The organism is Curtobacterium sp. MEB011, assembly GCF_030209655.1.
GTDB classification, from domain to species: domain Bacteria; phylum Actinomycetota; class Actinomycetes; order Actinomycetales; family Microbacteriaceae; genus Curtobacterium; species Curtobacterium poinsettiae.
Genome location: NZ_JARVRN010000010.1, coordinates 1 through 94665, shown reverse-complemented (window position 1 = coordinate 94665; position 94665 = coordinate 1). Strand labels below are relative to the sequence as shown.

Annotated in this window: 94 protein-coding genes and 3 tRNA genes; 33 read left to right on the top strand and 64 right to left on the bottom strand. The window is 70.8% G+C overall.

Going from position 1 to position 94665, the window contains the following annotated elements; translation table 11 throughout:
* Positions 1-448: 448 nt before the first annotated feature.
* The 15 genes from tyrS to infC all read right to left on the bottom strand — a co-directional run bounded on the left by tyrS (position 449) and on the right by infC (position 16701).
* Positions 449-1762: a tyrosine--tRNA ligase gene (tyrS, locus tag QRN30_RS13290; RefSeq protein WP_042540028.1), complete on the bottom strand. Its 1314-nt coding sequence runs from the start codon at positions 1760-1762 to the stop codon at positions 449-451.
* A gap of 63 nt (positions 1763-1825) precedes the next feature.
* Positions 1826-2524, bottom strand: a complete 699-nt coding sequence (locus QRN30_RS13285; RefSeq protein WP_284761198.1) for a DNA-3-methyladenine glycosylase — start codon at positions 2522-2524, stop codon at positions 1826-1828.
* Positions 2521-3957 (bottom strand): argininosuccinate lyase, encoded by a 1437-nt coding sequence (argH, locus tag QRN30_RS13280; protein WP_017887965.1) that lies wholly within the window; start codon positions 3955-3957, stop codon positions 2521-2523. The genes QRN30_RS13285 and argH overlap by 4 nt, the downstream gene beginning before the upstream one ends.
* Positions 3958-4039: 82 nt before the next feature.
* Positions 4040-5236, bottom strand: a complete 1197-nt coding sequence (locus QRN30_RS13275) for an argininosuccinate synthase (protein WP_284761197.1) — start codon at positions 5234-5236, stop codon at positions 4040-4042.
* An 18-nt stretch (positions 5237-5254) separates the two neighbouring features.
* The gene (argF, locus tag QRN30_RS13270) at positions 5255-6178 is read right to left on the bottom strand and encodes an ornithine carbamoyltransferase (protein ID WP_017887967.1); all 924 of its coding nucleotides are present in this window, start codon (positions 6176-6178) and stop codon (positions 5255-5257) included.
* The gene (locus QRN30_RS13265) at positions 6175-7398 is read right to left on the bottom strand and encodes an acetylornithine transaminase (protein ID WP_159556954.1); all 1224 of its coding nucleotides are present in this window, start codon (positions 7396-7398) and stop codon (positions 6175-6177) included. The genes argF and QRN30_RS13265 overlap by 4 nt, the downstream gene beginning before the upstream one ends.
* Positions 7395-8447, bottom strand: a complete 1053-nt coding sequence (gene argB / locus QRN30_RS13260; RefSeq protein ID WP_017887969.1) for an acetylglutamate kinase — start codon at positions 8445-8447, stop codon at positions 7395-7397. Before argB ends, QRN30_RS13265 begins: the two co-directional genes overlap by 4 nt.
* A complete protein-coding gene (gene argJ / locus QRN30_RS13255) occupies positions 8447-9646 on the bottom strand; it encodes a bifunctional glutamate N-acetyltransferase/amino-acid acetyltransferase ArgJ (RefSeq protein WP_017887970.1) in 1200 nt (399 codons plus the stop codon). The genes argB and argJ overlap by 1 nt, the downstream gene beginning before the upstream one ends.
* A complete protein-coding gene (locus QRN30_RS13250) occupies positions 9643-10740 on the bottom strand; it encodes an N-acetyl-gamma-glutamyl-phosphate reductase (RefSeq protein ID WP_056071690.1) in 1098 nt (365 codons plus the stop codon). Before QRN30_RS13250 ends, argJ begins: the two co-directional genes overlap by 4 nt.
* Before the next feature lie 77 nt (positions 10741-10817).
* Positions 10818-13310, bottom strand: a complete 2493-nt coding sequence (gene pheT, locus QRN30_RS13245) for a phenylalanine--tRNA ligase subunit beta (RefSeq protein ID WP_284761196.1) — start codon at positions 13308-13310, stop codon at positions 10818-10820.
* Positions 13310-14350: a phenylalanine--tRNA ligase subunit alpha gene (gene pheS / locus QRN30_RS13240; protein WP_042540039.1), complete on the bottom strand. Its 1041-nt coding sequence runs from the start codon at positions 14348-14350 to the stop codon at positions 13310-13312. The genes pheT and pheS overlap by 1 nt, the downstream gene beginning before the upstream one ends.
* Positions 14351-14442: 92 nt before the next feature.
* Positions 14443-15294 carry a TrmH family RNA methyltransferase gene (locus tag QRN30_RS13235; RefSeq protein WP_027466551.1) on the bottom strand — a complete coding sequence of 284 codons (852 nt, stop codon included), beginning with the start codon at positions 15292-15294 and terminating at the stop codon, positions 14443-14445.
* Positions 15295-15359: 65 nt separating this feature from the next.
* Positions 15360-15743 carry a 50S ribosomal protein L20 gene (gene rplT, locus QRN30_RS13230; protein WP_017887975.1) on the bottom strand — a complete coding sequence of 128 codons (384 nt, stop codon included), beginning with the start codon at positions 15741-15743 and terminating at the stop codon, positions 15360-15362.
* A 28-nt stretch (positions 15744-15771) separates the two neighbouring features.
* Complete coding sequence (rpmI, locus tag QRN30_RS13225; RefSeq protein WP_017887976.1) at positions 15772-15966, bottom strand: 50S ribosomal protein L35; 195 nt, start codon at positions 15964-15966, stop codon at positions 15772-15774.
* 60 nt (positions 15967-16026) lie between these two features.
* A complete protein-coding gene (gene infC, locus QRN30_RS13220) occupies positions 16027-16701 on the bottom strand; it encodes a translation initiation factor IF-3 (protein WP_017887977.1) in 675 nt (224 codons plus the stop codon).
* Positions 16702-17015: 314 nt separating this feature from the next.
* On the opposite strand from infC, the gene QRN30_RS13215 reads away from it, so the two are divergent.
* Positions 17016-17366 carry a DUF1844 domain-containing protein gene (locus QRN30_RS13215; RefSeq protein WP_017887978.1) on the top strand — a complete coding sequence of 117 codons (351 nt, stop codon included), beginning with the start codon at positions 17016-17018 and terminating at the stop codon, positions 17364-17366.
* A 76-nt stretch (positions 17367-17442) separates the two neighbouring features.
* Here the strand turns inward: QRN30_RS13215 and QRN30_RS13210 are convergent, their stop codons facing one another.
* Positions 17443-18732 (bottom strand): phosphotransferase, encoded by a 1290-nt coding sequence (locus QRN30_RS13210; RefSeq protein ID WP_284761195.1) that lies wholly within the window; start codon positions 18730-18732, stop codon positions 17443-17445.
* A 104-nt stretch (positions 18733-18836) separates the two neighbouring features.
* Here QRN30_RS13210 and QRN30_RS13205 point away from each other — a divergent pair, with 104 nt between their 5' ends.
* Positions 18837-20699, top strand: a complete 1863-nt coding sequence (locus tag QRN30_RS13205; RefSeq protein WP_284761194.1) for a glycoside hydrolase family 2 protein — start codon at positions 18837-18839, stop codon at positions 20697-20699.
* Between the two features lie 150 nt (positions 20700-20849).
* Entirely contained in the window at positions 20850-22079 is a 1230-nt protein-coding gene (locus QRN30_RS13200; protein ID WP_284761193.1) for a putative hexosyltransferase, read from the top strand.
* Positions 22080-22184: 105 nt separating this feature from the next.
* Here QRN30_RS13200 and QRN30_RS13195 read toward each other — a convergent pair whose 3' ends face one another.
* Entirely contained in the window at positions 22185-23234 is a 1050-nt protein-coding gene (locus QRN30_RS13195) for an amidase domain-containing protein (RefSeq protein WP_071250345.1), read from the bottom strand.
* A gap of 107 nt (positions 23235-23341) precedes the next feature.
* Between QRN30_RS13195 and QRN30_RS13190 the strand changes: the two genes are divergently transcribed.
* Positions 23342-23725 carry a hypothetical protein gene (locus QRN30_RS13190; RefSeq protein WP_017887983.1) on the top strand — a complete coding sequence of 128 codons (384 nt, stop codon included), beginning with the start codon at positions 23342-23344 and terminating at the stop codon, positions 23723-23725.
* A 111-nt stretch (positions 23726-23836) separates the two neighbouring features.
* On the opposite strand, the gene QRN30_RS13185 is transcribed toward QRN30_RS13190, so the two are convergent.
* The 5 genes from QRN30_RS13185 to galU form a co-directional block, all read right to left on the bottom strand.
* Positions 23837-24664: a glycoside hydrolase family 25 domain-containing protein gene (locus QRN30_RS13185; RefSeq protein ID WP_056071707.1), complete on the bottom strand. Its 828-nt coding sequence runs from the start codon at positions 24662-24664 to the stop codon at positions 23837-23839.
* A gap of 215 nt (positions 24665-24879) precedes the next feature.
* Positions 24880-24955: transfer RNA gene (locus QRN30_RS13180), tRNA-Ala, on the bottom strand.
* 73 nt (positions 24956-25028) lie between these two features.
* Entirely contained in the window at positions 25029-26138 is a 1110-nt protein-coding gene (locus tag QRN30_RS13175) for a hypothetical protein (protein ID WP_071250342.1), read from the bottom strand.
* Positions 26139-26256: 118 nt separating this feature from the next.
* On the bottom strand, positions 26257-26916 hold the full coding sequence (locus QRN30_RS13170) for a GNAT family N-acetyltransferase (RefSeq protein ID WP_017887986.1): 660 nt from the start codon (positions 26914-26916) through the stop codon (positions 26257-26259).
* Positions 26917-27003: 87 nt separating this feature from the next.
* Entirely contained in the window at positions 27004-27894 is an 891-nt protein-coding gene (galU, locus tag QRN30_RS13165) for a UTP--glucose-1-phosphate uridylyltransferase GalU (protein WP_017887987.1), read from the bottom strand.
* Between the two features lie 114 nt (positions 27895-28008).
* On the opposite strand from galU, the gene QRN30_RS13160 reads away from it, so the two are divergent.
* From QRN30_RS13160 to mscL, 3 genes are all read left to right on the top strand, one after another.
* Positions 28009-28593, top strand: coding sequence for a 5-formyltetrahydrofolate cyclo-ligase (locus QRN30_RS13160; RefSeq protein ID WP_017887988.1), 585 nt, complete (start codon positions 28009-28011; stop codon positions 28591-28593).
* Position 28594: 1 nt separating this feature from the next.
* Positions 28595-28885, top strand: a complete 291-nt coding sequence (locus tag QRN30_RS13155; protein WP_071250341.1) for an FmdB family zinc ribbon protein — start codon at positions 28595-28597, stop codon at positions 28883-28885.
* 76 nt (positions 28886-28961) lie between these two features.
* Positions 28962-29456, top strand: a complete 495-nt coding sequence (gene mscL / locus QRN30_RS13150; protein ID WP_042540047.1) for a large conductance mechanosensitive channel protein MscL — start codon at positions 28962-28964, stop codon at positions 29454-29456.
* 108 nt (positions 29457-29564) lie between these two features.
* On the opposite strand, the gene QRN30_RS13145 is transcribed toward mscL, so the two are convergent.
* Both QRN30_RS13145 and QRN30_RS13140 read right to left on the bottom strand, forming a co-directional pair.
* Positions 29565-30149, bottom strand: a complete 585-nt coding sequence (locus QRN30_RS13145) for a CDP-alcohol phosphatidyltransferase family protein (RefSeq protein ID WP_042540049.1) — start codon at positions 30147-30149, stop codon at positions 29565-29567.
* A gap of 352 nt (positions 30150-30501) precedes the next feature.
* Positions 30502-34329 carry an ATP-binding protein gene (locus QRN30_RS13140; RefSeq protein WP_017887993.1) on the bottom strand — a complete coding sequence of 1276 codons (3828 nt, stop codon included), beginning with the start codon at positions 34327-34329 and terminating at the stop codon, positions 30502-30504.
* Between the two features lie 143 nt (positions 34330-34472).
* Between QRN30_RS13140 and QRN30_RS13135 the strand changes: the two genes are divergently transcribed.
* The 3 genes from QRN30_RS13135 (at position 34473) to QRN30_RS13125 (ending at position 36883) form a co-directional block, all read left to right on the top strand.
* A complete protein-coding gene (locus QRN30_RS13135; RefSeq protein ID WP_017887994.1) occupies positions 34473-35345 on the top strand; it encodes an HpcH/HpaI aldolase/citrate lyase family protein in 873 nt (290 codons plus the stop codon).
* Positions 35346-35355: 10 nt separating this feature from the next.
* Positions 35356-35823 (top strand): DUF6264 family protein, encoded by a 468-nt coding sequence (locus tag QRN30_RS13130; protein ID WP_071250339.1) that lies wholly within the window; start codon positions 35356-35358, stop codon positions 35821-35823.
* A 181-nt stretch (positions 35824-36004) separates the two neighbouring features.
* Positions 36005-36883 (top strand): aldo/keto reductase, encoded by an 879-nt coding sequence (locus QRN30_RS13125; RefSeq protein WP_031260190.1) that lies wholly within the window; start codon positions 36005-36007, stop codon positions 36881-36883.
* An 81-nt stretch (positions 36884-36964) separates the two neighbouring features.
* On the opposite strand, the gene QRN30_RS13120 is transcribed toward QRN30_RS13125, so the two are convergent.
* Both QRN30_RS13120 and QRN30_RS13115 read right to left on the bottom strand, forming a co-directional pair.
* Positions 36965-37450 (bottom strand): hypothetical protein, encoded by a 486-nt coding sequence (locus tag QRN30_RS13120; RefSeq protein WP_071250337.1) that lies wholly within the window; start codon positions 37448-37450, stop codon positions 36965-36967.
* Positions 37450-37857 (bottom strand): hypothetical protein, encoded by a 408-nt coding sequence (locus QRN30_RS13115; protein ID WP_017887998.1) that lies wholly within the window; start codon positions 37855-37857, stop codon positions 37450-37452. The genes QRN30_RS13120 and QRN30_RS13115 overlap by 1 nt, the downstream gene beginning before the upstream one ends.
* 146 nt (positions 37858-38003) lie before the next feature.
* On the opposite strand from QRN30_RS13115, the gene QRN30_RS13110 reads away from it, so the two are divergent.
* Positions 38004-38969 carry an NAD(P)H-quinone oxidoreductase gene (locus QRN30_RS13110; protein WP_042540057.1) on the top strand — a complete coding sequence of 322 codons (966 nt, stop codon included), beginning with the start codon at positions 38004-38006 and terminating at the stop codon, positions 38967-38969.
* Here the strand turns inward: QRN30_RS13110 and QRN30_RS13105 are convergent.
* The 6 genes from QRN30_RS13105 to QRN30_RS13080 form a co-directional block, all read right to left on the bottom strand.
* Complete coding sequence (locus QRN30_RS13105; protein ID WP_042540059.1) at positions 38966-39742, bottom strand: amino acid ABC transporter ATP-binding protein; 777 nt, start codon at positions 39740-39742, stop codon at positions 38966-38968. The two genes, QRN30_RS13110 and QRN30_RS13105, sit on opposite strands and share 4 nt — an antisense overlap.
* Positions 39739-40617, bottom strand: coding sequence for an amino acid ABC transporter permease (locus tag QRN30_RS13100; RefSeq protein WP_017888001.1), 879 nt, complete (start codon positions 40615-40617; stop codon positions 39739-39741). Before QRN30_RS13100 ends, QRN30_RS13105 begins: the two co-directional genes overlap by 4 nt.
* Positions 40618-40621: 4 nt before the next feature.
* A complete protein-coding gene (locus tag QRN30_RS13095) occupies positions 40622-41443 on the bottom strand; it encodes an ABC transporter substrate-binding protein (RefSeq protein ID WP_017888002.1) in 822 nt (273 codons plus the stop codon).
* A gap of 85 nt (positions 41444-41528) precedes the next feature.
* On the bottom strand, positions 41529-42047 hold the full coding sequence (locus QRN30_RS13090; RefSeq protein WP_284761192.1) for a cupin domain-containing protein: 519 nt from the start codon (positions 42045-42047) through the stop codon (positions 41529-41531).
* Positions 42044-43429 carry an amidohydrolase family protein gene (locus QRN30_RS13085; protein ID WP_071250333.1) on the bottom strand — a complete coding sequence of 462 codons (1386 nt, stop codon included), beginning with the start codon at positions 43427-43429 and terminating at the stop codon, positions 42044-42046. Before QRN30_RS13085 ends, QRN30_RS13090 begins: the two co-directional genes overlap by 4 nt.
* Positions 43426-45261, bottom strand: coding sequence for an adenosylhomocysteinase (locus tag QRN30_RS13080; protein WP_194590066.1), 1836 nt, complete (start codon positions 45259-45261; stop codon positions 43426-43428). Before QRN30_RS13080 ends, QRN30_RS13085 begins: the two co-directional genes overlap by 4 nt.
* 114 nt (positions 45262-45375) lie before the next feature.
* On the opposite strand from QRN30_RS13080, the gene QRN30_RS13075 reads away from it, so the two are divergent.
* The 6 genes from QRN30_RS13075 to QRN30_RS13050 all read left to right on the top strand — a co-directional run bounded on the left by QRN30_RS13075 (position 45376) and on the right by QRN30_RS13050 (position 49423).
* Positions 45376-45645, top strand: coding sequence for a glutaredoxin family protein (locus QRN30_RS13075; protein WP_017888006.1), 270 nt, complete (start codon positions 45376-45378; stop codon positions 45643-45645).
* A gap of 53 nt (positions 45646-45698) precedes the next feature.
* Positions 45699-46592, top strand: coding sequence for an amidohydrolase family protein (locus QRN30_RS13070; RefSeq protein WP_284761191.1), 894 nt, complete (start codon positions 45699-45701; stop codon positions 46590-46592).
* 42 nt (positions 46593-46634) lie between these two features.
* Complete coding sequence (locus tag QRN30_RS13065) at positions 46635-47483, top strand: fumarylacetoacetate hydrolase family protein (protein WP_056071728.1); 849 nt, start codon at positions 46635-46637, stop codon at positions 47481-47483.
* Positions 47483-48277 (top strand): SDR family NAD(P)-dependent oxidoreductase, encoded by a 795-nt coding sequence (locus tag QRN30_RS13060; protein WP_201300444.1) that lies wholly within the window; start codon positions 47483-47485, stop codon positions 48275-48277. Before QRN30_RS13065 ends, QRN30_RS13060 begins: the two co-directional genes overlap by 1 nt.
* Positions 48278-48415: 138 nt before the next feature.
* The gene (locus QRN30_RS13055; RefSeq protein ID WP_042540122.1) at positions 48416-49051 is read left to right on the top strand and encodes a FadR/GntR family transcriptional regulator; all 636 of its coding nucleotides are present in this window, start codon (positions 48416-48418) and stop codon (positions 49049-49051) included.
* 96 nt (positions 49052-49147) lie between these two features.
* Positions 49148-49423, top strand: coding sequence for a GlsB/YeaQ/YmgE family stress response membrane protein (locus QRN30_RS13050; protein ID WP_056071734.1), 276 nt, complete (start codon positions 49148-49150; stop codon positions 49421-49423).
* Between the two features lie 88 nt (positions 49424-49511).
* Here QRN30_RS13050 and QRN30_RS13045 read toward each other — a convergent pair whose 3' ends face one another.
* The 9 genes from QRN30_RS13045 to QRN30_RS13005 all read right to left on the bottom strand — a co-directional run bounded on the left by QRN30_RS13045 (position 49512) and on the right by QRN30_RS13005 (position 59751).
* Entirely contained in the window at positions 49512-50474 is a 963-nt protein-coding gene (locus QRN30_RS13045) for an aldo/keto reductase (RefSeq protein WP_194590063.1), read from the bottom strand.
* The gene (locus QRN30_RS13040; RefSeq protein ID WP_140449395.1) at positions 50471-50815 is read right to left on the bottom strand and encodes an L-rhamnose mutarotase; all 345 of its coding nucleotides are present in this window, start codon (positions 50813-50815) and stop codon (positions 50471-50473) included. Before QRN30_RS13040 ends, QRN30_RS13045 begins: the two co-directional genes overlap by 4 nt.
* Positions 50815-52140, bottom strand: coding sequence for an alpha-L-fucosidase (locus tag QRN30_RS13035; RefSeq protein WP_140449396.1), 1326 nt, complete (start codon positions 52138-52140; stop codon positions 50815-50817). Before QRN30_RS13035 ends, QRN30_RS13040 begins: the two co-directional genes overlap by 1 nt.
* A 49-nt stretch (positions 52141-52189) precedes the next feature.
* A complete protein-coding gene (locus QRN30_RS13030; RefSeq protein ID WP_017888015.1) occupies positions 52190-53080 on the bottom strand; it encodes a carbohydrate ABC transporter permease in 891 nt (296 codons plus the stop codon).
* Positions 53073-54047, bottom strand: coding sequence for a carbohydrate ABC transporter permease (locus QRN30_RS13025; protein ID WP_214531965.1), 975 nt, complete (start codon positions 54045-54047; stop codon positions 53073-53075). Before QRN30_RS13025 ends, QRN30_RS13030 begins: the two co-directional genes overlap by 8 nt.
* A gap of 108 nt (positions 54048-54155) precedes the next feature.
* Positions 54156-55391, bottom strand: coding sequence for an ABC transporter substrate-binding protein (locus QRN30_RS13020; protein ID WP_259494304.1), 1236 nt, complete (start codon positions 55389-55391; stop codon positions 54156-54158).
* 48 nt (positions 55392-55439) lie between these two features.
* Positions 55440-56777 carry an enolase C-terminal domain-like protein gene (locus QRN30_RS13015; RefSeq protein ID WP_214584832.1) on the bottom strand — a complete coding sequence of 446 codons (1338 nt, stop codon included), beginning with the start codon at positions 56775-56777 and terminating at the stop codon, positions 55440-55442.
* Positions 56778-57019: 242 nt separating this feature from the next.
* Positions 57020-57613, bottom strand: a complete 594-nt coding sequence (locus tag QRN30_RS13010) for a TetR/AcrR family transcriptional regulator (protein WP_140449397.1) — start codon at positions 57611-57613, stop codon at positions 57020-57022.
* Positions 57614-57690: 77 nt separating this feature from the next.
* On the bottom strand, positions 57691-59751 hold the full coding sequence (locus tag QRN30_RS13005; RefSeq protein WP_214584831.1) for an MDR family MFS transporter: 2061 nt from the start codon (positions 59749-59751) through the stop codon (positions 57691-57693).
* 169 nt (positions 59752-59920) lie between these two features.
* On the opposite strand from QRN30_RS13005, the gene QRN30_RS13000 reads away from it, so the two are divergent.
* Positions 59921-60871, top strand: coding sequence for a phosphotransferase (locus QRN30_RS13000; protein ID WP_259494310.1), 951 nt, complete (start codon positions 59921-59923; stop codon positions 60869-60871).
* Between the two features lie 72 nt (positions 60872-60943).
* The gene (locus tag QRN30_RS12995) at positions 60944-61357 is read left to right on the top strand and encodes a hypothetical protein (protein WP_017888022.1); all 414 of its coding nucleotides are present in this window, start codon (positions 60944-60946) and stop codon (positions 61355-61357) included.
* Between the two features lie 33 nt (positions 61358-61390).
* Here QRN30_RS12995 and QRN30_RS12990 read toward each other — a convergent pair whose 3' ends face one another.
* From QRN30_RS12990 to argG, 5 genes are all read right to left on the bottom strand, one after another.
* Positions 61391-62848: an SPFH domain-containing protein gene (locus QRN30_RS12990; RefSeq protein WP_017888023.1), complete on the bottom strand. Its 1458-nt coding sequence runs from the start codon at positions 62846-62848 to the stop codon at positions 61391-61393.
* Positions 62849-63026: 178 nt separating this feature from the next.
* Complete coding sequence (nadE, locus tag QRN30_RS12985) at positions 63027-63854, bottom strand: NAD(+) synthase (RefSeq protein WP_031260204.1); 828 nt, start codon at positions 63852-63854, stop codon at positions 63027-63029.
* Positions 63855-64099: 245 nt separating this feature from the next.
* On the bottom strand, positions 64100-64711 hold the full coding sequence (locus QRN30_RS12980; protein WP_056071756.1) for a copper resistance CopC family protein: 612 nt from the start codon (positions 64709-64711) through the stop codon (positions 64100-64102).
* Between the two features lie 41 nt (positions 64712-64752).
* Positions 64753-64920, bottom strand: a complete 168-nt coding sequence (locus QRN30_RS12975; RefSeq protein ID WP_017888026.1) for a hypothetical protein — start codon at positions 64918-64920, stop codon at positions 64753-64755.
* Between the two features lie 258 nt (positions 64921-65178).
* Positions 65179-66621 carry an argininosuccinate synthase gene (argG, locus tag QRN30_RS12970; protein WP_042540079.1) on the bottom strand — a complete coding sequence of 481 codons (1443 nt, stop codon included), beginning with the start codon at positions 66619-66621 and terminating at the stop codon, positions 65179-65181.
* Between the two features lie 111 nt (positions 66622-66732).
* Between argG and QRN30_RS12965 the strand changes: the two genes are divergently transcribed.
* The 3 genes from QRN30_RS12965 to QRN30_RS12955 are packed head-to-tail and all read left to right on the top strand — an operon-like array spanning position 66733 to position 68683.
* Positions 66733-67287 (top strand): RNA polymerase sigma factor, encoded by a 555-nt coding sequence (locus tag QRN30_RS12965; protein WP_284761190.1) that lies wholly within the window; start codon positions 66733-66735, stop codon positions 67285-67287.
* Positions 67284-68186, top strand: coding sequence for a hypothetical protein (locus QRN30_RS12960; protein ID WP_284761189.1), 903 nt, complete (start codon positions 67284-67286; stop codon positions 68184-68186). Before QRN30_RS12965 ends, QRN30_RS12960 begins: the two co-directional genes overlap by 4 nt.
* 44 nt (positions 68187-68230) lie before the next feature.
* The gene (locus QRN30_RS12955) at positions 68231-68683 is read left to right on the top strand and encodes an HTH domain-containing protein (RefSeq protein WP_284761188.1); all 453 of its coding nucleotides are present in this window, start codon (positions 68231-68233) and stop codon (positions 68681-68683) included.
* 344 nt (positions 68684-69027) lie between these two features.
* Here QRN30_RS12955 and QRN30_RS12950 read toward each other — a convergent pair whose 3' ends face one another.
* The 3 genes from QRN30_RS12950 to QRN30_RS12940 all read right to left on the bottom strand — a co-directional run bounded on the left by QRN30_RS12950 (position 69028) and on the right by QRN30_RS12940 (position 70541).
* Positions 69028-69336, bottom strand: a complete 309-nt coding sequence (locus tag QRN30_RS12950) for a hypothetical protein (protein ID WP_042540086.1) — start codon at positions 69334-69336, stop codon at positions 69028-69030.
* Between the two features lie 75 nt (positions 69337-69411).
* Entirely contained in the window at positions 69412-69672 is a 261-nt protein-coding gene (locus QRN30_RS12945) for a hypothetical protein (RefSeq protein ID WP_071250308.1), read from the bottom strand.
* A 275-nt stretch (positions 69673-69947) separates the two neighbouring features.
* On the bottom strand, positions 69948-70541 hold the full coding sequence (locus QRN30_RS12940) for a hypothetical protein (protein WP_284761187.1): 594 nt from the start codon (positions 70539-70541) through the stop codon (positions 69948-69950).
* A 118-nt stretch (positions 70542-70659) separates the two neighbouring features.
* On the opposite strand from QRN30_RS12940, the gene QRN30_RS12935 reads away from it, so the two are divergent.
* Together QRN30_RS12935 and QRN30_RS12930 are read left to right on the top strand one after the other, a co-directional pair.
* The gene (locus tag QRN30_RS12935; RefSeq protein WP_042540092.1) at positions 70660-70911 is read left to right on the top strand and encodes a hypothetical protein; all 252 of its coding nucleotides are present in this window, start codon (positions 70660-70662) and stop codon (positions 70909-70911) included.
* Between the two features lie 253 nt (positions 70912-71164).
* Positions 71165-71824, top strand: coding sequence for a hypothetical protein (locus tag QRN30_RS12930; RefSeq protein WP_284761186.1), 660 nt, complete (start codon positions 71165-71167; stop codon positions 71822-71824).
* Positions 71825-72449: 625 nt separating this feature from the next.
* Here QRN30_RS12930 and QRN30_RS12925 read toward each other — a convergent pair.
* Positions 72450-72521: transfer RNA gene (locus QRN30_RS12925), tRNA-Arg, on the bottom strand.
* Between the two features lie 13 nt (positions 72522-72534).
* Complete coding sequence (locus QRN30_RS12920) at positions 72535-73638, bottom strand: epoxide hydrolase family protein (protein WP_284761185.1); 1104 nt, start codon at positions 73636-73638, stop codon at positions 72535-72537.
* 216 nt (positions 73639-73854) lie between these two features.
* Between QRN30_RS12920 and QRN30_RS12915 the strand changes: the two genes are divergently transcribed.
* Complete coding sequence (locus QRN30_RS12915) at positions 73855-74547, top strand: HAD family hydrolase (RefSeq protein WP_284761184.1); 693 nt, start codon at positions 73855-73857, stop codon at positions 74545-74547.
* Positions 74548-74637: 90 nt separating this feature from the next.
* Here QRN30_RS12915 and QRN30_RS12910 read toward each other — a convergent pair whose 3' ends face one another.
* The 4 genes from QRN30_RS12910 to QRN30_RS12895 all read right to left on the bottom strand — a co-directional run bounded on the left by QRN30_RS12910 (position 74638) and on the right by QRN30_RS12895 (position 78840).
* Complete coding sequence (locus QRN30_RS12910) at positions 74638-75783, bottom strand: TIGR03364 family FAD-dependent oxidoreductase (RefSeq protein ID WP_284761183.1); 1146 nt, start codon at positions 75781-75783, stop codon at positions 74638-74640.
* Positions 75784-76081: 298 nt separating this feature from the next.
* Complete coding sequence (locus QRN30_RS12905; RefSeq protein WP_159556992.1) at positions 76082-76576, bottom strand: HNH endonuclease; 495 nt, start codon at positions 76574-76576, stop codon at positions 76082-76084.
* A 354-nt stretch (positions 76577-76930) separates the two neighbouring features.
* Positions 76931-77902 (bottom strand): C40 family peptidase, encoded by a 972-nt coding sequence (locus tag QRN30_RS12900; protein ID WP_051067405.1) that lies wholly within the window; start codon positions 77900-77902, stop codon positions 76931-76933.
* A 242-nt stretch (positions 77903-78144) separates the two neighbouring features.
* Entirely contained in the window at positions 78145-78840 is a 696-nt protein-coding gene (locus QRN30_RS12895; RefSeq protein ID WP_140448489.1) for an iron-dependent transcriptional repressor DtxR, read from the bottom strand.
* A gap of 184 nt (positions 78841-79024) precedes the next feature.
* On the opposite strand from QRN30_RS12895, the gene serC reads away from it, so the two are divergent.
* Complete coding sequence (serC, locus tag QRN30_RS12890) at positions 79025-80140, top strand: phosphoserine transaminase (RefSeq protein ID WP_056071769.1); 1116 nt, start codon at positions 79025-79027, stop codon at positions 80138-80140.
* A gap of 87 nt (positions 80141-80227) precedes the next feature.
* Here serC and QRN30_RS12885 read toward each other — a convergent pair whose 3' ends face one another.
* Both QRN30_RS12885 and QRN30_RS12880 read right to left on the bottom strand, forming a co-directional pair.
* Positions 80228-81028 carry a DUF3027 domain-containing protein gene (locus tag QRN30_RS12885; RefSeq protein ID WP_284761182.1) on the bottom strand — a complete coding sequence of 267 codons (801 nt, stop codon included), beginning with the start codon at positions 81026-81028 and terminating at the stop codon, positions 80228-80230.
* Positions 81029-81032: 4 nt separating this feature from the next.
* Entirely contained in the window at positions 81033-81410 is a 378-nt protein-coding gene (locus QRN30_RS12880; RefSeq protein ID WP_017888041.1) for a cold-shock protein, read from the bottom strand.
* Positions 81411-81465: 55 nt separating this feature from the next.
* On the opposite strand from QRN30_RS12880, the gene QRN30_RS12875 reads away from it, so the two are divergent.
* The 5 genes from QRN30_RS12875 (at position 81466) to QRN30_RS12855 (ending at position 87830) form a co-directional block, all read left to right on the top strand.
* Complete coding sequence (locus QRN30_RS12875) at positions 81466-81765, top strand: hypothetical protein (protein WP_167578319.1); 300 nt, start codon at positions 81466-81468, stop codon at positions 81763-81765.
* A gap of 28 nt (positions 81766-81793) precedes the next feature.
* On the top strand, positions 81794-83560 hold the full coding sequence (locus tag QRN30_RS12870) for a helicase-associated domain-containing protein (protein WP_284761181.1): 1767 nt from the start codon (positions 81794-81796) through the stop codon (positions 83558-83560).
* 48 nt (positions 83561-83608) lie between these two features.
* Positions 83609-85306 carry a DNA repair helicase XPB gene (locus QRN30_RS12865; RefSeq protein WP_017888044.1) on the top strand — a complete coding sequence of 566 codons (1698 nt, stop codon included), beginning with the start codon at positions 83609-83611 and terminating at the stop codon, positions 85304-85306.
* Between the two features lie 51 nt (positions 85307-85357).
* Positions 85358-86053 carry a response regulator transcription factor gene (locus tag QRN30_RS12860; protein WP_017888045.1) on the top strand — a complete coding sequence of 232 codons (696 nt, stop codon included), beginning with the start codon at positions 85358-85360 and terminating at the stop codon, positions 86051-86053.
* 79 nt (positions 86054-86132) lie between these two features.
* A complete protein-coding gene (locus QRN30_RS12855; protein WP_031260211.1) occupies positions 86133-87830 on the top strand; it encodes a sensor histidine kinase in 1698 nt (565 codons plus the stop codon).
* 210 nt (positions 87831-88040) lie between these two features.
* Here QRN30_RS12855 and QRN30_RS12850 read toward each other — a convergent pair whose 3' ends face one another.
* From QRN30_RS12850 to QRN30_RS12820, 7 genes are all read right to left on the bottom strand, one after another.
* A complete protein-coding gene (locus QRN30_RS12850; protein WP_214518648.1) occupies positions 88041-88937 on the bottom strand; it encodes a hypothetical protein in 897 nt (298 codons plus the stop codon).
* 306 nt (positions 88938-89243) lie between these two features.
* Positions 89244-90866: a chaperonin GroEL gene (gene groL / locus QRN30_RS12845; protein ID WP_017888048.1), complete on the bottom strand. Its 1623-nt coding sequence runs from the start codon at positions 90864-90866 to the stop codon at positions 89244-89246.
* A gap of 257 nt (positions 90867-91123) precedes the next feature.
* Complete coding sequence (locus QRN30_RS12840; protein WP_017888049.1) at positions 91124-91327, bottom strand: cold-shock protein; 204 nt, start codon at positions 91325-91327, stop codon at positions 91124-91126.
* A gap of 180 nt (positions 91328-91507) precedes the next feature.
* Complete coding sequence (locus QRN30_RS12835) at positions 91508-92119, bottom strand: LytR C-terminal domain-containing protein (RefSeq protein ID WP_017888050.1); 612 nt, start codon at positions 92117-92119, stop codon at positions 91508-91510.
* On the bottom strand, positions 92116-92427 hold the full coding sequence (locus QRN30_RS12830) for a DUF3263 domain-containing protein (RefSeq protein WP_231564081.1): 312 nt from the start codon (positions 92425-92427) through the stop codon (positions 92116-92118). Before QRN30_RS12830 ends, QRN30_RS12835 begins: the two co-directional genes overlap by 4 nt.
* Positions 92428-92523: 96 nt before the next feature.
* Complete coding sequence (locus QRN30_RS12825; protein WP_284761180.1) at positions 92524-93603, bottom strand: DUF2332 family protein; 1080 nt, start codon at positions 93601-93603, stop codon at positions 92524-92526.
* The gene (locus QRN30_RS12820; protein ID WP_042539303.1) at positions 93603-94076 is read right to left on the bottom strand and encodes a GNAT family N-acetyltransferase; all 474 of its coding nucleotides are present in this window, start codon (positions 94074-94076) and stop codon (positions 93603-93605) included. The genes QRN30_RS12825 and QRN30_RS12820 overlap by 1 nt, the downstream gene beginning before the upstream one ends.
* Before the next feature lie 65 nt (positions 94077-94141).
* On the opposite strand from QRN30_RS12820, the gene msrB reads away from it, so the two are divergent.
* Together msrB and QRN30_RS12810 are read left to right on the top strand one after the other, a co-directional pair.
* On the top strand, positions 94142-94549 hold the full coding sequence (gene msrB, locus QRN30_RS12815) for a peptide-methionine (R)-S-oxide reductase MsrB (RefSeq protein ID WP_017888054.1): 408 nt from the start codon (positions 94142-94144) through the stop codon (positions 94547-94549).
* Between the two features lie 37 nt (positions 94550-94586).
* Positions 94587-94662 (top strand) — tRNA-Thr (locus QRN30_RS12810).
* The last annotated feature ends 3 nt before the right edge of the window (positions 94663-94665 follow it).

The following is a 94665-nucleotide window of genomic DNA, read 5'->3' as shown; positions in this document are numbered from 1 at the left end:
ATAAATTGGCATTGACAATGTGCACGCTGTTGAGTTCTCAAGGACCAGACGCACTTGCTCTTCGGCCCGAGTTCGAGCTTCAGCCACAAGGCTTGTGTTCTTGGCTTGCCACCGGTTGTTCGTCGGACCCGGAGGTCCAGTGGCTCATCCCGAGGGGAGAGAACCGGTGGGCTTGTCATCCTAGGCGTCGAAGCGATCCGGCGCAAGGCACGATCTGAACTTCAGTGGAGGATGGTCCCGCTTGAGGGCCGACGTGCTCTGGGCTTTCGCTCCAGCCGCTCCGCCGCACCTTTGGGGTGACGAGTAAGAACTATACGCAGCCCTGAGCGGGTGCGCCAAGCCAGCTCCCATCCCGGGCGTGTCGCGTTGTGCAACACACGTCGCCCGGACGCAGTGATGCCCGGTTCCGCAGGGGAACCGGGCATCACGAGAGGTCGAGCGATCGGGGTCAGCCGAGCGTCACACCGGCGAGGGTCTTCTTGCCACGACGGAGCACGAGGACTCCCCCGGGCAGGGCGAGGTCGGACAACGGGGCGGCCGCGTCCTCGGCTCGGACGTTGTTCACGTAGACACCGCCCTGGTCGATCGCGCGTCGGGCCTCGCCGAGGGACTTCACGAGTTCCGTCTCCACGAGTGCCCGTGCGACGTCCGCCCCGGGGTCGAGCGTGACCGACCCCGGCAGCGCGGCGATCGCCGACCGCAGGGTCTCCGGGTCGAGCGCACCGAGGTCGCCGTTGCCGAACAGCGCGGCCGCGGCGTCGATCGCCGCCTGGGTCGCCATCACACCGTGGACGATCGAGGTGACCTCGAACGCCAGGGTCCGCTGGGCTTCTCGTCGGAAGGGCTCGTCGGCGACGGCCTGCTCGAGTCGTTCGATCTCGGCGCGCGTCAGGAACGTGAACTGCCGCAACCGGGCGATCACGTCCGCGTCCGTCGTGTTGAGCCAGAACTGGTACATCGCGTACGGCGAGGTCATCTCGGCGTCGAGCCAGATCGCGTTGCCCTCGCTCTTGCCGAACTTCGTGCCGTCGGAGTTCGTGATGAGCGGGGTGCCGAGGGCGTGCACCGTGGCGCCTTCGGCGCGACGGACGAGTTCGGTGCCGGAGGTCAGGTTGCCCCACTGGTCCGAACCGCCGGTCTGCAGCGTGCACCCGTACTGGCGCCAGAGTTCGCGGTAGTCGAGTCCCTGCAGGATCTGGTAGCTGAACTCGGTGTAGCTGATCCCCGCATCGGAGTTCAGCCGCGCGGCGACGGCGTCCTTCTTGAGCATCGAGTTGACGCGGAAGTACTTGCCGACGTCGCGCAGGAAGTCGATCGCGGACATCGGGGCGGTCCAGTCGAGGTTGTTCACCAGTCGGACGCCGTTGTCGCCGTCCGGGCTGAGGAACCGCGACACCTGGGTCTGCAGTCGGGAGACCCACTCGGCCACGGTCTCCGGGGTGTTCAGCGTGCGCTCGGCCGTCGGACGCGGATCGCCGATGAGACCGGTCGACCCGCCCACCAACGCGAGCGGCTTGTGCCCGGCGAGCTGCAGCCGGCGCATGGTCAGGAGCTGCAGGAGGTTGCCGCAGTGCAGCGACGGGGCCGTCGGGTCGAAGCCGCAGTAGTACGTGATCGGCTCACCGTCGAGGGCCTCTTGCAGCGCGGCCTCGTCGGTCGAGACCTGCACCAGACCGCGCCACTGCAGTTCGTCCCACACCGAGTCGAAGGCGGGGTCGTTCTGCTGGCGCGTCAGGACGTCTTGAGCGGTATCACTGGACACCCCGCCATCGTAGCGGCGACGGACGACCGGCAGGCGCGGCAGCCGGGAGGCCCGTGGCCGGGTTCACGGGTCGAGGGCACCCTTGTGCCGTCGGTACGTCGAGACCGTGGGGTCACCCGTCAGCCAGAAGCGCCAGGGGTACCGCACCCCGCCGGCGATGCCGCCGACGCCGGTGCGCGGGCCGCGGGAGATCCGCGGAACCGCAGCGCTCGCGGGCGGACCGGCCAGGGTCTCGGACAGGAGCTCGTCGATCACCTGGGCCGGTCCGGCGGAGGCGAGCCGGGCCTCCAGGCCGGGTGCCAGGGTGAGCACGAACGGGCCGGACCCGTCGAGGAGCGACGTGCCCTCGTCCTGCCCGAGGATCGCTCCGAGCGCACCACCGAGGTTGCCGGGCCCACGTGCCAAGGCGACGTCCGCGACCTTCGACCCGCGACGCGCTCGCGCGACGTCCAGGCCCTCGACGACCTGCGCACCGCGCAGCAGGGAGCCCGACGAGGTGCCGGTCGGCCCGCTCACGACGTTGACGCAGGTGTGGATGCCGTACGAGCGGTAGGCGTACAGCGTGCCGGGCGGGCCGAAGAGGTGGCGGTTGCGCTCCGTCATCCCCCGGTGTCCGTGTGAGCCGGGGTCGGTGGGGCCGGAGTAGGCCTCGACCTCGGTGATGCGGAGCGTCACGCCGCGCCCCGCGATCGTCGCACCGAGCAGGGCCGGCGCGATGATCGGGGCGGGCTCGGCGAGCAGCGCGGCGATCCCCGGGGTCATCGCGAGAAGGGTGCGCCCTCGGCCAGGTCGCGGACGCGGCGGGTGACGGACGCGAGCTGCTCGGCGACCCGGTCGGGTGCGGTGCCGCCGACGCCGGAGCGCGATGCGACGCTGCCCTCGATGGTCAGGACGGAACGGACGTCGGGCGTGAGGTGCTCGGACACCGACCGGTACTCGTCGTCGGTCGGCTCGTCGAGCTCGATGCCGCGCTCCTCGCAGTACCGGACGAGCGCGCCGGAGACCTCGTGCGCATCCCGGAACGGGACGCCCTGACGGACCAGCCACTCGGCGACGTCCGTCGCGAGCGAGAAGCCCTGCGGCGCGAGCTCGGCCATCCGGTCGGTGTCGAAGGTCAGGGTCGCGATCATGCCGGTGAACGCGGGCAACAGGACCTCGAGCGTGGCGACGGAGTCGAAGACCGGCTCCTTGTCCTCCTGCAGGTCGCGGTTGTAGGCCAGTGGCAGTCCCTTGAGGGTCGCGAGGAGCCCGGTCAGGTTGCCGATCAGGCGCCCCGACTTGCCCCGGGCGAGCTCGGCGATGTCCGGGTTCTTCTTCTGCGGCATGATGCTCGACCCGGTCGAGAACGCGTCGTGGAGCCGGACGAAGCCGAACTCCTTCGTGTTCCAGAGGATGACCTCTTCCGACAGACGCGAGACGTCGATGCCGATCTGCGCGAGGACGAACGCGAACTCGGCGACGACGTCGCGGGCTGCCGTGGCGTCGATCGAGTTGTCCGCCGGACGGTCGAAGCCGAGCTCCGCGGCGATCGCGGCGGGATCGAGGCCGAGGGAACTGCCCGCCAGCGCACCCGCACCGTACGGGCTGACGCTCGCGCGGCCGGCCCAGTCGCGGAGGCGCTCGAGGTCGCGGACGAGCGGCCAGGCGTGCGCGAGCAGGTGGTGGGCCAGGAGCACGGGCTGGGCGTGCTGCAGGTGCGTGCGCCCCGGCATGATCGCGGCCGGGTGCTCGGTGGCCTGCTGGGTGATCGCGTCGACGAGGTCGATCACGAGCCGCCCGATGCGCCGTCCGTGGTCGAGCATGTGCATCCGGCCGAGGGTGGCGATCTGGTCGTTGCGGCTGCGACCCGCGCGGAGCTTGCCGCCGAGCTCGGGACCGAGGTCGGCGATGAGCAGGCGTTCGAGGGCGCCGTGGACGTCCTCGTCGGAGTCGTCGGGCTGCAGCGTGCCGTCGGCGTGCGCCGCTTCGAGCCGGTCGAGGCCGGCGAGCATGCGCTCCAGCTCGTCGGCGGTCAGGTAGCCCGCGGTGTGCAGCGCTCGGGCGTGGGCACGGGACCCCGCGATGTCGTAGGGCGCGAGCTGCCAGTCGAAGTGCGTCGACTTGGAGAGCGCAGCGAGGGCCGCACTCGGGCCGTCGGCGAAGCGGCCGCCCCAGAGGGCACCGGTGTTGGTGGCGTCGGTCTTCTCGTCGGTCATGTCGTCCTGCGTCGTTTCGTCGGTGCTCGGGCGCGCCGGGGGCGGGGCCGCGGGCTGGTGGTCGGTCCGGTGCGGCTGTCGGTCAGTTCGCCGCATCGCGGCGGGCGGAGATCTTGCTGGGCAGTGACCAGAGTTCGATGAACCCCCTGGACACGGACTGGTCGAACGCATCGCCGGATTCGTACGTCGCCAGGTCGAAGTCGTAGAGGCTCTGCTCGGACCGACGACCCGTCACCGTGGCGCGTCCGCCCTGCAGCCGCAACCGGACGTCGCCGGAGACGTGCTGCTGGGTGTGCTCGACGAAGGCATCGAGGCTGCGCTTGAGTCCGCCGAACCACAGGCCGTCGTAGACCAGGTCGGCCCACTCGGCCTCGACACCGCGCTTGAACCGCGCGACGTCACGCTCGAGCGTCAGGCTCTCGAGTTCCTCGTGCGCGGCGATGAGGGCGACCGCGGCCGGTGCCTCGTAGACCTCGCGCGACTTGATCCCGACCACGCGGTCCTCGACGAAGTCGATGCGTCCGACCCCGTGCTTGCCGGCGACGGCGTTGAGCTCCTGCACCATCCGGAGCACGCTGAACCGCTGCCCGTCGAGGGCGACCGGCACCCCGCGGTCGAAGGTGATCGTGACCTCGTCGGCCGGCTGCGGGAGGGCCGGGTCCTGCGTGGTCGCGTAGAGGTCCTCGGTCGGGCCGTTCCACGGGTCCTCGAGGAGACCCGTCTCGACGGCACGACCCCACACGTTCTGGTCGACCGACCACGGCTGCCGCTCGGGCTGCTGGACCGGCAGCCCGTGCTCCTGCGCGTACTGGAGGGCACGGTCGCGGGTGAGGGCGAGGTCCCGCACCGGGGCGATGGTCCGCAGGTCCGGCGCGATCGCCGCGACGGCGGCCTCGAAGCGCACCTGGTCGTTGCCCTTGCCCGTGCAGCCGTGCGCGACGCTGTCCGCACCGAGCTGCTTCGCCGTCAGGGCGAGGTGCTTCGCGATGAGCGGTCGACTCAGGGCCGAGACGAGCGGGTACCGCTTCTGGTACAGCGCGTTGGCTCGGAGCGCCGGCACGATGTACTCGTCCGCGAACTCGTCCTTGGCGTCGACCACGAGCGCCTCGACCGCGCCGCAGTCGAGTGCGCGCTGCCGGATCGCCTCGAGGTCGTCGCCGCCCTGGCCGACGTCGACCACGAGTGCCACCACGTCCTTGCCGGTGCCGTCGCGCAACCGGCCGATCCCGACGGAGGTGTCGAGACCGCCCGAGTACGCGAGGACGACGCGGTCAGCCACTGGTGATCACCCGGTCGGTCAGTCGTTGGCGAGCAGCCAGGCCAGCAGCGCCTTCTGGGCGTGCAGACGGTTCTCCGCCTCGTCCCAGATGATGCTGCGCGGACCGTCGATGACGTCGGCGGTCACCTCGAACCCACGGTCTGCCGGCAGGCAGTGCATGAAGACGGCGTCGGCGGCGGCGTGCGCCAAGAGCGCGTCGTCGACGCGGTACCCCGCGAAGGTGTCGAGGCGCGACTGCTTCTCGGACTCCTTGCCCATCGAGACCCAGGTGTCGGTGACGACGACGTCGGCACCGGCCACAGCGGCCACCGGATCGGTCACGACGAGGACGGAGCCACCCGTCACGGCAGCGCGGTCCTCGGCGTCGGAGACGACCTGCGCCGACGGGGAGAACTCGGCCGGGGCGGCGACGCGGACGTGCATGCCCGCGGTCGCACCGGCGAGCAGGTACGACTGCGCCATGTTGCTCGCGCCGTCACCGATGAACGCCACGGTCTGCCCGGCCAGTGTGCCGCGGTGCTCACGGATGGTGAGCAGGTCGGCGAGGAGCTGGCAGGGGTGGAAGTCGTCGGACAGCGCGTTGACGACGGGGACCGTCGTGCCGGCGGCCATCTCCTCGAGCCCGGCCTGGCCGTAGGTGCGCCAGACGATCGCCGACACCATGCGCTCGAGCACGCGAGCGGTGTCCGACGGGGTCTCCTTGCCGCCGAGCTGGCTGTTCGCCGTCGAGATGATCAGCGGGCTGCCGCCGAGGTCCGAGATGCCGACGTGGAACGACACCCGGGTGCGGGTCGACGACTTGTCGAAGATCACCGCGACGCTCTGCGGACCGGCGAGCGGCTTCTCCGCCCAGCGGTCGGCCTTCATGCGGTCGGCGATGTCGAGGATCGCGGACTGCTCGGACTGGCTCAGGTCGTCGTCGCGGAGGAAGTGGCGGGTCATGCGGTGGGCTCCTGCGCTGCGGCGACGGCCGCGAGGCTCTGGGCGAGGATCGACAGGAACTCGTCGACCTCGGCGTCGGACACGATGAGCGGCGGCGCGATGCGCAGGCTCGACTCGTTGGGGGCGTTGATGATGAGGCCGCGTTCGAGGGCGGCTGCGTTGACGAGCGGGCCGACCGGGCCGGCGAGACCGACGCCGATGAGCAGGCCGGTGCCGCGGACCTCTTCGACCAGCGGGGAGCCGATGGCACGGATACCGTCACGGATGCGCTCACCCTTGACCACCGCGCTGGCGACGAGGTCGGCGCGCTCGATCTCCTCGAGCACGGCGTTCGCCACACGGGTGCCGAGCGGGTTGCCGCCGAAGGTCGAACCGTGCTGCCCGGCCGAGAACAGGTCGGATGCCCAGCCGAAGGTCACGAGGGCGCCGATCGGGAAGCCGCCGGCGATGCCCTTCGCGATCGTGATGGCGTCGGGCGTCACCCCGTGCCCCTGGAACGCGAACCAGTTGCCGGTCCGGCCGACACCCGTCTGGATCTCGTCGAGGATCAGCAGCGCACCGTGCTCCTCGGTCAGCCGGCGGGCGGCCAGCAGGAACCCCTCGGGCAGGTCGACCACGCCGGCCTCGCCCTTGATGGGCTCGAGGATCAGGGCGGCCACGGTGTCGTCGATCGACGCTTCGAGCGCGTCGATCGAGGTGTCGATGTGCTCGACGCCCGGGATCATCGGCAGGAAGTCCTGCTGCAGTGCGGGCTTGCCGGTGAGCGCGAGGGCGCCCATCGTCCGTCCGTGGAAGCCCTGCTTGAGCGCGAGGATCCGCGTCTTCGTGCCGTCGGCGCCCCTGTTGAGGCGGGCGAGCTTGAACGCGGCCTCGTTCGCCTCGGCGCCGGAGTTGCCGAAGTAGACCCGACCCGCGTCCCCGGCGCCGGTGATGCGCTTGAGGCGCTCGGCGAGTTCGAGCTGGGGCGGGGTGGCGAAGTAGTTCGACACGTGCACGAGCTTCGCCGCCTGGTCGGCGATCGCTGCGACGAACGCGGGGTGCGCGTGGCCGAGCGAGTTCACCGCGATCCCCGCGAGGAAGTCGAGGTACTCGTTGCCCTCCACGTCCCACACACGGCAGCCCTGTCCGCGCTCGAGCATGATCTTCGGAGGGGTCAGGGATCGCATGAGCGACGCCCCGAACCGGTCGTTCCAGGTCTCGGTCTGCGTCTCGGTGCTCACTGCTGGTGTCCCTTCTCGTCCGTACCCGCCACGTGCTGGCCGGTACTGCTGTCGATCGACGGCGACGCCACGCGTCGGCCGATCTCGGCGTGGGTCATCTGGTTCTCGGTTCGTCGGCTCGGGTCCGGGATCACCTCGGTGCCCGCACCCCGCAGGGTGAAGACCTCGAGCAGGATCGAGTGCGGGATCCGGCCGTCGATGATGGTCGCGCCGCCGACCCCGCCGACCACGGCGTCGAGGCACGCGGTCATCTTCGGGATCATGCCCGACTCGAGGCTCGGCAGGAGTTCACGGAGTTCCTCGACGGCGATGAGGTCGACGATCGAGTCACGGTCCGGCCAGTTGCGGTAGAGCCCCGGGACGTCGGTGAGCATCATGAGCTTCGACGCCCGGAGTGCGATCGCCAGGGCACCGGCCGCAGCGTCCGCGTTCACGTTGAGCGCCTGGTCGGGGTGCGCGTCGTCGATCGCGATGCTCGAGACCACCGGGATCCGGCCGGCCTCGATCGCGGCGAGCACACCGGACGGGTCGACGTGGGTGATGTCCCCGACGTGGCCGAGGTCGTACTCCTGCCCGTCGACGACGACGCCCTTCTTCTCGCCGGTGAACAGCGAGCCGCCGTCGCCGAACACGCCGACGGCCAGGCCCTCGCCGTGTTCGTTCATCAAGTCGACGATCTCGCGGTTCACCTCGCCGGCCAGGACGTCCCGGACGACCGTGATCGCCTCGGTCGTCGTGACGCGGTAGCCGCCGCGGAACTCGGACTCGATGCCCTGTTCCTTGAGGGCGGCGGAGATCTGCGGACCCCCACCGTGCACGACGACGGGGTGCAGGCCGGCGTAGCGCAGGTAGACCATGTCCTCGGCGAAGGCGCGCTTCAGGTCCTCGTTCACCATGGCGTTGCCGCCGAACTTGACCACGACGACCTTGCCCGAGAAGCGCTTGAGCCAGGGCAGCGACTCGATGAGCGTCGCGGCCTTGACCGCGGCGAACTCGTGCTCTTCTTCCTTCGTGAGGGGCGTGCCGGCCCCGTTCGTGTCGGCCGCCATCAGCTGGAGTACGCGCTGTTCTCGTGCACGTAGTCGTGCGTGAGGTCGTTGGTCAGGATCGTGGCCGAGTGCGTGCCGACACCGAGGTCGATGCGCACGTGGGTGTCACGCGGGGTCAGGTCGACGGAGTCGCTCGGCTCGTCGGGTGCGCCCGCGTGGCAGACCCGGACACCGTTCATGCTGACGTCCACCGCGTACGGGTCGAACTCGGCGTCGGTGGTGCCGATCGCTGCGAGCACCCGTCCCCAGTTCGGGTCGTTGCCGAAGACGGCCGCCTTGAACAGGTTGTTCCGGGCGACGCTCCGACCGACGGTCACGGCGTCGTCCTCGGTCACGGCGTGCACGACCTCGATCGTGATGTCGTGGCTCGCGCCCTCGGCGTCCTGCTGCAGCTGCCGGGCCAGGTCGGCACAGACCGCGGTCAGGGCTTCCTGGAAGTCACCGACCTCGGGCGTCACGCCGCTCGCACCCGACGACAGCAGGACGACGGTGTCGTTGGTGGACATGCAGCCGTCGGAGTCGACCCGGTCGAACGTGATGCGGGTGGCCGCCCGGAGCGCCTGGTCGAGCTGGTCCGGCGTCTGCACGGCGTCGGTCGTGATGACGACGAGCATCGTCGCGAGCCCGGGTGCGAGCATGCCGGCACCCTTGGCCATGCCGCCGACGGTCCAGCCGTCCTCGGTCACGACGGACTGCTTGGCCTTCGTGTCGGTCGTCATGATGGCGGTCGCGGCGTCCGGACCGCCGTCGTCGCTGAGTGCCGCGCTCGCCAGGTCGACGCCACGGAGCACGTTGTCGCGGAAGGACTGGTCGCCGACGCCGATGAGCCCGGTGGAGCAGACGACGACGTCGCCGGCCCCGATCCCGAGGGCGTCGCCCACGGCCTCGGCCGTCAGGTGCGTGGTCTGGAAGCCGAACGGGCCGGTGAAGCAGTTCGCGCCGCCGGAGTTCAGGACGACGGCCCGGGCGACGCCGTCCCCGACGACCTGGCGGGACCAGATCACCGGGTGCGCCTGGGCGCGGTTGCTGGTGAACACGGCGGCCACGGCCGCGTCGGGGCCGTCGTTGACGACGAGTGCCACGTCCGGCTTGCCGCTGGTCTTCAGGCCTGCAGTCACGCCGGCGGCGCGGAAACCCGCTGCCGCGGTGACGCCCTGGAGGCCCGGCTCGGTCTGGGTGGTCGTGCCTGCGTCGGTCACGGTGCGACTCCGTCCACGCTGAGGCCCGTGGACTCGGGGAGACCGAGGGCGATGTTCGCCGACTGGACGGCGGCGCCCGCCGTGCCCTTGGCGAGGTTGTCGAGGGCGGTCACCGCGACGACGCGGCCGGCGGCCTCGTCGACGGCGATGCCGACGAGCGCGGTGTTCGCGCCGATCGTGTCGGCCACCCGGGGGAACTCGCCCTCGGGCAGCAGGTGCACGAAGGGTTCGTCGGCGTACGCCTGCTCCCACGCGAGCCGGACGTCACGCGCGCTGACGCCGGGCGAGAGCTTCGCGGTCGTGGTCGCCAGGATCCCCCGCGACATCGGCACCAGGACCGGCGTGAACGAGATCGTCACGTCGGAGGCGCCCGCGACCTGCAGGTTCTGCTGGATCTCGGGGACGTGCCGGTGCGTCCCCCCGACGGCGTAGGCACTGGCGGACCCCATGATCTCGGAGGCCAGGTAGGTGGTGCTGAGCTTCTTGCCGGCACCACTCGGCCCGACGCTGAGCACCGCGACGAGGTCGTCGGACTCGACGAGGCCAGCCTGGATGCCCGGCTGGATGCCGAGCGTCACCGCGGTGACGTTGCAGCCGGGGACCGCGATGCGCTTCGTGCCGACCAGGGCGGAACGCTGCTTGCCCTGGGAGGCGATGTCGTCGACCTCGCGCCACTCGTCGGCCGAACCCGGTGTGGGAGCCGCGAGCAGGAGTTCGGGCAGACCGTACGTCCACGCGCCGAAGTAGTCGCCGCCGTAGAACCGCTCCCACGCAGCCGGGTCCGTCAGACGGTGGTCCGCGCCGCAGTCGATGACGAGCGCGTCGTCGCCGAGCTCCGCGGTGATCGCACCCGATTGTCCGTGCGGCAGCGCCAGGAAGACCACGTCGTGCCCGCGCAGCGTCTCGGCCGTCGTCTCCGCCAGGGTCAGGTGCGACAGCGAACGGAGGTGCGGCTGGGTCGCGATCAGGGGCTGTCCGGCGTTCGAGAACGCGGTCACCGTCCTGACCTCGAACTCGGGGTGGGCGGAGAGCACACGCAGGAGCTCACCACCCGCGTAGCCGGAGGCTCCCGCCACGGCGACGGATACGGACATGGGATTCCACCTTTGGTCGGACTGGTCGTCGAGAGAGTCGGAGGCGGCGACCCCGGGCGGTGCTGATCCCGTGTGGGTCAGTCGCGCAGGGTCGCCCCGAATCGCTCGCCGGCACGTCGGACAGCGCCGTCACGGGCCTCGGTGGCCTCGGCAGCGGTCAGCGTGCGGTCCGTGGCACGGAAGCGCAAGGCGAACGTCAGGGACTTCTGTCCCTCGTCCACGCCGGAGCCCCGGTAGTCATCCACGAGCCGAGCATACTCCAACAGGTCTCCGGCGCCAGAGCGCACCGCATCCAGCACCTCGCCGGCCGGTACCCCGGCGTCGACGACCAGGGAGAGGTCCTGCGTGGCTGCCGGGTAGGAGACGATCGGCGCGACCGCGACGAGTTCCGGGGCTGCGGCGACGAGCGCGTCGAGGTCGAGCTCGACGACCGCCACCACGCGGGGCAGGACGGCGGCCTCGGCCAGTCCGGGCAGGAGTTCCCCGGCGACGCCGACGACCGTGCCGTCGACGAGCAGGGACGCGGCGCGACCCGGGTGCAGCGACGGGTGGGTGGTCTGCGCGACGGTCAGTTCCACACCGACGGCCCACGCGACCTGGCGGGCGGTGTCGATGGCGTCGGCGATGCCGAACGGTTCCGCGGTGGCGCCGGGCTGCTTGACGACCCGGTGGCCGGTGAGCAGGGCGGCGACGTGGAAGGGCTGGGCCGGCAGCGAGGCGTCCAGTGCTTCGAGCGTCGCACGGTCGGGCCGGGCCGCGCCCGCCGGGACCTCGTCGGTGCCGAGCGTCACGCCCGTCACCGGCAGGAACACCCGGGACGTCTCGTACAGGGCGACGTCGACGAGCCCGCGCGAGACGTTGCGGCGGGCGGCGTCGACCAGGGCCGGGACGCCGCTGCGGCGCAGCAGGTTCTGCTCGCTGTCCAGGGCGTTGGCGAGCACGACGCTCGGTCCGCCCTGCGGGTCGATCCCCGGGTAGGCGTCCTGCGTGGCGGCCGACACGAACGGGGCCGTGACGACCTCCGTCAGGCCCGCCGCGGCCAGCGCCGAGGCCACCCGACGACGTGCCTGCTGGTGCCGGGTCAGCCCCCGGCCGGGCGGGGCGACGGGCAGGACGCTCGGGATGCGGTCGTAGCCGACGACGCGTGCGACCTCTTCGACCAGCGTGGTGTCGTCGGTCAGGTCAGGGCGCCACGTGGGCGGGGTGACCGCGAGCTGCTCGCCGTCGGACTCGACCGTGGCGCCGATCGCACGGAGCGTCTCGATGACCTCGGCGTCGGTGTAGTCGACGCCGACGAGCTCGGCCGGACGGGAGACCCGCATCGTGACGGTCGGCCGCGGGTCGCTGTCGACGAGCGTGGACCCGAGGGGGTCGGCGGTGCCGCCGGCGAGCTCGACGAGGAGCTCGACGGCGCGGTTCGCCGCGGCCTCGGCCACCCGCGGGTCGACCCCGCGCTCGAAGCGACGGGATGCCTCACTGGGCAGCTTGTGCCGACGAGCGGTGCGGGCGATCGAGACCTGGTCGAACCCGGCGGCCTCGATCAGGATGTCCGTCGTGCTCGCCGAGATCTCGGTGCGGGCCCCGCCCATGACGCCGGCGAGCCCGACGGGACCGTCGTCGTCGGTGATCACGAGGTCTTCGGGGTCGAGCTCCCGGACGGTGCCGTCGAGAGTCTCGAGCGTCTCAGCGGCGTTCGCCCGGCGGACGCCGAGGCCCCCCGCGATCGTCTGCAGGTCGTAGCCGTGCAGCGGTTGGCCGAGCTCGAACATGACGTAGTTCGTGATGTCGACGGGCAGGGAGATCGAACGCACCCCGGCCAGCGACAGACGCGACACCATCCAGGAGGGTGTCTTCGCTGCCGGGTCGATCCCGCGCACGACGCGCGTGACGAACGTGGAGGCGCCGACCCGACCCCGGACCGGAGCCTGGTCGTCGATCGTGACCCGGAAGCCCTCGGCCGCACGCGGCGCGATGCGCTCGACGGGGTCGTGGAAGCTGGCTCCGGTGGCGTGCGCGTACTCACGAGCGACCCCGCGCATGCTCAGCACGTACCCACGGTCGGGCGTGACGTTGATCTCGACCGCGGCGTCGTCGAGGCCGAGGAGCGCGATCGCGTCGGCGCCCACGGTTGGCTCCATGCCGAGGTCGGCGAAGCGCAGGATGCCGTCGTGCTCGTCGCCGAGCCCGAGCTCGCGCGCCGAGGCGATCATGCCGTCGGACACGTGTCCGTAGGTCTTGCGGGCGGCGATCGGGAACGGCCCGGGCAGGACCGCACCGGGCAGCGTGACGACGACGAGGTCGCCGACGTCGAAGTTGTGCGCGCCGCAGACGATGCCGCGGGGCTCGGCTTCGCCGACGTCCACCTGGCACCAGTTGATGGTCTTGCCGTTCTTCTGCGGCTCGGGGAGGCGCTCGAGCACCCGACCGACCACGACGGGGCCGGTCAGGTCGAAGGTGTGGACGTCTTCTTCCTCGAAGCCGACCGACACGAGCGCCGCGTGGACGTGCTCGAGGGTGACGTCGTCGGGGAGGTCGACGGACTCACCGAGCCAACGGAGTGGGACGCGCATCAGACCACCGTTCCGAACTGCTGCGAGAAGCGGATGTCGCCCTCGAGGAAGTCACGCATGTCGTTCAGGCCGTTGCGGAACTGCAGCGTCCGCTCGATGCCCATGCCGAACGCGAAGCCCTGGTACTCGTCCGGGTCGATCCCGGCGGCACGCAGGACGTTGGGGTTGACCATGCCGCAGCCACCCCACTCGACCCACCGTGCGCCACCCTTGGCGTTCGGCTGCCAGACGTCCATCTCGGCACTGGGCTCGGTGAACGGGAAGTAGTTCGGGCGGAGGCGGATCTGCGCCTCGGCGCCGAACATCTGCCGGGCGAAGTGCTCGAGCGTGCCGCGCAGGTGCGCCATCGTCAGGCCCTTGTCGATCGCGATGCCCTCGACCTGGGTGAAGACCGGCAGGTGCGTGGCGTCGAGCTCGTCGGCACGGTAAACGCGTCCGGGCGCGATGACGTACAGCGGGAGGTCACGCGACAGCAGCGACCGCACCTGCACCGGCGAGGTGTGGGTCCGCATGACCAGGTGCCGGTCGACGGGCTCGACGAAGATCGTGTCCGCCATGGCCCGGGCCGGGTGGTCCTGGTCGAAGTTCAGCGCGTCGAAGTTGAACCACTCGTGCTCGAGCTCCGGGCCTTCTGCGACTTCCCACCCCATGCCGACGAAGATGTCGGCGACGGCTTCGTTCAGCAGCGAGAGCGGGTGGCGGGAGCCGGTGGCGCGGTGGGTCGGCAACGCGGTGACGTCGACGCGTTCGGCTTCGAGCCGTGCGCGTTCCTCGGCCACCGCGAGGACGGATTCCTGCTCGGCGATCGCCGCGTTCACCCGCCCACGGGCCTGCCCGACGAGCTTGCCCGCCGCGGCCTTCTGTTCCGGCGGCACACTGCGCATCGATGCGTTCATCCGCGCCAACGGTGACTGCTCACCGGTGTGCTCGGCCCTGGCCTGCTTCAGTTCGGCGACCGTCGTCGTGGCACGGACGGCGGCGAGGGCCGCGTCCACCGCGTCGGCGACGGCCGATTCGCTGATCTCGAGAGGTTCTGACACGAGACCCAAGCCTACCGGCCGTCGGGATACCACCCACCTGCACCGAGCGGACGGTGGATGGCCGACGCCGACGACCGGTCTGTGGAGAAGCGTCAGCTCCGGAGCGCGAAGGCCGACTCGTACAGGCACACCGACGCCGCCGTGGCGAGGTTCATCGACTCCGCCTGCCCGTAGATCGGCACCTTGACTGCCCGGTCGACGAGCGCCAGGTCGTCGGCGGTGAGCCCGCGTGCCTCGTTGCCGAAGACCCACGCGGTCGGACCGTCGAGCATCCCCTCGGCGCGCACCACCGGCAGGTCGTCGCCGGAGACGTCGGCGGCGAGCACCGTGTAGCCGAGGGCCTTCGCCCGCTCGATCGTGTCCGCCAGCGTGACACCCACCGACACCGGCACGTGGAACAGGGACCCGGTCGTCGACCGGACGACCTTCGGGTTGTACGGGTCCACCGACCGGCCGGTCAGCACCACCGCATCGGCTCCGGCCGCGTCAGCGGCGCGGATGATCGTGCCGGCGTTCCCCGGGTCCCGCACCTCTTCGAGGATGGCGACCAGTCCGGGCAACGCGGCCTGCTCGTCGGACGCATCACGGGCCTCCGCGTCGGCGGCAGCCGCAGCGCGGTCCGGGAAGACGTCCTTCACCGACGTCGGGAACTGCTGGCACACCGCGACCACGCCCTGCGGGGTGACGGTGTCCGCCATCGCGTCGAGCACCTGCTCGGTCACGAACCACGTGTCCACCGGCGCGTCGTCCAGCCCGTAGCGGGCTGCGGCGGTGGGGGTCACGTACAGCTCGCGCAGGAGCTCCGGCGCGTACTCCAGCGCTTCGCGGACCGCTTGGGGTCCTTCCAGCAGGAACAGGCCGGTCTCGGCCCGGACGTCCTTCTTGGCCAGGGCCGCAACGGCCTTCACGCGTCCGGCACGGGGGTTCTCGAGGAGATCGCTCACGACCCAAGTCTAGGAACGACGAAACCCCCGCCGTGCGGCGGGGGTTTCGCGAGCAGAAGAACTGACTACGCAGCCTTCGGGGCCGAGGTGTCGGCCGGGAGGGCCTTCTTCGCGGTCTCGACGAGCGCGGTGAAGGTCTCGGGGTTGTTCACCGCGAGGTCGGCGAGGATGCGACGGTCGACCTCGACGCCAGCCAGGTTGAGACCCTGGATGAGGCGGTTGTAGGTCAGGCCGTTCGCACGGGACGCAGCGTTGATGCGCTGGATCCAGAGGCGACGGAACTCGCCCTTCTTCGCGTGACGGTCGCGGTACGCGTAGACGAGGGAGTGGGTGACCTGCTCCTTGGCCTTGCGGTACAGACGCGAACGCTGGCCGCGGTAGCCCTCGGCGCGTTCGAGGATGACGCGGCGCTTCTTGGCGGCGTTGACCGCTCTCTTTACTCGTGCCATTGCACTATTCCTTTACGATCTGCGGGGCTCAGTGGCCGAGGAGCTTCTTGACGTTCTTCGCGTCACCCTTGGAGAGGACCTGGTCCTCGTTCAGGCGGGCCTTGCGCTTGGAGCTCTTGACCTCGAGGTTGTGACGCATACCGGCCTGCTGCTTCATGATCTTGCCGGTACCGGTGACCTTGAAGCGCTTCTTCGACCCGGAGTGGGTCTTCTGCTTGGGCATGGTGGTGCCTTTCCGTGGGATGGATGGGGGGCCGCGTCGTTGCGGGTTCGGTCCGGGGACCTATTCGGCCGCGGAGTCCGTGGATTCCGCAGCTGCCTCGGACGTGGAACCGGCCTCGGCCTCGTCCTTGCCCTTCGCGGCGTGCTCGGTGGCACGACGCTCGGCCTTCTGTGCAGCACGCTTGGCGTTCTGCTCGCCCTTGACGTCGGACTTGTTCTTGAGCGGGGCGATGATCATCGTCATGTTGCGGCCGTCCTGGGTCGGACGCGACTCGACGACGCCGAACTCGGCGATCTCTTCCGCGAACTTGTGGAGGAGACGGACACCCTGCTCCGGACGCGACTGCTCGCGGCCACGGAAGAGGATCATCGCCTTCACCTTGTCGCCACCGAGGAGGAACCCCTCGGCGCGCTTGCGCTTCGTCTCGTAGTCGTGCACGTCGATCTTCAGGCGGAAACGGACCTCTTTCAGGTCCGTGTTCACCTGGTTGCGACGGGCTTCCTTGGCCTTCTGAGCGGCTTCGTACTTGAACTTGCCGTAGTCCATGATCTTGGCCACGGGCGGCTTCGAGTTCGGCGCGACCTCGACCAGATCCAGTTCGGCTTCCTGCGCGAGACGCAGGGCCATGGCGATCGGGACAACGCCGACCTGCTCACCCTGCGGACCGACGAGTCGGACTTCGGGAACGCGGATTCGGTCGTTGGTACGGGGATCGGTGATGCGGAGCTCCTTCAATCAGGTGGTGGCCGTCCGGGGCGTTTGCCCTGGACGACAGCACGAGAGAGGAGATCTGACGCACGGGATGTCGACCCGTTCGGCAGCCGCCCTGCATCGGATCCGTGGGATCCGACCGACGAGCGCAACACGTGCACTCGCGGAGCGGTGGTGACCCGGTAGCCTGGTGGAACGCGGCCGCGGGTGGGAGAGACTCCTCTTTCGTGACACCGTCCGGGAGTTGTCAGGGTTCGTGACGTCAGGAGAACTGATGTCAAGAGAACTGATGGCACACGGACAGCATCTGCCGCGAGCAAGCCTAGCAGAGGAGCACCGTGAGCGACACCCCGATCGACGACACCGGCATCGACGCCGCCAGGGACATCGCGGAGGTGCCGGCGGTCGAACTCATCAACACCGTTGCGGTGCACCTGCTCAGTGCCGCGGCCGTGAAGGTCGGCCTGGCCGACGACCCGCAGCAGCAGACCGACCTGGACGAGGCACGGAAGCTCATCACCGCGCTGGCCGGTCTGGTCACCGCCGCCGCGACCGAGATCGGCGACCACCACGCCCGCCCGCTCCGCGACGGGCTGCGGTCGCTGCAGCTCGCCTTCCGCGAGGCGTCGGCGATCCCGGACGCGATCGGCGCCGGGCCGGGCGAGAAGTACACGGGACCCGTCAACTAGACGGGCGTCACCCGGTGACGGACAGGAGGCCCGTGGCGGTGTCGCCACGGGCCTCCTGTTCGTTCGTGGGTCGCGGTCAGGACCCGCTGTCGCCGACCAGGCGCGCGACGGCCGCCAGCGGGATGCCGAACCAGTCGGGTCGGTTGCGGGTCTCGTAGACGACCTCGTAGACCGCCTTGTCGAGCTCGAAGGCGTCGAGCAGCGCACTGTGGCCGGCGAGGTCCGCGCCGGTGCCGCGCTGGTAGCCGTCGAGGAAGCGCGCTCGCGCCTCGGCTGCCCAGGCTGACGCGTCGACCGGCTCGGCGTCGTGCGCCAGGGCACCGGCGACGTAGTCGAACGAGCGGAGCATGCCCGCGACGTCGCGCAGGGTGACGTCCGGCAGCGACCGTTCGTCGAGGGGGCGGAGCGGTTCGCCCTCGAAGTCGAGGAAGACCCACCCGCGGGGATCCGGAGCCGCCAGGACCTGCCCGAGGTGCAGGTCGCCGTGGATGCGCTGCAGGTCCGGCCAGATCGCGTCGGCCGCCCGGGCGTAGACCGCACGGATCGCGTCGGCATGGTCGGCGACGGCCGGGGCCTCGCGGGCGGCGGTGTCGAGTCGGGCGTGCATCGTGGCGACTGCGGTGGCGCGTCGCGACGCGTCAGCCGGCTCGGTCGGCAGCGCTCCGGCCAGGGTGCGGTGCACGTCGGCGAGCGCGGTGCCGAGCTGCTCGGCTCGGTCCCCGAACGGCGTGCCGGCCTGGGCTTCCCGCAGGGCGACGCGCCAGGCGTCGTCGAGCCCGGGCAGGAACTCCTGGGCGAAGGCGAGGTGCCCCGTCGCCGTGCCGTCCGGGCGTCCGACGTCGGGCCAGTCGGCGCGGAGGGCGCCGTAGACCCGCGGCACGCGCGTGCTGCCCGCCGCCGTGAGCGCGAGCTGCGTGGTCACGTCGGGGTTGTCGCCGTGGTGCAGCACGCGGAATACCTTGATGATGACGCGATCGCCGGACTCCGTGTCGCAGATGACCGAGGTGTTGGACTGCTCGCCCGTCAGGACGCGGGCCGCGGTGACCCGGCCGATCGGGCTGAGGCACTCCGGCGCCGCGTCGATGCGTGCGGCGAGCGCCGACACCCACGCGAGGTCGGTGGTGGCGTCGACGACCGTGCCGTCGGGACCGCTCGTGATCGGTGCCTGGTAGAGCACGGGGACCGCGGGGGCCTCGTCGAGCACCAGGCGGGTCCCGTCGTCGGTCGAGATGGTGCGGAGACGCGGCACAGCCCCCTTCGAGGCGTACCAGCGACGGTCGGCGATCCAGGACTCGAGGTCGTGGTCGCTCGGCGTGCGGGTGTCGGGGGCGGTGGTGTCGGGGGCGCTGGGTGCTCCGTCGCTCATGCAGCGGAACCTACGCGCCGGGGGCTGGCGAGGTGCCGAGTCCTCGGCGCGACGGCGGGCGGCATGCCCTTTACAACGATGTACCGAACCGGGAACATGGAGGTATGAGCACGCTCGACGGCACCGTGGCCGCACCTGACTCCGCTTCCGCCCCCGGCCTCCCCCTCGCTTCGCGGCAGGACGGCACGTACCCCCGGCCGCAGATGCTCCGCACCGCCTGGGCCGACCTCGACGGCACGTGGTCGTTCCGGAACGACGGCGACGACGACGCCTGGCGCACCGGCTTCACCGACGCCCGGGACATCGTCGTCCCGTTCCCGCCCGAGTCCCCGGCCTCGGGCATCGACGAGCCCGGATTCCACCCGGTGGTCTGGTACTCCCGTGCGATCACCCGCTCGGAGCTCGACGCCGCCGGGTTCGGCACCGGCGCGCCTCGACTCGTGCTGCACTTCGGTGCCGTCGACCACCGTGCCCGCGTCTGGGTCGACGGGCAGTTCATCGGCGAGCACGAGGGCGGCCACACGCCGTTCTCCTTCGACGTGACCGAGGCGCTGGTCACGGACCCCGACGCCGTGCACACCCTGGTGGTCCGCGCCGAGGACGACCCGCACGACCTGACCCAGCCGCGCGGCAAGCAGGACTGGCACGAGGACCCGCACGCGATCTGGTACCGCCGCACCACCGGGATCTGGCAGACGGTCTGGCTCGAGGCCGTGCCGACCGTCTCGATCGCGTCCCTGCGCTGGACGAACGTCGACCACGCGACCATGCGCCTGACGGTCCGGCTCGACGGGCACCGCACCGGCGGCGAGCGCCTGCGCGTCGAGGCCCGCTGGGACGACCGCGACGAGCACCTCGCCACGATCGAGACCACCGTCGGCGAGACCGGGGACGAGTTCGACGTGGTCGTCCCGATCGCGCGGCAGACGAACGGGCAGGCCGAGGACGAGCTGCACTGGACCCCGGACGCCCCACGCCTGGTCGACGCGACGGTCTCGCTGCTGCCGCGTACCGGCGCGACGCCGATCGAAGCGGTCGCCAGCTACTTCGGGATCCGGACGGTCGGGGTCGACGGCGGCGCGTTCCTGCTCAACGGCCGACGCCACGAGGTCCGCAGCGTCCTGAACCAGGGCTACTGGCCCGAGTCGCACATCGCCGCCCCGTCCCGCCGGGCACTCCGCCGCGAGGTCGAACTCATCAAGGAGCTCGGCTTCAACGCAGCCCGCAACCACCAGAAGATCGAGGACCCGCGGTTCCTGTACTGGGCCGACCGACTCGGACTCATGGTGTGGGGCGAGGCCCCCGGCGCCTACGCGTTCTCCCCCCGTGCCGTGCAGCGTCTGGTGCGCGAGTGGATGGACGCCGTCGAGCGTGACGCCTCGCACCCGTCGATCGTCACGTGGGTGCCCGTCAACGAGAGCTGGGGTGTGCAGCACATCGCCACCGACCCGGCCCAGCAGGCCTACGCACGGGCCCTCGCCGACGTCACGCGGGCACTCGACCCGACGCGTCCGGTGATCTCGAACGACGGGTGGGAGCACACGAACTCCGACATCGTCACGATCCACGACTACGAGGGTGACGGACCCCGGCTCGCAGCGACCTACGCGGACGAGACCGCACGGACCCGGCTGCTCGGTGGGATCGGCCCGGCGGACCGCCGCATCCTGGTCGGGGGCGCCGAGGACCTCGGCCAGCCGGTCATGCTCACCGAGTTCGGCGGCGTGAACTACCAGCCGGGCGTCCAGCGCGAGGACGGCTGGGGGTACACGTCGGCCACGGACGGCGACGACTGGGTCGCCCGCATCACCGCGCTGTACGACGCGGTCCGTGCGAGCTCGTTCCTCGCCGGGTCCTGCTGGACGCAGCTCACCGACACCATGCAGGAGACGAACGGCCTGCTCAACGCAGACCGTTCCCCGAAGGTCCCGATCGAGCAGATCCGTCGCGCGGTCACGGGGCGCTAGCCGGGAGACCCGCACCCCGTGAGCAGCGGTGGTCACCTCCGGCAGACGGACCCGACCACCGCTGCTCACGACGCACACGGGTCGCCTCGCGCCGGGCGGGCGGCGACCCGCGATGCGGGGCGCGGCCCACGGTCTGGGAGGATCGGGCGGGTGACGAACGTGGCGGAAGCGAGCCGGGCCTCCAGGCGGGGGTTCCGCAACCTGCTGACCGGACGGCACAGCGCGTGGACCGCGCCGCTGCTGCTCTGGATGGGCTCCCGGGTGGTGAGCACCGTGCTGCTGGCGACCGTGTACCTGCTGGCGACCGCGAACGGCTGGCCGTTCGCCTCGTACCGACGCGACCCGTCGTTCTTCACGTTCTCGGGGTCGTGGGACGCCTCGTTCTACCGGACCATCGCCGAGCACGGGTACCCGGCGACGCTGCCCGTCGACGACGCCGGGCACGTCCTGCCGAACGCGTGGGCGTTCCTGCCCGTGTTCCCCACGGTCGTGCGGATCCTGATGACGCTGACCGGCGCCTCGTTCTGGGTCTCCGGAGTCGTCGTCGCCTCGATCGCCGGAGCCGGCGCGTGCGTGCTGCTGTACCGGCTGGTGCTCGCCGTCGGCAGCGCACACCGTGCCCGCTGGGCGACCGCGCTGTTCGCGTTCGCGCCGACGGGCTTCCTGCTGCAGGTCGCCTACGCCGAGAGCCTGCTGCTCGTGCTGCTGTTCGGCGCACTGCTGGCCCTGGTGCGGCGACGGTACTGGCTGATCGCACCGCTCGGTGTCGTGGCCGCGTTCACGAAGCCCGGGGTCCTGGCGCTGGCACTGGCACTGGCCGTGCACCTGGTGGTTCGGTGGGTCGGAGCGCGCCGGTCCGGGCGAGCAGCCGAGGTGTTCCCGTGGCGCGATCGGATCGCGATCGTGGTGACCGGTCTGGTCGTCGCGGCTGCGGGACTCGCGTGGCCCGTCATCGCGACCGCCGTGACGGGGCGGCCGGACGCCTACCTGGACACCGAGTTGTCGTGGTGGGTGGGGTTCGTCGGCCGGCAGCACTTCGCGCCGCTGACACCGTGGTTCATCATGGCGTCGACGTGGCTCGGGCCGCTCGGCATCGGGCTCGTCGTGGTGGTGCTCGCCGGCGCCGTGTGGTTCTCCTCGCGCAGGAGCACCCGGGCCCTGGGCACCGACGTGCTCGCGTTCACGGCCTCGTACGGGCTGTACCTGGTGGCCGTGTTCCTGCCGCAGCAGTCGTTGCCGCGGTTGCTCATGCCGATGGCGCCGCTGCTCGGGTCGGACGTGTTCGTGGGGACGCGGCGGCGGGCGGTGACGTGGCTCGTCGTCGGGGTGGGCCTGCAGTCGATCGCGATCGTGCTGCTCTGGTTCCTCGGGTACCCCTGAGCGGCGCTGTCCGTCGGCTCTGCAAGACACCGGTGTTCGCCGGTTGAACACGCGCAGACCGCGGTGCGACACGCGAACACCGGTGTCTTGCGGGCCGCGACAGCGCTACGCGTCGAACGTGTGGAACCAGGCCGTCCCACCGGGGTGCTGCACCGTGATCATCTCGTCGAGGTCGCGGTACGGGCCGTCCTGGTTGTGGCTCGCCGACTTGATGCGGATGGTGCCGTCGGACTCGGTGAAGACCTCGGACACGATGGTGGTGTGGTCCGGTGAGCCGTTGGCGTTCCAGTCGAAGAACACGATGTCGCCGACCTGCACCTTGTCGCGCTCGTCCGACGAGCGCCGGGTGAGCCCGAACTCGGCCGCGTTGGTCTCGAGCCACGGGTCCATGGTGGGGCAGTAGGTCCACGTCGCACTGTGCTCGGCGCCGGCCGCGCGGTTGTACCAGTCGGACCGCTGCTTCCAGCCGCGGGCGATGAGCGTCTGGTTGACGTAGTTCGCGCAGTCGCCGCCGATCGGGTTCATGGTGCCGTACTCGGCGAGGTTGTAGTCCTTCCAGTACCGCATCGCGTAGGCGAGCTGCCGGTCGACGTCGGTCAGTGCGGCGTACGCGAGGGTCGTCGTCGCGATGGCACTGCCCGCGTCCGGTGTGGCGGCTGCGGTCGGTGTGGGCGTGGTGGTCGCGGTGTCCTGGGTGGCGCCGCTCTGCCCGTCGTTCGCGGCGCTGCCGTTGCCGTCCGAGGACTGGTTGGCGGACGGGCTCGGCTCGATCGCCGACGTGAAGAGCGCGACGTCGGCGTCACCGGCGGTGTACATCGCCTGGTGCGGGGCCGTGAAGGTCACCTTCGACGCGGTCGCCTCGACGTCGCGCGCAGCGACACCACCGACGGTGACGCCCTTGACCGCGGCGAGCCCGGTCCCCGTGACGGTGACCGTGACGCCACCGGCGAGCGGGACCTGCGCCGGGGCGAGGGCCTTCGCGACGGGCTTCGTCGCGGGGGTGGACGTCGTCCCGCCCCCGCCGCCGGAGCTGCCCCGGCCGCTGCCGCCGTCGCCGCCCTTGTCGCTGCCGGAGGAGCACGCCGCAACGGCGAAACCGATCCCGGCGACGCCGGCGAGGGACAGGAGTGCGCGGCGGTTCATCGAGGCAGTCATGACACGACCAGCGTAAGCGACACCTCCGTCGTTCCGACACGGCATGATCATCTCCGGGGACGAGCGTCCTCCGTGTCCCAGCGGACCCGTTCGGAAGGAACACACACATGCCCGAGAGCCACGACTTCTTCGTCGCCACCGACCCCGAGACCGCCCGTGCCCAGGTGCGCGACGCGCTCGCCCACGAGGGCTACACCGTCGACGACGCCGAACAGGGTGCGCTCCGCGCGACCCGCGGCAGCCTCGGCCTGACGCTGCTCATCGGCGGCATGGCGAACGACCGCACGTTCCACACCCGCCTGGACGTGCAGATCATGATCGCCCCGGACGGCCGCACCGTCGCCCGACTGCTGCGCGGATCCGGCAAGTCCGCGATCAAGGGCGGCGCGCTCGGCGTCTCGCGCGGCAACCGCGCCTTCGAGCAGGCCGCGAACGCGATCCACACCACCTTCGCGCAGTCCGGCGTGCTGACCGAGAGCATCGCGGGCTGACGATCGGGCGGTGGCGACGGGTCTGACGCGACCCTCGGACGGACGGGAGGCCCGGTGCCAGCTGGCACCGGGCCTCCCGTCCGTCGGTCAGGTCAGGTCAGGTCAGGTCGATCAGGTGCAGGAGACGTTGCGGTCGATGGTGCCGGAGCCGTAGGGCACCTCGACCTGGACCATGGCGATGGTGCCGCCGGGAAGCGGCGTGCCGGAGCAGGCCTTCCGCGCCTTCGTCACCGTGCTCTTGCCGAGCGCGATCCAGTTCGAGCGGCCGTACAGCGGGCTGTTCGCCTTGACGGTGCCGGCGATGGTCTTCCACTGTGACCCGGTCGAGTACAGGCCGATCCGCTTCACGCCGGCGGTCTTGAGCCCGACGATCATGCCCTGCATCGCCGCACGGTTCTGCGCGGTGTCGCGCTGGTACGACAGACCCGTCTCGACGTCGATCCACCAGCGGTAGGCGGACGGGGTCGGGACCCCACGGCTCTGGACGTCGTCGTACCCGCGGGCGTAGCCGTACATGAACGAGCAGGCCAGGGTGAGCTGCTTCTTGCCGCTCTTGGTCACGCACGTGCCGAACGGGTTGGTGGGCACCGTGCCCTGGTAGCTGTTCGACGTCGGCCAGACCGAGGCCTGGAGCCCCGGGTTGGCGAACAGCGCGTACAGCTGGGTCTTCGGCTGGGCCGAACCGCCGACGGACTTCGATGCCCAGTCGAGCTGTTCGGCGAGGCACGGGTTCGTGGTGTTGCCGAGGGACTCGTTGACCCCGACGATGCCGAACGCCTGGTCGGTCGGCACCTGGCTGCCACACTGCGGCCAGGAGATGTCGACACCCAGCGGTGTGACCGCCGCGGACGCACCCGAGGACGGTCCGGCGACCGCGATGCCGGCGGCCACCACCACCGTGGTCGCGATGGTCGCGACGAGACGACTGATACGGAACATGCTCTCCCCCTGGTCGGGCCCGGTGGGCCGGCGACGCCTGTGCGGCGCACCGGGAGTCTAGGGCGATGCGTTGGACAACACACCACCCCGGTGCGTGAACTGTGTCGAACGATCCCCGTTGCTCGGCCTGTGGAGGAAGGTCTCGCCGCACGCGCGCAGCAACGACAGAACGGCCCGGAACCTGTCGGTTCCGGGCCGTTCTCGTGGTTGCCACGTGGTGGAGCTAAGGGGATTCGAACCCCTGACCTTCTCATTGCGAACGAGACGCGCTACCAACTGCGCCATAGCCCCAAGTGCTCGACCACACTAGCACCCTCGTTCGGCCCAGCCGAAATCGCGCGTGGCCCGTCGGGCGTGCCGCGGGTCAGACCGCGCGGCGCCGTCGCATGATCGCGTCGAGGTCGGCCTGCTGGTACGCATCGTCGTCGAGGACGCCCATGCCGGCCCACTTGCTCGGCGGCCCGGCAGGCTCGTCGGTGGGAGCAGGAGCGGCTGGAGCAGGAGCGCCGGGGTCAAGGCCGGCGGACGCGGCCGGGGCCCGGAGCCCGAGCCGCTCGGCGAGACGCCCCTGGTCGTGCGCGGACAGCGACGCCGCCGCCTCTTCGAGCTCGGGACGCATCCGGGACACGGTGGCGAGCGACGGGTCGGACTCGCCCGCACGGATCGCCGCAGCTTCGGCCTCGGCTTCCGCCTTGGCCGCGGCGACGCGCTCCTTCAACCGGGCGGCGAGCTCGGCCGACGACTCGGGCGACGCGGCCGGCGCGGCCGGTCGCTCCACGTAGAGGGGCTTCGGCACGTGGTTCGGGGTCCACGAGCGGTCCTGCGTGGGCACAGCGGGCTGTTCCGTCGACAGGGGCGGCGCCGGGTCGGTCCACGCGGTGGACTGCCGGGAGGCGCGGGTCGCGCCCGTCTCGGCGGCCGCGAGACGCTGCTTCCGCGCCGTCGCCACCTGGTGCAGCTGGGCCAGGACCGCTGCGGACCCACCGGCGGCGACGAGGCCGGCGACACCGACGAGCCAGAGCGACGGCGATGCGATGAAGACCACGAGGGCGATGACGATGCCGAGCGTGCCGAACAGGGTCGCTCCGAGCCGGGAACGGCGCATCCGCATCGCGGTCAGGGCCGGCACGGCGGATGCCCGCTCGAGCACCGGGGCCTGCTCGGCGAGGCGGCGGGTGATCTCACGCTGCCGCGCGGCCTCGTGGGCCCGGACGATGGCGGTGCGCTTGGCCTCTTCGGACCGGGCGACGCGCTGCGCCTGGGCCAGGGACTTCGCGTTCATCTCGATGCGGACCTCGTCCGGCAGCTCGGCGGTCTGCGCGAGGATCCGGAGGGTCTGCTGCAGCCGGATGGCGTTCCGCTCGGTGGCCAGGTACTGACGACGGGCGGCCCACGACGGCATCAGGTAGACGAGCCAGAGGACGGCCGCGACGAGCAGGACGATGCCGCCACCCCACGAGCCGATTCCTGCCATGCGAACACGGTAGGGGCGGCGGTTCCCCGGCCCCGTCATTGCCGGACGCGTGTTGCGCGTGTCGGGGCGGAATCCGTGGGAGGTGCGCCGCGCCTCCGGGCCCGTCAGGTGCAGCGCGTCAGATGCGCGGCGTCGTGTCCAGCGGCATCGCGGCCTCGTCGCGAGCGGCGAGCGGCACGGTCCCCACGCCCGGGGGCACCTGCCCCTGGACCCAGCGCTCGAGGACGCCACCGCGGACTTCTTCGGCCACCAGTGCGAAGCAGAAGTGGTCGCGCCAGTCCCCGTTGATGTGGATGTACCGGCGACGGAGCCCCTCGTACCGGAAGCCGAGCTTCTCGACGACCCGCAGGCTCGGGGCGTTCTCCGGCCGGATGCAGATCTCGATCCGGTGCACGCCGAGCGACCGGAAGCAGTGGTCGACGGCGAGGGCGACGGAGATCGGCGTCACGTTGTGGCCGGCGGCGTCCTCGACGACCCAGTAGCCGATCGAGGCGCTCGCGAGCGAGCCGTACGAGATGCCGGAGACGTTGAGCTGCCCGACGAAGCGGCCGTCGAGCTCCATCGCGAACGGCAGACCGAGTCCCGCGCGGGCGTTGGCCTGGAGCGCGCGGATGCTGCCACGGACGTCGGTGGAGACGTGTCCGGAGGGGTTCGTGGCTTCCCAGGTGCGGAGCCACGAGCGGTTCGTCGCGAGTGCCGCGTCGAGGTCGCGGGTGTCGCGGAGCCGGAGGGGGCGGATGGTGACCCGCCCGTGGGACAGGGTCGGGATCGTCGTCATCGCTGGGTTCCTCCGGGGTCCCGCCCCGGTGCGGGACGGGGTGTCCCGCTCGGGTCCGTGATCACCGGACCCGAGCGGGATGGCCGACTATTCGCCCGCGTTGAACTCCTTCAGCCACGACTTGAGGTCGGGGCCGAGGTCATCGCGGTCCGAGGCGAGCTGCACGATCGCCTTGATGTAGTCGAGTTTGTCACCGGTGTCGTACCGGCGTCCACGGAACACGACGCCGTACACGCCGCCGGTCCACTCTTCCGCGCTCGCCATCTTCATGAGCGCGTCGGTGAGCTGGATCTCGCCGCCCTTGCCCGGCTCCTGCTTCTCGAGGACGTCGAAGACCTCGGGACGGATGACGTAGCGGCCGATGATGGCCAGGTTCGAGGGCGCTTCGCCCTGCGGGGGCTTCTCGACGAGGCCGGTGATCTTCACCACGTCGTCGGTCTCGGTCGGCTCGACCGTGGCGATGCCGTACAGGTGCGTCTGCGACTCGGGGACCTCGAGCAGGGCCACGATGGTGGCGTTCTTCTCGCCCTGGACCTCGATCATGCGCTGGAGCAGCGGGTCACGGGCGTCGATGATGTCGTCACCGAGGAGCACGGCGAACGGCTCGCGGCCGACGTGCATCTTCGCGCGGAGCACCGCGTGGCCGAGGCCGAGCGGGTCACCCTGGCGCACGTAGTGCATGTCGGCGAGGTCCGTCGACTGGTTCACCTTCTGCAGCTTCTCGTGGTCGCCCTTCTTGCGGAGGGTCTCCTCGAGCTCCGACACGTGGTCGAAGTGGTTCTCGAGCGCGTTCTTGTTGCGCCCGGTGATCATCAGCACGTCGGTCAGCCCGGCACCGACAGCCTCTTCCACCACGTACTGGATGGCCGGCTTGTCGACGACGGGGAGCATCTCCTTCGGCATCGCCTTGGTCGCGGGGAGGAAGCGGGTACCCAGCCCTGCGGCCGGGATCACCGCCTTCGAAATCTGGAAGCCCATGGTCAGACCGTATCCGATCCCCCTTTCGAGGGCATGTCGTCGCTCCGGGGGACACGGGAGTGCGCGCGTTCCCGGCGGGAAGCCGCAACGACACCCCTCGGTAGACTCCTCGGCATGATCGCCGATCTCGGGAACGAGAAGCGCGCCCTGCGAGCCGAACTCCGGCAGCGGCGGCGCACCCGGACCACGACCGAACGCGACGCGGACACCGAGACCCTGACCGCGACCCTGCAGCGCTTCGTCGAGGAGCGCCAGGTGACGTCCATCGCCCTGTACCTGTCCGCGCCGGACGAGCCGAACGTCCGGCCGTTCCTGAACTGGGCCTTCGAGCAGGGCATCCGCGTGCTGCTGCCCGTCACCCGCGAGGACGGCCTGCTCGACTGGGCCGTGGGCGACGGTGAGAGCGAGACCGAGAGCCTGCTCGGCCTGCCCGAGGTCGTCGGTGAGGTCCTGTCACCGCTCGCGATCAATGACGTCGACGCCATCCTCGCCCCCGCGGCGGCGGTGGGGCACGACGGGGTCCGCATGGGCTGGGGGCGCGGCTACTACGACAAGACCCTCGGGTCCATGGCGAACCGCCCGCCCGTCTATGCTGTGATCTTCGACGCGGAGTACCTCGACGAGGTCCCGCGCGAACCCCACGACGAACCCGTCGACGGCATCATCACGCCGTCACGCATCATCACGTTCCGGAGCTGATGTGCCCACCTACTCGTACCGCTGCACCGAGTGCGACAACGCGTTCGACATCAAGCAGTCGTTCTCCGACGCCACCCTGACGGAGTGCCCGGTCTGCGGCGGCGTCCTGCGCAAGGTGTTCTCCCCCGTCGGCGTGACCTTCAACGGCGGTGGCTTCTACCGCACCGACTCCCGCCCGGCGCCGAAGGCCGAGGGGTCGTCGAGCGCCCCGGCGAAGTCGGAGCCGAAGAAGTCCGAGCCGGCGAAGAAGCCCGAGTCGAAGCCGAGCAGCTCGAAGTCCGCCGCGTCCTGACGCGGTCTGCGCTCTCCGGATACATTGGGCGCGTCGCCACTCGGCGGCCGTCCTCGACCCGGAAGGAGACCCTCGCATGAAGGGCTTCAAGGAGTTCCTGCTCCGCGGCAACGTCATCGACCTGGCCGTGGCAGTCGTCATCGGTGCGGCGTTCACCGCGATCGTCAGCACGATCGTCAGCGCCCTGATCAACCCGCTCATCGGTGCGGTGTTCAACGCCTCGAGCCTCGACCAAGCCTTGAAGGTCAAGATCCCCACGGTCTCCGGCGAAGGCGCAACGCTCTACTTCGGCGCGATCATCGGCGCGGTCATCAACTTCGTCATCGTCGCCGCGGTCGTGTACTTCGCGCTCGTCGTACCCGTGAACCACCTGAAGAAGGTGGCGTTCGAGCGCGTCAAGAACGACGAGGAGCAGACCCCGCAGGACGTGCCCCCGACCGACGTCGAAGTGCTGCTCGAGATCCGCGATCTGCTCCGCCCGCAGAACGGTGGCGCCGCGAGCACGGGGGCGCACATCGCGCCGTCGAACGCTCCCGAGGGGCCCGGCATCGGCGGCTCGACGAAGCTCTAGCCCCGGCGCACGACCGCGCTCGGACCCACAAGACACCGGTGTTCCCGCTCTGCACACCCGCAAACCGCGGTGCGCAGCGTGAACACCGGTGTTTTGCGCTGGGGGGCGTCAGGCGGCGGAGACAGCCCGGCGCTTCGCGAACATCGCGACGGCGTACTGGGCGCCGGCGAGGACGTGCCCCGCGGTGCCGAGGTAGACGAAGACCAGGGCCACGACCCGGACCCACGGCGCGTTCTCGTCGACGGTGTGCACCGCGGAGAACAGCAGCACCGGCAGCCCGACGAACAGCAGTGCCGAGCGGATCTTGCCCGTCCACGTGACGTCGAGGTCCGGGTTGCCGTGGAACAGCACGCTCGACAGGACGACGAGCACCAGGTCGACGAGCACAACGACGGCCACCACCCACCAGGGCAGCAGGCCGACGAGCACCAGGGACAGCACGATCGCGATGATCGCCAGACGGTCGGCGACGGGGTCGATCGCCTTGCCGAGCTTCGAGCCCTGGTCGAACTTCCGGGCGATGAAGCCGTCCGCCCAGTCGCTCACGCCGATCACGACGAGGGCGACGAGCGCCCACCCCGGGTGGCCGGCGACGACGAGGCCGATGAACACCGGGATCAGCACGAGGCGGAACAGCGTGATCAGGTTCGGCCAGGTCTGCCAGTCGGGGCGCTGCCGCGCGGTGTCAGTCATCACGGGCCAGGGTACCGGTTACCAGTGCGGCGGGACGTCGCGCCGGAGCTGGTCGTCGTTCTCACCGTCGCGGTGTCGCGCCGGTTCCGGCGGCGGCGCCGGGGCGTAGCCCGCCACCGGCTGGGTGGTGACGCGCCTGCGGCGCCGCACCGGGCCTCCCGACGGGTCGTCCGTGTCAGGTTGCGGAACCGCTGATCCGGGAGGCGCGGCTGACGACACGTCGTCGGCCCGCGTCCACGTGCCCACCAGCTGGTCCGTCTCCGGCGTCACCGGACCGGCGGGCCGCGAGGCCCGGCGGCTCATCGGCGGGCGGGGCCGACCGTGGACACGCTGGGATCGAGGTCCTGCGTGCTCACCGGCGGGCGGGGATCGGTGGGATCGAGATCTCCTGCGTGGCACCGCGGTCGACCCCGAGCACGGACGCGACGGTGTCGGCAACGCGGTCCGGGTCGGAGAACAGCTGGAACGCGTGCACGCGCACGTAGTGCCAGCCGAGACGACGGAGCACCTCGGGGCGCAGGCGCAGGGACTCGCGCAGCGATCCCTTGACGAGCGACGCGTCGGTCTCGATGGTGACGCACACCCCGCCGTGCGCGGCGACGAGACCGAGCTTGCCACGGTGGCCGAGCGCGACCGGGATGCCGCGCATCTCGAGGCGACGGGCCAGGTCGACGAGCAACGGGTCGGAGTCGTCCGGCACGTACTCGGCGGTCGTGCGGGCGCGCACCTCGGCCAGGATCTCCGCGAGGGCGATGGTGCCGTGGCCCATGCGCTCGGCCTCGATGTCGGACGGCTGGAAGCACGTGACGATGACCATCGAGCGACGGGCACGGGTCATCGCGACCGCGAGCAGCCGCTCGCCGCCGGGCTTGCCGAGCGGACCGAAGTCGCGCAGCACGCGGCCGTGCGGGGTGCGGCCGTAGCCGATGGAGAACACGACACGGTCGCGGCTCTGCGCCACCGACTGCTCGAGCGTCGCCACGATGAACGGTTCGGCGCGGTCGCCGATGACGAACTCGGTCAGGTCCTTGTGGCCCTGGGCGGCGGTCAGCACGGCCTGCTCGACCCGCACGGCGTGCTTCGCCGACGCGGTGATGACCATGAGCGACTCGGTCGGGCGGGTGCGGGCGTGGTCGATGACGAGCCGGACCACGCGGTCCACCTCGGCGTCGACGCTCTCGACGGCACCGGACTCGGGGTCGGGGACGGCTTTGCCGTCGCTGACGTAGTCGAGCGCGATCGAGCCGTGGCCCAGGAACGAGCCGGCCCACGGCAGGGACTCGATCTTGCCGCCGTAGAAGCGACGGTTCACGAGCTCGGCCAGGTCCTCGCCGCCGGCGCGGTACGACCGCGACAGCGACAGGGTGGGCAGCAGGGTGGAGAGCTTCGCGAGTGCGGAGTCCGCGTGGAACGCGTCGAGCGTGCCCTCGTCGACCTGCAGCGCCCGGTGCTCGGGGTCCACGGCGATGCGGAACGGCGACGGTGTCTGGGTGACGGGGTCACCGAACACGACGGTCTGGCGGGCACGACGGACGGCACCGACGGTCTCGGCGATCGTCACGGCACCGGCGTCGACCAGGATCACGGTGTCGAACGGCATCGTGTCGGCGATCTGCGGCACCTCGTACGGGCTCGCGAGCCAGACGGGGGCGATCGACCGGGACAGGTGCGGTGCGGAGTCCTGCAGCAGGCGCGAGGTGATCGCGCCGTCACGCAGCTGCGTCTTGAGCGCCGTCGCTTCTTCGGGCCAGTCGACGAGACCGACCTTCCAGTTCTCGGCGAGCTGCCACGCCAGGCCCTGGGAGACCCCGGCCGCGTGGGCGTCGTCCACCAGGCGGAAGTCGGCCTCGACCCGGTCGAGCATGTCGGTGTTCGCGCCGAGCAGGGCCCGGTCGGACTCGAGCATGGTCTCGAGGGCGGACTGCCACCAGGCGAGCTCGAGCTCGGCCGGCACCTGCACGTCCGGCACGTGCCGGTTCGCCAGGTCGGTGATGAGCGGTTCGAGCTGCAGGTCACGCAGGGTCTGCATGAGCTCGGTGCGCTCCTGCAGGTTGTGCAGGACGTCGGACTCGGCGGCGAGCTCGGCGATGGTCGGGACGAGCTGGTCGACCGGGGTGTTCGCGAGCTGGCGGTCGCGCTCGGTGCGGCCCAGCGGCTCGTCGAGACGCGCGAGGTCCTCGGCGACGTTCGAGAACAGCACCTGCACGTCGGCGATGCCGGTCGGCACCTCGGGGTTCACGCCGGCGGCGACGTAGCGCTGCCAGAGCACGCGCTGCTGCTGGACGCGGGTCAGTGCCTCGTGCAGGTCGGACACGTGCACGCCCGGTCGGACGTACTCACGCGCGAGCTTCTTCAGCCGCCGACGGTTCGTGGACGACATCGGGGCGCCCTCGCCGCGGGGGGCGGTGGCGGCCACGAGCTCGGACACCGAGCGGTCGAACACCACCGGCAGGAAGCGGTCGAGCGTGTCGCGGATCTCGGTGAGCAGGCGCAGGTAGATGCCGAGCTCGTTGATCGTCGTGAACTGGCGCATGTGCGTCGTGCTCACCAGGTCGTGGGCACGGCGGAGCAGGGTCGGCAGGCCGTCGGCGTCCAGGTCCTTCGCGATGCGGTGCGCACGCTGCGCCCCGTCGCTCGAGGAGAACTTCGCGCCGTACCAGGGCGAGTCGTCGGGGCCGTAGCGGAACTCGCCGAGGTTCGCGGCGCTGACCATGGTCTCGGCGACGCGCGACCGGCCGTCGACCATCGAGGCCACGGACTGCTTCGACAGCCGAGCGGTCGTCGACGGGGCGACGGGCAGCAGCGACAGGCGCGACAGCTCCACCAGGCAGTCGAGCACCGAGACGCCGAAGTCGGGGTCCTTGCGGGTGAGCGAGCCGCGGTAGTCCTTCAGCACCTTGCGCAGGCGGACCAGGGCGTCGTCGACCTCGCGGAGGTTCGGCCGCGCGGCCTTCTCGTTGCGGGCGATGGCACGGACGACGTCGCGGCGCAGGGTCGACGGCGTGACGGCGACCCCGGGCAGCTGGACCTCGCCGAAGCGTGCGGCGATGCCCCGCAGGGTGGCGCGGCGCGGGCTCACGACGAGGACGCGCTTGTTCGCCGCGACCAGGCCGCCCAGGGCGTTCACGATGGTCTGGGTGCCACCGGTGCCCGGCAGGGTCTTCACGACGATGGAGTTGCCGGCCGTGATCTGGGCGATCACGTTCTCCTGCTCGTCGTCGGCGTCGAGCAGCAGCGTGTCGGTCTCGGGGCTGCGCTCGTCCGACGGGGTCTGCTCGACGGGGTGGTAGGACTGCTCGACCTGCCACTTCGCGCTCGGGTTGCCTGCCAGGGCGTCCAGCACGGGGTGCGACAGGTCGCCGGTGTCCTCGACCATGCCGGTCGCGACCTCGGCGAAGGCGGACACCACGAGTCGGGCGTGCACCGAGAAGCCCGGGATGTGCGCGGTCAGCCCACGCAGCCGGTCGATGACGGGGTTCGGTGTGAACGAGCCGTCCTGCTGTGCGAGGGCCACGAAGGACTGCGCGTCGAGGATCACCCCGAACTGCTCGTGGAGGGCGTCGGCGAGGCCCGGGTTGAGCACCGGCTCGCCGAGCAGTCGCACCTCGAAGTCGCGTCCGTGCCGACGGATCGCCAGCGGTCGCAGGAGCACGGGGCCGCGGAACTGCTCGTCGCCGTGCTTCCAGTCGGCCATGCCGATGCCGAGCTTCACGGCGTCGATGCCGCGCACGGTGGCGAGCTCGGTGCCCTTCGCCTCGACGTGTCCGGCGGCCACGCGGGCGGCACGGAGCGCCACCTCGTCGCGGATCAGGCTGGACAGCAGGGTCGTCTTGCCGGTGATGAACTGCGCGAGACCACCGGGGTGGGTGGTCGACAGCTCGATGCGGGCGCGCGGGTGGTCGCTGAAGTGCGTGAGCGGGCTGGTGCCACCGACCCCGGTCAGCTGGGTGCGCCAGCCGTCCCACGTCGGTTCCGCCGCGTTGCCCGCCTGCAACCGCGGGTCGCCCAGGCTGATCGCCTGCGGGCTCGTCATCTGCAGCTCCGGGCGGAGCATGCGGTCCGGCTCGTCGTCGGTCCGTTCCTGGTCCACGTCCTGCTGCTCGTCTCGATCGTCGTCGGAGCGCGCGCGGGCACCCTCGACGGGGACGTCGTCGTTCACGTCGTCCTCACCGTCGGTCACCCTGTCCGCTCGCCACACATCCGACACTGTAGGCGGAACCGGACGGCCTCTCTGGCAATGAACCGAGGTTTCGGGGTTTCCGCATCGACGCGGCACGCGTCCGAGCGAGGCGTTCGTCCCCTCTGGTGTGGTACCAACGGGGCATGGCCATCGACGACCGCACCGCTCCGTCCGCCCCCACGCCGAACCGGCGTCGATCGGTCCCCGCCGAGATCTCACGCTCGTGGCTGCTGGTCTCCGGCACCGCGACCGATCGGTTCGACAAGTCCCAGCGGTCCCGCGCCGACCAGATCATCCTGGACATCGAGGACGCCGTCGACCCCGCCGCGAAGCCCTCGGCACGGCAGGGCGTCGCCGCCTGGCTGGCCGGCGGTGGCGAGGCCTGGGTGCGCATCAACGACGTCACGACGGACTTCTGGGCCGACGACGTCGAGGAGCTCCGTGGCCTGCCCGGGCTGCAGGGCGTCATGCTCGCCAAGACCGAGTCCCCCGCCCAGGTCACCGACACCTGGCACCGGCTCGGCGGCCAGACGCCGGTGATCGCCCTGGTCGAGTCGGCGCTCGGCATCGAGGAGTCCGTGTCGATCGCCAAGGCGCAGGGTGCGTTCCGCCTGGCCTTCGGGTCCGGCGACTACCGCCGCGACACCGGGACGAGCGCCGACACCCTCGCGATGGCGTACCCGCGGTCGAAGCTCGTCGTCGCCTCGCGCGTCGGCGACCTGCCCGGCCCGATCGACGGCCCCACGGTCGGGTCGTCGCACCCGATCCTCCGCGAGCAGTCGCAGGTCGCCGTGTCGCTCGGCCTCACCGGCAAGCTCTGCCTGGACACCGAGCAGCTCCCCGTCATCAACGAGGTCATCTCCCCCACCCCGACCGACGTCGCCTGGGCACAGGACTTCCTGGACGACTTCGAGGCCCGCGGCCGGGTCATCCGCGACGGTTCCGACCTGCCCCGACTCGGTCGGGCGCAGAAGATCCAGCGGCTCGCACAGGCGTTCGGGGTCGAGGCGCGGTAGGACTGCACGCATGACCTGGTCCAACGTCCCCGGCCCTCCGCAGCAGCCCTCCTCCGCCCCCACGGACGCGCAGCGCGCGGCGTGGGAGCGCGGCGGCACCACGTTGTTCCCGCCGGCGAAGCTCGCCGACCGGATCTCGACGGTCCTGCTCCTGGTGTTCGGTGCCGTGATGACCGCGATCACGGCGGTCGTCGGCATCATCGCGGTCGCCTCGGCCACGACGTCGTGCGACGCCTCGGCCGGGTGCTCGCCCGGCGGGTACTTCGGTGGCGCCGCCATCGCGGTCGGTGGCGCGTTCGTCATCGGGGTCGCCACGATCGTGCTGTCGATCGGCGCATGGATCCGCCGCAAGCCGTCGTGGTGGATCGCCGCGATCGGCTTCGTGCTCGCGATCGTCGTCATCGCCTGGGGCGGCGTCGTGTTCGCGAACGCCGTCGACAGCGGTTCCGCCGCGTCGTCGGTGTCCGCCAGCGCCTGACCGACACCACCCTTCCGACAGGACACGCGTCGATCGACGCGTGTCCTGTCGGAGAACGCGTGTCCGTTCCGGCCTGGAGGCGCGAAGGCGGGGCCGCCACGGGCCTCCCGTCCGCCTGTCGGTCACGGTCACGGCGTGACCACCTGGGCGTGCGGGCGCACCCCCGGCGCATGCTGGGCCGATGAAGCAACGAGTCATCGGAGACGTGTCCGTCAGTGCCATCGGTCTGGGCGGGATGCCCATGTCGATCGAGGGCCGACCGGACGAGCGTCAGTCCATCGCCACGATCCACGCAGCGCTCGAGAACGGTGTCACGCTCATCGACACCGCCGACGCCTACCACCTCGGCGGCCACGACGAGGTGGGGCACAACGAGGAGCTCATCGCGCGGGCCGTCCGGGAGTACCACGACGACACCTCGGCCGTGCTCATCGCGACGAAGGGCGGACACCTGCGCCCCGAAGCCGGCAACTGGACCCAGAACGGGCACCCGGAGTACCTGAAGGAGGCGGCGAAGGCGTCGGCGAAGCGGCTCGGCGTCGAGCAGATCGGCCTGTACCAGTTCCACCGTCCCGACCCCGCGGTGCCCTACGCCGACTCGATCGGGGCGCTCGCCGAGCTGCTCGACGAGGGCGTCATCCGGATGGCGGGCATCTCGAACGCCGACCCGGACCAGATCCGCACCGCGAACGAGGTGCTCGGCGGACGCCTGGCCTCGGTGCAGAACCAGTACTCGCCGAAGTTCCGCTCGAGCGAGCCGGAGCTCGAACTGTGCGACGAGCTCGGCATCGCGTTCCTGCCGTGGAGCCCCCTCGGCGGCATCGGGAGTGCGGCGGACCTCGGCACGGCGTTCGAGGACTTCGCCTACATCGCCCGCGACCGTGGCGTCACCCCGCAGGTCATCGCCCTGGCGTGGGAGCTGCAGAAGAGCGACGTCGTCGTCCCGATCCCCGGGGCGTCGCGCCCGCAGTCGATCCTGAACTCGATCACCGCGCCGACCGTGCGGCTGCGACCGGAGGACGTCGCACGGCTCGACGCGTCGCAGGCCGCGGCCGCCTGACCCGTCCCCCTGGGATGCACGACGCCCCGCCGCTCCTTCGCAGGAGGGCGGGGCGTCGTCGTGTGTGGTGCGCGGTGGCGGTCAGCTCTTGGCGGGGCAGACGGCCGAAACCTGGTCGAGCGTGCTCTGCACGTCGGACTGGGCCTTCTTGACCTCGGTCGAGTCCTCTGCCGAACCGGACTCGATGGCCGAGCTGTAGCGCTTGGCCGCGCCCGAGAACTCCTCGAACGTGTCGTGCACCTGCTCGTTCGAGACCTTCGTCAGCGCCGAGTCGATGCGCTGGACGAACTCGCCGATGAGCGCCCCGCGGGCCTTCACGTCGGACGGAGCCGTGTTGGCCCCCTGCTCCTTGAGGAACGACGCGAGTTCGTTCTCGAGCAGGGAGCAGGCCTCCTGCTTGCTCTGCGCGGGTGCCGCCGCGGCGGTCTTCGACGCCGAGGGCGCACTGGACGCCCCCGAGTCACCGCCGGACGAGTTGCCACCGTTGCCACCGTCACCGCCGGAGCAACCGGCGAGCAGCGTGAGTGCGAGGCCGGCCGTGGCCAGCGCGGTGAGGGTGCGGCGCATCAGGAGTTGCACTCCTTCTGGAACGCGTTGCCGGCGTCCTGCACCTTGGTGCTGGACTTCGTCAGGCCCGAGACGTCGGCCGACTTCGGGTCCTCGGCGATGTCCTCGATGTCGTCGACCAGGTCGCCGTAGGCCTCTTCGAAGGCGTCGCCCTTGGCCTTCAGGTCGTCGTCCGACAGGTCGTCGACGCCGTCGGAGATCTTCGCGTCGAGCTCCTTGAGCTTCGTGACGGCGGCGTCCGGGTCGGACTGCAGGTTCGCGGCCTCGGACTGCACGCCCTCGGCAGCGGACTTGACGGTCTTCTCGAACTGGGTGCACTGCTCGGCCTTGGACGGCCCGGTGGAGCAACCGGCGAGCAGCGTGAGTGCGAGGCCGGCGGTGGCCAGCGCGATGAGCTTCTTGGGCATGGTGGAGGGTCCCCCTCGATCCGTCCGCACTCCCCCGGATGAGGTGCAGATCCATGATCGAGCGTACAGGGAAGATCCGCTCCGGGTCCGGCCGGCCGCGGCCCCCGACAGCCGGCACGAGGGACGGGGCGCGTACCGTCGAGGGCATGCACGCCATCACGTTCGACGACGCTTCCATGTCCGTCACCGACCTGCCCGACCCCCGACCCGGCACCGACGAGGTCCTGATCGAGGTCGCCGCCGCCGGCGTCAACAACGCGGACCTGCAGCAGCGCGCCGGGAACTACCCGCCGCCGCCCGGGGCCTCGGACGTCCTCGGGCTCGAGGTCTCCGGCACGGTCCGGGCCGTCGGCACCGGGGTCACGACCGTCGCGGTGGGCGACCGGGTGTGCGCACTGCTCTCCGGCGGCGGGTACGCGTCGCTCGTCGTCGCCCCGGTCACCCAGGTACTGCCGGTCCCCGACGGGGTCGACCTGGTCGAGGCCGCCGGTCTGCCCGAAGCCGCCTGCACGGTCTACTCGAACATCGGCATGCTCGCCGGGCTCCGACCCGGGCAGACGCTCCTGGTGCACGGTGGCACGGGCGGCATGGGGTCGCACGCGGTGCTGTGGGCGAAGGCCCTCGGTGCGACGGTCATCGCGACGAGCGGTGGGGAGCGCAAGGTCGCCGCGTCCCGGGACCTCGGTGCCGACCTGGTCGTCGACCACCGCACCGAGGACTTCGTGGAGCGCGTCCTGGCGTTCACCGACGGGGTCGGTGTCGACGTGGTGCTCGACGTCGTCGGCCCGTCCTACCTGGACCGGAACCTGCAGGCCCTCGCCCCGAACGGGCACATCGCGGTGATCGCCGCGGGCAGCGGCCGCACCGCCGAGCTCGACTTCGGGGTGCTGATGCGCAAGCGCGCGTCGATCAGCGGCACGACCCTGCGCGCCCGGCCGCTCGCCGAGAAGGCCGCGATCGTCGCCGCCGTCCGCGAGCACGTCTGGCCCTTCGTCGCCGACGGCAGCATCCGACCGGTCATCGACTCGGTACTGCCGCTCGCCGAGGTCGAGGAGGCCCACCGCCGCGTGCGCGACGGTGAGGTGATCGGCAAGGTGCTGCTGACGCCCTAGGCGTGCACGCGGGCGAGGAACTCGACCAGCGCGGGGTGCTGCGGGTGGTCGAGGACCTCGGCGGGCGATCCCTGCTCGACGACCTCGCCGCGGTGCAGGAAGACGATCCGGTCGGCGACGTTCCGCGCGAAGTGCATCTCGTGCGTCGTCATCAGGATCGTCGAGCCCTGCCGCTTCAGCTCGGTGACCAGGTCGAGCACCTCGCCGACGAGCTGGGGGTCGAGCGCACTCGTGACCTCGTCGAGCAACAGCAGCTCGGGGTCGGACGCGATGGCCCGGACGATGGCGACGCGCTGCTGCTGCCCGCCGGACAGCCGGTCGGGGTACGCGTCGGCGAACGAAGCGAGGCCGATCCGGTCGAGCAACCGTCGCGCGGTCTCCTCGGCCTGGGCCCGTCCGATGCCGTGCACCTGACGGGAAGCGAGCGTGACGTTGTCGAGCACGCTCATGTGCGGGAACAGGTTGAACTGCTGGAACACCACGCCGATGCGGGCCCGCACGGCGTCGACGGCGACGCGCGGGTCGGCGATGTCCGTGCCCTGCAGCAGGATCTCGCCGTCGTCGATGCCCTCGAGCAGGTTGACCGTCTTGAGCAGCGTCGACTTGCCCGACCCGGACGCCCCGATGACACAGATGACCTGGTGGCGGTGCACCGTCAGGTCGATCCCGCGCAGGACCTCGTGCTCGCCGAAGGCCTTGCGCAACCCGCGCAGCTCGAGGACCGCGGCGTCCGTACCGGACGCACCACGGGCCTCCAGGCCTGCCTCGCTCATACGGTCCCTCCGATCTGCTCACGCCGCTGCTGCCGACGCGCGATCGCGTCCGTGACGCGGATCAGCGGCAGGCTGATCACCACGAACAGCAGCCCGGCGACGAAGTAGGGGGTGAAGTTGTAGGTCTCGGCCTGCGCGATCTGGGCGGAGCGGACCGCGTCGACGGCGCCGAGGATCGAGACCAGGCCGACGTCCTTCTGCATCGACACGAAGTCGTTCATGAGCGCCGGCGTGACCTTGCGGATCGCCTGCGGCAGCACCACGAGGCGCAGCGTCTTGGCGTGCGAGAGCCCGAGCGACCGGGCGGCCAGGCGCTGCGAGGGGTGCACGGCCTCCATGCCGGCCCGGAGCACCTCGGCGATGTACGACGAGTAGGTCAGGGTGATCGCGATCGTGCCCCAGACCTCGGCGGGCAGCCGTGGGAACACCCCGAGCCCCGGGATGCCGTAGCCGACCAGGTAGAGCACGATGATGAGCGGCAGGCCGCGGAACAGGTCCGTGTACCCGGTCGCGAGCATCCGCAGCGGGAAGAACACCGGGTTGCGCAGGCCCCGCACGACCGCGAGCAGGGTGCCGAACACGGCGACGCCGATGGCGCTGAAGAACAGGATCCGGACGTTCAGCCACAGGCCCAGCAGGATGTCCGGGAACGTGTCGATCGCGGTCTCGGGGTCGAAGAACGACTGCTGCACCGCCGCCCAGCCGGGGGTGTTCACGACGCCGAAGTACACGACGGCGAGCACGACCAGGGTGGACACGACCGACACGACGACCGAACGACGGCCGCGCTGGCGACGGTAGAGCCGACGCTCGAGCTCGACCTGGCTCGGCGCGGGGGCGGCCACCGGGGTGCCGGTGCCTGCTGGCAGCGTCATGCGGTTACTTCAGGACCGGGGTGCCGGTCTCGGACGACAGCCACTTGGTCTGCAGCTTGTGCAGGGAGCCGTCGTCGTCGAGGGTCTTGAGGGCCTTGTCGACCTTGCTCGTGAGCTCCGAGTCCTTCGGCAGGACGAAGCCGAACTGGTCGCCCTTGCCGTCGTCGGGGAACTGCGCCGACACGGTCCCGTCGTCGAGCTGCGCGCCGGACATGTAGAACGCCGTCGGCAGGTCGGTGACGATGGCGTCGATCTGGCCGGACTTGAGTGCGAGCACGGCGTCGTCGTTCGAGTTGAACACCTGCGGGGTGACCCCGAGGACGTCCTTGACGCTCGCGATGCTCGTCGAGCCGGTCGCGACACCGATGGCGTCCTGCTTGAGCGCCGCGATCGTGGTGTCGTCGGCGGCCTTCGACTTCTCCGTCGTGACCACGGCCTGCGTCGTCGTGTAGTACGCGCTCGACATGTCGACGGCCTTCTTGCGCTTCGCGTCGATCGAGAACTGCTGGACGTTGAGGTCCCAGTCCTTCGGGCCCGGGGCGATGGCACTGTCGAAGGTGCTGCGCTTCCACACGACGTCGGACTTGCCGTAGCCCATCTCCTTCGCGACGGCGTACGCGACGGCGGACTCGAAGCCCTTGCCGGACTGCGGCTTGTTGTCCTCGACCCAAGGCGAGTACGCCGGGTCACCGGTGGCGATCGTGAGCTTGCCGTCGGTCACGGTGCCGTCGGCGTTGCTGCTCCCCCCGGCGGAGCAGGCCGACAGGGCGAGGGCGGCGACCGCGGCGGTGGCGACGGCGAGGGTGAAGCGGAGGGGACGGGTCACGGTCGGGCCTTCGTGCGAGGGGGGGGTGGGGGCAGGTCGAAGTGTACTTCGCGGTGGGATACCAACGCGAAACGGTGTCGCGGTGCTACTCGGCGGCAGAGTCCCCGTCGTCGGCCATGGTGAAGTCGTCGAACGAGAAGCCGGGCGACACCAGGCAGCTCAGCAGCACCTCGCCGTCGCCCGGGATCGTCCGCTGCCACACGCCGCCGCGCACGAACGCCTGCGCGTCGTTCACCCGGTCGCGGCCGGCGTCCGGGCCGAGCGTGATCGTCGCGCCGGGCTCGGGGACGTCACCGTCGCCGCCGAGCTGCAGGTCGACGGTGTCCGGACCGTGCCACATCCAGATCTCGTCGCTCGTGACCCGGTGCCAGGCCGAGGCCTCGCCCGGGGGGAGCAGGAAGTGGATCAGGGTGGCGGCGGGACGCTCCCCCGCGGGGGTGGTGACCGTCGCCGGCGAGGTCCAGGTGCGGACGTACCAACCGCCCTCGGGGTGCGGTTCCATGCCGAGGGCGATCGCGCGCTTCGGCACGTCGAGCCACTCGATCAGCTCACCGGTGACGGTTCGGCGTGCGGCCATCCCTGGGCGGGGTGCGGTCTCGGTCATCGTTCCTCCTGGTGCGGTGCGGGGATGTCCATGTGCGGGGAAGCCGGTTCGGTGACGACGCCCGCCGCGGCACGGACGACCCCGCGGATCACGGTGGCGGCCGCCCGCCCGGCGCCGTCCTCGACGAGCTCGGCGAGCGCGTCCGGCACGGTACGGGCATCGACGTCGAAGACCGCCAGGTCGGCTCGCGCCCCGACGGCGAGGTGCCCGATGCGGTCCGGCCCGACGGCGAGCCCCATCGCGTGCGCGCCACCGAGGGTCGCCGCCGCGAGCAGCCGCTCGTGCAGGTCCCGGTGCCCGTAGCCCTGGGCGCGGGCGATCCGGTGCAGCGCGGTGACGTCGGCCATCAGGTCGAGGGACGGTGACGACGACAGGGAGTCGGTGCCGATGGCGATCGGGCTGCCCTCGCGCAGGTAGTCGGCGACGGGCGGCGGATCGAGGCCGATGACGGCGTTCGACCGCGGGCACAGTGCGACGGCGGTGCCCCGGGCACGCAGGAGGGCCCGGTCGGCCGCGGTCATGTAGACGCCGTGGGCGATGTGGCAGTCCGGGCCGAGCACCCCGAGCCGGTCGACGAACGCGGTGGCACTCGCGCCGAAGCCCAGGGCTCGCAGCGCCCGGAACGACGGCACGTTCGCCAGGTGCCAGTCGTTCCCGTGTCCGACGCCGTCGACCCCGTCGAGCCCGGGGACCGGACCGAGGGCGGTGCGCTCCCCCTCGAACGCCGCTTCGCCGAGGTGCAGGTGCAGTCGCAGACCGCGCTGCCGCACGATGTCGGGGAGCTCGAGCAGCGGGGCGACCTCGAGCGAGTACGGCGCGTGTGGCGACAGACCCGCACCGGGCGTCGTGGGGATCCGGTCGAGTTCGTCGAGCACCTGGTCGCGACCGTGCGACTGCCAGGCGTCGTTCTCCCAGTCCATCACCTCCCAGTACGCGATGCCGCCGAGCCCGGCGTCCTGCAGCGCGGTGGCGGCCTCGATGTCGGTGACGATGTCCGCGATGCTCGTGACGCCGGCCAGGATCGACGCCCGTGCACCGTCCGCGGCTTCGGCCCGCCAGTCGTGCGGTTCGGCGTAGTCGACGTTGAACGCTGCGGCCCAGTCCTCGAATCCGCCGTACTGGCGCTGGCCGACACTGGCCATGCCGGTGTACTGCAGATGCGAGTGCGCGTTCACGAGTCCGGGCAGGAGCGCACCGCGCCACTGCCGCTCGGTGAACGTCGCGCCGGAACCGGTGAGCTGGTCGATGACCCACGACCGGTCGCCGACGTGCAGGATGCGGCCGTCCTGCACGGCGACCGCGCCGTCCGCGATCGGCGGCGCGGTCATCGGCACGACGACGCGCGCCGAGTGCACCGTGACCGGGTGCGGTCGGGCGCTCACGTGGGGTCTCCGAAACGGTGCGTCCGGACGTCCGGCTCGCGGTCCGCCGGGTGTTCAGGGGGAAGGCCTGGGCCCACGCCGCCGGTTCCGGTCTGACGCGCCAGCGGCAGCCCGGCCGTGCCGGTGGGGAGAGGCCCGACGTGCGTTCCGAAGGCGGCGAGCGCCGTGCGGGCGGTGATGTCGTCGACCGCGGGGTCGATCGGCACGACGGCACGCTCCAGCTCGTCGCCGCGTTCCAGGAGCATCCGGACGGCGCCGAGCTGCACGGCGAAGGACAGGTCCATGATCTCGACCGGGTTGCCCTCGGCCGCGGTGATGTTGATGCAGCCACCGTCGTCGAGCACGATCGGCCCGCCGTCGACGCCGGGGAACACGAACCGCTCGGCCTTCGGCCCCACGGGCCGCCGTTCGACCCCGGCGGCGAGGGCGTCGTCGACCGCGATCTCTTGGTCGACCCCACCGGCGACGGCGACGATCGCGCCGTCCGCGCAAGCACGGAGCACCTCGAGGTCGATGGTGTCCCGCACCCCGGTGGCGCTCATCACGAGGTCGGCGTCACGCACCGCCTGGACCAGCGGGGCCACGGCGTACCCGGCGAAGCGGGCCTGCAGGGCGCGGACCGGGTCGGTCTCGGCGACCGTCACCCGGAACCCGAGGGCGGCGAGCACCAGGGCGACCCCTTCGCCGACGTGCCCGAACCCGGCGACCGCCGCCGCGCCTCTCCCCACCGGCACGGCCAGCCCGCCGCTGGCGCGTCGAGCCGGAACCGGCGGCGTGGGCCCAGCCTGCAATCGGTGTGCGCCGGACGCGAGCCCGTCGACCAGGTCGAGCACCGCGAACACCGTCGACTGCCCGGTGCCGTACCGGTTGTCGAAGAACGTCTTGGTGCGGGCGTCGTTCACCGCGATCACGGGGATGCCGAGCTCGCCGCGCGCCGCCAGCACACGCAGGGGTCGCAGGCCGCTCGTGGTCTCCTCGGCGGCGCCGAGCATCGTCGGCAGCAGGTCGGGGCGCTCCTGGTGGGCGAGCCGGATGACGTGTGCCCCGTCGTCGAGCAGGATGTGCGGCGCCGTGTCGAGCATCGCGAGGGCCAGCCGCTTCTGTTCGGCGAGTGTCGCGGTGCTGCTCGCGAACACCGTCAGGCCGGCGGACCGCAGTGCGTCAGCGACGGCGTCGTCGGTCTCGTCGGCGTGGGCGTAGACGACGACCTCGGCACCGGCATCGCGGAGCAGCAGGCTCAGCACCGCCGTCTTGGGTTCGAGGAACATCGCGACGCCGATGCGTGTGCCGCGCAGGAGTCCGCCGTCGCGGAGTTCGGCGGCGACCGACCGGGCGACCGGCATCGACCGCCGGGCCCATCGCAGGCGGGCCTCGGCTGCGGGGTCGTGCTCGGGGTCGCGGCCGGTGGAGACGAGGAAGACGTCGTCGGAGAGCATCGGAACGGCGAGGACGCCGGGGCGGGCGGGTGCGACGGGACCGAAGGCGTCCTCGTCGACGGCGGGCAGGTACCGACCGGCGTCGATGACGACCAGGGTGGCGCCGCGTGGGCGGTCGGCTGCCTGCTCGACGGCGGGCGTCGATTCCTCGGGTGTGCCGAGACACCAGAGCTGGTCGACCAGGTCGGACGGCTGCTGCGGGTTCGACTGCTGCTGCTCGTCGGCCTCGCGCGCGCCGAGTGCGGTCAGCAGGTGCCGGAGCGCCGCGGCGTCCCGGGGGTCCCCGCCGACGATGCGGAACCGGCGGGCGGCGACGAGCAGGTTGGTCGCAGCGGCGAACCGCCGGACGGCCGCCGAGGCCCAGGCCAGCGTCGCGGGGTCGGGTGCTGGCGGCATGTGCCAATCGTAGGGCGAGGCCGGGCACGCGCCTGCTGCGGAGGCCTGCGGTCCTGTCGCCCTGCGACGCGGGCTCCGGGAATGCCCGGTGGCGCTCCGACGTACTCTCTGCACATGAGCGATGCGACGACTGCCCCCGACCGCGTGACCATGTTCGGCGCCGACTGGTGCCGCGACTGCCGTCGGTCCAAGGCGCTGCTCGACACCCTCGGCGTGGACTACGAGTACGTCGACGTGGAGCAGGACCTGTCCGCGGCGGACCGTGCCGAGGCGATCAGCGGCCGGAAGAACATCCCCGTCGTGGTGCTGCCGAACGGCAAGCACTTCGTCGAGCCGTCCGACGCCGAGCTGCGCGCCGAGCTCGAGGCCTCCGGCGTCGTCTGAGCCGCACCGGCAACGCGCGGGTGAACATCGGATGAATCAGGCATCATGAGCGCGTGATCATCGACGCTCACCACCACCTCTGGGATCCCGCCGACCGGCCGTACCCCTGGATGGACGACTCGGTCGCCCCGATCCGCCGACGGTTCGACGTGGACGACCTGCGCGCCGCCGCCCGGAGCACCGACGTCACCCGGACGATCGTCGTGCAGGCCGTGCACGACCCCGGCGAGACCGCCTGGCTCCTCGAGCAGCCCGAGCCGGTCGCCGGGGTCGTCGGCTGGGTGGACCTGACCGCCCCGGACGTCGCCGACCGGATCGCCGCCCTCGCCGCCCTCGTCGCACGACCCGGTCGCACCCCCGTGGACGGGAACCGCCTGGTCGGCATCCGGCACCAGGCGCAAGACGAACCGGACCCTGACTGGCTCGCCCGGCCCGAGGTCGTCCGAGGCGTCCGCGCCCTCGCCGCCGCCGGCCTGGTGTTCGACCTGCTCGTCCGCGCACGGGAGCACCGCGCAGCGCTGACACTGGTCGACGCCGTGCCCGAGGCCTCGTTCGTCCTCGACCACGCCGGCAAGCCCGACATCGCGGGCGGGGGCCCCGGGTGGCCGAGCCGGATGGACGACTTCGCCGCACGCCCCAACGTCGCCTGCAAGGTGTCCGGCCTGTTCACCGAGGCCGGCCCGGAGTGGCGACGGCAGCCGGTCGACCGGTACGTCCGCGCCGTGGTCGAGCGGTTCGGCCCGGCGCGGTCGATGTTCGGGTCGGACTGGCCCGTCTCGACACTCGCCACGACCTACGACGACGTGGCCCGACGCACCACCGAGGCGCTGGCCGACCTGAGCCCGGACGACCGCCAGGCGGTCCTCGGCGGCACGGCGGAGCGCACCTACCTGCATGACAGGACCCTCAGCACCCGGAACCTTGTCGACACCTCGGACCAGACATAGGATGTCTCTGGTTGCGCCGGTGCAGCCGGAGAGCGAGGAACGATGCAGTTCGCACGACTCGGCCCCGCGGGCGACGAGATCCCCGTCGCGGTCGACACCGACGGCGAGGTCCTCGACCTCCGCCCGATCACGACCGACATCAGCGGCGCCTTCCTGGCAGCGGACCCGGTCGCCCGCGTCCGGCACGCGCGCGACGCCGGCGACGTCCGGGTGCTGCCCGACGCAGAGGGCCTGCGTCGCGGCGCACCGGTGGCCCGCCCCGGCAAGGTCGTCTGCATCGGCCTGAACTACCGCGACCATGCCGCCGAGACCGGCGCCGAGATCCCGACCGAGCCGATCGTGTTCATGAAGGACCCGATGACGGTGATCGGCCCGGACGACCAGGTCCTGATCCCCCGCGGCAGCGAGAAGACCGACTGGGAGATCGAACTCGCCGTCGTCATCGGCGCCACCGCCCGGTACTGCGACTCCGACGAGGCGGCGAGCGCCTGCATCGCGGGCTACGCCATCGCGAACGACGTCTCCGAACGCGCCTTCCAGCTCGAGCGCGGCGGGCAGTGGGACAAGGGGAAGTCCTGCGAGACGTTCAACCCGCTCGGCCCGTGGCTGGTCACCCCCGACCAGGTCGACCCGGCGGCGCTCGCGCTCCGGCTCACCGTCAACGGCGAGGTGCGGCAGGACGGCACCACCGCCGACATGATCTTCCGACCCGTCGAGATCGTCCGGTACCTGTCGCAGTTCATGGTGCTGTACCCGGGCGACGTCATCAGCACGGGCACCCCCGCCGGGGTCGCCCTCGCAGGACACGCGCCGTACCTGCAGCCCGGCGACGTGGTCGAACTCACCGCCGACGGGCTCGGCTCGCAGCGCCAGACCGTAGGAGCAGCCTGATGACCGACACCACCGACCAGACCGGCACCACCGGCACCACCGGGACGCCCGGCAGCCACGCGGGTCTCCGCGCGATCGTCACCGGCGGCGCCTCCGGCATCGGCGCGGCCATCGCGGCAGCCCTGCGGGAGCGCGGCGCAGCGGTCGCCGTGCTCGACCTGCAGCCGTCCACCGCCGAGGGACTCGTCTCCGTCACCTGCGACGTGTCGTCCGACGAGTCCGTCCGTGCCGCCGTCGCGTCGGCCGTCGACCAGCTCGGCGGTCTCGACGTGCTCGTGAACAACGCCGGCATCGGCGCTCAGGGGAGCGTCGAGGACAACACCGACGACGAGTGGCGCCGCGTGTACGAGGTCAACGTGCTCGGTGCCGTTCGCCTGTCCCGCGCCGCACTCCCCCACCTCCGGGCCTCCGACAGCGCGAGCATCGTCAACACGTGCTCCGTCGCGGCCACCGCCGGACTCCCCCAGCGTGCGCTGTACTCGGCCACGAAGGGGGCGATCTCCGCACTCACCCGCGCGATGGCAGCCGACCACGTCCGCGAGGGCATCCGCGTCAACGCCGTCAACCCGGGCACCGCCGACACCCCGTGGATCGCACGGCTCCTGTCGACCGCGGACGACCCGGCAGCCGAACGCGCCGCGCTCGAGGCACGCCAGCCGCACGGCCGACTGGTGCAGGCAGCCGAGGTGGCCGAGGCGGTCGCCTACCTGACGAGCCCGCTCGCCCGGTCGACGACGGGCGTCGAGCTGGCGGTCGACGGCGGGATGCAGGCGCTCCGGCTGCGGCCGGCGTGATCGCGCCACGGCTCCGCCGCACGGCCTGGAGGCCCGTCCCGGGTATCGTCGGGACGTCCCGTCGCACAGGCGGCCGGGTCCACAGGAGGTGGTGACGTGGCGTCGTTGACCGACGATGCGATCGCACGCATCCAGCAGATGATCGTGAGCGGCGAGCTCCAACCCGGCCAGCGCCTCCCGCCCGAGAAGGAGCTGAGCGAGTCACTCGGCCTGTCGCGGAACAGCCTGCGTGAAGCGGTGAAGGCGCTCGAGCTCATCCGCGTGCTCGACGTCCGACGCGGCGACGGCACGTACGTGACGTCCCTCGAACCGGGCGTCCTGCTCGAGGCGGTGTCGTTCGTCGTCGACATGCACCACGACCGGTCGCTCGTCGACCTGCTCGAGGTGCGACGCATCCTGGAACCGGCGTCCGCCGTCCTGGCGACCGCCCGTGCCACGGAACAGCAGATCGACGAACTCGCGACCCTGATGCAGTCCGTCACCGACGACACCGGCGTCGAGGACCTCGTCGCCCACGACCTGTTGTTCCACTCGACCATCGCGGGCATCGGCGGCAACCAGTACCTGTCCGGACTGCTCGACGCCCTGTCGAGCAAGACGGTGCGGGTGCGGGTGTGGCGGGGGCTGACCCAGAACGGCTCGGTGCAGCGGACCCTCGACGAGCACGCGGCCATCGTCGACGCCATCCGACGCCGCGACCCGCAGCTCGTGCAGGCCCTCGTCGTGTCCCACGTCGAAGGGGTCGAGCGCTGGTTGCGGCGCTCCCTGGACTGAACCCGACAATCCTCCCAGGAACCTCGGAGTTGTGTCAGTCCTCGGCCCTGACTCCGGCAACCATGCCGCGGCAACCGCACCCACGAGGAGGACACCGTGCTCGGTCTCATCATCAGCTTGATCATCATCGGACTCATCGCCGGCGCTCTCGCCCGGCTCATCATCCCCGGCAAGCAGAACATCGGCATCCTCATGACGATCGTCCTGGGCATCGTCGGCTCGTTCGTCGGCGGATTCCTCGGCTACCTGATCTTCAACCACGATGGGAACGACGGCTTCTTCCAGCCGGCCGGCATCATCGGCTCGATCATCGGTGCCGTCATCGTGCTGTTCATCTACACGCGCGTCGCCGGCCGCGGTTCGCGCCGCTAGGCACCACACTGCCGGTCTGACCGGCGCACGACGAAAGGCACCCCGAACCGCGCAACCGCGTGGGCGGGGTGCCTTCGTCGTGCGTGGGTCAGGTGTCGAGCAGGCCCGCAGCACGCAGGCCGTCCCAGAGCGCCTCGGGCACGACGACGGCGGCCCGGGCGACGTTCGAGCGCACCTGGTCGGCGGACTGCACGCCGAGGGCGATCGCGGCGACCGCCGGGGCCCGCCGTGGGAACGCCAGCGCGGCCTCGGGCAGGGTGACCCCGTGGCGGTCGCACACGTCGGCGATGGCGTTCGCCCGCGCGAGCAACCGCGCGGGCGCCTCGGCGTAGTCGTAGGTCACGCCGGCCGCGGGGCGCTCCTGCCCGAGCAGCCCCGAGTTGTAGACGCCGACCGCGACGACCGCGACGCCCAGCGCCGCGCACCGGTCGACGAGCGCCGCCGCCGGTTGCTCGAGCAGCGTGTACCGGCCGGCGAGCATGACGACGTCGCAGAGCCCGGTGTCGACGGCCGCCGACAGCGCCTCGACGGAGTTCGACCCGACGCCGACCGCCCGCACGACGCCCTCGTCGCGGAGCTCGGCGAGGGTCGGCAGCGCCTGGGTCAGGCCGTCGGTGAGCGAGTAGACGTCCGGGTCGTGCAGGTAGGCGACGTCGACGTGGTCGAGCCCGAGCCGGCCGAGCGAGTCGTCGAGCGAGCGCCGCACGCCCGAGGGCGACGGGTCCCACTGCCGCACGGTGTCGTCCGGCACCGCAAAGCCCCCGGACGCCAGGTCGTCGCCGTCGCCGCGCCCCGGCACGAGCACCCGCCCGACCTTCGTCGACACGAGGAACTCCTGCCGGGGGCGTCCGGCGAGCGCCACCCCGAGCCGTCGTTCGGACAATCCGAGGCCGTAGTGCGGAGCGGTGTCGAACCCGCGCACCCCGGCGTCCCAGGCGGCGTCGACCGTGTCGCGGGCGTCGTCGTCGGAGACCGGACGGAGCAGGTTGCCGATGCCGGCCCCACCGAACCAGAACGGCCCACGCTCCAGGTGGAGGGCGAGGTCCGTCACGGGGCCACCTGGTCCGCGCCGTCCACCTGGTCCGCCAGCGACCAGACCCGCGGGACCCCGTCGTCGTCGCCCGAGTAGTCGTCGGCCGCCTGGAGCAGCGGGTTGATCGTCTCCTGCCACTCGGCGTTGACCGGGTCGTCGGCGAGCGCCCGGCGCATCGCGCGGTGGTCCTCGACCTCGATCAGGTGGACCAGGTCGAGCCCGTCCCGCCAGATCGTCCAGTCGTGCACGCCGACCTCGCGCAGTCGTGCCGCGAGCGCGGGCGGGACCGAGGCGTGCACGGTGTCGTACGCCGCCTCGTTCCCGGCCCGCAGTCGCGTCCGCGTCAGGATCCGCTGCATCAGTCGCGCAGGAACAGCTCGACGACGGGGACGGCGACGTCGGGTCGCACGATGGGCAGCGTCAGGGTGAGGGTGCCGGCGGGCTGGCCGCCGAGCCCGGTGTTCTGCGCTCGGGTGCCCGGCGGGATCTCGCGGAAGTGGATCTCCGACGCGTCGTTGAGCAGCTGCGCGTACGCCACCTTGCCCGCCAGGTCTGGCAGGTGCACGTGCTCGAACGGCCAGGCGAACAGGTGCAGGTACAGGCGGTTCCCGCTCTGCGTGTAGACGGTGTTCCGCGGGGCGACGAACTTCGCGGGTCCGGCGCCGTACACCGAGCGGGCGTGCTGGTGCATCCACGTCCCGATGCCCTCGAGCGTCCGGCGGGAGACCCCGTCGAACTCTCCGCGACCGGTCGGCCCGATGTTGAGCAGCATGTTCCCGTTGTTCGAGACGCCGTCGACGAGCATGCGGACGAGCAGGTCGACCGGCTTCAGGTTGAGGTTGTCGCGGTCGTAACCCCACGAGCCGTTCAACGTCTGGCAGGCCTCCCACGGCACCGGGACCCCGCCGACCTCCATCGGCTTGTCGGGCTGGTACTGCTCCGGGGTGACCAGGTCACCGGGGATGTCGAGCCGGTCGTTGACGATGATGCCCGGTTGCAGGCGCTTCGTCAGCGCCATGAGTTCCTCGGAGCCCCACTCGTCGCGACCCTTGCCGCCCCAGATGTCCTCGTGGTCGTTGTCCCGGTACGAGAAGTCGTAGAACAGGTAGTCGATCTGCCCGTAGTCGGTGAGCAGCTCCTCGATCTGACCGTGGAGGTACTCGCGGTAGCGGGACATGTCGCGGCCCTCGTTGAACGCCTCGATCTCCTCCGCCGAGTCGTCGCGCCGGGGGTGCACGCCGTCGACGGTGAAGTCCGGGTGGTGCCAGTCGATGAGCGAGTGGTAGAAACCGACCCGCAGCCCCTCGGCACGGACGGCGTCGACGAACTCCCGAACGATGTCCCGGCCGAAGGGGGTGTTCGTGGACTTGTAGTCGGTGAGTGCGGTGTCCCACAGGCAGAAGCCCTCGTGGTGCTTCGTGGTGAGGACGACGTACTTCATCCCCGCCGCGCGCGCACGGCGGGCCCAGTCGGCGGCGTCGAACAGGTCCGGGTCGAAGTGGTCGAAGTACTTCTGGTAGTCGGCGTCGGTGATCCGTTCGTGGTTCTTCACCCACTCGTGCCGTGCCGGCAGGGCGTAGAGCCCCCAGTGGATGAACATGCCGAACCGGTCGTGGGAGAACCACGCGGGGAACCCCGCGAGATCGGTCGCGGTCTGCGGCTCGGCAGGTGCGGTGATGGTCATGAGGCCAGTGTTCCTTTCAGTGGAGGACGAGGGAAGACGTTCGGCGGCGTCACCGGCCGCCGAGACCGCTGGTGACGATCCCCTTGACCAGGTGCTTCTGGAGCAGGATCAGCAGGATCACGGTGGGCAGCATCGAGATCACCGACGCCGCCATCACGAGGTTCCACTCGGAGCCCTGCTGCCCGAAGAACTGCTGCAGGCCGAGCGGGATGGTGCCACGGGCCTCGACGTCGTTGACGATGACGAGCGGCCAGAGGAACGAGTTCCAGTACGCGATGAACGAGAACACGGCGAGGACCGCCATCGTCGGCCGGGCGAGCGGGAGCATCACCGAGCAGAACGTCCGGATCGCTCCGGCACCGTCCACCCGGGCGGCGTCGTCGAGCTCCTGCGGCACGGTGAGGAAGAACTGCCGCACCAGGAACGCGCCGAGCGCCGTGAACGCCCACGGGATGATGAGCGCCTGGAACGTGTCGACCCACCCGAAGCCCTGCATCATCACGTACATCGGGATGACGAGGACGTCCTGCGGGATCATCAGCGTCGCGAGGAACAGGACGAACACCGTGTTCCGGCCGCGCCACCGCAGCCGTGAGAACGCGTAGCCGGACAGCACCGCGACGGCGACGTTGATCGCCGTGCCGGCCGCGGCGACGAACACGCCGTTCAGGATGAACCGGGCGAACGGCAGGTAGGTGAACGCCTGCGCGTAGTTGCCCCACTCGATGGACGAGCCCCACAGAGTCGGCGGGGTCGTGAACACGTCGGCCGACGGCTTCAGGCTCGTCGCCACCATGTAGATGAGCGGCGAGACGAACAGCAGGGCCACCAGGCACAGCAGCACGTACCCGACCGCGTGGCGCACCCTGCCGGCCTGCCGGTGCGTGCGGGGCAGCGCCCGCGGGTTGATCGTCCGGTTGGACGAGGTCAGCTCACTCATAGTGCACCCACCGCTTCTGTCCGAGGAACTGGACGGCCGTGATGCCGAGGATGATGACGAACAGCACCCATGCCCCGGCCGATGCGAGCCCGAGCTGCTGGGTCTGGAACCCGGTGTTGTAGATGTACTGCACCAGGGTCTCGGTCGCGGTGCCGGGACCGCCCTTCGTCAGGACGAACGGCTGCACGAACACCTGGAACGAGGTGATCAGGGTCATCATCGTCGCGAAGAAGATCGACGGCGAGATGAGCGGGAACTTGATCCGCCAGAACATCTGCCAGGCGTTCGCCCCGTCGAGCTGGGCAGCCTCGATCTGGTTCTCCGGCACCGAGTCGAGCGCCGCCGAGAAGATCAGCATGTTGTAGCCGAACCCCTGCCAGACGCTCATCGCGACGACGGCGAGCATCGCCCAGTGGTCGTCCGCCAGGAAGTTCGGGGCGTGCACGCCGACGGTCGACTGCAGCGTCGCGTCGATGGCGCCGCCCGGCTGGTACAGCATCCGCCAGACGACGACGTTCGCGACGATCGGCGTGATCGTCGGGATGAAGAACAGCACGCGGAAGACGTGCCGGTGCCGGATCTTCGGGGTGAGCCAGGCCGCGAGTCCGAGGGACACGACCAGGTTGAGCGGCACGTAGAGCACGACGAACAGCACCGTGTTGAGCGTGACCGTCCGGAAGATCGGGTCGGAGAACAGCTGCGCGTAGTTCGACAGGCCGGCCCACGAGCGTTGGCCGAGCATCGGCCAGTTCATGAAGCTCACGACGAGCGACGCCAGGATCGGGAACGCCGTGAACACGACGAGGCCGATCGAGTGCGGTGCGGCGAACGCCGCGCCCCACCACGAGCGGCGGCCGAGCTCGGCGTCGGCGCCGCCGGTCTTCCGGCGGGGCGCCGCGCCGGTCGCGACCGCGACCGCGGGGGCGGGCAGCGCCGCCTCGGCGGGTGGGTCCTGGATGGTGGTCATGCGACGACCTCCTCGTCGTTCGCGCGGTCCTGAACAGGGTGGGGATCGGACGGGAGGCCCGTGGCGGGGCCGTGGCGGGCCTCCCCGTCCGTCAGGGGGTGACGCCCGTCACTGCGAGCCGAGCTGGCTCGCGATGGACGACATCGTGTCCTTGCCGGAGGTCTGTCCGTTCACCGCCTGCAGGGCGTACTGCGCGAAGAGCTGGTTGAGCTGGTCGCTCTGCTTGTTGCCGGGCAGCGGGGTGGCGTTCTCGAGCCCCGTCTTCAGGGCGTCCTCGACCCCGTCGATGCCGGCGTTGTCGTACCAGGCCTGCTGCGCCGCGGTGCGTGCCGGGAAGGCGCGACCCTGCTCGGCGAGCGAGGTGAGCGTGGACTCGTTCGTCATCGTCGTGATGGCCTTGAACGCCTGCTCGGGGTACTTGCACTGCTTCGAGATGCCGAAGCCCGACCCGGCGGCGAACGAGCTGGGTCCGTCCGTGCCCGAGGGGATCGTCGTGATGCCGAGGTCGAACTGCACCTTGGCCTTCTGGCTGATGATCGACCACGGGCCGTCGCTGTACATCGCGACGTCACCGGACACGAACGCGTTGTCGTCGGTGGAGCCGTCGGTGCTCGCCTGCGTGGCGTAGCCGTCCTTGACCAGGCTGCCGATCCAGTCGAGCCCCTCGGCGAACTTCGTGTTCGAGGCGTCGAGCGTGCCGTCGGCCCCGATGACCCGACCGCCGTTGTAGCCGAGGATCATCGACTCGAGGGGGATGTCCTCGACGCTCGTGCCCCAGATCGGCGTGCCGGCGGCCTTGAGTTGCTTCGCGGCGTCCTCGAACTCGTCGACCGTCCAGCCCGGCTTCGGCTCGGCGACGCCCGCCTTGTCGAAGATGTCCTTGTTGTAGAACATGACCATGGGGCCGGTGTCGTACGGCAGCCCGTAGAGCTTGCCGTCGACCTTCATGCCGTCGAGCCCCGTCTGGTCGTACTCGCTCAGGTCGAGGTCGGCCTGCTTCGCCATGTCGTCGATCGGCACGAGCACGTCCGTGTAGTTCGCGGCGCGGAGCGACTGGATGCTCACGATGCACGGGGCGGTGCCGGTCGACAGCTGCGTGCGGAGCTTCGTCCAGTAGTCGTTGAACGGGGAGCCCTGGATCGACACGTCCACGTCGTCATCGGTCTTGACGGTGTCGGCGACCTTCTGCCACGCGGCCTTGTCCTCCTTCCCGGCGATCCACATGGCCCAGGTGAGGGAGTCCTTCGACTGGCCGTCGCTGGCGTTGCTGCCAGCGGAACAGCCGGTGAGCACGAGCACGGCAGCTGCTGCTGCCGCCAGCCCGGCGGTACGTCGTCGTTGCATCGGTGTCTCCACTTCGTCGTGGTGATGGGGTGTGCGGGGAGGGGGGAGTCAGGCGACCCGGACGGCGTCCGGGACGTGCGCTGCGTCGGACTCGGCCCAGACCGGGCCGTCCGGGAACGCGTGGGTGGTCAGGGTGTCGGCGAGCAGCTCGGTGCCGGCGCCGGGCGCGGTCGGCGGCCAGTAGCGGCCGTCGTGGACGTCGACCGGGGTCACGAAGTGCTCGTGCAGGTGGTCGACGAACTCGATGCACCGGGTGTCGAGGTCGCCGGTCAGGGCGACCGCGTCGAACATCGACAGGTGCTGCACCGCCTCGCACAGGCCGACACCGCCGGCGTGCGGGCAGACACGGACGCCGTGCTTCGCGGCGAGGAGCAGGATCGCCAGGTTCTCGTTCACCCCGGCGACCCGGGTGGCGTCGATCTGCAGCACCGACATCGACCCGGCCTGGATCAGCTGCTTCGCGATCACGCGGTTCGCCATGTGCTCCCCCGTCGCGACCGGGATCGGGGCGATGCGCCGGGCGATCTCGGCGTGGGCCAGGATGTCGTCCGGGCTCGTGGGCTCCTCGACCCACGCGATGTCGAAGGGGCGGAGCCGGTCGATCCACGCCACGGCCTCGTCGACGTCCCAGCGCTGGTTGGCGTCGATCGCGATCCGGACGTCCGCGCCGACGGTGGCGCGGGCGATGCCCATCCGTCGGACGTCCTCGTCCACGTCGCCGCCGACCTTGAGCTTGATCTGGGTGAACCCGTCGTCCACGGCTTCGCGGCACAGCCGCGCGAGCTTCTCGTCGTCGTAGCCGAGCCAGCCCGGGGTCGTCGTGTAGGCGCGGTAGCCCTCGCGCTCCAGACGGGCACGGCGTTCGGCACGCAGCGGTTCGGCGGCGCGGAACAGCTCGAGCGCCTCGGCCGGGGTGATCGCGTCGGTCAGGTACCGGAAGTCGACCAGGTCGACGAGTTCCTCGGGGCGCAGGTCGGCGAGCAGGGCCCAGAGCGGCTGCCCCGCACGTTTCGCCCGCAGGTCCCACAGGGCGTTCACCACGGCGCCGATCGCCATGTGCATGACGCCCTTCTCCGGGCCGAGCCACCGCAGCTGCGAGTCGTGCACCATCGCGCGCCAGGTGCCGCCCATGTCGGCCAGGACCGCCTCGGCATCGGCGCCGACGACGTGCCCGCGGAGCGCCGCGATCGCCGACTCCTGCACCTCGTTGCCGCGGCCGATGGTGAAGACGAAGCCGGTGCCGACCAGGCCGTCGAGCGCGTCGGTGGTGATCTCGACGTAGGCGGCGGAGTAGTCGGGAGCGGGGTTCATGGCGTCGGACCCGTCGTGCTCTCGCGAGGTCGGGAACCGGATGTCGTGCACGTGCAGACCGGTGATGCGGCTCATCTGTGTCTCCTGCCGTCCGGTCTCCGTCGACCGAACGGTGCAATCAAAACATCCGATGTCTTGCGCGTCAAGAGCCGTGTTCGTGCCGTTTCGGCGAAAGTCATCCCGCAACCGTCCGATGACTGCGCATGCGGCGGTCTGGACGCACCAACGGCCTGGAGGCGCGGTGCGGGTCGGTCCCGCACCGCGCCTCCAGGCCGTTCTCGCCCCCCGCGCCGGGGGCGACGCGATGGTCGCGCCGGTCAGGCGGAGGCGAGCCGCCCCATCTCGGCGACGACCGCACGCAGCCGCGCCGCGAGCTCGTCGCGCGAACCGTCCGCCGACCGGTGGGCCGACTCGATCACGGCGGCCATCACCAGCGTGGTCGCGGTCCGCGCGGTGTCCTCGCCGACCCGCTCGGCAGCGACCGTCAGGACCGTCTGCCGGGCGTGCGCCATCCACTGCATCATCGCCGGGACCATCTCCGGCCGGGCCCGGACGAGCTCCTTCATGCGCCGACGGTCCTGTGGCAGGGTGACCGTCTGCGCGACGAGCTCGCAGAGGTCCGACACCAGCGGACCCGCGGAACCGAGGAACACTGCGCGCGCCGCGTCCGGGACCATCGTCGCCGGCAACCCGAGGGCCGCCTCGGCCTTCGACGGGAAGTAGTTGAAGAACGTCCGCGGGGAGACCCCGGCGTCCGCGCAGATCTGCTCCACCGTCACCCCGGCGAGCCCCCGATCGGTGACCAGGGCGAGTGCCGACCGGTGGATGGCGGACCGGGTCTGCTGCTTCTTGCGTTCCCGCAGGCCGCAGTCGCTCGCGACGAGGTCCTCGGTGGTGGTGGTCTGGTGCACGTGCTGCGCTCCGTCCTGCTCTCGGGTCCGTGCGACGCCGGGCCTCCGCGTCGTGTGACGAGGAGGCCCGGCGGGGTTCAGTCCTTGGACCGACCGCCCTGGACCGGGATCGAACCGGTGACCGGGGCGGTGGGCGAGCCCATCGTGTCCGCGGCCCGCACGGCCTGCGCTTCGAGGTCGTCGGCGGTGCCGGCGTCGTCCGCCTGCTCCTGCAGGGCCGAGCTCTTGCGGAGCGGCGGCGCCTTGAAGAAGAAGCTCAGGACGAACGCGAGCAGGATCACCGAGAAACCGACCCAGTAGACGGTCACGGCCGAGGCGTTGAACCCCGACATGAACGGCCGGGTCAGGGCCGGGTCCGCACCGTTGAGGTAGGACGTGTCGCTCGTCTCGGCGTTCGAGTCCTTCGAGTCGTTCGCGCCCTTGTCGATCTGCTTCGACAGCTCCGGGGCGAGCTGGTCCACCCAGTAGGTGCGCTGCGACGAGTCGGACCAGTCGACGACGAGTCGGCCGTCCTGCACGCTGGCGTGCGCCTTGTCGGCGGCTGCGGTGAGCGCCTGCTGCCGCACCGCATCGGGAGCACCGGCGGTGGCCGCGATCACCTGGTCGGTGGCGGTGTCGAGCCCGGACTGCACCTGCTGCTGGAGCGGGGTGACGATCGGGTTCCAGATCTGGTCCATGACACCCTGGTTCGCCTTGGCGCTCGCGACCGTCGGGTCGAGCGCCGCGCTGAGGGCGGGCTTCAGGTTCGACTGGTCCGCCGTGGCGTGCAGGATGTTCGTCGGCATGAGCGAGAACAAGACGGACAGCAGCACGGCGGTGCCGAGCGTGCCACCGATCTGGCGGAAGAACGTGGCGGACGACGTCGCGACACCCATGTCCCGCGGCTGCACCGCGTTCTGCGACGCCAGGGTGATGCTCTGCATGAGCTGGCCGAGCCCGAGACCGATCAGGAACATGCCGATCATCAGGAACCACAGCGGCTTGTCGATCGTCATGAACGTCAGGACGACGTAGCCGAGCGACACCAGCGCCGTCCCGATGACCGGGAAGATCCGGTATCGGCCGGTGCGGGCCACGATCTGACCCGAAGCGATCGAGGCGATCATCAGGCCACCGATCATCGGCAGCGTGGCGAACCCGGACTCCGTCGGCGTCAGACCGGTGACGATCTGCAGGTAGAGCGGGATGGTGAGCATCGCACCGAACATCGCGAAGCCGACCAGGAAGCCCAGGACGGTCGCCATCGAGAACGTGGCCGAGCGGAAGAGCTTGAGCGGGATGATCGCGTCGTCCTGCATGCGGGTCTCGATCACCAGGAAGGCGACGAGGCCGAGCGCGCCGATGCCGTAGCAGGCCAGCGCACTCGCCGAACCCCAGCCCCACGTGCGACCCTGCTCCGCGACGAGGAGCAGCGGTGCCAGCGTGACGATGACCGAGGTCGCGCCCCACCAGTCGATGCGCGGCTTCGCCCTGGCCTCGCCGAACTTCGGCAGGTGCAGGAACGCGATCACCATGAGCAGCGCCGCGACGCCGATCGGCACGTTGATCAGGAACACCCAGCGCCAGCCGGTGATGCCGACGATCGAGCTCGCACCGGCGAACAGTCCGCCGATGAGCGGGCCGATGACGGACGAGATGCCGAAGACCGCCAGGAAGTAGCCCTGGTACTTCGCACGCTCACGGGGCGCGAGGATGTCGCCCATGATCGCCAGCGGCAGCGACATCAGCGCACCGGCACCGATGCCCTGGAACGCGCGGAAGGCGGCCAGCATGGTCATCGACGTCGACAGGGTCGAGAGCAGCGACCCGAGGATGAAGACCGCGATGCCGAAGATGTAGAGCGGGCGACGACCGAAGACGTCGGAGAGCTTGCCGTAGATGGGCGTGGTGATGGTCGACGCGATCAGGTAGGCGGTCGTGACCCAGGCCTGCTGGTCGAGGCCGTGCAGGTCGTCGCCGATCGTGCGGATCGCGGTGCCGACGATGGTCTGGTCGAGCGAGGACAGGAACATGCCCGCCATCAGGCCGTAGATGACGAGCAGGATCTGGCGGTGCGACATGATCGGCTTGCCCGGCGTGCTCGCCGGGGAGTCCTGTCGTCCGCGCGACACCTCGACGGGTGCGGTGGCAGTGGACATGCGGTGTTCCTCACAGGGGGTGTGGCGTGGTGGTCGTCGGCCTGGTCGGGACCCCGAAGCAGGATCAACCTTGCAGGCTCTGCAACTTTACACCCCGAGCACCTTTGCCGCCAACGCAAAGTTGCCGAGCGTGCACGTTTGTGTACGGGTTCTCAGGTAGCGTCGGGTCATGGGGCGAACCACCTGGACCGACGTACCGACGACGCTGCGGCAGCAGGTGGAAGGGGTACTGGGCGGGCCCGTCGTGACCGCCCAGTCGCAGGCGAGCGGGTGGTCCCCCGGCAGCGCCGACCGCGTGACGACCGGGGCCGGACGACGCGCCTTCGTGAAGACCGTGTCGCGCTCGCGCAACGAAGCGGCCTTCGAGCTGCACCGGCGCGAGGCCACGGTCATGGCGCAGCTGCCGACCACCGTGCAGGCGCCGCGACTGCTCGACGCACTGCACACCACAGTCGACGGCGACGACTGGGTCGCGCTCGTGCTCGACGACGTCGCGGGACAGCACCCGGGCAGCCACCTCGACGGTTCGGACACGACGGCCGTACTCGACGCGCTCGACACCCTGCCGCTCGCGACCGGCGCCCTGGCGGCACTCCCCCGCATCGCCGAGGACCTGCGCGACGAGTTCGGGGCCTGGGACCGGATGCTGACCGACGACGCGACCGCCGCCCGCGTCGCCGAGGTCGTGCCGCCGCACGTGCTCGACGCCGGCCCCGCGATCGCCCGTGCGGCATCGCAGGCGGCCGCGCTCGTCGACGGCGAGCACCTCGTGCACGCCGACTGCCGAGCGGACAACCTGCTCGTCGACGGCGGCGGGCTCGTCTGGGTGGTCGACTGGCCCTGGGCGAGCGTGGGTGCGCACTGGCTCGACCCACTGACCTACCTGCTCGACACCCTCGTGCGTGGTGAGGACGCCGACGTCGAGCACCACCTCGCCACGCACCCGGTGTTCGCCGAGGTTCCGGCCGACACGATCGACGCCGTGCTGGCCGGGCTCGCCGGGCTGTTCTTCGAGCACGCCCTGCCGCCGGCGCCACCGAACATGCCCACGATCCGCGACTTCCAGCGGCGCGAGGGCGTGGCGGCCGCCGAGTGGCTGCTCCGCCGCTGGGCCGACTGACGGCTCGTCCGCGGACGCCGGGGGACGCATCTGTCCAGGGAGCGCAGCGCGCCGGAGCGTACGGTCCACCGCATGACTGACGAGCACCGCACCCCGCGCCCCGAAGACGACGCCGCGCGCCTCGGTCTCGTCGTCGTCGGCGAGGCAGCAGCCCTGCAGTCCGGCGACGAAGCGGCGTTGGACGCGAGCGAGCAGAACATCCGCGACACGATCGACGAGCTGGTCGACGAGCCCCTGACGCAGCGGCAGGAAGAGGTCGTCGAGCGACTCGCCGCGGCCGGTGGGACCCTGACCGCTGGGCTCAGCGGCGCCCTCGCCGCACAGAGCGGACGCAGCGTCGACGACGTGCTCGAGGGCGCCGCTCGCAGTGTCGTCTGGCAGCAGCGGCTGGCCGACCAGCGCGAGGACGCCGGGTCGCAGCAGCGTGAGGACGCCGGTGGGCAGCAGCGCGACCAACAGGACGAGAACGGGCGCGGCGAGGGCTGACCCCCGACGCGCCCGCCGAACGGGTCCGCTCGGTTACTCGACCGGTTCGGCCTGCGGCGCCGCCTGCTCGCGCACGACGGCTCGGGCGGCTGCCTGCCCCGTCGTGGTGCTCTTCACGATGTCGCTCAGGGTGAACCCGGCGGTGGCACCGAGCAGCGCATCGACCTCGCTGAACTGGCTGACGACGCTCTTCGACAGTGCGCCGGCGCCGTCGGAGGACACCACGGTGAGCGTGTCGATGTTGCTCATCGGAGCAGCGAGCTCGCGGGCGATGCTCGGCAGTGTCTCGATCGCCTTGACCCGCAGGACGGCCTCGGAGTGCTGTGCGAGCGCGTCGGCCTGCGCCTTGGTCGCATCGGCCTCGGCCTGACCCTTCGCACGGATCGCGTCGGCGGCGGCTTCACCCTCGGCGCGTGAGGCGTCGGCGGCGAGCTTGCGGGCATCCGCCTCGGCCTTCGCCTCGGCCGCGACGGCCTCGGCGGAGATCCGGCGGGCCTCGGCCTGGGCGCGTGCGGTCTCGACCTGGGCACCGGCAGCGGCTTCGGCCTCGACGCGGGTCTTGCGAGCCTGGGCCTCGGCGACGGCGGAGACCTCGGACTCGAGCTCGGCACGGCGCAGTTCGGCACGCTTCTGCGCGGTGATCTGCTCCTGCTCGACGACGCCCTGGGACGCACGCGCCTGGGCGAGCGGGCCGGCGGCAGCGGCTTCGGCGGACGCACGGTCGGCGTCGAGCTGCAGCGCGGCACGACGGATGGCCAGGGTGTTCTCGGCCTCGGCGATCGCCTGGTCGGCGGTCGCGCGGGCTTCCCGCGCTTCACGGTCGGCCTGGGCCTCGGCGTTCTCGGCCTCGAGTCGCACGCGTGCACGCTCGGCACGACCGAGGTCACTGATGTACTCGTTGCGGTCCGAGATGCCCTTGATCTCGAACGAGTCGACGTCGAGCCCCTGGCTGTGCAGGGCGTCCTTCGCGACGTCGAGCACGGCGACGGTGAGCTGGTCGCGCTTGCGGATGATGGTCGACACGTCGGTCGCACCGATCGAGGCGCGGAGCGAACCGGACAGGACCTCGCGCGCGAAGTCGTCGATCTTCTTCTCCTGCCCGAGGAACCGCTGCGCGGCAGCCCGGATCGAGGCGTCGGTCTCGCCGACCTTGACGAGCGCGACCGCTTCGACGTCGATGGTGACCCCTCGGGAGTCCTGCGCGTTGACGTTGATGTCGATCGCGCGCGAGCTGAGCGACAGCTTCGCGACCTTCTCGAAGAAGGGTCGGACGAGCACGCCGGCGCCGAGCACGACCTTGATACCGGACTCGACGGTCTCGGTGCCGTCGTCGTTCTTGACCTTGCGCGAGCGCTTGCCGGTGATGATGAGCGCTTCGTCGGCGCCGGCGTTGCGGTACACGACCTTGGCGTAGATCAGCGCGATCACGGCGAGGACGATGATCCCCACGATGACCAGCGGGATGGCTCCGAGCGCGAACAGGACGTCCATGTTTCCCCCCTTGCGGACCAGGTACCAGCCTGGATTCCGCATCTGTTGTTCCGTTGGCTCCCATCCTAGGAGCGCCGGCGGACAGCGGGGGGCGCGCAGGGAAGTGTCGGGGACGACAGACGGGAGGCGCGGTGCAGGATCACCTGCACCGCGCCTCCCGGCCGTGTCGCGTCAGCGCCTACGCGCCCGCACGCCACCAGTCGTCGAAGGGCGTCGCCGGCACCTGCCGCTTGTGCTCCGTCGCGCGGTAGCGCGACTCGATCGCCTCGGCGACCTCGATCGGCACGTCGTGCCCCTGCAGGTAGGCGTCGATCTCGGCGTAGGACAGCCCCAGGTTCGCCTCGTCGGTCTGCCCGGGCGTCTCGTCGAGCAGGTCCGCGGTGGGGGCCTTCTCGTACAGACGGGCGGGTGCGCCGAGGTGCTCGAGCAGCTGCCGCCCCTGGCTCTTCGACAGCCCGGTGAGCGGGGTGAGGTCGACGCCGCCGTCACCGTACTTGGTGAAGAAGCCCGTGACGGCCTCGGCCGCGTGGTCCGTGCCGACCACCAGCAGGCCACGCTGCCCGGCGACCGCGTACTGGGCGACCATGCGCATGCGGGCCTTGACGTTGCCCTTCACGAAGTCGCTCAGCTCGACGCCGGAGGCCGCGGTGTCCTCGACGACCCCGTCGACCCCGTGCTCGATGTTCACGGTGATGCCCGGGTCGGCCGCGATGAACTGCAGGGCGAGCTGGGCGTCGTCCTCGTCGGCCTGCACCCGGTAGGGCATGCGGACGGTCGTGAACTCGGCCGGGTGCCCCTCAGCACGGAGCGACTCGACCGCGAGCTGGGTCAGGCGGCCGGCCAGAGTGGAGTCCTGCCCGCCGCTGATGGCGAGGAGGTACCCCTTCGCCCCGGTCGTCAGCAGGTAGTCACGCAGGAACCCGACACGACGGGCGACCTCCTGCTCCGGGTCGATGGTCGGCTGGACGTTGAGGTCCGCTGCGATGGCGGCTTGGAGTTCACGCACCACCCCAGTATCACGCCGATCGGCCCGGATGGACCGGATCGATCGACAGTTCGATGCCACGCGATGGTGCTGTCGATCGCGCAGAGGTGTTGTTCGTCCCGATCGTGTTCCGCACCGCGCCGGCGCCGCACTCGAGGCCACTCCCGTGGCGCACGCGGTCGCGCCGCGTGCGCTTCGTGCGCAGGAACGGTCGGGTGCGCGCCTGCGACCCGACCGTTCCTGCTCACGAAGTGAGGTGCGCCGCGCTACGAGCTGCGCTCGGCGCTGCGCCCACGGCGCAGCAGCAGCACGACGACAGCACCGGCCACCAGGACCGTGCCGGCGCCGAGGGCGACCCACACGCCGGGCGCGATGCCCGGTGACGACGACGGCGCTCCGTCGGACGCCCCGGTGGCCGTCGCGGTGGCGCTCGGTGTGGGCGCGGTGCTCGCCGTCGGGGTCGGAGCACCGGTCGCGCTCGGGGTCGGAACAGCAGCTGCAGCCCGGTAGTCGAACGCGAGCGTGCCCTCGATCGGGTGGCCGTCCGGCGACACGTACCGCCAGAGCACCGTGTAGTTGCCCCGGTCGAGATCGACCGCGCGGCGCATGGTCGTGCCGGAGACGGTCACGTCACCCGTGGCGACGTCCGTGCCGGCAGCATCCGTCACCTGGATCCGGAGCCCGGCGTCGAGGCCGGCGAGCGGCGCCTCGGAGAAGGTCAGGTCGACGGTCTGCAGCGGTTCGGTGACGACCGCCCCGTCCGCCGGGGTACTGCTCGTCAGGGCCGAGTGGGCAGACGCGGGCTGGACGCCGACGAGCGTCAGCAGTCCCGCCGCGACGATCGCCAGTGCCGCCGCAGTGGTTCGGGCTGTACGCATGCGCAGACTCTACCGACGGTCGAGCGGCAATCCGCTGCGGGTCAGAGCTGCTCGCCGAGGAAGTCTGCGTACGTCGGCTCGTAGCGCGCGTCGCCGGCGCCGACGAGCTGGTGGCCGGTTCCTTCGAGGCGCTCGGCAACGAGGGCGGCGAGTTCTTCCGGGGACCGGAGCCCGTGGCGGTGCCAGATGTTCTGCAAGTTGGCGGCCATGATGACCAGCCCTTCGTCGAGATGATGCGCATCTCGGATCCGTCCGGGTCGACCCGCTGTGCCAGACCCCACAGATCGTGAGGAGCATCGTGACGACGAGTCCCTGATGACTGACCCGGTACCGCAACGATACGGTCGCGTCCCACCGCCGTCGAGGCGGATGCGCTTCGCGGCTGACGACGGACGGGAGGCCCGGTGCCAGCTGGCACCGGGCCTCCAGTCGTCAGGGGGTCGCGCCCAGGGCGCGGGTCCGCTCGATCAGTCGGTGCCGGAGTCGAAGGCGGCGCCTTCGGAGGCCAGGTCGGTGCGACGGCCCATCGCGTCCTCGGCGTCGGAGGCGACGATCGCGCCACCGAGGATCTCCTCGGCCTCGCCCGCTTCGAGCTCGCCGACGAGCTCGGCCGTCGCGCCACCGATGAGGCCGGCGGCGGCGTACTGCTCGAGTCGCGATCGGGAGTCCGCGATGTCGAGGTTGCGCATCGTGAGCTGGCCGATGCGGTCGTCCGGCCCGAACGCGGCGTCGCCGACGCGCTCCATCGACAGCTTGTCCGGGTGGTACGACAGCGCCGGGCCCGTGGTGTCGAGGATCGTGTAGTCGTCGCCGCGACGCAGACGCAGCGTGACCTCGCCGGTGACGGCGGAGGCGACCCAGCGCTGCAGCGACTCACGGAGCATCAGGGACTGCGGGTCGAGCCAGCGGCCTTCGTACATCAGGCGACCGAGACGGCGACCTTCGTTGTGGTACGAGGCGACCGTGTCCTCGTTGTGGATCGCGTTGAGCAGGCGCTCGTAGGCGATGTGCAGCAGCGCCATGCCCGGCGCCTCGTAGATGCCGCGGCTCTTCGCCTCGATGATGCGGTTCTCGATCTGGTCGGACGCACCCAGGCCGTGGCGGCCACCGATGGCGTTCGCCTCGTAGACCAGGGCGACCGCGTCGGTGTACTCGACGCCGTTGATCGCGACGGGGCGACCGGCCTCGAACCGGACGCTGACGATCTCGGTCGCGACCTCGACGTCGTCACGCCAGGCGGCGACACCCATGATCGGCTCGACGATGTCCAGGCCGCTGGACAGCTCTTCGAGGCTCTTCGCCTCGTGCGTCGCGCCCCAGATGTTCGCGTCGGTCGAGTACGCCTTCTCGGTGGAGTCGCGGTACGGGAACCCACGGGCGACGAGCCACTCGCTCATCTCCTTGCGGCCGCCGAGCTCCTCGACGAACTCGGAGTCGAGCCACGGCTTGTAGACGCGCAGGCGCGGGTTGGCCATCAGGCCGTAGCGGTAGAACCGCTCGATGTCGTTGCCCTTGTAGGTGGAGCCGTCGCCCCAGATGTCGACGCCGTCTTCCTTCATGGCGCGGACGAGCATCGTGCCCGTCACCGCGCGACCGAGCGGCGTCGTGTTGAAGTACGTCTTGCCGCCGGAGCGGATGTGGAACGCACCGGTCTGCAGTGCGACCAGGCCTTCTTCGACCAGGGCGCTCTTCGCGTCGACCAGTCGGGCGATCTCGGCGCCGTACTCGTGGGCGCGGCTCGGGACGGCGTCGATGTCCGGCTCGTCGTACTGGCCGATGTCGGCCGTGTACGTGCAGGGGATCGCTCCCTTCTCGCGCATCCAGGCAACGGCGCAGGAGGTGTCGAGACCCCCTGAGAACGCGATGCCGACTCGTTCGCCGACGGGGAGACTGCTCAGGACCTTGGACACGGGGTCAATCGTACGGGGCCAGCGGGGTCGACTACCGTCCGGGGCGACGGTTGTGGAGAACTGGTCGGGCAGAACCAGGAACCGATCCGGGGCGACCGGACAATACAGAGCATGAACCAGATCACGGGGGACCGGTCCGACTGGGCCCTGGGCGTCGCCGGGGACGGCCGTGCGGTCGGTCGGCTCTTCGACCGGCACGCGGCGCGACTGCGTCGTCACGTCCGAGCGCTCGTCCCGACGCCGGACGACGCCGACGACGTGGTCGCCGTGGTGTTCCTCGAAGCCTGGCGGAAGCGGGACCACATCCGTTTCGTCGACGACTCGATGCTGCCGTGGCTCCTCGTCACGGCGACCAACACGGCGCACAACCTGACGCGGTCCTCTCGGCGCCACCGCTCGTTCCTCGGCAGGTTCCCGGTCGACGACCCGGCACCCGACCCAGCGGACTCCTTCACCGACGCAGAGGCCGTGACCGCACTCCGTGGTCTCCCGATCGCGGACCAGCGCGTCCTGTCCCTCTGCGTGCTCGAGGGGCTGAGCGAGCGTGAGGCCGCGACCGTCCTCGGCGTCCCGCCCGGCACCGTCAAGTCCCGGCTCCACCGTGCGAAGGCGCGGCTCCACAAGCAGTACTCGGCGACAGCGGAACCCCTCGGAGGCACACTGTGAACCACGACCAGATCTCCCCCCGGCTCGCGGCGATGCGCGACGCACTCGTCGCAGAGGTCGACGCGACCAGCGCCACCGGAGCGCCGTTCCGTCGACGTCGCCGACCGACCCGCGGCACGGTCCTCACGATCGCGGCCGCGTTCCTGGCGGGATCGGCCGTCACGGGCGGGATCACCGCGGCTGCCCTCCCGTCGAACGACCCGGATGCCGCGCTGGAGAGCACCCTTGCGACCTCGACGCGCTACATGGTCGAGGACGTCAACCACGCCACGATCCTCGGGACTCCGGCCTTCGCGGCCACGCAGGGCGATGGTTCGTTCTCGCTCGGTGCCCGCCCCGCGGACGCCGACCGTGTGACGCTCACGTGGAAGTGCCTCGACCCGGCGACCTTCACCGTGGCCGTCGACGGGACGACCGTCGACGGGCCGACCCGCTGCACGCCCGGCGCGACCGGTGCGCATTGGAGCCTGTCCCCTGCGACCGGTTCCGGACGTGCGTCGGTGACCGTCTCCGTGATGGGCGGCGGCTCCGCCCGCTACGCCGTCTGGGCCTCGTGGGCCGAGTCCGCGCCGATCGCGGATCCGTCTGCCCAGCAGCGAGCCGAGATCCGCGACGGCCGGATCACCCTCGACGAGTACCGCGCCGCGTTCAACCGGCTCGAGGCCTGCCTGACGCAGGCGGGACACCCGATGGACGACGTGCCCCTCCTCTGGTTCGCGAACGGGTCCTGGACGAGCCGACCCGTCGGCACGGGCCCCTGGTACCTGTACTCGACGCCGACCGAGGGCCTCGAGGTGTTCGACACCCAGTGCTACCCGCGGGAGTTCGGCCAGGTCGACGCGCTCTGGCAGGCGGAACACCCCGTGCCGGAGGACCCGCCGGCCCAGCCCGCTGGATGATGCACCATGGTGCGGAGAGTCCTGCGACCGATGAAGGGAACGAGATGACTGCCGAGGCCCTCGACGTCCGGGCGGAACTCCGCGCGCTGATCGAGCACCGTTCCGTCGCGCTCGAGGCGATCGCGCAGATGACCGGGATCTCGGAGTCCACGCTCTCCGCGTACCTGGCCGGGCCAGGGACCGAGCACCAGGGTCTGACCGCCCTCGGGACCGGGCTGACTCCCGACGAATCGCAGCGGCTCGCCGTCTTCGCAGCCATGCTGGCCGCGGCTGGGAGCGTGCCCGACGATGACCGCGTCCGGGGCATGCTCGAGGGTCTCACGCAGGTCTCCGGGCTGACGGTGGCGAACATCGCGTGGCTCACCGGGATCGCGGAGTCCGACCTCGATGCGTTCTCGGAGGACCCGACCGGGGTGAGCGACGCCGTGAAGTACGCGATCGCGACCCGGACCTCGTACCTCGTGAACGCCGTCAACCTCGCGACGTCGAGACACTGAGCGACACCGACGCGCGCCAGGAACTCGAACCGCTTCGATCTGGTGCCCCTGGAGGGACTCGAACCCCCAGCCGTTTCCTGAGGACGCGGGGCTCCCGACGATTCCCGGAACTACCCAAACATCCGTGCAGTGTGCGGTGAAGTACCTTCCAGTACAGCTCTAGACCAAGCCTCCTCTGAGGCAGGAGAAGCAGGAGCCCGGTGTGGGCTCGCGCTGCTCTTCTGCTCCTACTGCCGCGGTTCAGATGACCTCGTCGCGGTGGACGGGCTGTCCGTAGTACCACCGGCCACGAACGACCCGCTCACGCCGCCGTGATCTTTCGCCGCTGCCACCACCGTGCCTGCTTACGGTGGAAGGTTCGCAATGTCGGCGCCCGTCCGCAGCGAATCTTCGAAGAGCTGCTGACCCCGGGCGCCGACATCAATGCTGTTCGCGCCACCGAGCGCAGCGACGGTCACGCCGGTGGTGGTGCGTGCCCGCCAGCCCCGGGGGAGGAAACCGATGCGATCGTCGAAACGATGGACGCCTTCACTGTCGGTGGGGATACCGTTGATTGCGTCGTTTCCGTCGTGGTTGCCGGGCACCACGAGAAGCTGCACGTGACGAATCTCAAGGTGCGCGGACAGCCCGTGCGAGACGACGGCACGGGTCACCGGGAAGCGCCGGCGGGGTACCATCCTCGCCGGCCGCTGTACCAACTGTGCCTGGCAGAGCTGAGACGCCCGCCGCTACTCGTCGTCGTCGTACGACTTGCAGAGGGACCCCGCTCGGAGCGTGACCACCGCTGCCTTCTCACCGTCGGGGTACTGGATGCTCACGGACGGCGAAGGGTCGTCGCGGGTGGCGCGGATGAACGTCTGCCCGTTCGACCGGTCCGTGTCCACATGCGTGTAGCCGACGTCCGCCCACACCCGTTTCACCTTCTGTGTGATGTCGCTGAGGTCTCGCTTCGACACCGTCTCGAGGTAGGCACCGTCCGCTTCCCCCATGGAGTGGCCCGAGAAACCGGCCCAGTCCTTTGGTAGGCAGTCCGAGGATGCCAGTCCGCGGGTCAGTGGACCGTCGAGTGGTTGCTGCGCGGACCAGTACCGCCAGGCTGTGTGTCCCCCGGTGGCATCGATGACGTCGTTCAGCACCTCATACATCTCCGCGTCAGCACGGTCGGCCTGCTGGTGTGTGTAGATCGTCGGCGTGCTCGCACATCCGGTTGTCACCGCGGCGAGCGCCGCCATGACCGTTGCAGCGGCAATCCGGGTTGCGGTTCTCACGATGGTGCGTCAGTCGGGTCGTCGTACCGGTCCGGCTCGTCGTCGTTGAGGTAGTCGTAGGACTGGCAGATGGAGTCCCCTTCGAGCAGGACCTTCTGCTTCTCCTTCGTGTCCCGGTAGGTGAAGGTCAGCGTGGGGGAGGGCGCTTCGTGGGCGGCGCGAACGACGATGCCGTCGTCGGCGCCGGCGTCGGTGCTGACGTCGGTGCTGACGTCGGTGGTGATGTTCGTGTAGCCGGCGGCCGTCCAGACCTTCTTGACAGCTGCGAGAGTTGCATCAGCATCCACGAAGTCGGTTGAGTTCAAGGAGGCGCCGTCGTAGTCGCCGAGCGGGTCGCCTGCCATGCCCATTCCGTTGGTGGGCAGGCATTCACCGCCGCCGTTGCTGTGGTCACCGGTACCGACCGGTTTGTCCAACGGCTTGTTGGACGACCACGCCTTCCATGCTTGGAGACCGCCGGTGGCGTCGATGGTGTCGTTCAGGACGGTGAACATCTCGTCGTCGGCGGAGACCGCTTCCGAGTGCGAGTAGATGGTCGGCGTCGAGGCCTTGCTGCATCCTGTGATGGTCGCGGCGAGCGCCGCGACCATGACGACAGCGGCGACGCTGCGGCTGGTTCCCCTCATGGTGTTTCCCCTCCCCCGAGACTGACCAGGATGGCACAACCTCCCGCCACGGAGGTGCGGCCGGTCCGCGCATAGGGGCAGCATGCCGCACCCCTTCGACGAGATCCCGGACCTCGCGACCACCCTGTCCGAGGAGGCGGAGCGACTTCGCAGCGCCGGTGTCAGGGCCGCGCTGCAGGTCGTGCACAAGGTGCTGAACCGGGAAGCGCTCGGACCGCGTCTCGCCGTCGGCGAGTTCGCCGGTGTGCAGAAGGACCTGCTGCGTGTGAACGTCAAGGTCGGTCAGGCAATCCTGACCGACCGCATCGTGGACCGGCAGCTCCCGAACACCTGACAGATTCGCCGACCTGGCCGACAGGTCATCGTGCCCCCCCGACTGTAGGAGTCCCATCATCGCTGTACTGAATCGCCGCCGAAACGCCCTCATCGCGACAGCCGCGGCCGTCATCCTCGGCGGTATCGCCGTCGGCACCGGCGTGACTGTGGCTGCGAACGCGGAGACGGTCCGTCAGTGTGACGCTGCCCGCGGGAAGCTGTCGAAGGCGTCTGCCGTCGCGAAGAGGGCGACAGCCGCGGCCGACACCGCGGTGAAGAAGTCCGAGGCGACGCAGCTGCCGCACACGGACGGCTGGACGTCGAAGAAGTACGCCGACAAGCCCGCCTCCACCGCGCAGCCACACGGCAGCAGCGGAAAGGACCGGCTCGCCGCCGTCACCACCCAGCAGAAGAAGCTGCAGTCGCTGGCGACCGCGCCAACATGTGAGTCCCGCGGCGACGCGGAAGCGGTCACCGAGCGCGCGGCGGTTCTGGCGATGACTTCGAAGCAACTCACCACGGCGGCAACTGACCTGGCTGATGACTTCCAGACGTTCCAGGCGGACGAGACGACCCGCGTCGCCGCGGAGAAGGCAGCAGCGAAGAGAGCTGCCGAGGAAGCCGCCGCGAAGAAGGCCGCGGAAGCGGAAGCCGTCCGGCGAGCAGCGGCCGCGGACGCTGCCCGCCAGGCAGCCGCACGCGCAGCTGCGGCGACAGCGGAAACCAGCACCGAGTCCGGTGTGACGCAGCGCTCGACTGGTGGCGGGCCGGCGACGGGCGGAACGACGTCCGGGCAGAGCGACAGGGTGACCGCTCCGTGGGGCTCCACTGCGCCGCGGAAGGGCCCAGAGTTCGTCGGTGGCGGCGGAGTCGGCTCTGGCGGCGGTGGCTGCTGGACCGACAACGGCGTCGGCGGCACCAAGCGCTGCTGACCAGCGGTGTCGGGACGGTACGCCGACGCGGACGCTGAGGACATGCTTGAACTCCGGCACATCTTCATCGGGTTTCGAGACGCGCAGTAGCTGCGGGCGTGCAGAGCCTCATCCTCGGTGCGTCCACCGGCACAGCCCTCGTCAGCGCCGTCGGCGGGACTGCTGCAGGTTTCAAGAAAACCCAGTCAGAGCAAGCAGGGAGGGTCAAACGCAGCAACGGCACGGTGCCGGTGTGCGCGGAGAGACCGGAGTGAGTGCAAGCAAGACTGACCTGGGCTTTTTCTGGCACTTCCCGGAATGTCCCGCTGTGTCCCGCATCCGCGCACAAGGTTGGCGGCCGTGTGTGCTGCGACCGGGCTGTCATCCTCGCGTGGCTTGACGCTGTGCGGGTCGCCTGATGGGGCGTCCCGAAGGCGAGGAAGGCACCCGCTGACGCGCGAGTAGCCCTGCAGATGCTCGCCCCGATGCAGACGCCGATCGACTGACCCGGCCCCGACACCGACGAAGCGGCTGCATCCACTTGGATGCAGCCGCTTTTCGTGTCGGACCGGCGGTCATGACCGCTGGGTAACCGTTGACCTGGGTGAAACTTGGGCTTGCGGACCGCCGTACTTCCGGTTGTTTGTGCCCCTGGAGGGACTCGAACCCCCAACCGTTTCCTTAGGACGGAACTGCTCTTCCATTGAGCTACAGAGGCTGGCCCGTCCACTCTAGCGGCGGAAGGGGCCCAGGAACGCGTGCAGTTCGTCGACGAACAGGTCGGGCTGCTCGAACGGCGCGAAGTGCCCGCCGCGGTCGAGTTCGTGGTGGAACACGAGGTTCGTGGTCCGCTCGAGCCACTCGCGCGGCGCCCGCACCAGGTCGCCGGGGAAGATCGAGAACCCGGACGGCACCTCGACCCGTCGCTCCAGCTGCTCCGCAGGGATCGCGGCGTTCGCGTGGTACATCCGCATCGCCGAGCCGATCGTGGCGGTGGCCCAGTACTCGGTGAGCAGCGCCAGGACCTCGTCGCGCGTGTAGACCGACCACAGGTCGCCGTCGCAGTCGCTCCACGCCCGGAGCTTCTCGACGATCCAGGCGGCCAGCCCAGCGGGTGAGTCGTTCAGCCCGACCGCTGCGGTCTGCGGCTTCGTCCGGTGCAGCATCGCGTAGGCGCCCTCGGCGGTGCGCCAGCGGTCGGTCGCGGCGACGAACTCCCGTTCGGCGGCGGACAGCGTCGACGGGTCGAGCCCCGGCCAGGCGAGCCCGCCGTCGATGCGGTGCACGGCGACGACCCGGTCGGGGTGGTCGAGTGCCAGGTACCGGGCGACGTGTGTGCCGATGTCGCCACCGGAGACCGCGAACCGCTCGTACCCGAGATCCGTCATCAGTGTCGCCCACATGCCGGCCACCTGCCGGGCGTCGAGCACCTGCGGCGGCGCATCCGAGAAGCCGTACCCGGGCATGTCCGGCACGACGACGTCGTACCCGGCGTCGACGAGCATCGGCGGCACCTTCCGGTACCGCCAGCCGGAGTCCGGCCAGCCGTGCGCGAGCAGGACCGGCAGCGCGTCCGGCTGTGCGGCCCGGGCGTGCAGCACGTGGATGCCGATGCCGTCCACGACGGCACGACGCGAGGGCAGCGCGGCGAGCGCGGCACGGTGCGCGTCGAAGTCGAAGCCGTCGGCCCAGTACTCGACGAGTGGCCGCAGGACGTCGTAGTCGGCACCGAGCGACCAGCCGACCCCGGCGGGTGCGTCCGGCCAGCGTGTGGCACGCAGCCGCGCGCGCAGGTCGTCGATGGTCGCGCCGTCGATGTGCGGTGTCTCGCCCATGCGGCCGACGCTACGCGGCGCCACCGACGCAGATCGGCGAGCGCGGACCGGAGCCGCTCCCCCTGGCGGACCGGCTGCATGTCCGCACAGGCCGTGACGAGCCTCCCGGCGGCGTTCACCTGGCGGACACCCGCGCATCGTCTGCCCGCCATGGGGTGCGTCGACGCTGGTCGGACCGCGCCGGTCCCGGCGTGGCGGCACGTACCCAGGAGTCCCATGATCTCGCTCGTCTGCCTCGACATGGCAGGAACCACCGTCGACGACGGTGGCGTCGTGCTCGACGCCTTCCGCACCGCGCTCACCGACGTCGGCCTCGAGCGTGGGAGCGCCGAGCACGACCACGCCGTGCAGTACGCCGTCGACACCATGGGCCAGTCGAAGATCGCCGTCTTCACGGCGCTCTTCGACGGGGACGCCGTCCGCGCCGAGGCTGCGAACACCGCGTTCGAACGCGCCTACGCACGCACCCTCGACCGGGGCGTGCGGCCGGTGGACGGTGCCGTCGAGACGCTCGTCGCACTCCGCGCCGCGGGTCGGCAGATCGCGCTGACCACCGGGTTCTCGCCCGCGACGCGTGACGCGGTGCTCGACCTGCTCGGCTGGCGGCCGCTGGTCGACCTCGCGCTCTCCCCCGCCGACGCCGGGCGCGGGCGCCCGTACCCGGACATGGTGCTCACCGCCGTGCTCCGGACCGGCACCGACGACGTCCGTGCCGTGGCGGTCGTCGGTGACACCGTTGCCGACCTGCTCACCGGGCACCGCGCCGGCGCCTCCGTCGTGGCGGGCGTGCGGACCGGGACGCACCAGGACGCGGACTTCGCGACGGTCGAGCACACCCACGTCCTCGACTCGGTCGCCGAGCTTCCGTCGGTGCTCGCCGAGGTCGACGAGGCCGTGGCCGCGGTGTGACGACCGCGTGACGACCTCGCCGGTGCCAGAGGCCGCCGGGGTCGCAGCGTTGGTCGGCCTGGTCGGCGGCTGCGCGGCTGACGGTCCCCCTCAGCCGAGGACCGCCGGGGCGATGCCGAGGCCGGTCGTCATGCCGATGCCCGTGGTGACCGTCACGACGTCGACGCCGGGCAGCGGCTGGTCGATGAGGAACTCCCGCCCCGGCGCCGAGGCGTAGACGCCCTGCCACCGGTCGACCACGGAGACCGGCGCACCGAACAGGCGCTCGGTCTCGGTGACGAGCAGCCGGAAGCCGTCCTCGTCCTGGAACGGCGGTGCGTCGACCCCGCGCTCGTGGGTGTCCCCGACGATGACGCTGCCGTCCGGCGGCGACGTGTACATCTGGTTGAGGTCCCAGCGGACTCCCTCGGGCAGGTCGGCGGCGAGCCGGTCCCGCAGTGCTCCCGCTCCGGGCATCGCGGCGAACCCCGAGTAGCGCAGCAGCGACCACCCGGTCAGCAGCGGTGTGGCGATTGGGAAGGCGAGCGGGATCGTCGCACGCAGCATGTGGAGCCGGCAGCGGACCAGGCCGATCGACTCGGCGAGCTCCGGGAAGAGCTGGTCGAGGTCGTGGTTCGTGCAGACGACGACCCTGGTCCCCTCGACGACGCCGCGACCGGTGCGGACGGCGCCGGCGGCGACCTCGAGCACGGGGGTGCGCCAGAGGAAGGTGACCCCCTGCTCGGCGAGCCAGCGCGCGATCGCGGGTGCTGCCTCCCGGGGGTCGACCTGCAGGTCGTGCGCCAGGTGCGCGCCGCCCAGGGCGGTGTCCGGGTCGACCGGCACGGCCGCGGCGATCTCGACCGCGTCGGCCAGCCGCACCTCCGCGCCCGAGTCGCGGTACTCCTCGAGCACCGCCATCTCCTCGGGGCGACGGGCGACGACGTGGGCACCGAGTTCCCGAGCCGTGAAGCCGGCGAGCTGCGCGAGTGTGAGCCAGCGGCGGCGTGCCTCCTGGGCGTACCCGGCTGCCTCGCCGGTCTGCGGGGTGACGCAGGCGTGGCCGAAGTTCCGGACGCTCGCCCCGACGACCGCACCCGCACGGTCGACCACCGCGACCCGGGCGCCCTGCCGGAGTGCCTCGTACGCCATGCCGAGTCCCACGATGCCCGCGCCGACCACGACGACGTCGTACCGTTCGGTCAGTGGCTGGTGGTCCGTCTCGGTGTCGAGTGCGGTGCGTGCGGAGCGGGGCATGGAGACCTTTCGGGCAGTGCGGGACGCCGGTCCGGTGCGGACGTCGCAACTGTCGCAGGCAACCGGTGGGGCGGGGTTCCGTCCCGGTGCACACGGCGTGGACGGCAGGTGAAATCGATCGGCACCTGTCCGGACAGCCCGGCCGGGTCAGGTGGTCTCGGTGCCGCCCGGCGTGGCGCGGCGGTCCCGTCGACTGCGGAGCCGCGTGCCCTGCACGCGCGTCAGGGCGGACGGGAGGCCCGTGGCGGCGTCGCCACGGGCCTCCCGTCCGTCTCGTGGTGCCTCTTACCGACGGCCGCTACGCGGCCACGAGGTACTCGTCCCACTCCGCCTGCGGGCGCTCGATGCCACGCACGACCCACGAGGACCCGTGCGGCACCTTCGGCGGGAACCGGAGGCGCCACCCCATCTCCTGCGGGGTGCGGTCGCCCTTGGTGTTGTTGCAGGTCAGGCAGCAGGCGACCAGGTTCTCCCACGAATCCTGCCCACCGCGCGACCGCGGGTGCACGTGGTCGATGGTGGTGGCGTGCCGGCCGCAGTAGGCACAGTGGTTGCCGTCGCGACGCAGGACGCCGCGACGGGACACGGGCACGAGCCGGGAGTGCGGGATGCGGACGTAGCGGGTGAGGATGATGACTGTCGGACGTTCGTAGCTGGACGTCGACCCGGTGACCGGGTGTTCGACGTCGGCCGCGACGACGGCGGCCTTCTGGTTCATGACCAGCACGATGGCTCGTCGGAACGAGATCACCGCGAGGGGCTCGTAACCGGCGTTGAGGACGAGAGTGCGCATGGGTTCCCTTCCGACGTGCCTGGACGGCTTCCAGGCGCTGCGGGTGCGTCGGACCGACGACGCGGAACGGGTGAACACGGCCTGTTCACACCCCTGGAACCACGAAGAGCACCACCCGGATGGGCAGTGCTCTCGTCATGCAGGGGCGTGCTCGTGCACGCAGGCTGTGCTCGACCATATGTCGACATGCGCGCGCCGACCCATGGTGCGGGTCGTGCGGAACGTCGACATGAGGGTCTCCTGTTCGCGCCGGTGCGGACCGGTGCAGCGTCAGGTTAACCCAGAAACCGGCCCGGCACGAGGGTGTGCGGGCCGGTTCTGGAGAAGTTCACACTCCCCCGGGGGCAGTGTTCGCTAGATGCCGAAGCGGACGATGTGGTAGTCGCTCGTCCAGATCGGGCGGATGGACACCGCGCCACCGGGCTTCGGGGCGTCCATGATCATGCCGTTGCCCATGTAGAAGCCGTCGTGCGCCTCGTTGTTGAAGATGACGACGTCGCCGGGCTGCGCCTCGGACTCGGGGATCGTGGTGCCGGCCTGGTCCTGCAGCGGCACCGAGTGCGCCAGGTTGATGCCGTACTGGGCGTAGACGAACATGATGAAGCCGGAGCAGTCGAAGCCCGAGGGGTCAGCGCCGCCGACGACGTACGGGGTGCCGATGTACTGCTTGGCGGTGTTGACCACGGCCGGCAGCGAGAACGGGGTGTTCGCCGCCGACGAGCTGGCTGCGTACTCCGCCGCGGACGGCCCGGTGTACGAGGCGTACTGCTTCGCGGTCGCGGCGCGGGCGGCCTGCGTCTCCTTCGCCTGAGCTGCGGCCTGCTTCGCTGCAGCGGCCTGGTCGGCGGCTGCCTGCGCGGCCGCCTTCTCGGCGTTGAGCGTCGCGGTGGAGGTGGCGCCGTAGCCGTCACGGCTCGTGTCCGCCAGCGCCACGGCGTCGGACACCGACAGCTCCTGGCTCTGCGTGGCGCGGACCTGACGCTGGGCGTCCGCGGCGACGGTCGAGTTGCTGGCGGACGTCGCGGCGAAGGCCGGAGCGACCGCGACCGTCCCGAACATGCCGGCGGCGACGGTGAGGACGACGGGCGCGAGGAACTTGCGCTTCCGCGACACCGAGCTGGCCTTCGCGGTGCTCGCGGCGGCGGCGGCCTGCGCGGCACGACGACCGCCGGGCAGCGGAGCGGAGCGCACCGGCACGACCTTGCGGACGGCTCGGCCCTCGGTCTCGCGCACGGCCCGCCGGGTGAGCGGGGCGGTGGTGGCGTTCTCGGTGTTCGTCGGGTTCGCGGGCGTCTGGTCGTCCGCGGCGGTACCGGTCTGCGTCAAGAGGTGTGTCTCCAACGTCTCGTCATCACGCCGCCGTGGGTGTCCGGCGGTGTGCAACCCCATCCGTTCGTCATCGTTTCCGATCGAGGCAGGAGACGGGTTCGAGACGTCCTGCCACGGGTCTCCGGCTCAGGGGCAGCACGGCGACTCGGACGAGTGTACGGAGGCGTCGTTACCGTGTCGAGACAAAACGCCCCGAGGTAACGAATCGGTAAAGACTCTCAGGGACGACCCCGGAGGGGTCAGTCGCGCTCGATGTAGACGTGCTGGGCGACCTCGATGGGGAGCTCGATGCCCGAGTCTTCGCCCTCGACACGGACCGCCACGTAGGCCCCCGCACGCTGCACACTGCCGACCCGGCCGGGCATGACGCCCGCTGTGCGGAGCTGGTGGAGGAGCTCCGGCTCGAACTGCACGGGCTCACCGAGGCGCCGGATGACCCCGGTCGCCACGGCGTCGGTGCCCTCGGTCGCGGCGACGATGTTGTGGACGCCGTCGAGGAAGCCCGCGGCCGCGGGGCCACCGATCTCGGCCAGCCCGGGGATCGGGTTGCCGTACGGCGACTCGGTCGGGTTGCCGAGCATCTCGAGCAGACGGACCTCGACCTGCTCGCTCATGACGTGTTCCCACCGGCAGGCCTCGTCGTGCACGAACGCCCAGTCGAGTCCGATGACGTCAGCCAGCAGGCGCTCGGCCAGACGGTGCTTGCGCATCACGTGGGTGGCGCGGGAACGGCCTTCGTCGGTGAGCTCCAGGTGCCGGTCACCGGAGACGACGACCAGACCGTCGCGCTCCATCCGGGCGATGGTCTGCGAGACCGTCGGGCCCGAGTGCCCGAGGCGCTCGGAGATGCGCGCACGCAGCGGCACGATCCCCTCTTCTTCGAGGTCGAGGATGGTGCGAAGGTACATCTCCGTGGTGTCGACGAGATCGGTCACGGTCCGCCTCTCATGTCTGGGCCCAGCGCCGACCACACTACTTGTTCGCACCGACGAACACCGACCGGCGCCCGGGCACACGTGAGAAAGGGTCATCGGACGCGGTGAGCGGGTGCGCCGGACCCACCCCGTCCGGCCGGTACACGGGCGGGGGCATGCGGATCGGCGTCGGTAGGATCGGTGCATGGCAGACATCGTCATCCCGGCCGAACTCCTCCCCACCGACGGTCGCTTCGGCTGCGGTCCGTCGAAGATCCGCGGTGCACAGCTCGAGGCACTCGTGACGCGCGGCGCCACGGTCCTCGGCACCTCGCACCGCCAGAAGCCCGTGAAGGACCTGGTCGGCAGCGTCCGCTCCGGCCTCGCCGACCTGTTCCAGATCCCCGAGGGCTACGAGGTCGTCCTCGGCAACGGCGGCTCGACAGCGTTCTGGGACGCCGCCGCCTTCGGCCTCATCGAGCGTCGGGCCGAGAACCTGTCCTTCGGCGAGTTCGGGTCGAAGTTCGCCAAGGCCGCCGCAGCCCCGTGGCTCCAGGCTCCGCACGTCGTCGAAGCGCCGGGCGGCTCCCTCGCCGCACTCGAGCCGGTGGACGGCGTCGACGTCTACGCCTACCCGCACAACGAGACCTCGACGGGCGTCATGGCCCCGGTCGTCCGAGCGACCGGTGACGCCGGTGCCCTGACCGTCGTGGACGCGACCAGCGCCGCAGGTGGTGCCCTGTTCGACGTCAGCGCCACCGACGTCTACTACTTCGCGCCGCAGAAGAACTTCGCCTCGGACGGCGGGCTCTGGCTCGCACTGCTCTCCCCCGCGGCGATCGAGCGGATCGAGCGCATCGCCGCATCGGACCGGTACATCCCCGAGTTCCTGTCGCTGAAGAACGCGGTCGACAACTCGCGCCTGAACCAGACCCTGAACACCCCGGCGATCTCCACGCTGCTGCTCCTCGACGAGCAGGTCCGGTGGATGAACGAGTCCGGCGGTCTGGCGTGGGCGGACCTCCGCACGAAGACCTCGTCGTCGACGATCTACGACTGGGCCGAGGCGAGCGAGTACGCCACCCCGTTCGTCACCGACGCCGCTGCGCGGTCGCAGGTCGTCGCCACGATCGACCTCGACGACTCGATCGACGCCAAGGCCGTGGCCGCGACGCTGCGCGCCAACGGCATCGTCGACACCGAGCCGTACCGGAAGCTCGGCCGCAACCAGCTGCGCGTCGCGACGTTCACCGCGATCGACCCGGACGACGTCGCGAAGCTCGTGCGTGCGATCGACTTCACGGTCGACGCCCTGCGCTGACGCCGGGGACACCCGCCGGAACGCCGAACGGGCCCGGCACCACCAGATCGGTGGTGCCGGGCCAGTTCGTTCGTCGGTGCGGGTGCGTCAGGCGCGGTGGAAGTCCGGGTCGGCCTCGCCGGCGTCGAGCTGGTCCACCTCGAGGTCGGCGTCGGGCTCGACCGGCTGCACGCGGCGGGCACGGCGGCGGCGCGGCGACTGCGGAGCCTCATCCTCGTCGGCACCGTCGGCACCGTCGGTGTCGCTCACATCGGCGAGCGCATCGACGTCCACGCCCTCGATGTCGTCGTCGTCCGACTCGTCGAGGTCATCCTCGTCGGCATCGAACTCGTCGTCGTCATCATCCGACTCGTCGTCGTCCTCGTCGTCCGAGTCGTCGTAGTCGTCGTCTTCGTCGTCGTCCGACTCGTCTTCGTCGTCATCCGACTCGTCGTCGAACTCGTCGTCGTCATCGTCATCGTCCGACTCGTCGTCCTCGTCCGACTCGCCGTCCTCTGCCTCGTGCTCCTGCGCGGCCCGGTACTCGGCCAGCCGCTCGGACCACGGAACCCACTCGGGTGCGACGAGCGCGCCGTCCCCGGGCATCAGCTCGACCTCGAGCACGGTGGGTTCGTCGTCGCCGATCTTCGCGACACTGACGGTCCAGCGCCACCCGGGGTACCCGGGCAGGCGGTTGGCGAACAGGACGGACACGACGCCGTCCCCTTCGTCAACGGTGCCGACGGGTGCGCCGACGGTCGACTCGGGGGTGACCTCGAGCAACGCCTCGCGCGCCAGGTCGGTGTAGTCGATGGACGCTGCGTCGATGGGCGCTGCGTCGATGGACACGGCGTCGGTCGACGCTGCGTCGGGAGCCGACTCGGCCCCTGCTGTCTCGGACTCGGTCATGGGGTCACGCCTCCAACTGGTCTGCGACGTGCCGCAGGATGGCGGCGATGCGATCGCCGTTCTTCGGGTAGCGGCCGTGGCGGAGGTCTCCGCTGATCCGGTCGAGTTCCTTCACCAGGTCCTCGACGATCACGGCCATGTCGTCCGCGGAGCGACGGGTCATCCGCGACAGCGACGGCTGGGGTTCGAGCAGCCGCACGGACAACGCCTGCGACCCCTTCTTGCCCTGGACGACGCCGTACTCGAGCCGCGTGCCGGCCTTGACGGTCACGACGCCGTCGGGCAGCGAGGACGCGTGCAGGAACACCTGGTCGCCGTCGTCTCCGGTGATGAAGCCGAAGCCCTTGTCGTCGTCGTAGAACTTGACCTTGCCGGTGGGCATGCGTGGACTCCTCGAGGTCGTGGTACGGCCGTGGTGCGTCGGATATCCTGGGTCGATGGCCAATCCGACCCGATCAACCGGGAACCCGCAGGATTCCGCAGAACCCCCGCTGACGTTCAATCGTACCGAACGCGCTCTGGCGTTCATGATCGGTGGCATCTTCATCGCTGCCTTCCTCTGCATGGCTGCCATCATCGTCATGTGGCTGACGGCCTCGAGTGCGCAGGCGTCGATGCCGTGGCCGGTGATCATGGCGGTCCCGCTCATCGGCTTCCCGATCGGCATGGTGCTGGTCTTCACGCTCCTCGCCATCACCTGGACGCGTCGCGCACGAGCGAACCGGACGGCTCGCTGACGTCCGCCCCGGACGCTGGCACCGGACGATGACGACCACCGCCGACCTCGCCGCCCGACTCCGGGCGATGCCGGACGACGCGCTCCAGCGCCTCGTCGCGGCGAGGCGACTCCCCACCGCTGCACTCGCCGAGACCGGCCCGCAGCGCATCACCGACTTCTTCGACCTCGCCGAGGCGCTCCGCGGCGACGACGCGGTGGACGCCGCCGTCGAGCACCTGCCGCGCGCCACGATCCTGGCGCTCCGCGACGGCGGTGCCGTCGACGCGCTCGGCCCCGCGGTCGAGCTCGGCCTGGCCGACCAGGACGGCGCCGTCGACGACGCGGTCGCCGCACGCGTGGCCGCCCACCCCGACCTCACCTCACTCGACGAACAGCCTGGAGGCCCGGAGCCGGTCCGCCCCGCTGCTCCCGTCCTCGACGCCGCGGCGCTCGAGCGTGCGCGCACCACGGGCGCGGAACAGGCGTTCGCGACGATGACCGTGCTCGCGGAGCTGCTGCGGGCGGTCGACGCCGGCGCGGTCCGCGAACTCGTCAAGGGCGGGATCGGCATGCCGCTCGCCCGGACCCTCGCGGAGCGCATCGGCACCGACGCCGAACTCGTCGCCGGTCGCCTGGCGCTGCTCGACGGCATCGGGTTCGCCGACCCCGACACCGGACGCTGGATCGTCACCGACGCCGGGCACGCCTGGTTGCTCGCCAGCTGGCCGGAGCGCTGGGTGTCGCTGGTGGCCGCGTGGTCGGACACCCTCCCGCCGGCCGTGCACGAAGTGCTCGCGCGGGCCGACGGCGACCTGCGCGACCTCGTACCGCTCGGACGCTGGGCCTACCCGGCCGGATCCCGCTGGCTCGACGCCCTGCTGCTCGACGTCGCCGGCACCGCGGCGTCGCTCGGCCTGGCCGTCGACGGTCTCGTCACGAGCACGGGCCGGGCGCTGTTCGACGGCGACGCCGAGCAGGCCGCCGACGACCTGCCGGGCACCGTCGAACGGGTCTACTTGCAGCACGACCTCACCGTCATCGCGCCGGGGCCCCTCGCACCGGTGGACGACGACGCCCTGCGCACGGTCGCCGTGCTCGAGGCACCGGGGCTCGCGGCGCGGTACCGCATCTCCGAGGACACCCTGCGCACGGCGTTCCGGGCCGGGCACTCCCGCGACGACCTGCTGGCGCTGCTCGGGCGACTGTCGGCCACCGGTATCCCGCAGCCCCTGGCCTACCTGATCGACCAGGTCGCCGGACGCGACGGCAGCATCGTCGTCGACCGGGGACCCGGCGGTGTCGGCACCGAGGTCCGAGGCACCCCCGACCAGCTCGACCTGATCGGGGTCGACGCCGAACTCCGGCAGCTCGCCTGGGACCGGCCCGACCTGACGACGCTGACCACGCGCTACCCGCCGCACGTCGTGCACAACGCGCTCGAGGACCAGCGCTACCCGGCCGTCCTGACGACCGCAGCCCGTCCCGAGGCGCACCACGGGCCTCCCGGCCGGCGCAGCCCCACCGGACGCTCGCCGGAGCAGTCGGCGCACGCACTCGTCGAACGGCTCCGCCTGACGACCCGGCGCGGCGACGCGGAGCCGGAGCAGGAGTGGCTCGGTCGGCAGATCGACCTGGCCGTCCGCGGGCGCACGCCGATCCGCGTGACCGTCCGGATGCCGGACGGCTCGGAGCGACCGTTCTCGATCGTGCCGACGTCGGTCGCCGCCGGACGCGTCCGCGGGCGGGACACCGCCGTCGACGTCGAGCGCACGCTGCCGCTGTCGCTCGTCGTGTCGGTCGAGAGCGACGCCTGAGCCGTGCGGTCACCAGTACGCAGGCGCTGACGGCTAGGCTGGCAGGTCATGAACGGACCGCTGATCGTGCAGAGCGACCGCACCGTGCTCCTCGAGGTCGCGCACCCCGACGCCGAGGACGCACGCCACGAGCTCGCGGCCTTCGCCGAGCTCGAACGCGCTCCCGAGCACGTGCACACCTACCGGATCACCCGACTCGGACTCTGGAACGCGCGCGCCGCGGGCCACGACGCCGAGGCGATGATCGACACCCTGGAACGCTTCGCGAAGTTCCCCGTGCCGCAGAGCGTCACGGTCGACATCCGCGACACGGTCTCGCGCTACGGACGACTCGTGATCCGTCGCGAGGAACGCCCCGACGCGCCCGTGATCGCGAACTCCCCCGCCGAGGAACTCGAGCGGCTGCCGCTCCTGCTGCTCACCGCCGAGGACCCGTCGGTGCTCGCCGAGGTCATCCGGTCGAAGCGGATCAAGCCGCTGCTCGGTGACATGCGGTCCTCGACGGAGGTCGAACTGCAGCCGTGGGCGCGTGGGCAGATCAAGCAGGAACTCGTGAAGCTCGGCTGGCCGGCCGAGGACCTGGCCGGCTACACCCCGGGCCAGCCGCACCCGATCGACCTGGACACCGCCGAGTGGCACATGCGGCCGTACCAGGAGCAGGCGGTCGACACGTTCTTCGCCCAGGGCTCCGGCGTCGTCGTGCTGCCCTGCGGCGCGGGCAAGACGCTCGTCGGCGCCGGTGCGATGGCGACCGTCAAGGCGACGACGCTCATCCTGGTCACCAACACGGTCTCGGCGCGGCAGTGGCGCACCGAGCTCCTGAAGCGCACGACCCTGACGCCGGAGGACATCGGCGAGTACTCGGGCAGCGTCAAGGAGATCCGGCCGGTCACGATCGCGACGTACCAGATCCTCACCGCCCGTCGGAAGGGCGAGTACACGCACCTGTCGCTCCTCGATGCCCTCGACTGGGGCCTCATCGTCTACGACGAGGTGCACCTGCTCCCCGCTCCGGTGTTCAAGCTGACCGCCGACCTGCAGGCCCGCCGACGCCTCGGCCTCACCGCCACGCTCGTGCGCGAGGACGGCCGCGAGGGCGACGTCTTCTCGCTCATCGGGCCGAAGCGCTACGACGCCCCGTGGAAGGAGATCGAGGCGCAGGGCTACATCTCGCCGGCCTCCTGCTACGAGGTCCGCATCGACCTGCCGCACCAGGACCGCCTGGAGTACGCGGCGTCGAGCGACGACGAGCGCTACCGGCTCGCCGCGACGTCGCCGGCGAAGACCCCGGTGGTGCGGGAACTCATCGAGAAGCACCGCGGTGAGCAGATCCTGGTGATCGGGCAGTACATCGACCAGCTCGACGAACTGGCCGCGTCGCTCGACGCGGCGGAGATCACCGGAGCGACCCCGGTCGACGAACGGGAGCGGCTGTACGACGCGTTCCGGTCCGGCGAGGTCGACGTGCTCGTCGTGTCCAAGGTCGCGAACTTCTCGATCGACCTGCCCGACGCGACCGTCGCGATCCAGGTGTCCGGCTCGTTCGGGTCCCGGCAGGAAGAGGCGCAGCGGCTCGGCCGACTCCTCCGACCGAACAAGGACGGCCTGCCCGCCTCGTTCTACACGCTCGTGGCCCGGGACACCGTCGACCAGGACTTCGCGCAGAACCGGCAGCGGTTCCTGGCGGAGCAGGGGTACTCCTACACGATCCTCGACGCCGACCAGGTCCAGACGCCCGTGGGCTGACGTACGAAGCGCTCTCAGGAAACCCCGAGGGAACAGTCAGAAGATAAGACCATGAGCGATGGCCCCAAGATCCTGATCGTCGACGACGAGCCGAACATCCGCGACCTCCTGACGACCTCGTTGCGCTTCGCCGGCTTCGCCGTGCGTGCGGTGGGCAACGGCGCACAGGCGATCTCCGCCGTGCTGGAAGAAGAGCCGGACCTCATCATCCTCGACGTGATGCTGCCCGACATGAACGGCTTCGGCGTCACCAAGCGCCTGCGTTCCTCGGGCTACACCTCGCCGATCCTGTTCCTGACGGCGAAGGACGACACCGAGGACAAGATCACCGGCCTCACCGTCGGTGGTGACGACTACGTCACCAAGCCGTTCTCGCTCGACGAGATCGTCGCCCGCATCAAGGCCATCCTCCGTCGCACCATGAACGACGAGGAAGACGCGATCATCCGCGCCGGTGAGCTCACGATGGACCAGGACACGCACGAGGTCACGATCGGTGACGCGCAGATCGAGCTCTCCCCCACCGAGTTCAAGCTGCTCCGCTACCTCATGCTCAACCCGAACCGCGTGCTGTCGAAGGCGCAGATCCTCGACCACGTGTGGGAGTACGACTTCAACGGCGACGCGGGCATCGTCGAGAGCTACATCTCGTACCTGCGCCGCAAGCTCGACCAGTACTCCGCCGAGCCGATCATCCAGACCAAGCGCGGCTTCGGCTACATGCTGAAGGCGTCCAAGGCTTCCTAGGGGCCAAGGCCCCTCGGGGCTCGACTTCACGGCGGCCGTCCGGTTTCACCGGGCGGCCGCTGTCTATCGTTGAGGCAGCATGCACACGCGAATGAACCACTGGTGGGACGGGATCTCCCTGCGCACCAAGATCACCGGGATCACGGTGCTCCTCGTCGCGCTCGGACTGCTCGTCGCCGGACTCGGCACGATGACGGTGCTGTCCACCTACCTCATGCAGCAGCTCGACAACACGGTCAAGCAGACCACCGAGCAGCTCGAGGGCCAGAACATCAGTGACGGCGAGCAGTACTGCAAGCTGTCCGTCGTGGTGTCGCAGAGCGCCTACGTCGCCGCGTACGACGCCGACGGCGACCGGATCTGCCAGACGAAGGCGTCGAGTCGGCCCGACGTCCGCGAAGCCACCCTGGTGCAGGCCGCGCAGTCGAACCAGCGCATCTCGCTCTACGACAGCCAGCACGACCACGAGTGGCGTGCCCAGATCATCCCGGCGTCGCTGCAGAACCAGTCCGACGGCACCACCGAGACCGGCTACGTGCTCATCGCGGTCTCCAGTGCCGGCACCGACGAGACGATCGGCAAGTTCACCGCGATCTTCCTCGGGTTCGGCGCCTCGGTCATCCTGCTCGGCGCCATGCTCACCCGGCTGCTCGTCACCGCGACCTTCGACCCGCTGCGCGACGTCGAGGACACCGCGGCCCGGTTCGCCGCCGGTGACTTCAACCAGCGCCTCGAAGCCGACACCCCGAACACCGAGGTCGGCCGGCTCAACCGCTCCCTCAACGTGATGCTCGAGCGGATCGACTCCGCGTTCGAGGACCGTGAGCGCACCATCGACCAGATGCGCCGGTTCGTCGGGGACGCCTCCCACGAGCTCCGCACCCCGCTGGTGTCCCTGCGCGGGTACGCCGAGCTGTACCGGATGGGTGCCCTCCGCAAGGAAGAAGACGTCGCCCAGGCGATGGAGCGCATCGAGAAGGAAGCGCAGCGGATGGGCCTGCTCGTGCAGGACCTGCTGCAGCTCGCCCGCATCGACGAGTCCAAGCCGCTCGAGCTCGGCCCCGTCGACCTCGTCGCCATCGCCCGCGACTCGGCGCTCGACACCATGGCCTCCAACCCCGACCGCGAGATCCAGGTCCTCGTCGAGGACTCCCTGACCGGCGAGAGCGTGCCGCAGGCCGTCCGTCCGTCGTCGTCCCCGTCGTCCGTCGTCTCTCCGGACACCGGCGAGGCACCGCCCGTGTCGCCGACCTCGGCGAACACCACGGGCCCGATCGCGTTCTCGCGCCAGACCATCGCGCGCCTCCGAGCCCGCCGCACGCGCGCGATGAACATCGACGCCGGCGCCACACCGACCGACGAGACCACGCCGCTGCCCACGGTCGTGCTGCCGAAGCGCCCGCCGATCGTCCTGGCAGAGGAGAACAAGATCCGCCAGATCGTCACGAACCTGATGGGCAACGCCATGCGGTTCACGGCGCACGACGACCCGATCGAGATCGGCATCGGCGTGGACGACGAGCGCGGCATGGCGCACCTCGACGTGATCGACCACGGTGAGGGGATCCCGCCGCAGCTGCGCGAGAAGATCTTCCAGCGCTTCTGGCGTGCCGACACCTCGCGCGCACGCGACACCGGTGGCTCGGGTCTCGGACTCGCCATCGTGTCCGGGATCGTCGCGGCGCACCACGGCTCGGTCGAGGTCTTCGACACCGAGGGCGGCGGCGCGACCTTCCGCGTCTGGCTCCCCCTGCTCCCCCGCGACTTCGCCGCCTGACCGCCTGACCGGCGAGGGCCGTGCGTCCCGCGGCGTCCCGGCCGTCCCGCGGCGTCCCGGCTGGTCACAACACCCCGTTCACGGCCGCCGAGTGGTCACGATCTGTCGTCTGCGCACTCGCTGACCGACCGTTCGTGACCGACCGGCGCACAGCCGACGACATGTCGTGACCGCCCGACGAAGTACTCATCCGCGTGGCACATGCTGCTCTCACGCCGAGCGCCGACGGTTTCCGACCGCACGGACCTCGAACGCCTGCCGGAGCCGCTCGAACAACAGTGCGGGCCGGTGGGCGTCCGACGCCGTCGCGTGGATCACGAGCCAGTCGTTCACCACGAACCCGTTGTCCCGTCGTTGATCGTGTCGGAAGGTGTCACGCTCGCGGTGGTGATCGCCGTCGTACTCCAACGCGATGCCGAACTCCGGCCACGCCATGTCGACGCGGCCGAGGAACCGTCCCGCACCGTCGTGCACGTCGACGTTCAGCTCCGGCTCGGGGAACCCCGCTTCGACCACTGCCAGACGGAGCCAGGTCTCCTGCGGCGACTCCGCCCCGGCCCGGACGAGTTCCAGCGCGCGCCGAGCAGCGAGCGCGAAGCGTGTGCCGGGACGGATCGCAGCACGGAGGTCGTCCGCAGTCGCGAGACCCGACACTCCGACGAGGTGGTCCCCGATCGCGACCAGGCCGTCACGGTCCACGACACCGGCGCACTCGAACCACATCTGCGCGGGCGAACTGACCCGGCGCTCGCGGTGTTCGACGACGGTCGGCCGACGGATGCGGTGCGCGATCACGTCCGGCCGACGCATCCGGACCCCGTCTCCCACAGTGGAGACGTGCACGGTCCGGAGCGATTGCACCGACTGCGGCAGTGGCGCACCCCAGATCGCAGCGGCGGTCGTGTGACTGAAGAACTGGTCGGGACGCATGACCAGGGCGACGGCGTCGATGAAGTCCACCGAGTCGATCGGAGCGCGGACACCGTGGACCGGGGCTGCCAGGTCGGCACGTCGGAGTCGTTCCGGATGAATGCCACCACCCACGGCATCGGCCACGCGGAAGGTGGATCGGTCGAACGGAGCGGGGAGGCGACGGGCAGCTGGCATGCCGTCATGGTCGCTGCAGGGCACGCGAGCCGACCACCTGCGCTCGGAACCTGTGGAGAACGAGGTGAGTCGGGCCTCCTGTGCGGGAGTGGTGAGGCGCGACACGAGCAAGCCGCATCCACGAGCCGGTCATGACTCCCCGCTCCTGCGCCGCCGGACGGTCACGAAGTGTCGACGGGAAGCGGCCAAACCGACGGTTCATGACCGCGCCGCGAGCCTGAGCGGGGTGTCGTGACCAACAGACCCACCCGCACACACAGAAGGGCCCCACACGCGCAGCGTGCGGGGCCCTTCCGTCAGGCGGACTTAGAAGTCCATGCCACCCGTCGGGTCGCCAGCCGGAGCAGCGGGGGTGCGCTCGGGCTTCTCGGCGACGACGACCTCGGTGGTCAGGAACAGACCGGCGATCGACGCAGCGTTCTGCAGAGCCGAACGCGTGACCTTGGCGGGGTCGATGATGCCGGCGGCGATCAGGTCGACGTACTCGCCGGTCGCGGCGTTGAGGCCCCAACCCGACTCGAGCTCGCGCACCTTGGCGGCGACGACGCCAGGCTCGAGACCGGCGTTCAGCGCGATCTGCTTGAGCGGCGCGTCGATGGCCACGCGGACGATGTTCGCACCGGTCGCCTCGTCACCCTCGAGCTCGAGGGCCTCGAGTGCGACGGCACCGGCCTGGATGAGGGCGACGCCACCACCGGCGACGATGCCCTCTTCGACGGCAGCCTTCGCGTTGCGGACGGCGTCCTCGATGCGGTGCTTGCGCTCCTTGAGCTCGACCTCGGTCGCGGCACCCGCCTTGATGACGGCGACGCCACCGGCGAGCTTCGCGAGGCGCTCCTGGAGCTTCTCGCGGTCGTAGTCGGAGTCGGTCGCCTCGATCTCGGCACGGATCTGGCGGACACGGCCGGCGATCTGCTCGGCGTCGCCGGCACCCTCGACGATCGTGGTCTCGTCCTTGGTGATGACGACCTTGCGGGCACGACCGAGCAGGTCGAGCGTCGCGTTCTCGAGCTTGAGGCCGACCTCTTCCGAGATGACCTGGCCACCGGTGAGGATCGCGATGTCCTGCAGCATGGCCTTGCGGCGGTCGCCGAAGCCCGGAGCCTTGACGGCGACGGACTTGAAGATGCCGCGGATCTTGTTCACGACGAGCGTGGCCAGGGCCTCGCCGTCGACGTCCTCGGCGATGATCAGGAGCTGCTTGCCCGCCTGGATCACCTTGTCGACGACCGGCAGGAGGTCCTTGATGTTCGAGATCTTCGAGTTGACGATCAGGATGTAGGCGTCCTCGAAGACGGCTTCCTGACGCTCGGGGTCGGTGACGAAGTACTGCGACAGGTAGCCCTTGTCGAAGCGCATGCCCTCGGTGAGCTCGAGCTCGGTGCCGAAGGTGTTCGACTCCTCGACGGTGACGACGCCTTCCTTGCCGACCTTGTCGATGGCCTCGGCGATGAGCGCGCCGATCGTCGGGTCAGCGGCCGAGATCGACGCGGTCGCGGCGATCTGGTCCTTGGTCTCGATGTCCTTCGCGTTGGCGAGGAGCTGGTCGGAGACGGCGGCGACGGCCTTCTCGATGCCGCGCTTGAGCGACACGGGGTCGGCACCGGCGGCGACGTTGCGCAGGCCTTCGCGGACGAGGGCCTGGGCGAGGACGGTCGCGGTGGTCGTTCCGTCACCGGCGACGTCGTCGGTCTTCTTGGCGACCTCCTTGACGAGCTCCGCACCGATCTTCTCGTACGGGTCGTCGAGTTCGATCTCCTTGGCGATGGAGACACCGTCGTTCGTGATCGTGGGGGCGCCCCACTTCTTCTCGAGGACGACGTTGCGGCCGCGCGGGCCGAGCGTCACCTTCACGGCGTCGGCCAGCTGGTTCAGGCCGCGCTCGAGGCCACGGCGGGCCTCCTCGTCGAAAGCAATGATCTTAGCCATGTGGTTTTTCGTCCCTCCCGGACGTCGTCTTGGGGGTCGTGCTGGCACTCAGCGTGAGCGAGTGCCAACGCCGATTCTGGCACTCGACGGGTGCGAGTGCAACACAGTCGGGAGGCTCGTGACGACTTCCCAGGACACGCCACGTCCGGCGGACCCCGCACCACCGCCGCGGTCGCGCTCCCCGCACCTGTCCTCACCCCCGCACACGACGAACGCGCCGCCCCTGACGGGACGGCGCGTTCTGGAAGTGGTGCCGCTCAGGCGGGGCGGACGGATTCTGCCTGCGGGCCCTTCGACCCGGTCCCGACGTCGAACACGACGGCCTGGCCCTCCTCGAGGACCTTGTAACCCGACATGTCGATGGCCGAGTAGTGCACGAACACGTCCTGGCCCCCTCCATCCACGGTGATGAAGCCGAAGCCCTTCTCAGCGTTGAACCACTTCACGGTTCCGTTGGCCATGATCTCTTGCTCCCTGGTACTGCAGTGCGGAACGACGTGATCGTCGTCTGCATGGGACTCTGACCGAACGCGCCGGATCAGGCAAGAGGTGTGACGTTGTTTCACGTCGATTCCGTCAGAATTCAACGTGCCCGAAACACACCCGTCACACAATGCGCGAAAAACGCGGTGGTGCCGGGATCAACCGGTGTAGTCCGCGCCGAGGACGACACTCACGTCCGCGTTCGGGAACGCCGCCGACTGCTGCACCGCGGTGACCCCGAGCTGCTTCGCGATGCCCTGCGCGACCGCCGCCTGCGACGCCTGCTGGTAGTAGACGATCGTCGACGTCGAGCCCGTCGTGCCGGCGTCACCGGTCGAGGCGACCTGCCAGCCGGCACCGGTCAGCGCCGCACTCGCCCGGCTTGCCAGGCCCGTGGTGGTCGTGCCGTTCAGGACCACCACGGTGGTGGTGCCCTGCTGCGCCGGCGTCGCGGCCGCGGCACTGCCCGCGCCGGACCCCGCGGAGCCCGATCCGGCCGACGAGGACGCGGACGGCTTCGACGTCGCCGAGGGCTTCGCGGTGGCGGACGCCGACGTGGACGCCGACGGAGAGTCCGAGCTGTTGAAGGAGTAGCTGCCGTTCAGCAGCGCGAGCACGAGCACGCCGATGCCGACGAGCACCCCGGTGGCGAGTGCCGCCCAAGCGAAGGCGATCCAGCCACGGCCGCGACGCTGGGCACCGCGGTGCGCACCGACCCGCGGGCCGTCGGCGACGTCGTCGAACCGGTCTCGGGGGAATCTCGTGCTCATCGTTCCTCTTCACGTCCTTCGGGAGCCACGCCTGGCGCGACGAAGCTGCGCGTGGCCCGGGCGCTGGTGCGCGCGTGCCGGAGCCGCTGCAGCCGGCTGACGAGCTGCGGGTCGTACGCGAGTGCCGCGGGCGAGTCGATCACGCGGTTCAGTACCTGGTAGTAGCGCGCCGCCGACATCTCGAACTCGACCCGGATCTCCGCTTCCTTCGTGCGGTCGTGCCGTGCCCGGTCCTGCTCGAACGACAGCACGCGCTGGGCGAGCTCACTGAGCTGCTCAGTGCTGCGTTCGTCGGTGGGGCTGGTCACGGCGGTTCCGATCACGGTCGGGTAACGGGTCTCGCACATCGTAGGGGTGGAGTCGATCCGGACCCTGGCACGGGGCTGGACTGTCGCGAACACTGGTCACAGGTTCGGCGCACGGAACCACCGCACTCGGGTACCGAACGGGTCGGAGACGGCGACCGCGACCCCGTCGATCGAGGCCGTCGCGAACGCATCCGGGTCAGCGGCGTCGACGTCATCGGGGAGCGTCGCGGCCACCCCGCGCAGGATCCCGGTGCGCTCGAGGGCGATCCAGTGCACCCCCCGCTCACGGATCCGGTCCACGAACCGTTGCCGGTCCGCGCCCGGCACGTAGACCAGGGTCCCGGTGGTCAGGACGACCGGTTCGACGTCGTCCGGCAGGGCGTCCAGTGCACGGTCGAGGTCACCCGGCAGCGTGCCGACGAGCCGGTCTGGAGGCACGGGGAGCGTCGCGCGCGCCGCCTCGCGCATCAGGGCGATCCGCTCCGTCGCCTCGGGCGGGACCGCCTCGACCAACCGGTCGAACGCGCCCGGTGCGGCGAGGTCGATCGGGTTCGGGTCGAGCGCGATCCGCGCGCCGATCCGGATCGGCCTGCTCGCAGGAGCCGGAAGGACCCCGGAGACGTCCGCGACGAGACGGACCGCGGGTTCGTCGACCGCCGTGTGCATCCGGACGAGCTCGGTGCGCGCCCCGCCGTGGTCGTCGCGCCCCGAGGAGTCGGGGCGCGACGACGGCACCGGGGCGCGTTCCGCCGACACCCGGGACGCCGACGTCCGGTGGTCGAGCGTCACCCGGTCCGGGATCGAGCACAGCCCGGCGGCAGCCCCGGCATCGACCAGGCCGAGCGGCCGTACGGAGCGTTCGGCGAGCGCCGCGAAGAGCGGGACGACCGGGGCGAGCCGCCGCGGGTCGTTGGCCTGCACCGTGGCGGACGCGAGGGCCGTGACCAGCGCGGGGCGGGCCTCCAGGCCGAGCGCGCCGAGCGCACCCGGGTCCGACGGGTCCGCGCCCAGCCGCCGCGCGACCGCGAAGAACAGTTCCGGCTGCCGCTGCTGCTCGGGGACCTCGGCGAGGAGCGCGACGAGGGCGTCGTCGAGCGACCGTGCCCAGGCGGCGTACGACGGTGAGACCGCCTCGATGCGGTCGGCGTAGGCGGCGTACCGGGCCCGGGTGTCCATCAGCGCCCGGGCCGGTGCATGCCGACGTGGCGGATGCCGGCCTCCACGTACGGCTCCCCGAACCGCACGAAGCCGTACCGCTCGTACAGGGCCGCGACGTACTCCTGGGCGTGCAGGACGAACGGATCGTGTCCGTGCTCGTCGAGGACGGCGGCGACGAGCCGGCCGGCGATCCCCTGCCCGCGGTGGTCCGGGTCGGTCGCGACCCGCCCGATGACCCACGCCGGCGACTCGGCGCCGTCCGGGTGGACCTCGTCCACCGCCGGGCGGATGAGCCGCAGGTACCCAACCGCAGCGGTGTCCGTGCCGAACCACCAGTGCTCGGTGTCGGGCTCGCGGTCACGGCCGTCGAAGTCCTCGGCGGTGACCCGCTGCTCGAGCGCGAACACGCGGTTGCGCAGGACGACGATGCCGTACAGTGCGTCCGTCGTCAGACGGGTCCAGCGGGCGTGGTGCACGGAATGCTCGGACATCGTGGCGAGTTTAGTGAAGTGGTCGGGAGTGCCCGGAAGAGCCCGGCCGGAAGCAGGAGGAACCAATGGCATACAACGTCGACAAGTCCGACGCCCAGTGGCGCGAGGAGCTCTCCCCGGACCAGTACGCCGTCCTCCGCCAGGCGGGGACCGAACGACCGTGGACCGGTGAACTCCTCGACGAGGAGCGCGCCGGCGTCTACACCTGTGCGGCCTGCAACGCGGAGCTGTTCAAGAGCGGCACGAAGTTCGACTCCGGCTGCGGCTGGCCGTCGTTCTACGAGTCGGTGAACCCCGACGCCGTGCAGCTCATCGAGGACAACTCGCTCGGCATGGCCCGGACCGAGGTCCGGTGCGCGAGCTGCGGTTCGCACCTGGGCCACGTGTTCCCCGACGGGTTCGGCACCCCCACCGGTGACCGGTACTGCATGAACTCGATCTCGCTGAACTTCTCGGAGAAGTCGGGCGAGTGAGCCCCGGACGCCCTCACCGGTAGGATGAGCGGCGTCAGCCGGCATGGCGCAATTGGTAGCGCACCGTACTTGTAATACGGGGGTTGCGGGTTCAAGTCCCGCTGCCGGCCCCAGAA

What these genes read in the sequence shown, in the direction of transcription:
- QRN30_RS13285 (WP_284761198.1), bottom strand. Translation starts at nt 2,524, where the DNA reads ATGACCCCGGGGATCGCCGCGCTGCTCGCCGAGCCCGCCCCGATCATC.
- argH (WP_017887965.1), bottom strand. Translation starts at nt 3,957, where the DNA reads ATGACCGACGAGAAGACCGACGCCACCAACACCGGTGCCCTCTGGGGC.
- argF (WP_017887967.1), bottom strand. Translation starts at nt 6,178, where the DNA reads ATGACCCGCCACTTCCTCCGCGACGACGACCTGAGCCAGTCCGAGCAG.
- argB (WP_017887969.1), bottom strand. Translation starts at nt 8,447, where the DNA reads ATGGCGGCCGACACGAACGGGGCCGGCACGCCCCTCACGAAGGAAGAA.
- QRN30_RS13250 (WP_056071690.1), bottom strand. Translation starts at nt 10,740, where the DNA reads ATGTCCGTATCCGTCGCCGTGGCGGGAGCCTCCGGCTACGCGGGTGGT.
- pheT (WP_284761196.1), bottom strand. Translation starts at nt 13,310, where the DNA reads ATGCGCGTCCCACTCCGTTGGCTCGGTGAGTCCGTCGACCTCCCCGAC.
- rplT (WP_017887975.1), bottom strand. Translation starts at nt 15,743, where the DNA reads ATGGCACGAGTAAAGAGAGCGGTCAACGCCGCCAAGAAGCGCCGCGTC.
- rpmI (WP_017887976.1), bottom strand. Translation starts at nt 15,966, where the DNA reads ATGCCCAAGCAGAAGACCCACTCCGGGTCGAAGAAGCGCTTCAAGGTC.
- QRN30_RS13210 (WP_284761195.1), bottom strand. Translation starts at nt 18,732, where the DNA reads ATGAGCGACGGAGCACCCAGCGCCCCCGACACCACCGCCCCCGACACC.
- QRN30_RS13205 (WP_284761194.1), top strand. Translation starts at nt 18,837, where the DNA reads ATGAGCACGCTCGACGGCACCGTGGCCGCACCTGACTCCGCTTCCGCC.
- QRN30_RS13195 (WP_071250345.1), bottom strand. Translation starts at nt 23,234, where the DNA reads ATGACTGCCTCGATGAACCGCCGCGCACTCCTGTCCCTCGCCGGCGTC.
- QRN30_RS13190 (WP_017887983.1), top strand. Translation starts at nt 23,342, where the DNA reads ATGCCCGAGAGCCACGACTTCTTCGTCGCCACCGACCCCGAGACCGCC.
- QRN30_RS13185 (WP_056071707.1), bottom strand. Translation starts at nt 24,664, where the DNA reads ATGTTCCGTATCAGTCGTCTCGTCGCGACCATCGCGACCACGGTGGTG.
- QRN30_RS13175 (WP_071250342.1), bottom strand. Translation starts at nt 26,138, where the DNA reads ATGGCAGGAATCGGCTCGTGGGGTGGCGGCATCGTCCTGCTCGTCGCG.
- QRN30_RS13170 (WP_017887986.1), bottom strand. Translation starts at nt 26,916, where the DNA reads ATGACGACGATCCCGACCCTGTCCCACGGGCGGGTCACCATCCGCCCC.
- galU (WP_017887987.1), bottom strand. Translation starts at nt 27,894, where the DNA reads ATGGGCTTCCAGATTTCGAAGGCGGTGATCCCGGCCGCAGGGCTGGGT.
- QRN30_RS13160 (WP_017887988.1), top strand. Translation starts at nt 28,009, where the DNA reads ATGATCGCCGATCTCGGGAACGAGAAGCGCGCCCTGCGAGCCGAACTC.
- mscL (WP_042540047.1), top strand. Translation starts at nt 28,962, where the DNA reads ATGAAGGGCTTCAAGGAGTTCCTGCTCCGCGGCAACGTCATCGACCTG.
- QRN30_RS13145 (WP_042540049.1), bottom strand. Translation starts at nt 30,149, where the DNA reads ATGACTGACACCGCGCGGCAGCGCCCCGACTGGCAGACCTGGCCGAAC.
- QRN30_RS13135 (WP_017887994.1), top strand. Translation starts at nt 34,473, where the DNA reads ATGGCCATCGACGACCGCACCGCTCCGTCCGCCCCCACGCCGAACCGG.
- QRN30_RS13130 (WP_071250339.1), top strand. Translation starts at nt 35,356, where the DNA reads ATGACCTGGTCCAACGTCCCCGGCCCTCCGCAGCAGCCCTCCTCCGCC.
- QRN30_RS13125 (WP_031260190.1), top strand. Translation starts at nt 36,005, where the DNA reads ATGAAGCAACGAGTCATCGGAGACGTGTCCGTCAGTGCCATCGGTCTG.
- QRN30_RS13120 (WP_071250337.1), bottom strand. Translation starts at nt 37,450, where the DNA reads ATGCGCCGCACCCTCACCGCGCTGGCCACGGCCGGCCTCGCACTCACG.
- QRN30_RS13115 (WP_017887998.1), bottom strand. Translation starts at nt 37,857, where the DNA reads ATGCCCAAGAAGCTCATCGCGCTGGCCACCGCCGGCCTCGCACTCACG.
- QRN30_RS13110 (WP_042540057.1), top strand. Translation starts at nt 38,004, where the DNA reads ATGCACGCCATCACGTTCGACGACGCTTCCATGTCCGTCACCGACCTG.
- QRN30_RS13105 (WP_042540059.1), bottom strand. Translation starts at nt 39,742, where the DNA reads ATGAGCGAGGCAGGCCTGGAGGCCCGTGGTGCGTCCGGTACGGACGCC.
- QRN30_RS13100 (WP_017888001.1), bottom strand. Translation starts at nt 40,617, where the DNA reads ATGACGCTGCCAGCAGGCACCGGCACCCCGGTGGCCGCCCCCGCGCCG.
- QRN30_RS13090 (WP_284761192.1), bottom strand. Translation starts at nt 42,047, where the DNA reads ATGACCGAGACCGCACCCCGCCCAGGGATGGCCGCACGCCGAACCGTC.
- QRN30_RS13080 (WP_194590066.1), bottom strand. Translation starts at nt 45,261, where the DNA reads ATGCCGCCAGCACCCGACCCCGCGACGCTGGCCTGGGCCTCGGCGGCC.
- QRN30_RS13075 (WP_017888006.1), top strand. Translation starts at nt 45,376, where the DNA reads ATGAGCGATGCGACGACTGCCCCCGACCGCGTGACCATGTTCGGCGCC.
- QRN30_RS13065 (WP_056071728.1), top strand. Translation starts at nt 46,635, where the DNA reads ATGCAGTTCGCACGACTCGGCCCCGCGGGCGACGAGATCCCCGTCGCG.
- QRN30_RS13060 (WP_201300444.1), top strand. Translation starts at nt 47,483, where the DNA reads ATGACCGACACCACCGACCAGACCGGCACCACCGGCACCACCGGGACG.
- QRN30_RS13055 (WP_042540122.1), top strand. Translation starts at nt 48,416, where the DNA reads ATGATCGTGAGCGGCGAGCTCCAACCCGGCCAGCGCCTCCCGCCCGAG.
- QRN30_RS13040 (WP_140449395.1), bottom strand. Translation starts at nt 50,815, where the DNA reads ATGCAGCGGATCCTGACGCGGACGCGACTGCGGGCCGGGAACGAGGCG.
- QRN30_RS13035 (WP_140449396.1), bottom strand. Translation starts at nt 52,140, where the DNA reads ATGACCATCACCGCACCTGCCGAGCCGCAGACCGCGACCGATCTCGCG.
- QRN30_RS13030 (WP_017888015.1), bottom strand. Translation starts at nt 53,080, where the DNA reads ATGAGTGAGCTGACCTCGTCCAACCGGACGATCAACCCGCGGGCGCTG.
- QRN30_RS13025 (WP_214531965.1), bottom strand. Translation starts at nt 54,047, where the DNA reads ATGACCACCATCCAGGACCCACCCGCCGAGGCGGCGCTGCCCGCCCCC.
- QRN30_RS13020 (WP_259494304.1), bottom strand. Translation starts at nt 55,391, where the DNA reads ATGCAACGACGACGTACCGCCGGGCTGGCGGCAGCAGCAGCTGCCGTG.
- QRN30_RS13015 (WP_214584832.1), bottom strand. Translation starts at nt 56,777, where the DNA reads ATGAGCCGCATCACCGGTCTGCACGTGCACGACATCCGGTTCCCGACC.
- QRN30_RS13005 (WP_214584831.1), bottom strand. Translation starts at nt 59,751, where the DNA reads ATGTCCACTGCCACCGCACCCGTCGAGGTGTCGCGCGGACGACAGGAC.
- QRN30_RS13000 (WP_259494310.1), top strand. Translation starts at nt 59,921, where the DNA reads ATGGGGCGAACCACCTGGACCGACGTACCGACGACGCTGCGGCAGCAG.
- QRN30_RS12995 (WP_017888022.1), top strand. Translation starts at nt 60,944, where the DNA reads ATGACTGACGAGCACCGCACCCCGCGCCCCGAAGACGACGCCGCGCGC.
- QRN30_RS12990 (WP_017888023.1), bottom strand. Translation starts at nt 62,848, where the DNA reads ATGGACGTCCTGTTCGCGCTCGGAGCCATCCCGCTGGTCATCGTGGGG.
- QRN30_RS12980 (WP_056071756.1), bottom strand. Translation starts at nt 64,711, where the DNA reads ATGCGTACAGCCCGAACCACTGCGGCGGCACTGGCGATCGTCGCGGCG.
- QRN30_RS12975 (WP_017888026.1), bottom strand. Translation starts at nt 64,920, where the DNA reads ATGGCCGCCAACTTGCAGAACATCTGGCACCGCCACGGGCTCCGGTCC.
- QRN30_RS12965 (WP_284761190.1), top strand. Translation starts at nt 66,733, where the DNA reads ATGAACCAGATCACGGGGGACCGGTCCGACTGGGCCCTGGGCGTCGCC.
- QRN30_RS12955 (WP_284761188.1), top strand. Translation starts at nt 68,231, where the DNA reads ATGACTGCCGAGGCCCTCGACGTCCGGGCGGAACTCCGCGCGCTGATC.
- QRN30_RS12945 (WP_071250308.1), bottom strand. Translation starts at nt 69,672, where the DNA reads ATGGGGGAAGCGGACGGTGCCTACCTCGAGACGGTGTCGAAGCGAGAC.
- QRN30_RS12940 (WP_284761187.1), bottom strand. Translation starts at nt 70,541, where the DNA reads ATGGTCGCGGCGCTCGCCGCGACCATCACAGGATGCAGCAAGGCCTCG.
- QRN30_RS12935 (WP_042540092.1), top strand. Translation starts at nt 70,660, where the DNA reads ATGCCGCACCCCTTCGACGAGATCCCGGACCTCGCGACCACCCTGTCC.
- QRN30_RS12920 (WP_284761185.1), bottom strand. Translation starts at nt 73,638, where the DNA reads ATGGGCGAGACACCGCACATCGACGGCGCGACCATCGACGACCTGCGC.
- QRN30_RS12915 (WP_284761184.1), top strand. Translation starts at nt 73,855, where the DNA reads ATGATCTCGCTCGTCTGCCTCGACATGGCAGGAACCACCGTCGACGAC.
- QRN30_RS12910 (WP_284761183.1), bottom strand. Translation starts at nt 75,783, where the DNA reads ATGCCCCGCTCCGCACGCACCGCACTCGACACCGAGACGGACCACCAG.
- QRN30_RS12905 (WP_159556992.1), bottom strand. Translation starts at nt 76,576, where the DNA reads ATGCGCACTCTCGTCCTCAACGCCGGTTACGAGCCCCTCGCGGTGATC.
- serC (WP_056071769.1), top strand. Translation starts at nt 79,025, where the DNA reads ATGGCAGACATCGTCATCCCGGCCGAACTCCTCCCCACCGACGGTCGC.
- QRN30_RS12885 (WP_284761182.1), bottom strand. Translation starts at nt 81,028, where the DNA reads ATGACCGAGTCCGAGACAGCAGGGGCCGAGTCGGCTCCCGACGCAGCG.
- QRN30_RS12880 (WP_017888041.1), bottom strand. Translation starts at nt 81,410, where the DNA reads ATGCCCACCGGCAAGGTCAAGTTCTACGACGACGACAAGGGCTTCGGC.
- QRN30_RS12875 (WP_167578319.1), top strand. Translation starts at nt 81,466, where the DNA reads ATGGCCAATCCGACCCGATCAACCGGGAACCCGCAGGATTCCGCAGAA.
- QRN30_RS12870 (WP_284761181.1), top strand. Translation starts at nt 81,794, where the DNA reads ATGACGACCACCGCCGACCTCGCCGCCCGACTCCGGGCGATGCCGGAC.
- QRN30_RS12865 (WP_017888044.1), top strand. Translation starts at nt 83,609, where the DNA reads ATGAACGGACCGCTGATCGTGCAGAGCGACCGCACCGTGCTCCTCGAG.
- QRN30_RS12860 (WP_017888045.1), top strand. Translation starts at nt 85,358, where the DNA reads ATGAGCGATGGCCCCAAGATCCTGATCGTCGACGACGAGCCGAACATC.
- QRN30_RS12855 (WP_031260211.1), top strand. Translation starts at nt 86,133, where the DNA reads ATGCACACGCGAATGAACCACTGGTGGGACGGGATCTCCCTGCGCACC.
- QRN30_RS12850 (WP_214518648.1), bottom strand. Translation starts at nt 88,937, where the DNA reads ATGCCAGCTGCCCGTCGCCTCCCCGCTCCGTTCGACCGATCCACCTTC.
- groL (WP_017888048.1), bottom strand. Translation starts at nt 90,866, where the DNA reads ATGGCTAAGATCATTGCTTTCGACGAGGAGGCCCGCCGTGGCCTCGAG.
- QRN30_RS12840 (WP_017888049.1), bottom strand. Translation starts at nt 91,327, where the DNA reads ATGGCCAACGGAACCGTGAAGTGGTTCAACGCTGAGAAGGGCTTCGGC.
- QRN30_RS12835 (WP_017888050.1), bottom strand. Translation starts at nt 92,119, where the DNA reads ATGAGCACGAGATTCCCCCGAGACCGGTTCGACGACGTCGCCGACGGC.
- QRN30_RS12825 (WP_284761180.1), bottom strand. Translation starts at nt 93,603, where the DNA reads ATGGACACCCGGGCCCGGTACGCCGCCTACGCCGACCGCATCGAGGCG.
- QRN30_RS12820 (WP_042539303.1), bottom strand. Translation starts at nt 94,076, where the DNA reads ATGTCCGAGCATTCCGTGCACCACGCCCGCTGGACCCGTCTGACGACG.
- msrB (WP_017888054.1), top strand. Translation starts at nt 94,142, where the DNA reads ATGGCATACAACGTCGACAAGTCCGACGCCCAGTGGCGCGAGGAGCTC.